This is a genomic window from Montanilutibacter psychrotolerans, assembly GCF_003719825.1.
GTDB classification, from domain to species: domain Bacteria; phylum Pseudomonadota; class Gammaproteobacteria; order Xanthomonadales; family Xanthomonadaceae; genus Montanilutibacter; species Montanilutibacter psychrotolerans.
Genome location: NZ_RIBS01000007.1, coordinates 1 through 113,979, shown reverse-complemented (window position 1 = coordinate 113,979; position 113,979 = coordinate 1). Strand labels below are relative to the sequence as shown.

The window sequence follows — 113,979 nt, the reverse complement described above, 5'->3', positions numbered from 1 at the left end:
AGCCTTGGCTCCTTGGTGCGCACCGTACGTTGGCCGACGCCTACTTCATTGGCATCGCACGATGGAACGAGTACCACCAGGTGGTGGACCGCCGCGACTACCCGAACTTGCAGCGCCTCTATGACAAGCTCGAAGCCGATCCGGCGGTGATCTTCGCCCATGCCATCGAGTACCAGCGGGTCGCCGTGAGTGCAGGCGGTTTCGCGGGTGAAGTGGCGTTCGACAAGGTGTTGGTGGAGCTGGTGGTCTGACGTTCGGCTCGCTACTCCATGAACTTGAAGTGCTCCGAAAGGAGCCCTTCTTGTTTCAAGGTCGCTACACCGCCAGCAGCCCAGCGCCGTGATCAATACACCTTCACACACGTCATCGTCTGCGTGCGCCAGTCGAAGCGCTTGGTTTCGCCTTGTCCGCAGTAGTGCTGCTCGCGGATGGCTTCTTGCTCGCGCAGGAAGCGGGCGGAGTATTCCTTGATCCTGGCGATCTCGACGGCGGTTCGCTGATCGACGGATTGCCGCTGCAGGCGGTCGTCCATCGACAGGGTGTCGGCCAGGCAGTTGCAGTCCGCGGGCACGGCCGTGGGGTGCGGGGCTTCGGGGGCCGGGAGGGCGCTGGGGTACTGGCTGATCGGTCGGGCGCTGGTTCGCGGCAGGCCCAGCGCGTCGGAGAGGCCATCGAGGTAGCGCTGCCGCTCGCCCTGGACCTTCGCCGGGTCACGTTGCACCACGGGGCCGTACGTCGATCGGCTGGCAGCGGCGCTGGTGGTCGCCGGCGGGCCGGCAAGGGCGAGCGCGGGGAAGATGGCCGCGACGGCAAGTGTCGCAACGACGAACCGGATCGGACGCATACCTGCTACATCGAAGCGTGGTTTGGGCGCGCGATTATCCATGGCGGCTGGCAACCGCGACAACCGTCACAAGTCCGCGCCGGGTGAGGCCGTCCAACGGCCGCTGCGTCGTCGCCGCATCGTGCGCGTGCGCGACAGGCACGTCGCCGTTCGCCGCCATCGACCGCAGGCGGTCGCCCTCGCCATTTTGCCGGTGCTGCAACATCACCTTGTCCTCGTCCGCACCGGGGACGCGCCGGTGATTCGCGGTCGCGATGGCTCCATCCCGACGGCGATCAGTGTCCGGGCGCGGCAACGCCGGGGAAATCGTGAGAGCGTCAAGCCGGGCCCGACGGCGGTTGACGGCCCGTCAAGTACGGGCGAGTCGCGACGTCGGCGTGCATGTCCGGCCTGGGCGTGCACGCCGACCGACCTCAGTTTGCCCGCGTGGTCGCCAGGCCCTGGCCGGCGGCCCACTGGTTGATGTCGTCGCGGCGGATCGCCGCGGCCATCAGGCCCGGGAACGCATCGGGCGTGCAGGCAAACGACGGCACGCCAAGCGCTGCGAGCTTGGCCGCGAGGTCCTTGTCGTAGGCCGGCCGGCCTTCGTCGCTGAGCGCGAGCAGGGTGATGAACTGCACGCCGGCGGCCACCAACTCCTGCGCCCTGGCCAGCAGTTTGGTCTCGACGCCGCCCTCGTACAGGTCGGAGATCAGCACCAGGATCGCGTTGCGCGGTTCGCGGATCAGCTGCTGGCTGTAGCTGACGGCGCGGTGGATGTCGGTGCCGCCACCCAATTGCACGCCAAACAGCAATTCGACCGGGTCGTCGAGCTTGTCGCTCATGTCGACCACCGCCGTGTCGAACACCACCAGTTTGGTGGCTACCGCGGGCAACGACGCCAGCACCGCGCCGAAGATGCTCGAGTACACCACCGAGGCGGCCATCGACCCGCTCTGGTCGATGCACAGCACCACCTCGCGCTGCGGTTGACGCGACTTGCGGCCGAACCCGATCAGCTGCTGCGGGATGATCGTGCGATGGCTTTCCTGCCAGTGCCGCAGGTTGGCGCGGATGGTGCGGTTCCAGTCGATCTCGGCGTGGCGCGGACGGCGTGTACGACGCGAGCGGTCCAGCGCTCCGCTGACTGCCGATCGCATCGGTTCTTCGAGCTTGGCCATCAGCTCGTCGACCACCTTGCGCACCACCAGCCGCGCGGTCTCGCGGGTTCCGGCGGGAATCACGCTCGACAAGGCGATCAGGTTGGCGACCATGTGCACGTCGGGCTGGATGCCCTCCAGCATTTCCTTCTCGAGCAGCATCTGGCGCATGTCCAGGCGTTCGAGCGCATCGCGCTGCATGACCTGCACCACCGACTGGGGGAAGTACTTGCGGATGTCGCCCAGCCAGCGCGCCACGTTGGGCGCCGAACCGCCGCGACCACCACGGCGCTTGAGGCCGTGGCTGCCCTCGGGTTCGTACAGCGCGGACAGCGCCGCGTCCATGCCCATCAGGTCGCCTTCGAGTGCGCCGCAGCCGCTGTCGGCGTCACTGCCCAGCACCATGCGCCAGCGCTGCTCGCGGCTGGTCGGCGTGGCGTCGTCGAGGCTTGCGTCGAGGCCCGCGTCGCGGTCTGCGTCCTGGGCGATCGCGCCGTCGATGTCGTCGTCGGGAAGCGTGGGGTCGGTGTTCATGGCGGTGCGTCGGTGGTGGCGATGCCGAACAGCTCGCGCAGGGTCGGCAAGGCGCGCATCGCGCGCGCTGCATCCCATTGCAATGCCGGTGCAGCGCGGTGTGGGGCGGTGACGCCTTGCTTGACGCGCTCGCCCAGGTCACGGCGGTCGCTGGATTCGAAGCCGGCGAAGGTGCGGCGCACCAGCGGTGCCACGCGAAGGAAATGGCCGTGGCCCAGACCCGACAGCCAGGCGTCGATCAGCGGCCAGACGTCATCGCCGTGCAGCAGCACGGTGGCATTGCGGTTGAGGAAGCCGTCCAGCCATTGCGCCGCCGGCAGCGGGTCGCTGCCCTGCGACAGGTTGAGGCCGAGCTGCTGGTGGACGTCCTCGGCCGACAGCTGCCGGGCGTCGAGCAGCAGGCGCGCGCAGGCGCCGCGCAGCAGCGGCGCCGAGCTTTCCGACAACGCGATGATGCGCAGCGCGCGCTGCCAGGTCGCGGTCTGGTCCTCGCCCTGGCGAAGGTCGATGGCGCGGTCGGCGGCCAGCAGCACGCCGCGTGCGGCTTCCGCTGCGTCGTCGTCCAGGCCGGACATCGCCAGTGGCAGGCCGAGGCTCGCGCGCAGCAGGATGCCGTCGAACAACCGCTCGACCTGGGCGACATCGGTGTTGCGCACGTTGCCGTATCGGTGGACGTTGGCCAGCGCCGGCAGCGCGCCGAGCAAGGCCAGCGGATCGGCGTCGGTGGCCGCGCGTGCCTGCAGTTCGGCGGCCACCGCATCCACTGCGCCGGGCAGGTTGGCCAGCAGCACGCGATCGATCAGTGCGGCCAGTTCCGGCAGATGGGCGGCCGCGCGTGCCTGTTCGATCGCGCGCGTGGTGGCCGCCAGCGCGACGGTGTGGCCGTGGCGGCTGGCGATGATCAGTTCGACCTGGAAGCGTGGATCCCAGGCCAGTTCCCAACTCTCGTGGAAGGTGCCGCGGCCCGAGCGGCCGACACGGGCGATATCGCCCCAGCGGATATCCAGCAGCCACAGCCGGTGCAGCAACTGGCTGCGTTGCAGGTCGGTGTCGTTGCGCAGATCGAGGTCGACGGTTCGCGACAAGGCCTCCGGGCGCAGCCGCAGGCGCTTCTGCTGCGCTTCCAGGTCGCGCTGCAGCGGCACGGTGGGCACGTCCGTCGGCACGCTGCCGATGGCATCGCCGATCATCAGCCGTTGCGCGATCAGCCGCATCGGCGTGTCGTCGCCGTTGCAGATGACGCTGCGGGTGGCCTCGTTGAGTTCGTCCAGGCCCGGCATCGGACGGTCGCGCAAAGCCGCCAGCGTGTCCGACAGGCGCGAGGCCTCGATCAGATGGGCCGAGGAGCAGTCCAGCTCGTGCTCGCGCAGCAGGCGCGCGACGCGGGCGAACCATCCGATGGCGCGCGACGGCCGGACGCCGGCAGGACCGAGGTTGTCGTCCTCGCCGTGCTTCCACAGATGCTCGTACCAGCCCGGCGAATCGATGCCGGCGCCGTAGCCCGATGCGCTGCTGAGGTGATGGTAGGTCCACGGCACCCAGGTGGTCTGGGTCTTGAGTTTGGGGAGGTCGCGCAGCGTCGCCTTGTCGGCCGCGGCACTCACCTTGGCCGCCAGCGCCGGCACATGCCAGGCGCCGCAGACCACGGCGATGCGCTGATAGCCCTGCTTGCGGGCCTCGCGCAGCGTGCTGCGCATGTGCGCTTCGCGCATCGCTTCGTGCGTCGCGTCGAGGCCCGATTGCAGGCCGGCGTTCTCGCGCAGTTCGGTCATGGCCTGTGCGATCGCTTCGAACAGGCCTTCGCCGTCGCCGCGTTCCTCGACCATGTGGTTCCACCAGCTTTCGCCGTCGCCATACCCGGCGGCGCGTGCAAGCCAGTCGAGCGGATCGCGCAGGACGTGCTGGGCGGTGTCGGGCGAGCGCTCATCGCCCGCCGCGGCGGGATCGGGGGCGATGGCGTCGTCGCCATCGGCGTGTCGCGGCGCAGTGGCCGGGTCCTGTGTGGGCGCATCGGCCGGCAGGCGAGCGCCGTCGCCGGAATCGTCGATGCGGGCCGCGGCGCCCGGAGCGGTTTCCTGCTCGCCAGTGCCATCGTCATCGGGAGGTGCGTCGAGTGCGTCGGCCGCTTCGCCCGGCTGCTGCGCGCGCCGCTGGGACTGCTCGCGTTGCCAGGCCAGGCTGGCCGAGGCGGGCACGTCCATGAAGCGCACCGGCACGCCGGCCTGCGCGGCCCACAGCATCGCCTGCCATTCCGGCGAGAACTCGGCGTAGGGGTGGAACACCGCCAGTTGCGGGTCGTCGACGCAATGCGACAGCAGCGCAACCGGTGGCTGCAGCGCAACGTCGATGGCAGTGGACATCGCACCCCGTTCGGCCGGCGCAACCGACTCCTGCGATGCAGGCTGGGCCGCGGTTGCGGCAGCACTTGCCGCGGCACCGACCAGGTGCACCAGCAACGGCTCGCAGCCGGCCGGGCCCTCGATCAGCACGCAATCCGGCTGCAGCGCGACCAGCGCCCGGCGCAGGCTGCGCGCGCAGCCCGGCCCGTGGTGGCGGATGCCGAAGATCGAAACGGCGTCGTCTGACATCGTGGCTTACAGCTGTTCGCGGAACGCGCGGTACAGGTCCTTCCAGTCGCTGCGTTCCTTGACCACCGTTTCCAGGTACTCGTTCCACACCACCTGGTCCTGCACGGGGTCCTTGATCACCGCGCCGATCATGCCCGCGGCCACGTCGGCCGGACGCAGCACGCCGTCGCCGAAATGACCGGCCAGCGCCATGCCGTTGTTGATCACCGAGATCGCTTCGGCGGTGGACAGGGTGGACGTGGGCGACTTGAGCTTGGACTTGCCGTCCTCGGTCTGGCCGTTACGCAGCTCGCGGAAGATCTGCACGATGCGCTTGACCTCCTTGAGAGCCGGCGGCTCGGTCGGCAGCTGAAGGGCGACGCCGAGTTCGGCCACGCGCTTGACCACGATCGAGATCTCCTCGGCCTCGCTGGACGGCACCGGCAGGATCACCGTGTTGAAGCGGCGCTTGAGCGCGCTGGAGAGTTCGTTGACGCCCTTGTCGCGGTTGTTGGCCGTGGCGATCACGCTGAAGCCGCGCGTGGCCTGCACTTCGGCCGACAGCTCCGGAATCGGCAGGGTCTTCTCCGACAGCACGGTGATCAGCGAGTCCTGCACGTCGGCGGGGATGCGGGTGAGTTCTTCGATGCGGGCGATCTTGCCCAGCTTCATCGCCTGCATCAGCGGGCTGGGCACCAGCGCCTTTTCGCTGGGGCCGTTGGCGAGCAGCTGCGCGTAGTTCCAGCCGTAGCGGATCTGCTCTTCGCTGGTGCCGGCCGTGCCCTGTACCAGCATCGTCGAGTCGCCGCTGATCGCCGCCGACAGGTGCTCGGACACCCACGACTTGGCCGTTCCCGGCACACCGAACAGCAGCAGCGCACGGTCGGTGGCGACCGTGGCGACGGCGATCTCCATCAGCCGCTGGTTGCCGATGTATTTCGGGCTGACCACGAAGCCGTTGTCGAGCTTGCCACCCATCAGGTAGGTGACCACTGCCCACGGCGACAGCTGCCAGTTCTGCGGACGCTGGCGGGTGTCGACCTTGCGCAACGCCTCGAGTTCTTCGGCGAATTGGTGTTCGGCGTGCTGGCGCAGGACGGCAGTGCTCATCGGGACTCCGGGGACAAGGGCAGGGAATGGCGGTGGGGCGGGGAAGGTCGGTCGAACCGGCAGAAAAGTCGTCGTGCGCTCAACACATCAGCGCGCACCGGATCGAGAGAACGCGCTCGATGTCGTGCAGGCTTTCGGCCATCGCCGTGGTTTCGTCGCCACGGCGCGGTGTGGGTTTCCAGGCGGACAGGCTGTCGGGGTGCAGCACCGTGGCCAGCTCCAGCAACTGCGAGCGCAGGTAGTAGTCGTGGCGAAGGCGGTCGTTGCCCATCGCCATGCGCAAGCCGAGGATCAGCACCCGAGAGTAGGTTGGCGACAAGGTTTCGCCGAGTGCGCAGGAGCCCACCACGTCGGCCACGAGGCCCTGCCTGCACAGCTCGTCCAGCGTCTTCGGCCAATGGCGTTCGCGCAGCGGCGTCGGCAGCAGCGCGAGCAGTCCGGCGCGGTCGCCACCAAACGCCTTGGCGCCGGCGTCGAGCATCGCTTCGATCCAGTCGCGGTCGTCGGCGCCGACGCGTTCGCGCCAGCCGCGATGCAGCGCGTCCTTCCAGTCGGTCTTGCCTGACCAGGCGATCAGTTCCGCCGCGCTCATGCTGGTGTGTGTCGACCACCACGACAACGGCACCTGGCGAACCAGCTGGTACAACCACCAACCGCGCTCGCCCAGCGATTCGTACTGCGGCCGCTTGCCGTCGATCGCGGCCGTGGCCCACGCGTTGTCCAGTGCCTGCGGCGCTTCGCACTGCCAACTGGTGCGGCCGAGCAGGTTGCGCTTGCTGGTGACCAAAGGCGCCATCCAGCCGATCAGGCGCTGGGCGTGCGACGAGGCAGGAAGCCGTGCGAGCAGCATGGCTGCCGCCAGTTTGACGTCGCGGCTGCGGTCCTTCAGCAACGGCTGCAGCAGCGCTTCATCGTCATCGTGCAGGCCATCGGCAAGCGCCTCGACGAAGCCCAGCCGCTCCTTCGCGGCGAACTCGCCGAGTTGGGATTGCAGCAGCGCGCGGGCCGCGACCGGGTCGCGCGCGCGCAACTCGCGCAGATGCAGCAGGCGCTCGTCGAAGCTGCCTTCCTCCCAGCGTTTGCCGCTGTCGTCCTCGGCGGGGGCCGCCGTCGCATTGGGCGCGGCGAACTTCCACTCGGGGTTGAACTGCGCCAGCCACCTTCCGCGCGAACCGAGCACCGGCAGCAGCACGGCGCGCAACGGCACGCTGCGGCGTCCGGCGTCGAGTGCGCGCGGCACCACCGTGGTGGGCAGATGCGCGGCGTGCTCGGCCAGTCGCTGGCAGGCCTGGAACTGCAGGCGCAGTGGGGCATCGGCGAAGACGTCGGCGAGGGCCGCCGACCACGGGTGCGCGATGTCCAGCGCACGCGGATCGTCGCTGGCGGGTGCCGGCACCGCTTCGGACGAATGCGTCAGCGTGACCGCCGCGAGCCGGCAGGCGCCCAGGGCACCGGCGGCACGGCTGAAATGCAGTGCGGGGTCGTCGCCTTGCCTGCCGATCGCGGCCAGCAGGGCATCGACCTCGCCATTGCCGTCCAGCGCCGGGGTCGCCGGCAGCGGCCCGTTCACGCCGACCAGGGCGTGCTTGATCCACAGCGGGTTCATGCCGCGCTCCCGATGCCGTCAGCCGTCCAGCGACGAGCCGCATCGCCCGGCAGCGTTGCCGACAGCGGTCGCAGCGCGCGACCGTCCCACTCGCCCATCACGCGAAGCGGATGGCCGCCGCTGAAGGCCAGCAACGACCACGACGAGGCGGTGTCCAGCCGCAGTGGCAAGCTGCCGGCGACCGTGCGCAGCCATCGCGCATCGCCGTCGAGGGTGGGAATGCCGGCATCGATCAGCATCGGTACCTGCTGCAACCAGGGGTTGGTGGCGAACCACGTGGAGGCCTGGTCGATGGCGGCGTCGAGCGCGATTTCCGGCCAATCGTGCGAGGCGGCATCGGTCTGGGTGCCGGCCACGGCGCGCAACGGCACCGAACCGGGATGGAAGGCGAGGGTGGCCGTGCAGCTGGCGCCATCGCGCCACAGCCCTTCCCAGCCACGACCGTTGTAGGCGTAGTCCTGCACGAGCGCGTAGCGGCCGCTGTGGCGACCGCGAAGCCACACGCGTCGCTCGCTGAGCTTGGCGTCGCGATCGTCGATGCATTGCCCGAGCACCTGCCAGCAGTCATCGACGTGGTCGGCATGGGCCGTCAGCTCGTCCTTGTCGTGGCCCCAGCCGAGCGCGATGCGCAGGTCGGCTTCGCGCGCCGGGTTGAGCTGCGTGCGGCGCGACACGGCCGCGTTGATCAGCTGCAGCAGGCCGAGGCGCTCGATGCGTTGCGCGTGGCGCTGTGCCGGGGTGGTGTCGAGCGCGTCGTGCTCGGCGGCGGCCTCGACACGCCGGGCCAGGCCGGGTGCCTGGGCATCGACCATGCGCGCGGCCATCGCGCGCCATTCGTGCTGCTGCTCCGGGCCGGCTTGCGCGAGGCCGCGGCGGAACTGATCGGCAATCCAGCGCTGCAGTTCGGCGCTGCCGGAGTCGATGCGCTTCCATCGCGTGGTCTCACGGCGCGCGCTGGCCGCTGCGGCGGCGGCCGGATCGGTCTCGGGCTTTTCGGCGGCGGCCTGCTCTTTCTTTGCGGCCTTGTCGCGGCGCGAATCCATCCACTGGCTGACCCACGCAGGGCGTTCGCCCGGCAACAGGCGCGCGTGCTTCTGTGCGGACAGCAACAACAGCGCCAGGCCGTGCTTGCACGGGAATTTGCGACTCGGGCACGAGCAGCGCGACACCATCGCGGTGAGATCCACCTGGGTCTGGTAGGGCTTGGCGCCGCTGCCCTTGCACTCTCCCCACAGCGCCTCGTCGTCGACGCCGAGCGTCTCCCACTTGCTGTCCGACAGTAATCCGGTGGCGGCTTTTGCCGATGCGGCATCCGGTGCCAGTGCCAGCACCTGCTCGCGCGTCAATGCGATTCCCATGCGATGCCGGTCCCCGTCCGGCGCTCTTCCCAAGCGCACTCAGACTAACGCAGGCGATGGTGTGGCCGCCATCGCGGCGCGGTGCCTGTGCGCGTTGCCGAGTCGATGTTGTCTGCGTCGGTTCTGCCGACGCAATGGCGTGGCGCGGGTCAGGCCGTCAGGGACTCGCGCGCGGCGAACAGCGCGGCGCGTTCGTCGTTGCTGAGATCCAGCCGCGTCAGGCCTTCGTCGAGCAGGATCGGCAGGTCTTCGGCGCCCTGGGCGTACACCGCCAGCGCGCGGTCGTCGTTGGACGGATGCCCGAGAAAAAACGCGTGGCCTTCTTCGTTGCCCAGCACCAGCCATCGGCGGCGCGCCTTGCCGCGATGGTGCACCGCATAGTCGTAGCGATGCCCCTTGCGCTTGATCACCTGCACGCGGGTGATGCGCACGATCACCGGGGTGAGCCGACGCCGGTCGCGCCCGCGATACCGGCTGCGTGCCTTCGCGCCGCGACGCCAGTCCAGCAGCGTGCCGACACCGAGCAAGGCGCAGAAGGCGAGGAAGAACAGGGCCAGTCCCACCCGGTTCCACAGCTTGTCGAGCGCGAGGTCCAGCGTGGCCTGCGACGGGTCCTTGCCCGACCGGACCACCGACGCCTCGTAGTTGCCGCCGGTGCCGATGAAGAAGAACGAGCGCTCCACCGAATATGCGACGCCGTCCACCTCGTAGTCCATGGTCACGTCGCAGTCGGTGAAGATCAGCTTGCGCGTGGAGCACGAACCGTCGATCCGCGCATCGACCGGCACCGCGTTCGCGCGGATCACGAAGTCCGGCGCGAGGCTGGAGATGCCGGCCCAGGCCACGGCAATGGTGGCCGCGGTAAACACCAGCGACAGCAGCAGTCCGCCGATGCCGCCGGCACCGGTGTTGCGCAGGCTCAGCGTCCGGGTGGGAAAGGCGGCGGCAAGCGCGGTGGGAACGGCGTGGGGTGCGGAGGTCATGACGTCCTTGTGCGGGGGCGAAACGGCGATCCGGGTCGCCGGGGCGGCATAGCGTAGCCGGCGCGATGCGCCGCGGGGAGGTGTGACAGACGTACGTGGGCATCGCCGCGTCAGACCGCATCGGCCCGCGCGTGCCGCAAAGCGCAGCGGCGCGCCCCGTGTGGGACGCGCCGCCGGTTGTCGATTGCGATCCGGGCCGTCGCGAGGATCAGCCCAGACGCGGGCCGCGGGCCTCAGCGATCGGGTTCACCCAGCCACCGATAGATCACGCCACCCAACGCACCGCCCACCAGCGGCGCCAGCCAGAACAGCCACAGCTGGCCGATCGCGCCACTGCCCGCGAACAGCGCGACGCCGGTCGAGCGTGCCGGGTTCACCGAGGTGTTGGTGACCGGGATGCTGATCAGGTGGATCAGGGTCAGCGCCAGCCCGATTGCGATCGGCGCGAAGCCGGCCGGCGCGCGAGCGTGCGTGGCGCCGAGGATCACGACCAGGAACATCGCCGTCAGCACCACCTCGCACAGGAACGCCGCGGCCACCGTGTAGCCGCCCGGCGACAACGCATCGAATCCGTTGCTGGCGAACGCGCCGGCGGCGGCGGGGTCGGGCGCGACGAAGTCCGGGCTGCCACTGGCCACCTGCCACAGCACCCAGCCGGCGAAGATCGCGCCGACCACCTGCGCCACCACGTACGGCACCAGGTCCTTGAGCGGAAAGCGACCGCCTGCCCACAGGCCCAGGCTCACCGCCGGATTGAAATGCGCGCCGGAGATGTGGCCGAGCGCGTACGCGCCGGTGAGCACGGTCAGGCCGAACGCCAGCGAGACGCCGAGCAGGCCGATGCCCAACGGGTTGCCTTCACCACCGAAGTTCGCCGCAAGCACCGCGCTGCCGCAACCGCCCAGTACCAGCCAGAACGTGCCGAGGAACTCGGCGATCAATCGCTTGCCCATCACTGCATTCTCCCTTGCGGATTGTGGATCGAAGGATTGCCCGATGACGCCGTTGCGTCTTGACCGCTGGCGTGAGGACGTCGCGCCGCGAGGCGCTTGGCGCGGCGTTACAGCGACTCGCGGTAGGCCCACTCCATGAAGGTCAGGGACATGATCACGCGGCCTTCCGGCGCGCGATCGGTGGCATTGGGGCGACAGGGCTTGTCGTGGACGCCGACGCGTCGCTTGCAGTTGCCCTCGGCGGAGTTGAACCAGGGTTCGCCGCTGGCACGTCGAACAAGCACGCTGCTGCCGGCCTTTGCTGGGACTGCGATGGGCTGTTCTTCGCCGGGACGCGCCATGCGCTCGACGGGAACCGCCTCGGTGGGTGGCGTGCTGTAGACGCCCAGGAACTTGTAGGCACCGAAGGTCGTTGCAAGCACGACGATCAATAGCAGGGTGCTGGGCTTATTTCGCTTGCTTTCCAAGAAGGGATTCATGCGGCTCCTCCTAAGCTGGATGAAACATGCGTTGGTGATCGGCGGCGGCCGGTCGCGTCAATCCCACCAGAAGTACCAGACAGATCCATCCAGCAGTAATACGGTCAATGCCCCCTATGGCCGGCGTGCTCGGCTGGACGATGTCCCGACAATAGACGAATTGTTCCCGCGCCAGCGCGAGCGCGCCGCTGGACGGCGCGATCGGGCCCGTGCGCGGTACGGATCACTTCCCAGGCGTGCGGCGCGACGGCAGCGGAACGTTGCACAGGTCGATGTGCCCGGCCGGGCGCTTGTAGAAATCATCGCGACGATTGCGGCGCGCCTCGACCAGTTCGTCGAACAGCGGCGTGTCGCTGCGCAGTACCTCGATCGGGCTGCGCTCGGCTGCCGGCACGTCGCTGGCGAGGCGGATCGCGCGGATCGGCGTGCGCTGCGAAGGCTGCTCGTAGAAGCCCAGCGGCCCGGTGCCGCGTGCCAGTACCGACAGCCGCTCGATGCCCTCCACCACGCGTCCGACCGTGGTGATGTTGCGGTCGAGCTGGCGCGGCGACTGGCCGATGACAACGTACAGCTCGGCGCCGGTGCTCGAATCGGCGGCCAGGTCGCGGCCCGCGCCAACCATGCCGTAGCAATGCGCCAGCCAGGCCTGGCCTTGTTCGGGATCGCGCGCGGCCGGGAAGCCGTCGACGAAGCCGACCTGCGGTGCCCAGCCGTCGCGGTCGGGCAGGGCATGGAACGCGAGGCCTTCGCTGGCACGACTGAATTCGGCGGGGAGCTTGCCCTTCGCACTGCCCAACGGCTTGCGGTTCGCTTCGTTCTCGCCTTCCGGATCGCCCCACTGCACGACGAAGTTGTCCTGCGAACGGTTGATGCTCATGCCGTTCCAGAAGCCCTCGTGGGCAAGTGCGGTGATGTTGGCGACGTGCTCGGGAGCGAACTGCGGCGCGAGCTCGACCACCACCCGGCCGCTGTCGAGTTCCATGTAGAGCGTGCGGGCCGGATCCAGCGCGCGCCAGTCGGAGGGCTTTGCTGCGTCGATGATCTCCTGCATGGAGCGGGCCTTCGCAGGTGGCGCGGGTTCGGTGGCGGCCGCGGGCATGGCCAGCAGGGCACCGGCAAGCGCGGCAACGAACAACGTCGGAAGCAAAGCGGAGCTGGGCGTGTCGCGGCGCATCGTCAATCCTCAGGTGTGGTCGTGGCGAGTGTAGTCGCCACGCATGAACTCGCTGAAGGCCGCGTCGCCGGCGAAGCGGTTCTCGATCACGAATCGGTATCCGTCATCGTTGAATGTGTAGCGGTAGCGCACATCGCCCTTGGTGCTGGACTTCTCGAACAGCAGCTCGTCGCCATCCCAGTGGCCACGCGCGCGCTCGGGCGGCAACCCCATGCTGTCGAACCACCACCACAGGACGTCGTCGCTGCCGGGCTCGATGGTGAAAACCCCATGGCCGCGGAACGCCACCCTGCCGTCCTTCTCTTCCTCGTAGTCCTGCACCAGCGCCATGCCGTCGAGCGCGCTGCGGCACGTGCTGCGTCCGAACGCGACACCGCCGGGGCCGAACGGCGAGGGCGATAGTTGCTCGAAGCCGGACCAACGTCCTTCCAGACGCATGAGGCGTTTGTGCGCGGGGCCGGGGCGGGGCAAGTCCATGGCAGCTCTCCGTGAGGGCGCGGCGCGGCCGTTGCCGCGACCGCCACAGCAAATCCCTCCTGGCCGGGGTTTGTCAAAGCCGGGCGAGCGGTCCTTGTGGCGTCGCCGTGGCCCACGGCGCTACGCGGCAACCCATGACCAACGGCCTCCCCTTACTACTGGCAGGGGAGCTATAGCGAACTAAGTACTAGTATCAACTCCACGCAAGCCACCCCGGCATGCGGCACACGAGAGAGCAGGCGATGAGCGCGCTCGAACCCCATCTCAGGAAATTCCAGAAAGAGCTCAGCGCAGGCACCGTGTCGCTGGCGTTGCTCGCGGTGCTGGGCGCGGCAGAGGAGCCGATGTACGGCTACCAGATCGCCAAGCGTCTGGAGCGCGAAGGAGAAGGCGTGCTGAGCGGCAAGCAGAGCGCGCTGTACCCGGTGCTGCGCAATCTCGGCTCGGCCGGCCTGCTCGACAGCCACGTCGAACCGTCCGTGTCCGGTCCACCGCGCCGCTACTACCGCATCACCGCCACCGGCCGCGAAGTGCTGACGTCCTGGACCCAGGCCTGGCACGCCACCCGCGATTCCGTCGATTCCGTCCTTGAAGGGCACACCCCATGAACGCCGCCAGCCACCTCCCGAGCACACCGACCACGATCGCCGAGTACCTCCATCGCCTGCGCAACGCACTGGCCGGTGCCGATCCGGCGCTGGTGCAGGACGCCCTGTACGACGCAGAGGAATACTTGCGCTCGGAAATGGCCGAGAACCCCGGCAAATCCGAGGCCGAGGTGATCTCCGCGGTCGCCGGCAGCTACGGCGCGCCCGACGAGGTCGCCGACATCTACCGCGATACCGAAGTCACCGTACAGGCGGCGCTGCGTGCGCCGCCGCCCAAGCCGAGGCGTTCGCCGATCGGCCAGTTCTTTGGTGTGGCCGCCGATCCGCGCACCTACGCCTCGCTGTTCTACATGCTGCTGTCGATGGCCACCGGCATCTTCTACTTCACCTGGGTGGTCACCGGGCTGAGCCTGTCGGCCGGGCTGCTGGTGCTCATCATCGGTATTCCGGTGCTGATCCTGTACTTCGGCTCGGTGCGCCTGCTGTCGCTGGTCGAGGGTCGCCTGGTCGAGGCCATGCTGGGTGAGCGCATGCCGCGGCGACCGCAATACAGCGAACGCGACCTGCCGTGGATCGAGCGGATCAAGGGGCTGTTCACCGATCCGCGCACCTGGAGCACGCAGCTGTACTTCCTGCTGATGCTGCCGCTGGGCATCGTGTACTTCACGTTCGTGGTGACCGCGTTGGGCGTGTCGTTGTCGTTGATTGCCGCACCGGTGCTGCTGGTGCTGGGCGCGGGCGGCGTGATCCAGTTCGGCGACGTGGCGATGAACGCGCAATCGCCGTGGATGTGGCCGCTGTCGCTGGCCGCCGGCACGCTGATGCTGTTTGCCAGCCTGCACGTGGCCCGCTGGGTCGGCAAGCTGCACGGCCAGTTCGCCAAGCACCTGCTGGTGAAGTCGGCGCAGCCGCGTTGACGGACCGCACCTGGCCGGTGCAATCCGGCCAGGTGCCACGAGAAATGACAAGGCCCGGCGAAGCGATTCGCCGGGCCTTGTCGTGTTGCGGTGTCAGAAGTCGAACAGCTCGCCGAGCAGGCTCTTCTTTTTCTTGTGCTTGTAGTAGTCCTGGCCACGGGTGTCGTAACGGCTGTCGTAACGGCCGTCATGGCGCGGCGGCTCGTGGCGGTGCTTGTCGTGGTGGTGCGCCTCGTAGCGCGGCGGTTCGGGCCGCGGGGCGTCGTAACGCGGCGGCTGCGCGGCCGGCGGCGGTGGCGGTGGCGGTTGGTGCTGCGGCTGCTCGGAAGCCGAACGTTCGATCAGCTTGTCCAGCTCACCGCGATCCAGCCACACGCCGCGGCATTGCGGGCAGTAGTCGATCTCGATGCCCTGACGGTCTGACATCAGAAGTTTCACGCCGCTGCAGACGGGACAGTCCACATTGCCTCCTCGGTTTGTTGGTTGGCCCATCGCCGGATTCCGGTCGTTGGACACCCGTCATCGACGTGGGTTCCCGGCGTGATTGCCGGATGCCGATGACGGGACATCGACACCCGATATTCGGGCGTCGATAAGCCGAATCAAGGCCGCGCCGGACTCAGGCCGGTTCTTCCGTCCGCGGGGCCGCGTGGCGCGCGATGAAGTCGCGCACCTGCGGGTAGACCTGGGTGCGCCAGCGGCGACCGCTGAAGATGCCGTAGTGGCCGGCCCCCTCGACGGTGAGATGTTCGCGCTGCGCCTGGGCAACCCCGGAGCACAACTTGTGCGCGGCGCGCGTCTGGCCCTGGCCGGAGATGTCGTCGAGTTCGCCCTCCACCGTCAGCAGCGCCGTGCCGGTGATCGCAGCCGGATCGACGCGCTCGCCGGCGACTTCCCACAGGCCGCGCGGCAGCAGTTGCTGCTGGAACACCACGCGGATCGTGTCGAGGTAGTACTCCGCCGGCATGTCGAGCACCGCGTTGTACTCGTCGTAGAAGCGTCGGTGCGAGTCGGCGTCCTCGAGGTCGCCCTTGACCAGGTCCTGATAGAAGTCCCAGTGCGATTGCATGTGGCGTTCGGGGTTCATGGCCACGAAGCCGCCGTGCTGCAGGAAGCCTGGATAGACGCGGCGGCCGCGCCCCGGGTAGTTCACCGGCACGAGGTGGATGAGGTTCTGCTCGAACCATTCGAACGGCTTCTGCGTGGCCAGATCGTTGACGCCGGTGGGATTCTCGCGGGTGTCGATCGGCCCGCCCATCATCACCATCGAGCGCGGCGTCGCCTCGCCACGCGACGCCATCAGCGAGATCGCCGCCAGCACCGGAACGGTCGGCTGGCAGACGCTGATCACGTGCAGGGTATCGGCGCCAATCAGGCGGATGAACTCCTGGACGTAGGCGACGTAGTCGTCGAGGGTGAACGCGCCCTGCTCGGCCGGCACCATGCGCGCGTCGACCCAGTCGGTGATGTAGACCTTGTGGTCGCGCAGCAGCGTCTTGACCGTGTCGCGCAGCAGCGTGGCGTGATGGCCCGACAGCGGCGCCACCACCAGCACGGGCGGATCGTCCTTGAGGTCGACGATGTTGTCGGCGTCGTCGGCGTACCGCTTGAAACGCAACAACCTGCAGAACGGCTTGCGCAGCATCTCGCGCTCGATCACCGGGTACGTGTCGCCGCCGATCTCCAGCGAATGGATGCCGAACTCGGGCTTCTCGTAATCCTTGCCGATCCGGTACAGCAGCTCGTAACCGGCCGCCATGCGGGTGGCGCCGGGCGTGGTGGACAACCAGCTGCCGGGTGCGCTGAACATCTTGGCGCCGGCATCGGCCCAGTAGGTCATCGGGGCCATCCATGCGCGCCCGAGTTCGTGCAGTTGATAGAGCAACATCGGTCCGTCCCCTGTAAACGGCAGCCGTGGAACACCTTCGTGGAACATGCTGCGTTGCAGCGTAAACGATCAACAAGGCGGAAACGTGAATTCGCGTCACGCCGGGCGAACCGCCTGTCGGAGCCGTTCGCAGCGACGGGGCGCGGACGGCGGGCTACTGCCTGTGGGCGCTGCGAGGCCGGTCCGGCCGGCGGGTCAGCCCAGTTCGAGTGCGGCCACGCCGTCGCGCAGCTGCGGTGCCAGCCACAGCTGCGAGCCCAGGGCGGCGAATCCCTGCGCCTGGAAGCGCTGACGATAGAAGCTCGCCGGCCGGCGTTTGAATCCCTCGGTGTCGCCGTCGATGCCGTCTTCGCGCGCGAAGGTCTCCAGGAAGGCAACGCCGCCGCACAGCTCGGCCAGCGCCGGCAGGCCGCGGTCGAGTTCGCGCGTGTCGAGGTAGTGCAGCACGTCGCTGCACACCAGCAGATCGACCGGCGCGCAGGGGCGCAGGTGCTCGAAATCGCCGAAGCGTGCGAAATGCAGGTTGCGGCGCACCCCGAAGCGCGCGATCGCGTACTGACTGCTGTCGAAGCCGAGGTACTGGAGCTTCGGGCGCAGCTTCAGCAGCGGCGCGCGCCATGCGCCTTCGCCGCAGCCGATATCGAGCACGCTGCGGATGGGGCGCTCGAGGTGGTACTCGGCGGTGGCCACGGCCAGCTCGACCTTGCGCGCGAGACGCGCGGCGCCGCCGATCGCGGCGTCCTTGCGCGGTGCGTCGCGGTACCAGCGCTGGAAGTAGTCGTGATCGTACTGCTTGCTCATTGGTGGGTCCGCAGGGTCGGGTGGCGGCGTGCCGGGGAAGCGGCGCGCGGGTCGCGGGCGTGGCGGCTGCCGCCGGCCCGCTGGGGGCGTGGCATCCTATCGCGCCCTGCCAGCCCGGAGCCCGCCGCGTGAATGCCTATTTGTTGACCAAGACCGCGCACGTGGTGTTCGTGATCGCGTGGATGGCGACCGTGTTCTACCTGCCGCGGCTGCTGGTCAACCTGGTCGAGGCCGGCGAGGAGCCGGCGGTACGCGCGCGCCTGATGCTGATGGGGCGCCGGCTGTACCGCTTCGGCCACATCATGTTCGGGTTCGCCGCGCTGTTCGGCGCCGTGCTGTGGCTGCACTTCGGCATGGCCGGCGGCTGGCTGCACGCCAAGCTCACGCTGGTCGCGGTGCTGCTGGCGTACTTCATCGTCGCCGGGCGCTGGCTCAAGGGCGTCGACCGCGGCCGCGCGCTGCCGTCGGCGAAGGCGCTGCGCTGGTTCAACGAACTGCCGGTACTGGTGTTGTTCGCGATTGTCTACCTGGTGCTGGCCAAGCCGTTCTGATCGGCGCGGCGAGCGGACTGGGCAGCCGGTTCGCGAAGTGAGATCTGCGGTGCGGCGCATCCACGATCGATGGCCTGCCCGAGGCTGACGCGTCGGGCAGGCGGCTTCTCGTGCACGCCGTTGCCGTTGGCGGCCGGGTTCGTCCGGCACGCCCGCGGCTTGCGGCTGTTTCAGGGCGTGCGGAAGGCTTTCGGGTCCGGCAGTTCCACGGGCACGCCGTTGCGATCGCATCCGCTTTTCGCGCACAGCGCCTGGCGCAGCGTCGGCGTGGCCTGCAGCAGGAAGTGGAAGATCGTGTTCTGTTCGACGCTGCCGCGTACCGCGTCGCTGCCGGGGCCGCGCGCCCAGATGCCGACGTCATCACCGCCGTGGGTTTCGCTGCTGGTCGGAACCAGCGCTTCCTGCAGGTAGTTCGGGGCCGCGGTATCGACGTGGTTGAGGTCCGGACGGCCGTGCTCGGCCGGCTGGACGCCGCTGGCGTTGTGTTCGAACCGCTTCGGTCCCTCGGCCTGCTGCGCGCTGGCGCCGACGTACCCGGGACCGTTGCTGTAGCTGAGCGTGGTGTACGGCAGGCCGGTGGCGTCGCGCGCGTACTGGCTGGCATCACCTTCCTCGCCACTGCCGCCCTTGACCTTGCCCAGGATCGGATTGCCGCGGGTCGGATAGCCGACGAAACTCAGCGTGTGCGAGTGGTCGGCAGTGACCAGCACCAGCGTGTCGTCGGCCGAGGTGGTGTCGAGCGCGGCCTGCACCGCCTCGCTGAGCGCCACGGTGTCGGTCAGCGCGCGGTAGGCGTTGCCAAAGTGATGGGCGTGGTCGATACGACCGCCTTCGACCAGCAGCACGTAGCCGTTTCCGCCCGCCGGCAGCGATCGCAGTCGCGTGATCGCCGCGCGCGTCATCTCCGCCAGCGAGGGCTCGCCGCCACGATCGTCCTTGCGGTCGTGCTCGAACTGCATGTGGTCGGGCTCGAACAGCGCCAGCAACGGGCGGCCGGGCGCGGCGTGGGCGAACTGCTCGGCGTTCCACGCATAGCTGCCGTCGGGATGGCGCTGCTTCCACGCGGCGATGAGGTCGCGGCCGTCGAGGCGCTGGCCGACCTTGTCGTCGTACTCCGGGTCGCGCTGCTCGACCGTCATGAAGTTGTTGCGACCGCCGCCCATCAGCACGTCCGGGCCGGTGCCGTGCGGCGATTCGATGATCTGCCTGGCGATGTCGACGCAACCGGCGGCCTTCGCGCTTTCGGGCAGGTCGGCGTCGTTTTCCCAGTTGCGGTCGGCGGTGTGCGCGAAGGTCGCGCCCGGCGTGGCGTGGGTGACGCGGGTGGTGGTTACCACGCCGGTGGCCAGGCCGCTGGACGCCGCCAATTCCCACAGCGTCATCACCGGTGCGGCAAGCGCGCCGGCGCAGTCACCGCGTTCGGCCTGCTGACCGATGCCGAACACGCCCAGGCGGGTCTTCACGCCGGTCGCCATCGCCGACATCGTGCCGGCCGAATCGGGCGTCTGCGAGTCGGTGTTGTAGGTCTTGCTGAGCGCGGTGGACGGAAAGCGTTCCCAGCTCAGCCGATTCTCCTCGCCGGGCGAGCCGCGGCGTTGGCCGTCGAGGATGCGCGCGGCGGCGACCGTGGTCAGGCTCATGCCGTCACCGACGAACAGGATCACGTTCTTGGCACGGCCACCCATCGCGCCACGCTGCGCGGCCTGGGCGGCGCCGTCGCGGAACCACCAGGCCGGCGTCTCGCCATCGGGATGACGAATCTGCGGAACCTCCACCGTCACCGCCGTACCTCGGGGCGATGCGTTGGACGGCGGGGTGCTGGCGCAGGCGCCCAGCAGCAGCGTCGGCAGCAGCGCCAGCAACAGCGGACGCAGTGGGGACGTGGGATGGGGGGAGGTCGCGGTAAGGGTCATCAAAGGGTGCCGGACGGGAAACAGACGGATTATGCCGTCGCCTTGTTGCGGATTCGGGATGCCGCCGTTGCATCTGCGGACTCGCGCGGATGTGCTGGCTCGGGCTATCGTCGGGGCTCGCCTTCGTGAGTGCTTTGCCGATGAAGCTGGTTTCGGCCTGGTTGAAGATCCCGTTCTGGCAGCGCGTGCTGGCCGGCTTTGTGCTGGGCGCGTTCGCCGGCTGGCTGCTCGGACCCGCCGCGAAGACGTGGCTGGAACCGTTGGGCACGATCTACGTGACCCTGATCAAGATGATCGCGGTGCCGCTGGTGCTGTTCGCGGTGATGAACGCCGTCGCCTCGCTGCACGGCCAGAAATCGATGGCGCTGCTGGGCAGTCGCACCTTCCTGTGGTTTGCGATCACCGCGACGCTGGCCGTGCTGGTCGGACTGGGCGTCGGCTGGGCGTTGCAGCCCGGTAGGGGCCTGGCCGGACTGGCGATGGCGCCCGACTACACCGTGCGCGAACTGCCGTCGTGGGTGCAGGTGCTGCTCGACGTGGTGCCTGGCAATCCCTTCAAGGCGCTGGCCGAGGGCAAGATCCTGCAGGTGATCGTGTTCGCTGGGCTGGTCGGTTTCGCGCTGGTCAAGCTGGGCGAGAAGACTGCTGGCCTGCGCAAGCTGGTCGGCGAGGCCAGCGACACCATGGTGCAGGTCACCCGCTTCGTGCTGGAGATGACCCCGCTGGGTACCTTCGGCCTGATCGGTTCGCTGGTCGGCGCCTACGGCTTCGACAAGCTGCTCCCGCTGGGGACGTTCGTATTCGCGCTGTACCTGGCCTGCGCGCTGCACATCGTGGTGGTGTACGGCTCGCTGGTGGCAGCGCACGGGCTCAGCCCGCTGAAGTTCTTCCGCGGCGCGGCCCCGGCGATGCAGGTGGCGTTCGTGAGCTCGTCGAGTTTCGCCTCGATGCCGGCGGCAATCCGCGCGGTCACCCACAACCTGGGGGTCGACAAGGACTACGCGGCGTTTGCGGTGCCGCTGGGCGCCAGCATCAAGATGGACGGCTGTGGCGCGATCTACCCGGCGCTCACGGCGATGTTCGTCTCGCAGTATTTCGGCATCACGCTCGAGCCCAGCCAGTACTTCACGATCCTGATCGCGTCGGTGCTGGGCAGTTTCGGAACCGCCGGCGTGCCGGGCACCGCGATCGTCATGGTGACCCTGGTGCTGAGCGCGGCGGGCCTGCCGCTGGAGGGCATCGGGTACCTGGTGGCCATCGACCGCGTGCTGGACATGATGCGCACGATGACCAACGTCACCGGCCAGATGCTGGTTCCCACGTTGGTGGCACGCGAGACCGGGCTGCTCGACCAGCAGGTCTACAACGCGGCGTCGAGCAATCTGGGCATCGCCGAGGGTGAGGATCGCGGCGAGCGCGAGGCAGCATAAGTCGCACCGACGGGTAGGGATTCTGCTGACGCTTTTCGCACGGGGACGCTCGACACTGTCCGGCCCTGCCAAGGAAGGCCCGACAGACATGAGTGAATCCCATCCCCGCGCCGCGGATACCGCGGTGGCGGCTCCGCGCCCGGTCGTGCTCTGGCCTCGGGTCGCAGCGGTACTTGCCACGTTGGCCTGCGCGGGCGGTTTGGCCGTGACGCTGGCTGTCGCCATCGAGTTCAAGGACGTGCTTGAGAGCTCGGCCAGTTACTACCTGCCGGCACGGATCGCGTTGCGCGCGCCTTGGCTGTTCGCCGCACTGACCGTGGCCTCGCTGGCGGTGACCACACTGCTGATCAGGAAGCCCGCCCATCCCGCGGCCCGCGGTTACGGCAATCTGGCGCTGGGTCTGTCGCTGGTGGTTGTCGTGGTGGTCGGCATCCCGCTGTTTGCCGTCCTCGTCGCCCTGCTTCTGTTGATCAACGCCATGGGATGACGGAGGCCAGCCGCCGGCGGGTCGCGCTCAGCGCACCATGCGGGCAATGAAGGCCAGCATGTCGCGCGTGCTGTCGGACAGCAGCTTCAGGCGGTCCCGTCCGGGAGGCGCTTCGAGGTTCTTGCGCTCGAACGAGGACAGCAGCGCCAGGCAAAGCGACACCGAGGCCTCCTGCCGGCGCGGGCCGTTCCACCGTGGATTGCGCTGGAAGGCGTCGATCGCGCCTTCGATCATCGCCTGCGCCGCCGGGCCGGCCGGTGGCGACGGCGGGATCGCCAGCGTTTCGAGGATCTGTTCGCGGTTGCGGCCCAGCCGGACCAGCCGGCGCGCTTCCATCAAGTCGGCGGCGACGCCGCCGGGGTAGTCGCTGCTGCCGCGGCACAGGTGGCTGCTTTCGGCGGAAATCGCGGTGAGCTTGGACAGGTAGGCGTCGTTGCTGCGCGATGTCGTCCCATCGATGTCGGCGCCGAGTGGCCCGAGGGCCACCAGCGCAAGCAACGCGAGCAACAGGAGCAGGGTGGCGCGCAGGGTCATCCTTGCCGTGTCCGGTCCGGGGCGATCAATAGGCTAACGCGCGGGCGCGCCACTGCCCCCTGGCGGCCCCGTGCAGATGATGCCTGTTACCGGCCATTGTTGCCGCATCCGGATGCAGCAGGTTGACAGCCGCGCCTCCGGGCGGGGGCGTCCGGCGGCAGATTCATATCCGCGAGTAGCGCCACGACTGCATGCGCCCGTCCCGGTAGGGCATCACGCCATGAAACTGGCGGGGGTCGGTATCGAACACCAGCGGCAGGAATTGGCGATCGCCTTCCCACATCGGCAATTCGTGCAGCCGGGCCAACGGGACCCACTCGAGCGTGCCCTCGGGGTTGCTGGTGAACGCGGTGCCACTGAATCGGCTGACCACGAACACGAAGCCGAGCCAGTCCTCACCGTGCTTGCCAAAGCCCGGCCAGCTGATCGTGCCGCGCAGCGACAGTTCATCGCAGTCGATACCGGCTTCTTCGTGGATCTCGCGGCGCATGCCGGCAACTACGTCCTCGTCGGCCTCCAGCTTGCCGCCCAGACCGTTGTACTTGCCCAGGTGCGGGTCGCCCGGACGCGCATTGCGGTGCACCAGCAACACATCGCATCCGTCGGGGGAAAGCACGTAGCCGAGAGTCGCGACGATCGGGGTATATGGCATCGAGGCTGTGTCGGGGGGAGGGCGCGACAGTCTAGCCAAAGCCCGTGCACCCGCGGTGGCAGGTTGCCCCGGTTACCAGAACCGCGCCAACGCAGGCGGTCGATTGGCCTCGACGACGCGCAGCAGGTTGCGCTAGGGCGCGTCCCCGAAGTCGCGGATCACCGTGTACGAGACCAGCGCGCCGTACAGCAACCCGACCATTCCGAAGGCCAATGCCCCGAGGATCGGTCCGTGGCCCCCCGGGAATGCGGCCACCGCGATTCCCGTGAGGAAAGCGAACATCGCGTAGAAGATCGTGAACAACAGGCGCCATCCCCACTCGCGCCGCGGCCCGCGCGAGGTTCCCAGCATCGGTTGCCCGCGTAGCTTGCGCAGGCCCATCTGCGCCAACAGCAGGGGCGCGAACAGCAACGCCACCGCTTCGATGCCCTTGTAGGCCGCGATGACGCCGATCGCCATCAGTGCTGCGCCGATCAGCCAGGCCAGGTGGTCATCGGGGGCGAACGGAACCGCCAGCAATCCGCCGATCAGGGCGGCGATCAGGAACGAGGCGAGGGCATGGGCGATGGATCGCATGGGGCAGCATTTCTCGAAAGGTTGGGTGCGTGCGTGGCTACGCGCTACCGCGATCGGTGATCGCGGCCAGCGGCGAGTGTCTGATTCGGTATGAGCGTCAGTTGCCGGCGTGGGCGCCGCTGTCGGACGGGCGCCCGCGGGCAAGCCGGGCCGCCAGCAGTGCGGCGGGTATCGGCAACAACAGCCCGGCAGCGGCCAGCCACGAGGGGTGGGGCACGGCGAGGATCATTCCGACCACGCCCGACATCACCACCAGCGCGATCAGCACGGCGGCCGGGCGCGGGTGCCGGGCGATCTTCGCCGCGACGAATCCGCCGGCAAAGGCACCCAGCGTCCAGGCCAGCACCAGTATGGCCTTGGCCAGGGCGGGCATCGTCTCGATGAAATGCACGAAGGCCGCTTCGTGAGCGGGGTTGGTCGCGTCCAGCCCGGCAGGCGGCGGGTAGATCGCGTGACCGATGGTTTCGATGCCCATGATCACCAGGAACATCACCACCACGCCCGCCACCACGCCCAGGATCGTCCTGCCCATTTCGATTTCCAACATAGCCGGCTATGTCGGCGAGCATCGCCCGAGACCGGTTCGGCGGGCAAGCGCCGTGCGCGTTTCGCAACCGGGGTGGCGGAGGGCGGCTCAGCCGCCGAGCACGGATTCGTCGATCATGTCCCGTGGCACCGGCGCCTCTGCCGACACCGGGTCAGCCGGTACCTCCGTCCGCGTCGCGCTCCCGTCCACCGGCGCGTCGAAGCCCGCATTCGGGCTCGCGCCTCGGATCGGGGCCTGGTTGGGGTCGTCGGTCGATGCGAACAGCGACACCATGCAGCCACGATCATCGCAATGCACGACATGGCCGATGCGGTGGCCCAGCACCAGGTTCCAAGCCTGCGCACGGCTGCTGCCACGCCATTGCAGGGACACTGGCGCCAGGCCGTCCAGCAGCTCGCGGCCCTGGACGAAGCGTGTGTCAGTGGCCGCGGCGAGCTGTTGCGCGGCCAGCCGGCCCGGTTGATTGTCGAATGCAATGACGATCTCACCGCCGTCGCGAACCACCTGACCTTGGCCGTTCGATGGCCTGACGCTGACCTGGGTCGGTCCGCCATCGGGCACGGTGCCCGGTGGCGCGTGAGTCGTGGTGCCAGGCAAGTCCGCCTGCAGAGCACTCGCTGCATCGATGGGCGGTGGCGTTGGCATGCGCAGCGCGACGAGAAGCACCGCGCCGACGATCGACACCGCCACCGGACCCAGAACGCGCGAGGGGAAACGCCCGCGAAGGCGGGCAGCAGGAGTTTGGTTGGCCTTCGACGGCGTGACCGTCAACGGCGTGGCCATCGAAAGATGAGCTTGAGCGTCTTTCATGCGATTCCCGAAAAAAAGGTGGTGCGACCGCCCGAGGGGGAGAGCGGTCGCACCGGCGCTGGACGTGGTTGCTTCAACTCATGATCGAGTCGACTTACCAGGTCGCCAGCGCTGAGCGGATCTCGTCGCGATACAGCTCGTTGGCGGCGTTCGAGTAGGCCGTGGCGTAGTTGGTGGCCACCGGGCAATCGATCGCCGGGGTGTCACCGTTTTCCCAGCACGGCACCTTGACGTCGGAGATCAATCGCGCGAACGAATAGGTGCGGTACTGGAGTACGCCCGACACCTTGATCGGCAGTCGGATCAGGCCCGCGCCCGAGCGGATGATGACCCGCTGCCCGGCGTTGCCATTGGCGTCGGGCAGCGACGTGTTGTAGCTGCCACCCTTGCCCCAGGTCTGCACGTTGGCACCGAACGCGCTGGCCACCGCGGCCGACTTGCCCAGTGCGGTCGCTTCCTGGTTGATGATCGCCTGCAGCGCCGTGCTGACACCGGTGCCGGGGTTGGCCGATTCCAGGAATTCCGTGCGGGCCGAGTTCGTGTTGCTCAGCAACGTGGAATTCCACACGCCTTCGTACATGCGTGCCAGATCGGCCACGGTGGTGTCGTTGCGGCGGTTGGTCGGATCGACCTTGCCGGTGGTGAAGTTGTAGTACCCACAGCCGATGTTGTGGCGCAGGGTGGTGCCGGTCAGCCCGGTGGCGGTGGCGGTGGCGTTGAACGGAGCAAAGCCGCCATAGCGGATCACCGTGCCGCGCGTGGTCCGGTTGTCCGAGATGCTCATCATCTGGTCCAGGCCCTTCTCGAAGTTGTAGTCGACGCGGGCGTTGGCGGGCACTTCCTTGGACGGATCCGGGCAGGCGTTCTTGCGTTCGGTCAGCGTGCCGGTGCGATAGTCGTAATAGGTGAACGCGGTGAGGATGTTGTCGGTTCCGGCCGCGACGCGCCGCATCGAGTGCAGCAGGTGCAGGGTCTTCAGGGCGCTGGCCGTTTCGGCGCGACGACGCGAGTTGAGATCGACCTTGACGCTGCCACCGACCTGCTTGAGGTAGGCCTCGAAGATGCCGATGGAAGGATTGCCGCTGCTGTCCAGGAACGTCTGACCCATGTAGTTGCGCATGCGTCGCGTGGACGTGTTGGTGTTGTCGATGAAGGCGGCGTCGTAGCGGCGCGTGCCATCGGTGTAGATGTAGCTGTGGACGTCGACCGGGCGCACGCCCAGCTGGTTGGCGTAGTTGATCAGCGAAGAGCCCGAGGAGAATCCGTACTGGTACCACCAGGCAGTGGCGTCGGCTCCGGTGTTGCGGACCTGGATGAAGTTGTAGGTGCCGTCGCGATTGCGGTCCAGCTTGACCACGCGACCACTGAACGAGGACACGCGCGAGGACACGCTGGCCTTGCTCTGGTTGACCCACCACTGCCACGCCTTGGCGTCGGTGCCGGTGTTGGCCACGGCAACCATCGAGTAGTACTTGCTGGTGCCGACGTAGTAGGTGTCCAGATCGACCAGGCGATGACCGCTGCTGGCGAGGTTGGTGGCGATCTGCGTTGCGCTGACGCCGCTGAGGTAGCTCCAGTTGCGCGCCGTGACGCCAGTGTTGGCCACCATCACCGCGGCGTAGCGGATGGTGCCGCCGCCCGCGTCGTAGGGCTCGAGGTCGACCAGGCGCGCGCTGTTGCTGCTCAGCAGGCTGCCAACCTGGGCGAACGTCATGCCGTGGTACCACCACCATCCCGGCACGGCGTACGCGCCGCTGTTGCGCACCATGCGGACGGTGAAGCGCGGCGCGCCGCTGACGATGCCGTCCACGTGGATCTGGGTAAGGCGCGCGCTGTTGGTGGTGAGCAGGCTGCTTACCTGCGCGGAGGTGACGCCGTTGTAGACCCACCAGCCGGTGGGGGCGTTGACCGAGTGGTCGGTCGTGCGCGCGGTGGTGTCGAGCGCTGCCGAGGCGCCAAGCGCGAACGTCGACAGAGCGATGGCGAGTGCGCTGCGAACGAGCAGGCGCGGGAGAATGGTTTTCATCAATACGACCTCGATGTTTCGACTGAGGGGATGGATCAGAGGAGGCGTACTGCGGCCGTCCTCGACCGTGCCGATCCGGGCACGTGGTCATGAAACGCATGTGTTGGTCATTGCAGGACAGCGATCGATCGCTGTGCGTTTTTGGCCTGTTTTCGCTGCGATGACGTGGCAGCTCGGATGCAACCACCTGCGCGACAGGCGCGATGGGGCGCGACAGCGTTGCGGGAATTGGCTTTCGCTGATGCGCGCGTGATCGGTATGAGCGCGGGTTTGCGCTGTCGCGCGAGGTCGTCGGCAAACCGACCGGAGCGACCGGTTCCACCTGGTTGCGGGAAGCGACGCGGGCGCGGATCGACGTCCGGTTGCCCTGCTGCGTCGTGGCGACAACGATGGCTTGGCGATCAACGCAGCGTGTGCCAGCCGCGGGGGCGACGCGCGCACTCGGTGTGGCGTGGTGCTTGCGTAAAGTGGCTGCACAACTGCGTGTGCGGCCAGTGCGACGCGCGATCCCGAGGGGCGCACTGCCTCCATAATGTTCCGCCCTTTCATCGGAGACCGCGCATGAGCGGCCAGCAACGCGAACTCACGCTGCGGTTTCTCGCCCAGCCGACCGACGTCAACTACGGCGGCAAGGTGCACGGCGGCATGGTGATGAAATGGATCGACCAGGCGGGCTACGCCGCAGCCGTCGGCTGGAGTGGCAAGTACTGCGTGACCGTCGCCGTCGGCGGGATCCGTTTCGTGGCACCGATCCGCATCAGCGATCTGGTGACGGTGCATACCAAGCTGATCCACACCGGCACCAGCAGCATGCATTTCGCTGTCGAGGTGACCGCGCGCGATCCGGGGCTCGACGAGGCAGCGACTGCCGCCCGCCTGTGCACGCACTGCGTGATCGTGTTCGTGGCGGTCGACCCCGACCACGGCACGCCCGTTCCGGTGCCGGCGTGGACACCGGACAGCGATTCGGACCGGCGCCTGGCCGAGTACGCGCTCAAGGTCATGGCGCTGAGCAAGGACATCGAGCAGGTGATCCAGCGGCTCGACCCGGCGCCGGGCGAGAACGACACCAGCGGTTGATGCCAGCGGGTCGGCGGGGCGTCACCCGAAGGCCGGAAACGACAAAGCCGCCTTGCGGCGGCTTGGTGCGTGACCCGTGCGGCGCGATCGGCGCCCGGCGGACGATCAGATTCCGTTGACGCGGCGAGCCGACATGAACTTGCCGCTCCAGTAGCCGGTGTCCAGGCTGGACACCATCACGTCCTTGCCCGTGCGCGGGGCGTGCACGAAACGGCCTTCGCCGACATAGATGCCGACGTGGTCGACGCGGCCACGGCGGCCGAAGAACACCAGGTCACCGGCATTCAGCGCGGCGCGGTCGATCGACTGGCCCCGCTCGGCCATCTCGCGCGAGACGCGCGGCAGCTCGATGCCCAGGGCATTGCGGAACACGTAACCCACCAGCCCACTGCAGTCGAAGCCACTGTCGGGCGAGGTGCCGCCCCAGCGGTACGGCGTGCCCAGCAGGGCGAGGGCACGCTGCAGGACGCTCTTGACGCGGCCGTCCTGGACGACGCCGTTCGGCGCGAGCACCGCCATGGTGCCGGGCGCTACGAGGCGGTTGAGATCGGTGGCGAGCAGCAGCGCGCGATCGGAGAAGGTCATGGCCTCCGGCAGCACGGTGCGGGTAACGGGTGCGGCGTCAGCGCTATCGCCGGCGAGCGAGGAGCTCGGCGCCTGCTGGGCCAGCGCCGGGCATGCCAGGCAGGCAAGGGCGAGGGCTAGAAAAAGACGGAAAGGCGCCCGTGCAAGGCGGGCATCTGGGGCGGCTGCAGGGCGGCCGTGGCGTTGGGAAGCTGGCGTCACGCGGTCATCGCTAAAGTCGTCACAGGGCGATCATGCCCGTCGAACCCGAGCGATTGGTTCAAATTTCGTTAAAACATCGTTAACAATGCAGTGCGCTGCGTCACATTCTGGCCGATCGCTACTTCAGGACACGTTTGGCGCCACTGTAGTGGCCCATCCAGTAGCTGCCATCGAGATGGTCCAGGCGGACGGTTCCGCCGGTGCTCGGAGCGTGCACGAAGCGGCCTTCGCCGACGTAGATGCCGACATGACTGACGTTGCCGCGGCTACCGAAGAACACCAGGTCGCCGGCCGCCAGCCGTTGCGGTTCGATTCGCGGCCCCTGCAGCTGGGCGAGGTCGCGCGAGGTCCGTGGCAGGCGCAGGTCGAGCATGTCGCGGTAGACGTAGTTGACCAGGCCGCTGCAGTCGAATCCCCCGTCCGGCGTGTTGCCGCCGTAGCGATACGGCGTGCCGACCAGGCTGATCGCCCGCATCAATACCGCATTGGCGGCTTCCGGGTTGGCCGGCTTGACCTGCGGCCACTGGCGGACGGCGCGTTGCGCTGGGCGGGTGCCAGCGTTCGGGCGGGTGGCGTGGTGGCCACCGCAGCCGGCCAGCAGCGCGCAGCCCAGCAGCACGGCAATGGCGACGCCGCCGCGCGCTGGCGCGGGGGCGGGCTTGCCGGGATAATGCGCGGCCTTGTTCACGGTCGATAGCTTGGCGGCTGTCGGCGGCCACGACAAGCCGCAACAACGCCGGCCTCGCCGGACTGCACCCCACCCGCCGTCGCCGGCCCCGGCGATGGATGCCTATCCGCTGCCGCCCGCGCGCAGCCCTGCCGAGCCATTCGCAATGAAGATCGAGAAAGACCGCGTCGTCCTGTTCCACTACACCGTTTCCGAGCAGGGCCAGGAGCCGCTGGAAAGCTCCGAAGGCCGCGACCCGCTCGCGATCCTGGTCGGTCACGGCAACATCATTCCGGGCCTGGAGCAGGCCATGGAAGGGCGTGAGGCCGGCGACAAGTTCGAGGTCGACGTGGCCGCCGCCGACGCCTATGGCGTGCGCCAGGAAGGCCTGACCCAGCGCGTTCCGAAGAAGCATTTCCAGGGCACCAAGCTCGAGGCCGGCATGCAGGCCGTCCTGCAGACCAACTTCGGCCCGCGCGCCGTGACGATCCAGAAGGTCGGCATGAGCGTCGTCGACGTTGACCTGAACCATCCGATGGCGGGCAAGGATCTCCACTTCGCGATCGAGATCGCCGAAGTGCGCGAGGCCAGCGAGGAAGAAGTCGCGCACGGCCACGTGCACGGCGCCGGTGGTCACCAGCACTGATCCACGCGATCCGTCGCGGCCAACAAAAACGCCCCTCGCGGGGCGTTTTTGTTTTTCGGGTCCGAACGCCGCAACGCGGCTCGGCCCGTAGGTCCTGGCGGCGTCCACCCGTGGAGGGTGGACGCCGGTACATCAGTTGACGCTGACCGCGCTCCACGCCGCGGCGACGGCGTTGTACTCGGCCGAGCCGGTGCCATACAGGTCGCGCGCTGCATTCAGGGTTGCCAGGCGTGCGGCCGGGTAGGTGGTGGTGGAGGTGAAGTACACGTCCAGCGCCCGGTACCAGATCGCGCCGGCCTTGGCGCGACCGATGCCGGCCAGGGCGGTGTTGCCGTTGCACACCAGCGAGGCCGGGGTGAGGTTGAAGCTGGTGCCCGTGCCGAATCCGGCCGGCACCACCGCGCCCTCGGCGAGGAGGTAGAAGAAGCGGTTGGCAACGCCGGAGGTGTAGTGCGGATCGTGCGCCGGCTTGTTGCGGAAGCCGCCGCTGGGGTAGCAGACGAACGACGCGCCATCGAGGTTCTGCTTGAACATCACCCGCAGCGCCTTGGTGCCGCCGGGGTTGGAGCGATAGATCTTCTCGCCGATCAGGTAGTCGCCCGGGTCGTTGGGGTTGTTGGCGTAGAACTCGACCAGGGTGCCCATGATGTCGGAGTTGCCTTCGTTCAGGCCGCCGGCATCGCCGGAGTAGACCAGCCCGGAGGTCGCCTGGGCAACGCCGTGGCTCATCTCGTGGCCGGCCACGTCGAGCACGGTCAGCGGCAGGTAGGTGGTGGCGTCGCCATCGCCGTAATACATGTTGTTGCCGTACCACACCGCGTTGACCCAGTTGGTGCCGGTGTGGACGTAGCTCTTCACGCCCTTGCCGTCATTGAAGATGCCGTTGCGGCCAAAGGTGTTCTTGTAGAAGTCGTACGTGGCCGCGACACCGTAGTGCGCTTCGGCGCCGGCCGACGCGCGATCGGCCTGGGTGTTGTTGCCCCAGCTGTTGTCGGCGTCGGTGAACACGGTCGCGGTGCTGGCGGCGGTGGTGTAGCTCTTGTTGAACGAATCCAGGGTGGCGCCGTTGCCGCGGCTCGGGTCGATCATCTGAAAGCCGGTCGCGGTGGAGTCGGTGGTGATGCTGACGTTGCCCAGGCCGATGGTGTGGCCGGTGCCGACGCTGGATGCGCTGTGGACCATGTCCCACTGGTCCAGGATCCTGCCGCTGCGCGCGTCGACGAACACGTGCATCTCGGTTGGCGTCTGGTCGCGCTTGGTGCCCTTGAACACCACCTCATAGGCCAACACTGGCGCGACATCGCGCGCATACACCACCTGGCGGCTGGTCGGCACGCCGTGGAACGCGGTGCCGAAGGCGACACCGGCCTCCACGATGGCCTGGTTGGCGCTGATGGCGGCCACCAGCTGCGGACGGACGCGCGTCTTCAGTGCGACGCTGGCCGAGCGGAACTGGCCATTGCGCGAATGCACGACCACATCGCCGCCGATCACCGGCAGTCCGCGGTAGCTGCGTTCGAGGCGTACGTGCTCGCTGCCGTCGCGATCGACGGTAAAGTTGCGGGCGGTGAAGCGATCGTCGCTGGCGCGCTGGATGCTGACGGCGACGGCGGCGTTGCCATCGATCATGGCCCTTGCACGGCCGGGGGCGGGCGACAGGTCCGGGCGGGCGGCGAAAGTAGGGGCAGAAGCCACGAGTGTGGCGGCGACAGCAACGCTGAGAGTGCGGAACGGCAGGCGCATCGAGATGAATCCCCTTGAAGCGTGATGGATGTACCCCGCGTCGCGCGGGGTGGCTCACAATTCGACGGGGGCCCCGCGACAGCGTTTGCTGTCCTGGCCGGCGACCTGCAGATCGCTGGGCCTGTTGGGTTGCACAGGGACGCCGAAAAGACCTTGAGGCCAGTCCGGCGGCATCCTGTCGGCGCGGCGAGGGCGGTGGGGCTGGGCAATCTGTTTCGCGCAAGTCCCAAATGTCATGCTGCTGCGCAATATCGGCGTGATTTTGCGATGAGCGACTCATTATCTGGAGGTCGGGTGTCGGATTTTGTTGCGGCGCAAAACCAAACGTGGGATGTGGTGGTGGTTGGCGCAGGCGTCTCCGGACTTGCCAGTGCATTGGCGCTGGTCGAAACCGGACGCAGGGTCGCGGTGGTCGAGGCCAGTCGCATCGGAGCCGGCAGTTCGCACGGCAACTGCGGCACGATCACGCCCAGCCACGCCGGCCCGCTCGCCGCGCCGGGGACCATCGCGAAGGCATTGCGCTGGACGCTGACGCCCGATGCGCCGCTGTACATCCCGCCGCGATTCGATCCGCTGCTGTGGCGTTGGCTGCTGCGATTCGCAATGCGCTGCAACCTGCGCGACTGGGAGGCCAGCGCACGTGCCAAGTCGGCACTTCTCAACGATTCGCGCGCGCGGCTGCACGACTGGGTGCGCGACTACCGGCTGGCCTGCGAGTTCGTCGAAAGCGGCGAGGACTACGTGTTCCGCGACGCGCGCGCGTTCGAGCACGGCCAGCACGAGCTCGATCTGCTGCGTGAGCTGGGCGTGCCGGTGGAGCTCATCGACGGCCCGGCGTACGAGGCCGACGAGCCCGCGATCAAGCCCGGTGTCGCCGGTGCGATCCGTTTCGGCGGCGATGCCGCGTTGCGCCCGGATCGCTACGTCGACGAACTCGCTCGCGTGTTTCGCGAACGCGGCGGCACAGTCATCGAACAGTGCGCGTTGCACTCCCTGCGCGAGGTGGGCGACGGCATCGAGCTGACCACCACGCAAGGCCGGATGACGGCGCGTGAGGTCGTTGTGGCTACCGGCGCGTGGTCGCCGCGGCTGGCCGAGGCGATCGGCTGGCCGGCGTTGCGACGCGCGATGCAGCCCGGCAAGGGCTACTCGATCACCTACAGTCCGCCGACGCTTGCGCCGCGTCGTCCGCTGGTGCTGCGCGAACGCCAGGTCTGCGTGACGGCCTGGGACAGCGGCTACCGGCTCGGCAGCACGATGGAATTCTCCGGATTCGACGACTCGCTCAACGAACGCCGCCTGGGTGCGCTCGAACGCGGTGCGGCCGAATACCTGCACGAGCCGGTCGGGCCCGAGGTGCGCGAGCGCTGGTGCGGCTGGCGGCCGATGAGTTGCGACGACATCCCGATCATCGGGCCCGTGCCCGGTCGCCGGCACCTGTGGCTGGCTACCGGCCACGGGATGATGGGCGTGGGCATGAGCTGCGGCACCGGGCAACTGGTGGCCGATCTCATCAGCGGGCGCGCGCCGGCAATCGACCCGGCGCCGTACTCCCCGGCGCGACTGCGGTAGCCAGCGCGCACCCGCCGGACGCACCGGCTTTGCTGTCCAGCTTGTTGGAAGCCGGTCGTGCCAAGTTGCTCGTCCGTACCGTGGGCGCGGTGACGACGAGCCACTGGATCGTCGTCACGTAACGCCGGGCATGCCCAAAGCCGCTAGCGTTCAACGGCCGAACCGACGACGTTTTGCGGGCGGGCAATTGCGGCGTCGATTGGCTCGTCGTCGCGCAACGCTCTGTTCCAGTGGATTCTCGGCGCGCGGTTGCCTTCGTGATGCCGCGCCGCGTGCGATTCGCGCGATGGCGAGCGTGGGCGTTGCTTTCCGGGGTTGCCGACGCCAACACGGCTCGCGACGAAACATGCGCCGCGTGCGCGCGGCGGCGCATCCGCTTGCTGGCGGCTCGCGCGGGTCGCACGCCGGGCGCGCTATAACGGCTGCCATTTCCGAGGGAGCACTGGCATGGCCGATCGCGATACGGGCATTGAGTTTGATCTGGCCGTCGTGGGTGGCGGGTCCGGTGGACTGGCCGGGGCTTTTCGCGCGGCCGAGCATGGCGCGCGCGTGGTGCTGTTCGAGCCCGACGCGTTGGGCGGTACCTGCGTCAACCTGGGCTGCGTGCCGAAGAAGGCGATGTGGCTGGCCGCCGACCTTGCCGGGCGCTTGCGCATGGCGCCATCGCTGGGCTTCAACGGCCTGGCGGGCGGCCACGACGGTGGCATCGACCGGCTCGACTGGCAGGTGTTCATCGCCCATCGCCAGCGCTACATCAGCAACATCCACGCGGCCTACCGGCGTCGGCTGGATGCCGCCGGCATCGTGGTGCGGCCCAGTCGCGCGCGATTGGTCGCCGCGGACACGCTGGAGTGCGACGACGGCGTGCGCGTGATCGCCAAGCAGGTGCTGCTGGCCACCGGCGGGCACGCCCTGCGACCCGACGTTCCCGGCGCGGCGCTGGGCGGGGTGTCCGACGACTTCTTCGCCTGGCGCGCGGCGCCGGAGCGGGTCGCGATTGTCGGCGGCGGCTACATCGCGGTCGAGCTGGCCGGTGTGCTGCAGGCGCTGGGCAGTCAGGTCGATCTGTTCGTGCGCGGCACGCGCCTGCTCAACGGTTTCGATGCCCAGTTGTGCGAGCAGCTGGCCGAGGATTACCGGCAGCACGGCGTGCGCGTGCATTTCGGTTATGGGCTGGGCGAGGTGGAATCCGCCGATGGCGGCGGCGTGCGTCTGCGCGATGCAACCGGCCAGGCGAGCGAGCGCTTCGACGCGCTGCTGTTTGCCACCGGCCGCGCGCCCAACAGCGCCGGTCTGGGGCTCGATGCGGTGGGTGTGGCGACCGACGCGCGCGGTCATGTCATCGTCGACGCGCGCCACGCGACCAGCGTCGACGGTGTCCATGCGGTCGGCGACCTGGGCACGGACGCGGCGCTGACGCCCGTCGCGATCGCGGCGGCGCGCCGGCTCATGGATCGCCTGTTCGGTGGTCGCGACGCGCTGTTCGATGCATGCGACATCGCCACCGTGGTGTTCTCGCATCCTCCGATCGGCAAGGTCGGGCTGACCGAGGCGGAGGCGCGCGAACGCCACGGCGACGCCGTGCACGTCTTTAGCGCCGGCTTCCGGCCGATGCTGCAGGCATTGGCCGAGTCGCCACAGCGCAGCCTGTTCAAACTGGTGTGTGTCGGTCAGGAGCGGCGCGTGATCGGCATCCACCTGCTTGGCGAGGCGGCCGATGAAATCCTGCAGGGCTTTGCGGTTGCGATGAAGCGCGGCATCACCCTGGACGACCTGCGCGACACCGTCGCGATCCATCCCACCAGCGCAGAGGAAGTGGTGCTGATGCGCTGATACCTGCGTTTGGGCAAATGCGTGCGCTGGCGCCGGTGCTACCGTTCCCATGGGGTGCACTACGGCGATCGGCTGATCGTGCGTCCCCGTCGACACCTACGGGCGGCACCGCCGCCACCGAGCAGGATGCAACCGATGAAGCATGGACGTTCGCTGTTCACCTGCGTGCTGTTGCTGGCGCTGTCGCACACCGGCATTGCCGGTCAGGCCAGTGCGATCTCGATCGATGACCTGCTGAGTGCGCCGATTCCCGACGCCCCCGTCGCGGCGGCGAACGCGCCGGTAATCGCCTGGGTTGGCAACGAGCGCGGCGTGCGCAATGCCTGGGTGGCGCGCGCGCCCGACTTCGCGCCGCGTCGCGTCACCGCGTATGGCGACGACGACGGCCAGCTGCTTACCGCGTTGCAGCTCAGCGCCGACGGCAGGCGACTGGCGTTCGTGCGCGGCACCAACCCGGATACCGGCGGCCAGGCCAACAATCCCGACAGCGATCCTGACGGCGCCGAGCAGGCCGTGTGGGTGGTGGCAACCGATGGTGCGGGCGAGCCGAAGCGCGTCGGCCGGGGGCGATCGATGCTGTTTTCGCCGCGCGGCGATGCGCTGGTGGTGCAGGGCGGTGGCATCGCCTGTCATGCGGTGCCCGGTGGCGGCGATGCGCCGGCGTGGTGCCGCGAATCGATGTTGACCCTCAAGGGAAGCCACCGAGCGGTGGCGTTCTCGCCAGACGGTAATCGCCTTCTCTTTGTCAGCACGCGCGGCGACCACGCCTTTGTCGGGGTGCTCGATCTCGCCTCGCGCGCAGTGCGATGGATGGCACCGGATTTCGCGCGCGACAGCGCGCCGGCCTGGTCGGCCGACGGCCGTCGCATCGCGTTCCTGCGCGTTGCCGGAGATCGTCCCGGAGACACCACCAACCTCACCACCACGCGGGCGTTCGAGGTGTGGATCGCCGATGCCGCGACCGGTCAGGGCAGGCGGCTGCATCGCACCAACGAACAGGCCGGCGGCTTTGTGCAAGGGGTCATCGCCGAGCCGCTGCGCTTCAGTCGCGATGGCCGCGTGCTGTTCGCGTCCGAGTCCGACGGCTGGTTGCGCTGGTACGCACTGACGGCCGACGCGCCCGACGGCAGCGTGCCGGCTCCGCTGAGTCGCGGGTCGTGCGAGACGGACGGCACCTCGCTTGCCGGCGACGGCGGACTGGTGTTCAGCGCCAACTGCGATGACATCGAGCACCGCCAGTTGTACGCCGTCGATGCGCAGGCGGGCCCGCAGCGCCGGCTCACCGCAACCGACGCGATCGCAAGCGATCCGTTGCTGCTGGACGACGGTCGCTGGATCGCGTTTCGTCATGCCGATGCGCGCCAGCCAACCGCCATCGCCGTGCTTGCGCGCGACGGCGGGCAGCCGCGTCGGATCTACCCGGCGACGTTGCCGCAACGCTTCCCGCGGGACGCGATGGTGGTGCCGCAGACGGTACGGTTCCGGGCCGCCGACGGGCTGGAGCTGCACGCGCAACTGCTGATGCCGCCGGGCGGCCACCCCGGCAAGCGCCCGGCGTTGCTGTACGTGCACGGCGGCCCCATCCGCCAGATGCTGCCGGGCTGGCATCCCATCGATTACTACTACCACGACTACGCGAACTGGCAGTGGCTGGCCAGCCAAGGTTACGTGGTGCTGGCATTGAACTTCCGCGCCGGAACCGGCTACGGGCAGGCGTTCCGGCGCGCGACGGCGCAGGGACCGCGCGGAGCGAGCGAGTACCAGGACGTGCTCGCCGCACACGCCTACCTGGCCGCGATGGCGCAGGTCGATCCAGGGCGGATCGGCATCTTCGGTGGCTCCTACGGCGGCTATCTGACCTCGCTCGCGCTTGCCCGCGATTCAAAGCGGTTCGCCGTCGGTGTCGATCGCCACGGCGTGCACGACTGGCGCGTGGCCGCCAAGGGCGGCGATGCCACGGCGCTGTGGAACCTGCAGCCGGGCGAGATGGACATCGCGGGCCAGTCCTCGGCGATGTCCCGGCTCGACGACTGGCGCTCGCCGGTGCTGGTGATCCATGGCGACGATGATCCGCAGGTGCTGTTCAACCAGAGCGTCAACCTGGTCGGCGGCCTTCGCGATCGTGGCGTGCCGGTCGAGACGCTGGTGTTGCCGGGCGAGCACCATTTCTTCCTGCGCCATGCCAGCTGGGTTCAGGTGCACGAACGCTCGGGCGAGTTCCTGGGCCGGCACCTGAATCCCTGAGGTCGTGGTTGGCGGCCCGGCGCGTCGCGGCCTGCCCGCACCGCGCCGGCCGCTCCTACAATGCCGGCATGGATACCTTCACCCTGCATCGCGGCACTGCGCCGCTGCTGATCAGCCTGCCGCACGACGGCAGCGAGATCCCCGCTGAACTGGCCGCCGGCATGACCGACGCGGCACGCCTCGCGCCGGACACCGACTGGCACGTCTCGCGGTTGTACGCGTTCGCGCGCGAGCTGGGCGCTTCGGTGCTCGTTCCGCGCTACTCACGCTATGTGGTCGATCTGAACCGCCCGCCCGACGACACGTCGTTGTACCCGGGACAGAACACCACCGGTTTGTGCCCGGCCGTGCGCTTCACCGGCGAGCCGGTCTACCTCGATGGCCACGCGCCGGGTCCGCAGCAGGTCGCGCAGCGCGTCGAGACCTACTGGCGGCCGTATCACGAGGCCCTGCGCGGCGAGCTGCATCGCTTGCACGCACTGCACGGTCGCGTGGTGCTGTGGGAAGGCCACTCGATCCGCGGCAGCGGGCTGCCGTTCCTGTTCGATGGCCGCCTGCCCGATCTCAACCTCGGGACCGCCGCAGGTGCGAGCTGCTCGGCAGGCTTGCAGGCGCGCCTCGAGACGGTCCTGGCGGGGCAGGTCGACTACGACTGGGTGGCCAACGGCCGCTTCAAGGGTGGGCACATCACGCGCCACTACGGCGATCCCGCGCGCGGTATCGACGCGGTGCAGCTGGAGATCAGCCAGCGCAACTACATGGACGAGGATTCCTTCGCCTGGGATGCGGCGCGCGCCGAGCGATTGCAGGCGGTGCTTCGCCCGTTGCTGCTGGCCACGCTGACGGCCTGATCGAGCAGACCGCCAGCGCGCCGGGTTCAGAGCGTCTAGGTGATCAGAACGCCCAGTCCAGCGCCAGCGAGACGTTGCGGCCGGGCTCGTCCAGTCCGGAGCCGTGTTCGCGATAGCGCTTGTCTGCCAGGTTCTCGGCAATCAACTGCAACTGCAGCGAACTGGTGGCACGCCAGCCGATGCGTGCGTTCAGCGTTGCCCAGCCGCCGGTGCCGTTTGGATTGACGCGCGGGTCGGCGGCATCGCGCGGGCTCAGGCGGTTCTGCGCGCTTGCGTACAGGCTCCAGCCTTCGACCTCCCAGGCGCTGTCGAACGCGTAACGCAGGCCGACCTTGCCGAACAGCGGCGGCACGCGATCGGCCGGGTATTCGCCGCCGTCGAACTGCTCGTCGCCGCGCGTGTAGGTGGCCGTGGCGTACGCCTCCAGCGCCTGGTGGCGATACGTGACCCCCGACTCCACGCCCCACAGCTGCAGCCGCGTCGCGTTGCGCGATTGCACGACATCCAGGCCTGACGCGGTGGTGTCGCCGGTCAGCACCGAGGTGATCTTGTCACGATAGTTCGAACGGAACGCCATCGCCTCCCACTGCCACGCCTCGCCGGCGTATTTCAGGCCCAGGTCGACCGTGGTCACGTACTCGGGCTTGAGGTTGGGGTTGGGGATGTTGAAGCGGCTGCCGGGCCGGCTGCCGAACGTGCCCAGGTCGAAGATGTTCGGCGCGCGGAACGCACGGCCGGCATTGCCGACCAGGCGCAGGCGATCGCCCAGTCGCACCGCAACGCCCAGGTGGCCACTGAGGTCGTCCGGCGTGAGTTTCACCGCGGGACCCGCGGCCGTGGCGGGCATGGTGATGTCGAAGCGGCTGTAGCGCGCGCCGTAGTTCAGGTCGAGGCGCTCACCGAGCTTCCAGTCATCGGCGAGGTAGAGGCCAACGCTGTCCATCTTCGAGCCATCGGGATAGCGCGACGGCCGCTCGTTGACCACGCCGGTGTCGAGGCGATGCCGCTCACGGAAGCTGTCGACGGTGTCCTGGTAGTACTCCGCGCCATAGCTCAGTCGATGCCGCTCGCCCAGCGCCTTGTGCAGTTGGGCAGTGAAGCCCCACAACCGGCTGGCGTTGGCTTCGATCTCGCGGTTGACCGTGCCGGTCTCGCGCGTGGTGCGGTTGTCGACGATGCGCTGGTGCCCCACCTGCAGGGCGATCTCGTCGGCGAACGCGAGCGGGTTGGTGTGGCGATAGCGCAACTGGCCGAAGGTGCGTTCCTGCGGCTTGAACAGGAACTCGGCGTTGTCGGCCCGCGTCTGGCGGAAGCCCGGCACCAAGGCGTCGTGGCGCTGCGTCTTGGGCTGGCGCGCGTACTGTGCCGAGAACATCAGCTCGTGGCCTTCGGCGGGGCTCCACAGCAGTTTGATGTCGCCGCCGCGCTGGCTGTACGCGGTGTACGGCAAGGTCTCGCCACCGCCGGCACGCAGCTCGCCGACGTTCTGGTAGCTCACGCCCGCCGACAGGCCCAGGCCGGCGCGACCGGTCTCGATCGCGACGCGGCTGTGGTTGGAATCATCGGCGCTCGAAAGGCGCGCGCGCACCACGCCGCGCGTCTGCCAGTCGCTTCCGTCGAAGCGCGGCTCGGGGGTCAGGAATTGCACCACGCCGCCCATCGCGTCGGACCCGTAGAGGATCGACATCGGCCCGCGCGCCACTTCGATTCGCTCCAGGTTCAGCGGATCGACCAGCGCGATGTACTGGTTGGGCGCGTTGCGGAAAAACGCGTTGTTGAGACGGAAGCCGTCGACCAGGTGCAGCACTTCCGAGCCCTTGAGGCCGCGCACGATCACAACGCCCTGGCCGGGAGTGGTCTGCTGGACGTACGTGCCCGGTTCGCCGTGCAGCAGGTCCGCGGCGGTTTGTGGCGCCATGCGCTTGATCTGCTCGCCGTCGACCACGGTGATGCCGACCGGAACGTCGAGCGCCGACGCCTCGCGACGGGTCGCAGTGACCTGTATGTCGTCAAGCAACGCCACGCTGGCGGTGCGTTCCGGGGCGTCGGTCGCCGCCGCGCCCACGGTGAAAAGGGAGAGCGCGCAGGCGATGGCCAGCGCGAGCGGGGAGGGATGGATCCGCACGGGTGTTCCTTGTCGTTCCGCCATCGCCGGTCGAGTGCACGGCGATGGTCGTGATGTGAGGCGGGCAGGCAGCCCCGACGGTGATCACCGGTGTGAAGTCACCTGGCCACCTGCGCGTTGGTGACGCAACCGCCACGGCCACAGTGCAGATCCGGGCTGGCCGGACCTGCACTGCCGCATTGCGGTGCCAGGGTCAGATCAGAACGCCAGACTCCAGCTGTCGATCCGGCCGGTGTCATTGCCGGAGTTGTCACGGACACGCAACTTCCAGTTGCCGCTCAGCGGCCTGCCCGACAGGTTCAGCGTGTAGCTCCCGGCGATGTTGTCGGCGCTGCCGCCGGTGCGGTCATGGATCGGATACAGCGTGCCGTCCGGTGCCACCAGCTCGACCTTCAGGTCGCCGCGGTAGGTGTGCACGATGCCGAGCGCAAGCGTCGCCGTGGCTGGGGCGTTACCGCTTCGGCCGGCCACCGCGATCGTGCTCTCGACGGTGGCGTTGTCGGCGATGGCCACGTCGTTGGCGTTGGTGTAGGTCCTGGTACTGCGGGCGGCAAGGTAACTGCCGGTCAGCTTCAGACCCGACACCTCCGCGTACGCGCGGACCAGCACGTGGTAGGTGCCCGGCTGCGCGGTGGTGATGCTGCAGGCTTCGTTGCTGGTGGCGCCGTCGGACTTGCAGTCGTAGACGGTCGTGCTCGGCTGCGAGCCGAACTTCACGTACAGGTCGGCATCGCCTTTGATCCCGGCGGTGGTGAACTTCAGGCCGCTCGCGCCGGACGGCACGACCAGTGTGAAGCGACGTTCCTCATTGGTCGGGATGGCCAGGTTGTACTTGGGCACGCCGTTGGTCAGCACGCTGCTGCTGCCACCACCGGCGATGGTGACGGTGTACGACCGGGATGCCGCGGCGCCCTGGTTGTCGGTGACGGTCAGCGTGACGACGTAGCTGCCATCGGCGGCATAGATGTGGCTGGGGTGGATCGCCGGCGAGGAAGTGCCATCGCCGAAGTTCCAGTTGCGACGCACGATGGTGCCGTCGCTGTCGGTCGAGGCGTCGCGGAACGTGGCGGTCAGGCCGGTGCTGCTGGCGGTGTAGTTCGACACCGGCGGCTGGTTGCCACCGTTGCCGCCCAGCGGAACCTTCCACGCGCCGCGCCCGTAGGTGCCGGCGACCAGCACGTGCGGTGCGTTGTCGATCTCCAGGTCAGTGATCAGGATGCCAACCGGCATGCCGGTCGAGAACGCGACGAAGTTGCTGCCGCCGTTGTCGCTGACGTACACGCCGACGTCGGTGCCGACGAAGATCCGCTGCGTGTTGAGTGGATCGATCCGGATCGCGTTGACGGGCACGTCGGGCAGGCCGGCGCCCGCCGCGGTCCAGGTGGTGCCGGCCGTGGTCGAGCGGTAGAGCTTGGCGCCGCCAAACACCGAGCGCACGACGAACACGCGCTGCGCGTTGGTCGGGTCCATGGCGATGTCGCCGATACGACCGCCCGGCAGATTGCCGGTGACGTTGCTGAAGGCCGTGGTGCCGGCACCGTTGGCGCTGTAATGCACCGCGCCGCTGGACGTGCCGACGTAGGTGGGCACCACGCTGCCGATCTTGCGCGGCGTGATCACGGTGATGGTGCCGAGGTTGCCGGTGAGGGACGTCCAGCCAGAGCCCGCGCTGTTCATGCGGTGCACGTAATTGGAGCCCACGAACGCGTAGCCGCCGGCGGTGGCGAGGATGGTCTTCCAGGCGAAGTTGCCCGGTACCAGGCCACTGTTCGACACGCCCGAGAAGGTGCCCGGGGCGCCACCCTGGGTCGAGCGCAGGATGTTGGGGTAGTCACCCTGGGGGTAGCTGGTCTGGAAGACGATGTTCGGGTTGACCTCGTCGACCAGGTTCATGAAGCCATCGCCGCTGGCGTAGGTCAGGTCCCAGACATCGGTGCCATCAAGACGGGCGGACGACGAGTTGTCCTGCGCGCCGCCGAACACGATGTCGGCGTTGTTGGGGTGCACGGCGATGTCGTAGAACTGGGTGATGCTGAGGTTGGAATTCATGTTGGCCCAGCTGGTGCCACCGTTGTCGGTACGCCAGATGCCGCCATCGCTGCCGATCCAGATGCGGTTCGGGTTGTTGTTCGAATAGACGACGACGTGGGTGTCCTGGTGCACCTGCTGCGAACCGCCCCAGCTGTTGGTCATGATGCTGAAGGTGCTGCCCCAGTTGGTCGATCGCGCGGGGCGGATGCTCGCGGCGATTACCGTCGCCGGTGAGGTGGGATGCACGGCCAGGGCCAGGTTGTACCAGCACTGTCCGCTGCAGGCGCTGTTGCTGGTTGCCGTCCAGGACAAGCCAGCATCCCGGCTGCGGTACACGGTGGTGCCGTTGAACGTGTACAGCGTGTTCGGGTCGCGGTTCGAGATCGCCAGGCGCAGGCGGCTGCCGGGCATGGCCACGGTGGGGTTGGTCCAGGTCGCGCCGCCGTCGATGGACTTGTAGACGCCATGGCCCGGCGCGGCGGCGTACACCGTCGAAGTGCCCCGGGCGACCACCATGTCCTCGATCGTCGGCGTCAGCACGCGCGTCCAGCTGACGCCGCGGTTGGTCGAGCGATACAGACCCGAGGTGCCGCCGCTGACGCCCCCGCAGCCGCTGCCACCGCCGGCCATGACGACGTTGCTGTTGGAAGGCAGCACCAGCAGCGAATTCACCAGCTTCAGGCCCAGCGCGCCGGTGCCGCTGCCATTCCGGGCGACCCAGGTGGTGCCGCTGTTGGAGCTCAGGTGCACGCCGTGGGACAGGTAGCCGGCGCAGTCGCCGATGCGGTCGCCGGTACCGACCCAGACGTTTTGCGGCGCGTTGGCCTCGACGTGGATCGAACCGACCGAGTAGTTGCCGATCGAGTCCAGCACCGGCGTCCAGGAGGCGCCGGCATTGCTGGTCTTCCACAAGCCACCCGCGGCGGCGCCGACGTAGACGGTGTTGTCGTCGGTCGGGTGCGGGGCGATCGAGGTGAGGCGACCGGCGACGCGGCCCATGGCCCATTGGCCCATCTTCATCGACGACGGTCCGACCGGCGTCCAGACTTCACCGGCGGCGGCCGCGGAGGCAACCAGGCGCGGGCGTTGAACGCGCAACTGGCGCAACGCGTTCTCACGCAGCACCGAGGTGTCGCGGACGCGATCGAGGCCGCGTTGCTCGATGAACCAGCGCTTGCGCTGTTGGATCTGGTAGGTCTCGTCGCCTTTCGCCTTGCCGCCGTGGTCGCCCTGTACCGGCAGCGAGCGGGTTTGCGCCATCGCGACCCCGCCGACGACACACAAGACGAGTGCGGCCACGCCGCCGTGGCGGGTGGATAGGAAGGTTTTCATCGTGATCTCGTCCCCTGAGTTTTGATCGATGGGCCGGCAGTGCCGGCAAAGGTGCGGCGATTAGACGGGAGGCGCCTGCGCGGTCGGTGTGCTGCGGGTCACTCTTTTCCGCCGCGTGACACCGCGAGGTGTGACGCAAATCTGTATACGAAGATAACGACGCGCCGTGCGGCATACCCCACCTAGGGCCCGGCATCGGTCGCGAGCGTGCAAGCCCGATGCGCGATCGGGGCGGTGGAGAGAGGGGCGCGCGCACGGCTCCATCGGCCGGGTGGAACCCGGCGGGCCATGCGGGCAACGGCGCCGGTGGCGCCTTGGATCAGACGTCCAGCGTGGCGAGGTCGCCCTTGTTCTCGAGCCAGGACTTGCGATCGGACGCGCGCTTCTTGGACAGCAGCATGTCCATCAGCGAGTGCGTCTGCGCATTGTCGTCAACGGTCAGCTGCACCAGGCGACGGGTGTCGGGGTGGATCGTCGACTCGCGCAGCTGCGACGGGTTCATCTCGCCCAGTCCCTTGAACCGGGTCACGTTGACCACGCCGCTCATGCCCTTCTTGCGCTCGGCCTTCTCGCGTTCGATCTTCTCGAGCAGGATCCGCTTCTCTTCCTCGTCCAGCGCATACATCACCTGCTTGCCCACATCGACGCGGAACAGCGGCGGCATCGCCACGAATACGTGGCCGGCCGCCACCAGCGCCGGGAAGTGCCGCAGGAACAACGCGGTCAGCAAGGTCGCGATGTGCAGGCCGTCCGAGTCGGCGTCGGCCAGGATGATGACCTTGCCGTAGCGCAGGCCGGTGATGTCGTCCTTGCCCGGATCGCAGCCGATCGCGACGGCCAGGTCATGGACTTCCTGCGAGGCCAGCACGCTGCCGGAGGCGACTTCCCAGGTGTTGAGGATCTTGCCGCGCAGCGGCAGGATCGCCTGGAAGTCCTTGTCGCGTGCCTGCCGTGCGCTGCCGCCGGCCGAGTCGCCCTCCACCAGGAACAGCTCGGTGCGGGAGAGATCCTGCGACGTGCAGTCGGCCAGCTTGCCCGGCAGCGCGGGACCCTGGGTGACCTTCTTGCGGGTGATCTGCTTTTCGGTCTTCAGGCGTGCGCTGGCGCGTTCGATCGCGAGCTGGGCGATCTTTTCGCCCAGTTCGGTGTGCTGGTTGAGCCACAACGAAAACGCATCGTGCGCGGCGCCCTCGACGAAGCCGGCCGCCTGGCGCGAGCTCAGTCGCTCCTTGGTCTGGCCGCTGAACTGCGGGTCGGTCATCTTGATGCTCAAGACGAACGCGACGCGGTCCCACACGTCTTCCGGCGCCAGTTTCACACCGCGCGGCAGCAGGTTGCGGAAATCGCAGAACTCGCGCAGCGCGTCGGTGAAGCCGGTGCGCAGGCCGTTGACGTGGGTGCCGTGCTGCGCGGTCGGGATCAGGTTGACGTAGCTCTCCTGCACCAGTTCGCCGTCCGGCGCCCAGGCGACCGCCCAGTCGGCGGTCTCGGTGTCCTTGCTGAGCTTGCCGACGAACAGCTCCGGCGGCAGCAGATCGCGGCCCTGCGGGAAGCCCGCCAGCAGCTCACCGCGCAGGTAGTCGCGCAGGCCGTCCTCGTAGTACCACTCGAACTTCTCGTCGCTGGCCGCGTCGTGCAGCTTCACCGTCAGGCCAGGGCACAGCACGGCCTTGGCCCGCAGCAGGTGCTTGAGCGAGCGCAGGTTGAACTTTGCGGTATCGAAGTACTTCGGGTCCGGCCAGAAGTGCACGCGCGTGCCGGTGTTCTTCTTGCCAACGGTGCCGACCACTTCCAGCGGCGTGGCGCGGTCGCCATCGCGGAAGGTCATGCGGTACTCGTTGCCGTCGCGGCGGATGTGGACCTCGACCAGGGTCGACAGCGCATTGACCACGCTGACGCCGACGCCGTGCAGGCCGCCGGAGAACGCGTAGTTCTTGTTGCTGAACTTGCCGCCCGCATGCAGCCGGGTAAGGATCAGCTCGACGCCCGGAATGCCTTCCTCCGGGTGGATGTCGACCGGCATGCCGCGTCCGTCGTCGCTGACCTCGCAGCTGCCGTCGGCGTGCAGGGTCACCTCGATGCTGCGCGCGTGGCCGGCCAGGGCCTCGTCCACTGCGTTGTCCACCACTTCCTGGGCCAGGTGGTTCGGCCGGGTGGTGTCGGTGTACATGCCCGGGCGGCGCTTGACCGGATCCAGGCCGGACAGGACTTCGATATCGGCAGCGTTGTAGCGATTGTTCATCAGGGGGCGGCAGCGGAAGCAGGCGGCGAGGATGCGGGCGAGGCGGGGAGCGGTCAAGGCGCTTCGTCGCGCTGCCATCGGGTCATGGCGCTGGCCCGGCGCGGCGCCGCGACGCGTGTTTGCGGCAGGGGCCTGGTGCCCGGGATCTCTGGCCGGCAGCTCCCGTTCAAGCCCTCGGCGCACAGTGGGGGAGAAAGTGTGACGTCGTGGTTAACACCCCGTTGTTCAGTGGCGAGCAGGCTTTCGGTCGTTAGGGTCCGCACGTCGCTGAGGGGAGCGGCCCATTGATGGCTTGTCCCACTTCATTGCCTTGGAGGCACTTCCCATGAACACCCGCAAGCTGCTGTTGCCGACCCTGATCGCCGCCATGCTGGCCGCGCCGCTCGCCTTCGCCCAGGACACCGCCGGTGCCGAGCAGGCCGCCGCGAGCGAGCAGTCCACGACCGAATCCACCGAAGCCGACAAGGCCGCCGAAGAAGCCAAGAAGAAGGCCGAAGCCGAAGAGCAGAAGGCAGCCGAGGGCGAGAAGGAATCGGAAGAAGAGGACGAAGGCGCGCGCTGAGCGATCCGTCCAGCTTCACCCGAAACGCCCCGGCTTGCCGGGGCGTTTTCGTTCCCGGTCTGGAGCGGCCCGGCTTGCCGGGGCGTTTTTGTTCCCGGTCTGGAGCGCCCCGGCTTGTGCCGGGGCGTTTTCGTTGTGGCGGCCGGGAGCACCCGGATCGCTCGCCATGGCGCCGGATCGGCGTGGCGGCATCGGCCGCGCACGCCTTGCCAGCGCGGTCGCTCCGACCGGCGGATGCCCCGGCGCGATCCGCAGGCTGGCTAGGATTGGACGCGGATTGGGTCCAAATCCCGCCGAATCCGGCCCCGATCGCGTCCGAAACTGCACGAATTGCCAGCTTGGCGCCTGTCAAGCGGTCGCGGTTGTCGCGCCCAGTCGGTAAACTACGGCTTTCCAGCGGCAGTAACTCCATGACTCCCCTGATTTTCGTCACCGGCGGCGTGGTGTCCTCACTTGGCAAGGGCATTGCGGCAGCCTCGTTGGCGGCCATCCTCGAAGCACGCGGCCTGCGCGTCACGATGATGAAGCTCGACCCCTACATCAACGTCGACCCGGGCACCATGAGCCCGTTCCAGCACGGCGAGGTCTACGTCACCGACGACGGTGCCGAGACCGACCTCGACCTGGGTCACTACGAGCGCTACCTGCGCACGCGGCTGAGCCGCAAGAATTCGGTCACCACCGGTCGCATCTACGAGAACGTGATCCGCAAGGAGCGCCGCGGCGACTACCTGGGCGGCACCGTGCAGGTCATCCCGCACATCACCGACGAGATCAAGCGCTGCATCGTCGAGGCAACCGACGGCTTCGACGTCGGCCTGGTCGAGATCGGCGGCACCGTGGGCGACATCGAATCGCTGCCGTTCCTGGAGGCGATCCGCCAAATCCGTACCGAGCGTGGCCCCGACAAGGCACTGTTCATGCACCTGACGCTGGTGCCGTGGATTGCCGCGGCCGGCGAGCTCAAGACCAAGCCGACCCAGCACTCGGTCAAGGAGCTGCGCTCGATCGGCATCCAGCCCGACATCCTGCTGTGCCGCTCCGAGCAGCCGTTGCCGGACAGCGAACGCCGCAAGATCGCACTGTTCACCAACGTGTCCGAGCGCGCGGTGATCTCGGCCGTCGACCTGGACAACATCTACCGGATGCCGTCGCGCTTCTGCGAGCAGGGCCTGGACGATCTCATCATCGACCGCCTGCACCTGGCCGCCGGTCCCACCGACTTGTCCGAGTGGGACGCGGTGCTCGACGCCAGCGAACACCCGGTCGACGAAGTCACGATCGGCGTGGTCGGCAAGTACGTCGATCACCAGGACGCCTACAAGTCGGTGGGCGAGGCGCTCAAGCACGGTGGCCTGCGCCAGCGCACCAAGGTCAACCTGAAGTGGCTGGAATCGACCGATGTCGAGAAGCTCGGTGCCGGTGAGGCCCTGGCGGGCGTCGACGGCATCCTCGTCCCCGGTGGCTTCGGCGATCGCGGTTTCGAGGGCAAGGTGCTGACCGCGCAGCACGCGCGCGAAAGCGGCATCCCGTATTTCGGCATCTGCTACGGCATGCAGGCGGCGGTGGTCGACGTGGCCCGCAACCTGGCCGGCCTGGAAGGCGCCAACAGCACCGAGAACGACAAGGCCAGCCCGCATCCGGTGATCGGCCTGATCACCGAGTGGCGCACCGCCACCGGTGAGGTCGAGCGCCGCAGCGAGGCCAGCGACCTGGGCGGCACCATGCGCCTGGGCTTGCAGGAGCAGCGTCTCAAGCCGGGCACGCTGGCGCGCGAGATGTACGGCCGCGACGTGGTCGGCGAGCGTCACCGCCACCGCTACGAGTTCAACAACCGCTACCTGGTACGCCTGGAGGAGGCCGGCCTGGTGGTCAGCGCCAAGTCGATGGACGAAACCCTGGTCGAGATGGTCGAGCTGCCCAAGTCGCGGCATCCGTGGTTCCTGGCCTGCCAGGCGCACCCGGAATTCCTGTCGACCCCGCGCGACGGCCATCCGCTGTTCATCGGTTTCATCCGTGCCGCGCGCGAATACAAGGCGAACGAAGGCCACGCCGGCAGCCTGCTGAAGGAAGCGTCGGCTTGAGTCCCCGACACGGGGCCGCGCGGATGAACGCTGCGGAAGCCTTTTCCACGGAAGGGCTTTTCCCGCCGTCATCCGACCGCATCCGTGTCCCAGGTCTTTGGGTTTTCCAGGAGTTCGCATGAAGCTTTGTGGTTTCGAGGTTGGCCTCGACCAGCCGTTCTTCCTGATCGCCGGTCCGTGCGTGATCGAGTCGATGCAGCTGCAGCTCGACACCGCCGGCAAGCTCCAGGAGATCACCTCCGAGCTCGGCATCCCCTTCATCTTCAAGTCCAGCTTCGACAAGGCCAACCGCACTTCGGGCACCAGCTTCCGCGGCCCGGGTCTGGAGGAAGGCCTCAAGGTGCTGGCCGAGGTCAAGCGCCAGCTCGGCGTGCCGGTGCTCACCGACGTGCACGAGTACACCCCGATGGACGAGGTGGCCTCGGTCGTGGACGTGCTGCAGACGCCGGCGTTCCTGTGCCGGCAGACCGACTTCATCCAGAAGGTCGCCAGCGCCGGCAAGCCGGTCAACATCAAGAAGGGCCAGTTCCTGTCGCCGTGGGAGATGAAACACGTCACCGCGAAGGCCAAGGCGACCGGCAACGACCAGATCATGGCCTGCGAGCGCGGCGCCAGCTTCGGCTACAACAACCTGGTGTCGGACATGCGCTCGCTGAGCGTGATGCGCGACACCGGTTGCCCGGTGGTGTTCGACGCAACCCACTCGGTACAGCTGCCCGGCGGCGCCGACGGCAAGTCGGGCGGCCAGCGCGAGTTCGTGCCGGTGCTGTCGCGCGCTGCGATGGCCGTTGGCATTGCCGGCATCTTCATGGAAACCCATCCCAAGCCCGAAGAAGCCCTCAGCGACGGCCCCAACGCCTGGCCGCTGGGGCGCATGCGCGCGCTGCTGGAAACGCTGAAGACGCTGGACGAAGTGACCAAGCGCAACGGCTTCCTCGAATCCCAACTCTGAAACCAGCCAAGACCCCATGACCACCACGATCGCCAAAATCCACGCCCGCGAAATCCTCGACAGCCGCGGTAATCCCACGCTCGAGGCCGAGGTCACGCTCGCCGACGGCAGCTTCGGCCGCGCGATGGTGCCGTCGGGCGCCTCCACCGGCACCAAGGAGGCGGTCGAACTGCGCGATGGCGACAAGACCCGTTACCTCGGCAAGGGCGTGCGCAAGGCCGTCGAAAACGTCAACACCGTCGTCGCCAAGGCGCTGGAAGGTTTCGACGCCGCCGATCAGACGGGCCTGGATCGTCGCCTGATCGACCTGGACGGCACCGAGAACAAGGGCCGCCTGGGCGCGAACGCGCTGCTCGGCGTTTCGCTGGCCAACGCGCACGCGATCGCGGCGTCGAAGAAGCAACCGCTGTGGCAGCACCTGGCCAATGGCAACGACGTGTCGCTGCCGGTGCCGATGATGAACATCATCAACGGCGGTGCGCACGCCGACAACAACGTCGACCTGCAGGAATTCATGATCCTGCCGGTGGGCGTGGGCACCTTCGCCGAGAGCCTGCGCGCCGGTGTCGAGGTGTTCCACGCACTGAAATCGGTGCTCAAGGGCCGTGGACTCAGCACCGCGGTCGGCGACGAGGGCGGCTTCGCGCCGGACCTGCGCAGCAACGAGGAAGCGCTGGAAACCATCCTCGAAGCGATCGGCAAGGCCGGTTACAAGGCCGGCGAAGACATCCTGCTCGGCCTCGACGTCGCCTCCAGCGAGTTCTTCGAGAACGGCAAGTACAACCTCACCGGCGAAGGCAAGCGCCTGACCAGCGAGCAGTTCGTCGACTTCCTCGCCAACTGGGCGGCGCAGTACCCGATCGTCACCATCGAAGACGGCATGGCCGAGCACGACTGGGCCGGCTGGAAGCTGCTGACCGATCGCATCGGCGACAAGGTGCAGCTGGTCGGCGACGACCTGTTCGTCACCAACCCGAAGATCTTCGCCGAGGGCATTGAGAAGGGCGTGGGCAACGCGATCCTTATCAAGGTCAACCAGATCGGCACGCTGACCGAGACCCTCGAGGCGATCGCCATGGCGCACGCCCATCGCTACGCATCGGTCATCTCGCACCGTTCGGGCGAAACCGAGGACACCACGATCGCCGACATCGCCGTGGCCACCACCGCGACCCAGATCAAGACCGGCTCGCTGTGCCGCAGCGACCGCGTGGCCAAGTACAACCAGCTGCTGCGCATCGAGGAGCAGCTGGGCGCCGCTGCCCGCTACGTCGGCCGCGACGCGTTCGTCTCGCTCAAGCGCTGAGCCGGGCGCAACACGCGCATGCGCTGGAGGTTGCTGCTGCTGGTGGTGCTGGCCGCGTTGTTCGCGGCCCTGCAGTACCGGCTGTGGTTTGGCGAGGGCGGTGATCTCGCCGTCGCCGCGCTGCGTGACCAGGTGCGCCTGCAGACCCGCGACAACGCGGGTCTGCAACAGCGCAACGACGCGCTGGCCGCCGAGGTCGAAGACCTCAAGTCCGGTGAAGAAGCGGTCGAGGAACGGGCACGCAGCGAGCTGGGCATGATCAAGCCGGGCGAGACCTTCTACCGCGTGGTCGAGGCGCCGGCGGTGACAAATCGTTCGCCCTCGCTCACGGCGCCTGCAGGCGAGGCAGGGGTGGTCGATGTACCTGCCGAGGTGGCCTACAGCGGCGATGCGCCCGTCACCGGCGCGTCCATCGCCGAGGCGCCCGCCAGCGATGCGCGTTCCGGCGATGGTCCGGTGGATGCGGGTCCGACGGGCGGATTGTCCGCAGGCGACGTGTCGACCAACAACACGGCCACCGGCACACCCGACAGCGACGCACCCCACAGCGGCGATCCCCAGCCGTGAGCACACCCGACGGCACACCGGCCGGCATCTGGGTCGTCATCCCGGCCGCCGGCCGCGGCAGCCGCTTTGGCGGTGAGATCCCCAAGCAGTACCTGTGCATCGACGGCCAGCCGCTGATCGCGCACGCACTCGATGCCCTGCTCGCGCACCCGCGGGTGGTCGGTGCGATGGTGGCGCTGGCCGCTGACGACGCGCTTTGGCCGGGCTGGACCGAGCGTCTGGGCAAGCCGGTGCTGCGTTGCATCGGCGGTGGCGAGCGCGCGGACTCGGTGCTGGCGGCGCTCGACGCGCTTCCCGCCTCCGTGCCCGCCGACGCCTTGGTGCTGGTGCACGACGCGGCACGCCCCAACCTGCGCACCGATGACGTGGCCCGGTTGATCGAGGCGGCCGCCGCCAGCGCCGATGGCGCCATCCTCGCCGCGCCGGTCCGCGACACTCTCAAACGCGCCGATGCCGATGCGCGCATCGCCGCGACCGAGCCGCGCGAACGGCTGTGGCGCGCGCTGACGCCGCAGGCATTCCGCCGGGATGCGCTGGCGGCGGCACTGCGCCAGGCTCGCGCCGACGGGGCGCTGGTCACCGACGAGGCGATGGCGATGGAGCGCCGTGGCGCGCGACCGAAACTGGTCGAAGGCCGCGAAGACAACCTCAAGGTCACGACGCCGGCAGACCTGGCGTTGATGGAATTTCTTTTGCAGCGACGCGGCGTCGATGCCGCAGGGGAACGGGGATGAAAATGACAGGTGCCGCCTGGCTGCTGGCCGGGCTGGCGATCGCGCCGTTGCAGGCGGTGAATGCCGGCACGGCGGGCGAGGGGTTGTCGCAATGCCTGGCCGCATCGGCCAGTCCGGACGACAAGGAACAACTGGTGAAGTGGATGTTCACCGCGGTCACTCGGCATCCGGCGCTGGAGCAACTGCCGGAGCTGCCGGCCGGGCAGGTCGATGCACTGGACCGCCGGGTCGCGGCGACGTTCACGCGCCTGCTCACCGAGGACTGCCTGGGCCAAACCCGGGCGTCACTCGCTCAGGAAGGCGGTGATGCCATCGGTACCGCCTTCGAGGCACTGGGCCAGCTTGCCGGCCAGCAGGTGTTCGGGCATCCCGATGTCACCGCGGCGATCCAGAACATGAGCCAGCACGTGGACAAGGAAAAGTTCAAGCAACTGGTTGAATCGCCGCAGCCCTCCGTGGACGGTCCCGGATCGTGAGCATGGTCCGCATTGGCCAGGGCTACGACGTCCACGCATTCGGCGACGGCGACCACGTGATGCTTGCCGGCGTGCGCGTGCCGCACGGGCGCGGCATCGTCGCCCACTCGGACGGTGACGTCGCGATCCACGCCCTGTGCGATGCGATGCTCGGCGCCCTGGCGCTGGGCGACATCGGCCAGCATTTCCCGCCCAGCGACGAACGGTGGCGCGGCGCGGACAGCCGCGCGTTCCTGCGCCACTGCAACGCGTTGATCGGGCAGCGCGGCTGGAAGGTCGGCAATGCCGACATCACCGTGATCTGCGAACGCCCCAAGGTCGGTCCGCACGCGCAGGCGATGCGCGAATGCCTGTCTGCCGAACTGGGTATCGCGCTCGACGCGGTCAGCATCAAGGCCACCACCACCGAAACGCTGGGCTTCACCGGTCGTGGTGAAGGCATCGCGGCGATGGCAGTCTGCCTGCTGGTGTCGGCGTGAGCGCGGTCGGCGACGACAGCCTCGCTGCGGGCTTGGCGCGCGCGCACGGCGCGCCGGTGCTGACGGCGAAGATCCGCACCACGGCGGAGGACTTCCTGGTCGAGGAAGTGCCCGGCTTCGAGCCGACCGGCAGCGGCGAGCACCTGTTGCTGACGATCGAGAAGCGCGGCATGAACACCGCGTTCGCGGCCAAGCGCATCGCGCAATGGGCCGGCGTGGGCGAGGTGGCGATTGGCTATGCCGGCTTGAAGGATCGCCACGCGGTCACGCGCCAGCGCATCAGCGTGCACCTGCCCAAGCGGATCGCGCCCGACCTGGCGGCGCTTCAAGACGACGAGCTCAAGGTGCTCGAGCACACCTGGCACGCGAAGAAGCTGCCGCGTGGCGCGCTGGCCGGCAACCGCTTCGTGCTGGTACTGCGCGGGATCGACGGCGACCGTGCGGCCATCGAGGCACGGCTGCAGGCGATCGCCGCCCGTGGCGTCCCCAACTACTTCGGCGAGCAGCGCTTCGGCCGCGACGGCGACAACGTGGCCAACGCGCTGGCGATGTTCGCCGGGCGGCGGATGCGTCGCGAGCAGCGCAGCATTCTGCTGTCGGCGGCGCGCTCGCAGCTGTTCAACCAGGTGCTGGCTGCACGAGTTGCCGCCGGCGCCTGGGACCGCGGCCTGGAAGGCGAGGTGTGGGCACTGGACGGCAATCGCAGCGTGTTTGGTCCCGAGCCTTTCACGCAGGCGCTGGCGCAGCGGCTTGCGGCGTTCGATATCCACCCCAGCGGGCCACTGTGGGGGCGCGGCGAGCTGCGCAGCCGCGACGCCGCCGCCGAACTGGAGCTGGCCGCGCTGGCGGGCGATGGAGAGCAGGCGCTGTGCCAAGGCCTGGAGGCGGCCGGGCTCAATCAGGAGCGCCGCTCGCTGCGCTTGCGCGCGCAGGACCTGGCGTGGCGTTGGCTCGACGACGGCGCGCTGGAGCTTGCCTTCCGGCTGCCGGCCGGCAGCTACGCCACGGTCGTGCTCGACGAACTGGGCGCGACGACGGCCCCGACGCCGATGCGCTGGTCTGCCTGAATCCACCGCCCGCCCACCGGGCGGGCCGGGCGCATCCGCGTGAGGTCCACGGGCGACAGGGGCGTTTCCCTCCGAAGCGTCTCCGGGATGGCCCGGGCCGCTACCCGCGTCAACCGTTCCAGACCCGCAACGTGCCTGGCTGAACGATGCCCGCGCAGGCGGAAACCGTGTCGTGCCGGGTTGTCTTGCCACAAGCGAGATGGCGCGGATGTTCCACGGTGACGGTGTTTTCCACCGTTCGTCGGAAGCGATCCGCTGGCACTGGTGACCGCTTGACGCGGGCGTATAAGCCGAAGGAAGCCCCGCGAAATCGCAGGGCGGATGGAATGCGATGGGCGCATTCCCAATCGGAGCCGCTGCCATGAAAGCCAGCCTTCGTATCACCGTGCTGTCGCTGTCCGTTCTCGGCCTCGCCGCGTGCGCCAGCACCAGCGATCGCGACGCGTTCGTACCGCCGCCGCACACGCCGTCGTTGATGGACCAGGACGAGGCCTACATCGCCGCCGTCGAGCGCATCGCGCGCCGCCGCGGTATCGACGTGGTATGGGTCAACACCCCGCGCCGTCCGATGGAGTCCGAAGAGGACGACGACTGATCCTGCTCAGCGCCGTTTCGGCGGCGCGAGCAGCACCAGCACCGCCCCCGTCCCGCCTTGAGAGGCGGGCGCGGAGTGGAAGGCGACCACGTCCGCGCGTTGGCGCAGGAGACGGTCGACCAGGTTCTTGAGCACCGGCACGCCGCTGCTGGCAACGCATTCGCCGGCGTGCAATCCCTTGCCGTGGATCACCCGCACGCAGCCCAGGCCGCGATGGTGGGCGTCGTGGATGAACGCGCGCAGCAGCGCTTCGCCTTCGCGCACGCCCGCGCCGTGCAGGTCCAGTTCGTCCTGCGCGGCAATCTCGCCGCGTCGAAGCCGTTGCCAGGCACGCGGCGAGAGACGCTCGCTGCGATAGACCAGCGCGTCGCCCGCCTCCAGCAGGCTGGCATCCAGCGCATGCCGGAATGCCTCGCGTGCCGCGGCGTCGTCGCGCTCGGCCATGCCCGCTCGCGGCCGGGGCCGCGGAGCGGTCGGCGGCGGCGCGGGCGCCTGGATGCGTCGCACCGGACCCACCGCGGAACGGAACAGCTCGGCGTCATCGTCGTTGTCATCAACCATCGTCACAGCCTAGCGCCGCCACCGACGCTGGCAAGCGCGGACGTCCGCGACACGGGCGTGGCGCACGATTGCGCGCGCTCTGGCGGGCGCGAAACCGCCATCGGCTATCATGGTTGTCGCCGCGATCGTCGCGGTGGTGGCGCAAGCCTGCCATGCCCCGAAACCCCCGCCCGCACCGCGTCGGTACCGGGCACTCCACTCCGTTCGGAAGTCATTCCCGCGGAAGCCATCTAGGGAAACCATGCGAGTTCTGGTCAGCAACGATGACGGCGTCGACGCCCCCGGCATCCGCATCCTCGCCGAAGGCCTGCGTGCCGCCGGCCACGAGGTGCTGGTAGTCGCGCCCGACCGCGACCGTTCCGGCGCGAGCAACTCGCTGACGCTCGACATGCCGGTGCGGGTGGTGCAGCAGGACGCGGCAACCTGGCGCGTGTTTGGCACCCCGACCGACTGCGTGCACGTGGCGATCACCGGCATGCTCGATGTCGAACCCGACATCGTGGTGTCGGGCATCAACAACACCGCCAACCTCGGCGACGACGTGATCTATTCCGGGACCGTCGCCGCGGCCATGGAAGGGCGCTTCCTCGGCCTGCCCGCGGTGGCCGTGTCGCTGGCCACCGCCGACCACGTGGGCCGGCACTACGAAACCGCCGCGCGCGCGGCGGTCGAGATCATCGCCAGGCTGCGCACCGATCCGCTGCCGGCCGACACCATCCTCAACGTCAACGTGCCCGACCGTCCGTGGGGCGACATCGCCGGCTTCGAAGTCGCCCGGCTGGGCAACCGCCATCGCGCCGAAGCCTGCGTCCCGCAGACCGACCCGCGCGGCCGCCAGTGGTGGTGGATCGGCGCGGCCGGTCCCGAACAGGACGCCGGCCCCGGCACCGATTTCCATTCCGTGCGCAACGGCCACATCTCGATCACGCCGATCAAGGTCGACCTGACGCGCTACCAGGCACTCGAGCAGGTCGCCAGCTGGGTCGGCGGACTCGCCGCATCGCTGCAGCCGCAGGCCGACGGAGTGGCGCCATGAGCCTGCGCATGCGCCTGCAACCCGAGGCGATCGGCTCGGGTTTGACATCGCAGCGCGTGCGCGACCGCCTGGTCGAGCGCCTGCGCGACCACGGCATCGCCGACGAGCGCGTGCTCAACGCCATCCGCACCGTCCCGCGGCACCTGTTTGTCGACGAAGCGCTGGCGATGCGTGCCTACGAGGACACCGCGCTGCCGATCGGCCACGGCCAGACCATCTCCCAGCCCTGGGTGGTCGCGCGCATGACCGAGTCGCTGCTGCAGACGCAGCCCAGCAAGGTCCTGGAGATCGGCACCGGCTCGGGCTACCAGGCCGCCATCCTCGCCGCGCTCGGGCTCGAGGTACACACCGTTGAGCGCATCGGCGAGTTGCTGCGCGTCGCGCGCAAGCGGTTCCGCCAGCTCGGCATGAACATCCGCAGCAAACACGACGACGGCCGCATCGGCTGGCCCGAGAACGGCCCGTTCGACGCGATCATCGTCACCGCCGCCGCGCCGGCACTGGTCGATGCACTGACCGCACAGCTCGCTCCCGGCGGCAGCCTGATCGCGCCGGTCGGTGGCAGTTCGTCACAATCCCTCGTCAGGTTGCTCAAGGATGCCGACGGCAACGTGAGCCAGCAGGTACTGGCGCCGGTGGTGTTCGTGCCCTTGCTGTCCGGCCTGATCGACTGAGGACATCGCTTGAAGTTATTCGGACCGTTTTACGAGCGCGCCCTGGTCTGGGCCCGTCATCGGCATGCGCCAGCATTGCTGACCGGCCTGAGCTTCGCCGAGGCCGTGGTATTCCCGGTCCCGCCGGAAGTGATGCTGGCACCGATGGCACTGTCGCAACCGCGGCGCGGCTTCTGGTTCGCCAGCCTGAGCCTGGGCGGGTCACTGTTCGGCGCGGTGCTGGGCTACCTGCTGGGTCACTACGCGTTCGAGCTGGTGAAGCCGCTGTTCGAAATGCTTGGCTGGATCGATCGCATCGAGGCGCAGGTGACGCAGCTGCGCGAGATTGCCGCGCGTTCGCCGTGGCAGGCGTTCTGGCTGCTGGTGCTGGCGGGCTTCACACCGATCCCGCTGAAGATATTCACCTGGGCTTCGGGCATCGTCGGCGTGCCGCTGCTACCTTTCCTTGCCAGCATGGCGGTGGGTCGCGGCAAGCGCGTCTACCTCATCGCGCTGGCGATCCGGCTTGGCGGCGAGCGTGCCGAAGCGGCGCTGCGCCGTTACATCGAACCGATCGGGTGGGCGGCCATGGCATTGCTGTTGGCTGGTCTGGCTTGGCTGATATGGAAGGCACAACAAGGCGCATGAGCAAACTCCCCCGCACCCGCATCCTCCTTTCGCTGGCAATCGCCACCGCACTCGCGGCGTGTTCCAGCACCGTGGTCCGCGAGACCGGTTCCGGCACCGTCACCGGCGGCACGCGTGCGCCGACGGTCGTGTCGGCCCCGAAGTACGGCGCCAGCACCGTGGTGCAGCGCGGCGACACGCTCTACAAGATCGCCAGCGGCAACGGCGTCAGCGTGCTCGACCTGGCGTCGTGGAACCGACTCGCCGCGCCGTACACGATCTACCCCGGCCAGCGCCTGCGCCTGTATCCGCAGGACGGCAACGCGACGCCGCCGCCGCGTGCGAGCAGCGGGTCGTCCACCGCCACCGCGCCGTCGCGCCCGGGCACCACGCCGGCCGCACCCGTTGCATCGCAGCCGTCCACGCGTCCGTCCACACCGCCTGCCGCTCCGGCCAGCAGTGGCATTCGCTGGCAGTGGCCGGCCGAGGGCCAGATGGTCAACGGGTTCGTCTCCGGAGACCCCACCCGGCAGGGCATCGACATCGCCGGTCGCGGCGGCGCCCAGGTGCGTTCCGCCGGTGACGGCGTGGTGGTGTATTCCGGTTCCGGCCTGGTCGGCTACGGTGAGTTGATCATCATCAAGCACAACGACCAGTGGCTTTCGGCGTACGGCCACAACCGCAGCCGCATGGTCAACGAGGGCCAGGTGGTCAAGGCCGGTCAGCAGATCGCGGAGATGGGCCGCAGCGGCGCCTCGCGCGACATGCTGCATTTCGAGGTCCGGTACAACGGCAAGCCGGTCGATCCGTTGCAGCAACTGCCGCGACGCTGACCTCAGCCCCCGTTCGTCGGTTTGCCCGTGCCGGCGGACGAGGTGACGCACAGCGAGCTAGCGCGCGTGTAGTCGTGGCCCCAGGTGCGGAATCCGGACGTGTCGACGTGGATCTGCCGCCTGCCGTAGAAGCCCAGTCCGAACCGTCGTGCCGCTCCGTGCTTGCGCCAGTAGCGACACAGGTCCGCAACGGAGACCTCTCGGCCCAGGTCGAAATCGAGCGCGTTGTTGGTCAGGTGGCGGCTGCGCGAACTGCCGCCTTCGCAACGGTTGAATGCCGCCGTCCGGAATCCGGACGCGACCTGCGGCTTAACCAACACGCCAGCCCGGCTGAGATCTCGGACCAGCACCAGCGTGGGACGCATCGACGGCCAGGCCGCCGGCGGCGGCAGCGCGAATTCGTCCACGGCGCAGCGCCGCCACCGGCGACCGCTGCGTAGCAACTGTCTCATCGGGACGACCCCATCGAGCCCGTGCTGCCGTAGTTGCCGCGAGTAGGCGGCCGATTGCGCGACGTGACCCGCGGCCAGCCAGCGTTCATATCGGTCGGCAGCCGAGGGCGCGGGTGGTGCGCTGCAATTGGCGATGGCGAGAATCGCCACGCAGACGGCGATCAGGCGCACCCGTTCAGCCTGGCAGGATGAATGCCGCCACCACACGGCGGCCTTCGCCGGCCAGCACGTTGAACGTGCGCGCGGCGGCGGCATTGGTCATGACTTCCATGCCGATGCCACGACCCAGGCAGGCGGCCAGCACGGCCGCAGGCGGGAAGATCTGGTTCGCGCCAGTTCCCAGCAGGATCACTTCCGGCTGCTGTTCGAGGATGGGCGCGAGCCCGGCGACGTCCAGCGCGCCTGCATCGCGCACTGGCCAGCTCTCGACCAGCGAGTGGGGCGACAGGACGAAGCTCGCCTCCAGGCGGCGGTCGTTGACCAGCGCCGCGTTGCCATCGGCACCGCGCAGGAAGAACTCGTAGTCGGGACGTTCGAGGGTCAGCTGCATGCCGGCATGCCCGTGACGGCGGTGGGACGGTGGCGTCAGCCGCGCGGCAGCACGATCTGGCGCTTCTCGCGGCTCTCGCGGTACAGCACCGCGGTATGGCCGATACGCTGCACCAGTGCGGCGTTGGTACGCGTGGCGATCTCGGCGATCATCGCGTCGCGGGCCTCGCGGTCCTCGGCGCCAACCTTGATCTTGATGAGCTCGTGGTGCTCCAGCGCGAGGTCGACTTCGGCCACCAGCGTGTCGGTGATGCCCTTGCCGCCAACCTGAAGCATGGCCTTGAGGTCATGCGCCTGGCCTCGCAGGAAACGGGTCTGGGCGGAGGTCAAGACGGTCGGCATCGGGCACGGGAGCGGGAGCAAGGGGGCACGCAGGGTATCATGGCCGCCCCCCACGACCCGAGCCGCGCCCCGCGCGCCCGTATGGCCACTCGCAGCAAAAGCAGCCAGCGCTGGCTCAAGGAGCACTTCTCCGACCCCTTCGTGAAGAAGGCAAAGGCCGAGGGGCTGCGTTCGCGCGCCGCCTACAAGCTCGAAGAGCTGGTCGAACGCGACCGCCTGCTCCGACCCGGCATGGTCGTGGTGGACCTCGGGGCTGCCCCCGGAGGCTGGTCGCAATGGGTTCGGCAGGCGCTGGGCGACAGCGGCCGGGTCATCGCGCTGGACATCCTGGAGATGCCCAGCCTGGCCGGCGTCGACTTCCTTCATGGGGATTTCAGGGAGGATGAGGTGCTATCACAGCTGGTGGCGATGCTTGGTGGCCAGCCCGTGGACCTTGTGCTGTCGGATATGGCCCCCAATAAGAGCGGTGTCGATGCGGTGGATATGCCGCGTGCGATGTACCTGTCGGAGCTGGCCATGGATTTCGCCGACCAGCACCTGCGTCCGGGGGGCAACTTCCTGATCAAGCTGTTCCAGGGCGTGGGTTTCGACGATTACGTGAAGGAACTGCGGCGCCGCTACGACAAGGTGGTGATCCGCAAACCGGAGGCCTCGCGCAAGCGTTCGCCCGAGGTGTACGCGCTGGCCCTGGCCAAGCGCGCGGTGATGAAGTGACGTATTTTGGGTTCGTGGCTCAGGCAAGGGACAACAAGGCGCGTGTTGGCCCGTCCCGGAACCGCCACGTACCTGGTGGACCAGCGGTTTTTTCGCCCTGCGGGGCAACAGGTGATCTCACTAAATGAACGACTTGGCCAAGAATCTGCTGATCTGGGTAATCGTCGCCGTCGTGCTGATGGTGGTGTTCCAGGCGTTCGGTCCGCGCACCGCCGGCAGCAATGAACTTGCCTACGACCAGTTCGTGCAGCAGGTGCAGGGCGACCAGGTCAAGCAGGTGCAGATCAACGATGACCGCACCACGATCACCGGCGAGCGAAAGGACGGAACCAAGTTCCTGACCTATTCCCCGGGCGACAAGGATCTGGTCAACGAGCTGATCAACCACAAGGTCGCGATCGAGCAGGCGCCGCCGTCTTCCGGCCGTTCGCTGTTCTGGACGATCGTGATCAATTTCCTGCCGATGATCCTGCTGATCGGCGTGTGGGTCTATTTCATGCGCCAGATGCAGCAGGGTGGCGGCAAGGGCGCGATGAGCTTCGGCAAGTCGCGCGCCAAGATGCAGGGCGAGGACCAGGTGAAGGTCACCCTGGCCGACGTCGCCGGTTGCGACGAGGCGAAGGAGGAAGTGGGCGAGCTGGTCGAGTTCCTGCGCGACCCCACCCGTTTCCAGAAGCTCGGCGGCAAGATTCCGCGTGGCGTGCTGATGGTCGGCCCGCCGGGTACCGGCAAGACCCTGCTCGCGCGTGCCATCGCCGGCGAAGCCAAGGTGCCGTTCTTCTCGATCTCCGGTTCGGACTTCGTCGAGATGTTCGTCGGCGTCGGCGCCAGCCGCGTGCGCGACATGTTCGAGCAGGCCAAGAAGCACTCGCCGTGCATCATCTTCATCGACGAGATCGACGCGGTCGGCCGCCATCGCGGTGCCGGCCTCGGCGGTGGCCATGACGAACGCGAGCAGACCCTCAACCAGCTGCTGGTCGAGATGGACGGCTTCGAAGGCGGCGAAGGCGTGATCGTGATCGCCGCCACCAACCGCCCCGACGTGCTCGACCCGGCTCTGCTGCGCCCGGGCCGCTTCGACCGCCAGGTCGTGGTGGGCCTGCCTGACGTGCGCGGTCGTGAGCAGATCCTCAAGGTGCACATGCGCAAGCTGCCGTTGGCCGACGATGTCGAGCCGATGACGATCGCGCGCGGTACGCCGGGCTTCAGCGGCGCCGATCTGGCCAACCTGTGCAACGAAGCGGCGTTGTTCGCCGCGCGCGAGAACGCCAAGGAAGTGCGCATGGAGCACTTCGACAAGGCCCGCGACAAGATCATGATGGGCACCGAGAACCGCTCGATGGCCATGAGCGAGGACGAGAAGAAGCTCACCGCCTACCACGAGGCCGGGCACGCGATCGTCGGCCGCATGGTTCCCGAGCACGACCCGGTCTACAAGGTCACCATCATTCCGCGCGGCCGCGCGCTGGGCGTGACGATGTACCTGCCCGAGGGCGACAAGTACAGCTACAACCGCACCGCGATCCAGTCGCAGCTGTGTTCGCTGTACGGCGGCCGCGTCGCCGAGGAGCTGGTGTTCGGTGCGGACAAGGTCACCACCGGTGCCTCCAACGACATCGAGCGCGCCACCAAGATGGCCCGCAACATGGTCACCAAGTGGGGCCTGTCCGACGAAATGGGCCCGATCGCCTACAGCGAGGAGGACGACGAGGTGTTCCTCGGCCGTTCGGTGACCCAGCACAAGAGCGTGTCCAACGAGACCGCGCGCAGGATCGACGAGGTCGTGCGCAACATCCTCGACAAGGCCTACGGGACCTCCACGCAGATCCTCAAGGACAACATGGACAAGTTGCATGTGATGGCCGAGGCGCTGCTGCAGTACGAGACCATCGACGCCAAGCAGATCGACGACATCATGGCCGGTCGCGAACCGGGTCTGCCGACGGACTGGATCAAGTCGGGCCGCACTTCCAAGGATGACCGCGGTCGTCCGGGCGCGATCGGCGGACCCGCCGCCCAGACTTGATCCCACGTTGCCACGCCAACAGGAAAAGGCCAGAGTCCGCTCTGGCCTTTTCTGTTTTCATGGACGCGCGCATGCCCTCGACGAAGCAACCTTCCCGCTGGATACCCATTGGCCTGGCGCTGGGGGTCGCGGTCGGCCTGGCGATGAAGAATCTCGCCATGGGCATCGGGATTGGCGTGGGCATCGGCGCGGCGCTGACCCTGGCCGAAAAGCGGAAGGGCGGCTGAGATGTTCGACACCTCGCCGCAGCTCGATTGCGCCGGACGCTTGCTGGTTCTCGATCGCGCGCGGGTCATGGGCATCGTCAACGTCACCCCCGATTCGTTTTCCGACGGTGGCGCGCACGACACGCTCGAAGCGGCCGTCGCGCATGGCCTGCAGCTGGCGGGCGAGGGAGCTGACATCCTCGACATCGGCGGCGAGTCGACCCGTCCCGGCGCCGAAGAGGTTGGCGTGGAGGAGGAACTGCGCCGTGTGATTCCGGTGATCGAGCGGCTCGCCCGCGAAACCGCGTTGCCGATCAGCGTCGATACCTCCAAGCCCGAGGTCATGCGTGCCGCAGTCGCCGCCGGCGCCGGCATGATCAACGACGTCTGCGCGCTGCGTCGCGACGGGGCGCTCGATGCCGCTGCGGAACTGGGCGTGCCGGTGGTGCTGATGCACATGCTGGGCGAGCCAGGGTCGATGCAGGCCGCACCCGAGTACGACGATGTGGTCGGCGAGGTGCACCGCTTCCTCACCCAACGCATCTTTGCGGCGGAGATGGCCGGCATCGCCAAGAAGAACCTCGTCGTCGATCCCGGGTTCGGCTTCGGCAAGAGCAGCCAGCACAATCTCGCACTGCTGGCCCAGCTGGGTCGCTTCGCCGAGCTGGGTGTTCCGTTGCTGGCGGGGCTGTCGCGCAAGCGCACCATCGGCGAGCTGACCGGGCGCGAGCAGCCGCGAGATCGCGTGCACGGCTCGGTGGCCGCGCACCTGGTCGCGGTGCAACGCGGAGCGCGCATCGTGCGTGTGCACGATGTCGCCGCCACTGTCGACGCGCTCAAGGTCTGGCAGGCGGTCGACGCGCAGGCTCTGCCGCGCACCGCCACCGGCAAGGCGTCGATCCGCTGGCCGGACGACGAGTAGCCCCAAGGGATTGCCCACGGCACTTGTGCGGAGCGTGGTGCTACTTTAGTGTCACTTCATGCGTACCGAGCTCGTCACCACGTTGAAGCGACAGGCGACCGAACTGCTCTCCGATATCGAGCGGGACCGGCAGCCGATCCTGATTACCCAGCACGGCCTACCCAGTGCTTACCTCGTCGATGTCGAGAGTTTTGAGCTGATGCAGCAACGCATGAGCGTGCTGGAGGGCATTGCCCGTGGCGAGATGGCGATCGCCGAAGGCCGTGTTGCAACGCATGCCGAAGCGAAGGCGCGTCTTGCCCGATGGCTGAAATAGTCTGGTCGGAGCCGGCACTGAGTGATCTCGATGCCATCGCGGACTACATCGCGCTGGAAAATCCTGCTGCAGCTGCCGACTTCGTTCGCCGCGTCTTTGCTCACGTGGGGCAACTGGCCGACCATCCCGAGAGCGGCAGCAGGCCCAGGGAAATCCCGCGATCGCGCTACCGGCAGATCGTCGAACCGACGTGCCGGGTGTTCTACCGCCACGACGGGCAGCGGGTGTTCATCCTGCATGTCATGCGCACCGAGCGGCTGCTGCGCGAAAGCGCGCTCGCCGCGCGTCGGAAGCCCGCCCGGGCCGGATGAACATCCGTCGCATTGGCCTCATCGAGCAAACCGTCTCGACCACGCATCAATGACTTGCGAGGCATTCGAGGCTCGCCTTGTGCACAGATCCTGTGGACAAGCGTTGTGGCCAGCGTGTGGATAAGGCGCTGAAAGCCAGGCAGGGCAGGCATTGCAAGTAGTGTGGTGAAACTTTCACCAGCCCCGTCGAATGCGCTTGTGCACAGATCCTGTGGACAAGCGTTGTGGCCAGCGTGTGGATAAGACGCTGAGAGCCAGGCGGGGCGGGCATTGCAAGTGGTATGGCGAAATTTTCACCAGCCTCGTCCGGTGCGTTTGTGCACAGATTCTGTGGACAAACGTTGCGCCCAACTTGTGGATAACGCGCCGAGCGCCAGGCTGGGCGGGCATTGCAAGTGGGTTGGCTAATTTTTGATCACGCTGGTTCGCCGCGGTTGTGCACAGTGGCTGTGGACAAGCATCCGCATCAAGCTGTGGATACAACCTGCAAACCAAGGCCTGGAAAGGCCTGTGGCCTGTATGGCGAAAAATTGGCCAGCGATATTCCTTGACTTCTGCGGCGGCGCGACTTCCGTGAGGAGCGCGCTCGAGCCATGGCTACATGCGCGGCGCAAGCAGCAGCTGATCGTCGCGCAGGCCCAGCCCCCGGAGCTGGTTGACCACCTGCATGACAGCGTCGTACTCGACCTCGCCTTCACCCCGGATAGTCACCATGGCCTTGCTCAGATCGTGCGCCTTGGGGTCCAGGTGAACGGCCGATGCCAGGTCCGCGATGGGAACGTTGCGGCCATCGGCGCGCACCATGCCGTCTGCCACCACCGTCAGTTCCAGCCGTTCGATGCCAGGGTGTCCAGAAACGCAACCGTGGTGATTGATCGAGGCCAGCGGCGCGCTCGTGCGCGGCATGCCACCCACCAGCACCACGACGATCAGCGCGGCCAGCACCGCGACCATCGGGACCACGTTGATCCTGGCTTCGGGCATGTGGGAGGCGTTGGCTTGCAGGAACATGTCGGACGCCTGCGGTGGGTGGTGGCGTCCGATCATGGGGGCACGGGCTGGGCGTCGGCAAGTCGGCTGGTGAAATTTTGGCCAATCAGCCGGCGACCCTTGCTGCGCCGGCCGCGCAGCATTCTGTCCACAGCCTGGTACCGGGTCTTGTCCACAGCCGTTGTGCACAACGGCATCGGACCCGGCCGGCGCGCGCACGGCCGCTGGCCGGGAAGGGCGGGTGGCAGGCTAAGCTTCGCGCGGGGACGGCCACCGGGGCTGCCCACGACGCCGGTGCCACCGAATGACCGCCAGTACGCCTTTGCTCATCACGTTCTCCATCTACCTCGCCGCGATGGTGTTGATCGGTTTCCTGGCGTGGCGCTCGACGCGCAGCTTCGACGACTACATCCTCGGCGGCCGCTCGTTGGGCAGCCTGGTCACCGCGCTGTCGGCCGGCGCCTCGGACATGAGCGGCTGGCTGCTGATGGGCCTACCCGGCGCGATGTTCGTCTCCGGCCTGTCCGAGAGCTGGATCGCGATCGGCCTGATCCTCGGGGCCTGGGCCAACTGGCGCTTCGTCGCCGGCCCGCTGCGCGTCTACACCGAGCGCACCCGCAATGCGCTCACCTTGCCCGACTATTTCACCCATCGCTTTGCCGACCGGCAGCGCATCCTGCGGATCCTGTCGGCGCTGGTGATCCTGGTGTTCTTTGCGGTGTACTGCGCGTCGGGCATCGTCGCCGGTGCGCGGCTTTTCGAGAGCGTGTTCGGCGTGCCGTACGCGCAGGCGTTGTGGCTGGGTGCGGCCGCGACGATCCTGTACACCCTGATCGGTGGCTTTCTGGCGGTCAGCTGGACCGATACCGTGCAGGCATCGCTGATGATCTTCGCGCTGGTCCTGACGCCGATCGCGGTGGTGCTGGGCAGCGGTGGCGTGGATTCCAGCCTGGACCTCATCGCGCAGGCCGACCTGGCCCGCCAGGCACTGTCGACCGAAGCCCTGCAATCGCGCCTGGCCTGGGTGGGCAGCGGCGGGGTGATTGCGGTGGTGTCGGCGATGGCCTGGGGCCTGGGCTACTTTGGCCAACCGCACATCCTGGCGCGCTTCATGGCCGCCGACAGCCTGGCGACCATCCCCAAGGCGCGCCGCATCGGCATGACCTGGATGATCGCCTGCCTGGCCGGCGCCATCGCCACCGGCTTCTTCGGTATCGCCTATTTCGCGGGCCATCCGGCCCAGGCCGCCACCGTGCACGCCAATCCCGAGCGGGTGTTCATCGTGCTGGCCGAGCAACTGTTCAACCCGTGGATCGCCGGCGTGCTGCTGTCGGCGATCCTGGCCGCGATCATGAGCACGTTGTCGTGCCAGCTGCTGGTGTGCTCCAGCGCACTGACCGAGGACTTCTACAAGGGCTTCGTGCGCAAGCAGGCCGGCCAGCGCGAGCTGGTCTGGGTGGGTCGGGCGATGGTGCTGGTGGTGTCGCTGGTCGCGATCGCGATAGCGCGCGATCCCGAAAGCCGCGTGCTCGGTTTGGTCAGTTACGCCTGGGCCGGATTTGGCGCGGCGTTCGGGCCGGTGGTGCTGCTGTCGCTGGGCTGGAAGCGCATGACCCGCAACGGCGCGCTGGCCGGCATGTTGGCCGGTGCGATCACCGTGATCGCCTGGGAGCTCAGCGGCAGCGCGCTGTATTCGATGGTGCCGGGTTTCATCGCGGCGACCGTCGCGATCATCGTGGTCAGCCGCCTGGATCGGCAGCCGCCCGACGCGGTGCAGGTCACCCACGACCAGGTGCGCGCGACACTGCATGAGAACGGCTACTGAGGCGGGCAGGGGAATGACGGCGGCGACAGGTGCGGGCGGTTCCGGCCCGCAGGGCCAGACCACGGCGCCCGGCGTGCCAGTGGCGCGCCTGCCCGAAGCAAGCCCATCGCGTGATGACTCCTCGCAACGCCGTCCCCCCGCGATCGCGCTGATGGGCCCCACCGCCTCGGGCAAGACCGCGCTGGCGCTGGACTGGGCGGCGCGACTGGGAGGCGAGATCGTCAGCGTCGATTCGGCGCTGGTCTACCGCGGCCTGGACATCGGTGCGGCCAAGCCCGGCGCCGACGAACTGGCCGCGGTGCCGCACCACCTCATCGACGTGCGCGATCCCTGGCAGCCGTACTCGGCGGCCGAGTTCGCCAGCGACGCGCGCGCGGCCATCGACGGCATCGTCGCCCGCGGTCGTGTGCCGATCCTCGCCGGCGGCACCGGCCTGTACTTCCACGCCCTGCTGCAGGGCCTGTCGGCGATGCCCGAGGCCGACGCGACGGTGCGAGCGCAGATCGAGGCCGAAGCCGGCGAGCGCAGTTGGGCGACGCTGCACGCCGAGCTGTCCCGGATCGACCCACGCGCCGCCGCGCGCATCCACGCCACCGACGCGCAGCGCATCCAGCGCGCGCTCGAGGTCTACCGGCTTTCCGGCCGAACGATCAGCGACTGGCGGGATGCGCCAAGCCCGCAGGCGCGCCTGCCGTGTCGCGTTCTGAAACTGGTGCTGGTGCCGCACGAGCGCGCGCTGCTGCACCAGCGCATCGAGCAGCGTTTCGACGCGATGCTCGCCGGCGGCTTCCTCGACGAAGTGCGCGGCCTGCGCGCGTTGCCACAGTTGCGATCGCACCCGCGACCGCTGGACCTGCCGGCGATGCGTGCGGTCGGCTACCGCCAGGCCTGGGAGCACCTGGACGGCCGCATCGACGCGGCCACCTTCCGCGACCAGGGCATTTTCGCCACCCGCCAGCTGGCCCGTCGCCAGCTGACCTGGCTGCGTGGCGAACTCGATGCGCGCCAGTTCGATCCGCAGCGCCAGCGGGCCGAGCTGGACGCCGCGCTCAGCGCGTTCATCTGACCCGATCGAGGCGCCGGGGTGGGGCGCGGCAACTGGTCGCGCCGCAATCGGCAGACCCGGCACCGCGCCCGGTCACACCTATGCGGTACCATCGGCCCATCGTCGCGGTGGGGACAACCGCCGGCGATGCGGAGGGCCGCCTGATGGCCCCGCCCATAACTAGAAACCAAGCTGGGGAAACATAGCGATGTCGAAAGGGCAATCTTTGCAGGACCCGTTTCTGAACGCACTGCGTCGGGAACGCGTCCCGGTTTCGGTGTACCTGGTCAATGGCATCAAGCTGCAAGGCACGATCGAGTCGTTCGACCAGTTTGTGGTGTTGTTGCGCAACACCGTCAGTCAGATGGTCTACAAGCACGCCATCTCCACCGTGGTCCCGGCGCGTAATGTGCGTGTGGGTCCGGGCGGTGGCTACGTGCAGCCGGGCGACGGCAACGGCAACGCCGATCAGGCGGCCGACGAGGTCGAATGACCGCAACCGAAGTGAAGGGCAGGTGCGCGCGTGTTCTTTGAACGCTCCAAGAAGGGCGAGCACGCGCTGCTGATCCAGCCGCACGCGGGCGGGCCGCCGGACGAGGGCCTGCTCGAGGAGTTCGCCGATCTGGCCCGTTCCGCCGGGGCGACCATCGCCGCGGTGCTGACCGCGCGCATCGATCGCCCCAATGCGGCCACGCTGATCGGCAGCGGCAAGCTGGAGGAGATCAAGGCCGCCGTTGCCGCCACCGGCGCCGACCTGATCCTGGTCAACCACCCGCTGTCGCCAACCCAGGAGCGCAACCTCGAGCGCTTCCTGCAATGCCGCGTGGTCGATCGCACCGGCCTGATCCTGGACATCTTCGCCCAGCGTGCGCGCAGCTTCGAAGGCAAGCTGCAGGTCGAGCTGGCCCAGCTCAAGCACACCTCCACGCGCCTGGTGCGCGGCTGGACCCACCTGGAGCGCCAGCGCGGCGGTTCGATCGGCCTGCGTGGCCCGGGTGAAACCCAGCTCGAAATGGATCGCCGCATGCTGCAGCAGCGGCTGGAATCGCTGCAGAAGCGGCTTGAGAAAGTCGAAGTGCAGCGCACCCAGATGCGTCGCGCACGCGTGCGCAGCGAGCTGCCGCGTGTCGCGCTGGTGGGCTACACCAACGCCGGCAAGTCGACGCTGTTCAACGCGTTGACCGGCGCGGAGGCATACGCCGCCGACCAGTTGTTCGCCACGCTCGATCCCACCGTGCGTCGCATCGAGATTTCCGGCGGCGCGGTGGTGCTGGCCGACACCGTCGGCTTCGTTCGCGATCTGCCGCACGCCCTCGTCGCTGCATTCCGCTCCACCTTGGCCGAGGCACGCGAGGCCGACCTGTTGTTGCACGTCGTCGACGCGGCCGATCCGCTGCGCGACGAACGCATCCGCCAAGTCGACGAGGTGCTCGGCGAGATCGGTGCCGGCGACATCCCGCAGGTGCTGGTGTTCAACAAGATCGATCGTCTCGAAGGCGACCGCCCCGAAGGCATGCAGCCGCGCCACGACCACCCGGGCGAGGGCCACCAGCGCGTGTGGTTGTCGGCGCGCGACGGCACCGGCATGGGCCTGCTGCGCGACGCGCTCGGCGAGGCGCTGCAGCTGCGTCGCCTGCGCGGCGAACTGCGCCTGCCGCCCGCTGCGGCCCGCCTGCGCGCACGCCTGCACGAGCTTGGCGCGGTGCGCAGCGAGCAGGGCGACGAACACGGCTGGTTGCTGCAGGTGGACCTGGCCGAGGCCGATGCCCAGCGCCTGTATGTGCAGGCCCATGGCCAGGCACTGGGCCCCTTGCTCGACTCGCTGCCGCCGCTGCCCGAACCGGAATAGGACGCCCATCGCCGCCCGCCCTTGCCAGGGGGAGGCTGCCCGCTGGCTTGCGCGGACGGTCGGGACGGTCGCGCCACCCTTTGGGCACTTGCAATCCGACGTTGCGGCGGCGCCATATCGATACCCAATCGATCCCCATCCGATCCACACAAGCCCCTTGCTTGAGGTGGCCGTAACCCCCACCTAGAATCAAGCCTGCCTGCTGCCAATCCGGCGACGGCACGCAATGGAATCCGCATGGGCCATCCCGGTCCGTCCGGGCGTCCACCCGCTGGCCCGCGGCCCGGCTTCCGGCCTGCGGCGGATGGCACCCAACTGGAGCAGGCATGGCCTGGAACACCCCTGGCAGCAATTCCCCCGGCGACGGCCAAGGTCGCCCGCCCCGCAGGAAGACCGGCGGCAACCCGCTCGACGTGGTGCTCGATCCGCTGCGCGGCCTGTTCGACGGCGATGGCGGTGGTGGCATTGGTCGCTGGATCGCGATCGTGCTGGGCCTGTGGTTGCTGTTCAACTGCTTCGTGCTGGTGACCGAGCAACAGCGCGGCGTGGTGTTGCGCTTCGGCGAATTCGCCCGCGTGCTGCAGCCGGGTCCGCACTTCAAGGCGCCGTGGCCGATCGAGCGCGTCACCAAGGTCAACGCCACCGAGATCAAGAATTTCAGCAGCAACGTGCCGGTGCTGACGCAGGACGAGAACATCGTCAACGTCGAAATCAACGTCCAGTACCGCATCGCCGATCCCAAGCTGTTCCTGTTCGGAACGCGCAGTGCCCAGCAGGTCCTCGAGCAGGCCGCGCTCAGCACCGTGCGCGAGCAGGTTGGCCGCTCCACCCTCGATCTCGTGCTGGGCGCACGCGACGCACTGGCCGCCACCGCGCAGGCGCAGCTGCAGAAGTCGCTCGATGCGTATCGCACGGGCCTGGTCGTGACCGAACTCAACCTTGCCAACGCGCGTCCGCCGGAAGAGGTCAAGCCCGCGTTCGATGACGTCAACAGCGCGCAGCAGGACAAGGACCGCCTGATCAGCGAGGCCAAGGCCTACGCTGCCAAGGTGGTGCCCGAAGCGCGCGGCCAGGCGGCCCGCGTCCGCACCGTTGCCGAGGGCTATCGCGCCGCCGCGGTGGCGCGCGCCCAGGGCGACGCCGACCGCTTCTCGATGCTGGCCGACCAGTACCAGAACGCGCCCGAGGTCACCCGCAAGCGCCTGTGGCTGGAGACCGTGCAGGAAGTGCTGGCCGGCAACCGCACCGTGGTCGGCGGTGATTCGCGCCAGCTGATCTACGTGCCGATGGGCAACCCCACGGGCGCCGCCGGCAACGCGCCGCTGCTGCCGCCGGAAGTGCTGTCGCCGACGGTAACCGCCAGCGAGCCCGAACCCTCCCGACCCGCCCGTACCAGTCGACCGACGCGCCCGACCGGCCGTGAGGAGATCTCCCGATGAGACTGCCCCTGCCGTTCTGGATCGCCACCGCGGTCGCTGTGCTGATGGCCCTGCTGGGTTCGGTGTTCGTGGTCGCCGAGGGCGAGACCGCGATGGTGCTCAATCTCGGCCGCGTCGCACGCGCCGACCTCAAGCCCGGCCTGCACCTCAAGTTTCCGCTGGTCGAGACCGCACGCGTGTTCGACCGGCGCCTCACCGTGCTGCAGACCGCCCCCGAGCGTTACCTGACCTCCGAGCGCAAGGACGTCAGCGTCGACTTCTTCGCGATCGGCCAGATCCAGGACGTGCGTGCGTTCTACCGCGCCACCGGTGGCGACGAGAGCGTGGCCATCGACCGGCTTGCACCGATCATCAAGGACTCGCTGCGCAACGAGATCGCCGCGCGCACGCTGCAGCAGGTGGTGTCGGGTGATCGCGCCTCGGTCATCGCCCGCCAGCTCGATGCGATCAACAAGGGCGCCAGCACGGTGGGCGTGCGCATCATCGACCTGCGCATCAAGCAGATCGACCTGCCCACCGACAGCCGGGTGATCCAGGACGTCTACCAGCGCATGAGCGCACAGCGCAAACAGGTTGCCAGCCAGCTTCGCGCCGAAGGCGACGAGCAGGCGCAGATCCTGCAGGCCCAGGCCGAGCGGGAGCGCGCGGTGATCCTGGCCGAGGCCGAGCGCGACGCCCAGCGCCTGCGCGGCGAGGGCGACGCCCTGGCCGCCAAGACCTACGCCGCGGCGGCCAACAAGGACCCGGGCTTCTATGCGTTCCAGCGCAGCCTGGAGGCCTACCGTCACTCGTTCAAGGACGGCCAGGGCGTGATCGTGCTCGACCAGAACGACCCGTTCCTGCAGTACCTGCGCAGCGACCGCTGAGGCGCCGCCGGCGCGATCCAGCGGTCCCGGCCGGCCCCGTTACCTGACCACGACCCGACGAATGCGGCCGGTCAGGGTGGCCGGGACGGCAGAAAACCCGGATAATCCACAAAAGCCGGACGGGACGATCCCTCCGGCTTTTGTGCGTCTGCGGTTCCCCGGGCCCCGCGCCCACCGCCAGACCGGCCGCCACGCGCGGTCCATCTTCCAGGAGTGTTGCAATGGGTCAGTCAGTCGTCGTTCTCGGTGCCCAGTGGGGCGATGAAGGCAAGGGCAAGATCGTCGACCTGCTGACCGAGGAAATCGGCGCGGTCGTGCGTTTCCAGGGTGGCCACAACGCCGGCCACACCCTCGTGATCAACGGCAAGAAGACCGTTCTGCACCTGATCCCGTCGGGCATCCTGCGCGAAGGCGCGCTGTGCCTGATCGGCAACGGCGTGGTGCTGAGCCCGGCGGCGCTGAAGAAGGAAATCGCCGAACTCGAAGCCACCGGCGTCGAAGTGCGTTCGCGCCTCAAGATCAGCCCAGCCACGCCGCTGATCATGCCGTACCACATCGCCCTGGATCAGGCCCGCGAGAAGGCCGCCGGCGGCAAGGCGATCGGCACCACCGGTCGTGGCATCGGCCCGGCATACGAAGACAAGGTGGCGCGCCGTGGCATCCGCGTGGCCGACCTGCATTACCCCAAGCAGCTCGAAGAACTGCTGCGCACCGCGCTGGACTACCACAACTTCGTGCTGACCAAGTACCTGGGCGTCGACGCCGTCGACTTCCAGCAGACCTTCGACGAGGCCCTGGAATTCGGCGAGTACGTGCAGCCGATGAAGTCCGACGTCGCCGGGATCCTTCACGACCTGCGCAAGCAGGGCAAGCGCGTGCTGTTCGAAGGTGCGCAGGGCTCGCTGCTGGACATCGACCACGGCACCTATCCGTACGTCACCTCGTCCAACACCACCGTCGGTGGCGCGCTTGCCGGCACCGGCGTGGGCGCGGACGCGATCGACTACGTGCTCGGCATCGCCAAGGCCTACGCCACCCGCGTGGGCGGCGGCCCGTTCCCGACCGAGCTCAACGACGAAGTCGGCCAGGGCATCCGCGACCGCGGCCAGGAATACGGCGCCACCACCGGCCGTCCCCGCCGTTGCGGCTGGATCGACCTGGTGGCTCTCAAGCGCGCCGTCGCCATCAACGGCATCAACGGCCTGTGCATCACCAAGCTCGACATCCTCGACGGCATGTCGACGCTCAAGCTGTGCGTGGCCTACAAGTACCACGGCAAGCAGACCGAGTACGCCCCGCTGGACGCGCAGGGCTGGGACGAGTGCGAGCCGGTCTACCTGGAATTCCCGGGTTGGACCGAATCCACCGCCGGCATCACCGAGTGGGGCAAGCTGCCGGCGGCCGCACGCGCGTACCTGCGCGCGCTGGAAGAGCTGTCGGGTTGCCCGTTGGCCATGGTCTCCACCGGCCCGGGCCGCGAAGCGACCATGACCCTGCGAGATCCGTGGGCCTGAGCGCCCACGCCGACCGTCCACGCCATAGGCCGGGTTGAGCGCAGCGAAACCCGGCACGGCCGCGCGGCAGATCGCGGCGATATGGTCAGCAGGAGCTCGGCAGGAACTCAGCAATAACCAAAGCCCCGCCTGGCGGGGCTTTTTTGTTGCCGTCCCGGCAGTTTCGCCAGATCTCGCAGGGCGCAATAACCGAAGGGCATTGCGCCGGATTGGTTTGCGTCCAGATGCAACTTTATCGCGCGTCCCGCGGCGCATTACGCCTCCGGCTAATGCGCCCTACAACTCTGGCGCCTGGCGCCCGAATCAGGCCCCCGCCCAGCCGCCGGGCCATCGCCCGTAAACCAGCTGTCCGCGAAGCGGCATCGGTTGGAATGAACGGTCAGGTGGCACTTGCCGTCAGCGCCGCCACTGCCGTGAGTGCGATCCACCCGGGATGCCGTCCCTTGGTGCCGACGAGCACAAGCACCGCGCCACCCAGGTAGGCCATGGCGATGGCACCAGCCACGAGCGAAGCGGACATCGGGCGGCCAATCGCCAGCTGGAACAGAACGCCTGCGAACGCCCAGCCAAAAAACGAGGCCAGGTGCCACGTGGCCCAGAGGATTCGAACGTGGCGCTCGCGAAGCGGTGGCGCACGCCGTGCGGGCACCAGACGACCATCGCGGAGGTGTCGAAAAATGAGGGTCTCGCCAAGCACCGAGTGTGCCAGGCCCGTTACCGCCGCCAGAACTGCTGCAATCAAGTATGGGGTTTGCATTGGGTCATCCTTGAACCTTGCTGGGTCGCCAAACATCTGTGTCAGGGCAAATGCGCGATGTCGTACCGGCGCGCATGACGTCATCTTCGGCCAGGCGAGCTGGGCGGACAAATTTTCATGCGGTCTTGTCGATCCGCGCCACCGTCAACCGTCGTACTTGTGAATCCCCCAGCCGGGTTGCCGGCCAATCACAGGAGAACAGTATGTCCAGGATCATCTCGATGGCGTTGGTTGCGTGCCTTGGCGCCGCCCTGTCCGTAGCGGCGGTTGCCGCACCCACGACGGCCCCCGCGCCCGCAACGTCGCCCGTCGCAACCGGCGCGGCGGCCGCCACGGCGACTGCGCCGACGCGCTCGGGTCGGTTGGCCATCAACGGCGTGGACTACTACTACGAGGTTCGCGGAAAGGGGGAGCCCCTGCTGCTGTTGCATGGCGGGCTGGGGTCGATCGCCATGTTCGGGCCAGTGCTGGAATCGCTGGTTGCAGGGCGGGAGGTGATCGCCGTCGACCTGCAGGGGCATGGACACACGGCCTTGGGCGAACGGTCGTTCCGATTGCAGGACATGGGCGACGACATGGCGGCACTGGTGCGCAAGCTGGGCTACACGCAGGTCGACGTACTGGGGTACTCGCTCGGCGGTGGCGTGGCGTTTCGAATGGCGGCACAGAACCCAGCTCAGGTGCGGCGACTGGTGATGGTGTCGACGGCGTTTTCCGACGAAGGCTATTACGCGGATGTGCGCGTGCAGCAGAACGCCCTGACCCCGGCGATGGCACCGATGATGGCGGGCACGCCGATGTACGCCTCGTATGCCGCGGTGGCGCCGAAGGTGGAGGAGTTCCCGCGGTTGCTCGGGGTGGTAGGTGACTTCATGCGCGCCAAGTACGACTGGTCGGCCGACGTGGCCAAGCTGACGATGCCGGTGATGCTGGTCTACGGCGATGGCGACATGCTCCGTCCCGAGCACGAGGTGGCGTTCTACCAGCTGCTCGGCGGTGGACTGCGGGATGCCGGCTGGGGGCGGGAGGCGATGTCGCGCAATCGCCTGGCGATCCTGCCGGACCTGACGCATTACGAGATCTTCGCCTCGCCGCGACTGGTGTCGGCGGTGCTGCCCTTCCTCGATGGCCGCAGCGACGTGAAGAGCTGGGCGCAGCAGGCGGACGCCGCCAGGTAATGCGCAAGGCGACGTGAGGCGCAAACCACCGCGGATGGCACCGCGTAAAGCGGTGCCGCCCGGATGCGTGTGCAAGTCCGTTGTCGTGGCACAAACGGTGACGCGCATCGCGCCTACCATGGCAGGGCCGTGACTTTCGGCGCTGGGGAAGGGCGTCGGTGGTCGGCACCATCGGGCAGGTCATGCCCCACTTCCGGCCGATGCGCCGGCTCCGGCCCTTCGGGGCGTGCCATGCAGGGATTGCCATGCACCGTTACCTCGTCTCCGCGATCGCCCTGGCACTGGCCAGCGCTTCCTTCACCGTCGCCGCGCAACCACCGTCCGTATCGACGGCGGTGCAGACCACCACGCAGTTGCCGCGCAACGTGCGTCCCGTGCATTACGCGTTGGAAGTGGTGCCGCACGCATCGTCGCTGACCTTCGACGGCAAGGTGGCCATCACGCTCGACGTGCTGGAGCCGACGGCCACCATCACCCTCAACGCGGTCGACATAGCGTTCGCGTCCGCGCGCCTGGCAGGCGCCGGTGTCGAGGCGAGCGGCATCGTGCCGAGAATATTAGTGGATACGCAGGAGCAGACGGCGACGTTCATCTTCGATGCCCCCTTGGCAACGGGGCGCTACGTATTGGCGATGGACTATCGCGGAAAGATCGGCACGCAGGCCAACGGCCTGTTCGCGATCGATTACGAGAACCGGGCCGGCAAGCAGCGCGCGCTGTACACGCAGTTCGAGAATTCCGATGCGCGCAAGTTCGTGCCGTCCTGGGACGAACCCAATCACAAGGCCACGTTCGACCTGACGGCCACGGTGCCCTCGGCACAGATGGCGGTCAGCAACATGCCGGTAACGCAGACCACCGAACTGGGCGACGGCACCAAGCGCGTGCGTTTTGCCCAATCGCCACGGATGTCCACGTACCTGCTGTTCTTCGGGCTGGGCGATTTCGAGCGTGCGACCTTGCAGGCCGGCGACACCGAGGTGGGCGTGATCGCGCAGACCGGGTCGGTGGCGCAGGCGCAGTTCGCGCTGGAGTCCTCGCGCGACGTGTTGCGGGAATACAACGACTACTTCGGCGTCCCCTATCCGTTGCCAAAGCTCGACAACATCGGTTCGCCCGGGCGCAGCCAGTTCTTCGGCGCGATGGAGAACTGGGGCGCGATCTACACGTTCGAGTACGTGTTGTTGCTGGACCCGACGATCGCGACACAGGCCGATCGCGAAAACGTGTTCTCGGTCGCCGCGCACGAGATCGCCCATCAGTGGTTTGGCGACCTGGTGACGATGAGTTGGTGGGACGACCTGTGGCTCAACGAGGGCTTCGCTTCGTGGTTGGCCGGGCGCACCACCGAGAAGCTGCATCCGGAGTGGAACACCGCGGTGGCGGCCGTGGACGTGCGCGAGCGTGCGATGCGCCGCGATGCGGTGGTGACCACGCACCCGGTGGTGCAGCACGTGGAGACGGTGGATCAGGCCAGCCAGGCGTTCGACTCGATCACCTATTCCAAGGGCGAAGCCGTGATCCGGATGTTGGAAGGCTACGTCGGCGCCGAGGCGTGGCGCGATGGCGTGCGCCGGTACATCAAGGCCAACGCTTACGGCAACACGGTGTCGGATGATCTGTGGCGCGAGGTGGAAGCGGCGGCAGGCAAACCGGTCACCGCGATCGCGCACGACTTCACGCTGCAGCCGGGCGTGCCGATGATCCGCGTGGAATCGGCGCGCTGCGAAGGCGACACCACCACGCTGGTGCTCAAGCAGGGCGAGTTCACCAAGGATCGCCCGGACAAGGTGCCGCTGCGCTGGCGTGTGCCCGTGATCGCGCAGGCCATCGGCAGCGATTCGCCGGTACGCGCCGTGATCAGCGAAGGCGAAGGCACGATGAGCTTGCCCGGTTGCGCGCCGGTGCTGGTCAATGCCGGGCAGAGCGGCTATTACCGGACGCTGTACGCGCCGGAGCAGCGCGCGGCAATCCGCGATCGGTTCACGCAGCTGCGTGCCGTCGACCAGCTTGGCCTGATGGGCGACACCTGGTCGCTTGGGCTGGTCGAGCTGCAACCGGCGAGCGACTACCTGGACCTGGTGCGCGCGACACCGGTCGACGCCGATCCGCAGATCTGGGGCAGTGTCGCCGGTCGCCTGGGCGAGCTCGACGACTTCTATCGTGACGATGCCACGCAGCAGGCGGCATTCCGCGCGTTCGCGATCGGACAGCTGGCGCCGGTACTGGCGCGCATCGGCTGGGACGCCCGGCCTGGCGAAGCCGGTCCGGTGGCGAATCTTCGCAACACCCTCATCACCGCGCTGGGCGCGCTGGGCGATGCCGACGTGATCGCCCAGGCGCGTCGCCGGCATGCGGCCGCAGACCGCGATCCGGCGGCGCTGCCCGCGGCGCTGCGCACCACGGTGCTGGGCGTGGTGGCGCAGCACGCCGACGCGGCAACGTGGGAACAACTGCACGCGCAGGCGAAGGTGGAGAAGACGCCGCTGGTGAAGGACAACCTCTACGCGTTGCTGTCCTCCACCCGCGACGTGGCATTGGCCAGGCGCGCGCTGGCGTTGTCGTTGACCGACGAGCCGGGCGCGACCAACAGCGCGGCGATGATCCGCACCGTGTCCAACCAGCACCCGGACCTGGCGTTCGATTTCGCAGTCGCGCACCGCGAGCAGGTCGACGGCATGATCGACTCCGCCTCGACCAGCCGGTTCTACCCGATCCTGGCCACCAATTCGCTGGACCCGGCGATGGTGGGCAAGGTGCGTGCCTATGCACAAGCGCACATCGTCGAAAGCTCGCGTCGCGTGTCGGAAACCGCGGTCGCCAATATCCTGTACCGGGTGGGTGTGCGTGAGCGGGTACTGCCGGTGGTGAGCGCGTGGCTGAGCAGACGCGGTAGCGCCGCGCGTGGCGACATCGCCGAGCGGGCGCGATAGCGCGGATGCGCGTGGCGCCTTGGCATGTCCATGGCGGGCCGCACGGCGCGCATGACGCGCCAAGGTGAATCGTAGAATGACGAACCTTCCAGGGAGACGGATGCACATGTCGGAGTTGCCTTTCAAGCTGCAGCAAATCGATCACGTCGTACTGCGCGTGCGTGACGTAGACCTTATGCGGGCGTTCTACTGCGACGTGCTGGGCTGCACGGTAGAGCGCAACCAGGAAGCGATCGGCCTGCTGCAGTTGCGCGCCGGGCGTTCGTTGATCGATCTGGTCGGCGTCGACGGCAAGCTCGGTCGCATGGGCGGCGCGGCGCCTGGCGTCGAGGGCCGCAACATGGACCACCTGTGCCTGCGCGCCGAGCCTTTCGATCGCGCGGCGATCGTCGCCCATCTGGAAGCGCATGGCGTGCGCGTTGGCGACTTCGGCTCGCGCTATGGTGCCGAAGGCGAAGGCCCGTCGCAGTACCTGTTCGATCCCGAAGGCAATGTCGTCGAGCTCAAGGGCCCGCCGGACGAGGTCCTGGTCGACGTCCATCTCGTCGCAGGCGGTAGCGGCGCGGCCTGACCCGGGCCACGCGCGCAACGGCCGTCAACGCAGCAGCAGCACCGGCACCTGGCAGCTGCGCAGTAGCTGGGTGGTGGTGCTGCCCACGATCAGGTTGCGGATGCGCGAGTGGCCGTACGCGCCCATCACCAGCAGGTCAATGCCGTGGTCGCGCACCTGCTGCGCGATCACCGTTTCGGGACTGCCGGGCAGGAGGTTGGGGCGCGGATCGAAACCGGCCGCACGCAGCTGGTCGAGTGCGGCGTCGACGTGTGCGCTGATGGCGGCGTCGACCGTGCCAACCAGCAACACCTCGCAGGCCAGGTCGCGCAGCAGCGGACTGGCGCTGACCAGATCGACGCAACGCCGCGACGTCGCGCTGCCGTCGAACGCAATGAGGAAACGCGTGACCGGGCGGTAGTCCGGCGGCACCACCAGCACCGGGCGATGCACGGCGCGCACGACGCGCTCGACCTGGCTGCCCAGTTCGTCGCGCTCGGAGTCGGCATTGGCGCCGCGCTTGCCCAGCACGAACAGGCGCACGTCGTCCTCGACATCCAGCAGCGCCTCGACCAGCAGGCCATGGCACTGGCGCGTGGTGGCCGCGACGCCGTGCCGGCGCGTGGCGTGCTCGCGGGCCTGTTCCAGCAGAATGCGGCCCTGCTCCTGGGCAAGCGTGGCGCGCTGTTCGTCGACGGCCGTCAGTTCGGCCAGCAGGGCCTCCTGGCTGACCAGCGCGAGGTTGCCGCTGAAGTCCAGGGCCACGGGCGTGAGCACGCGCTCGAGCGTATGCAGCAGCTCCAATGGCGCATCCAGACGCGACGCGGCCCAGGCGGCGTACTCGGTGACGGCATTCGCGTACGGGGAGGGGTCGACGGCGCCGAGGACGCGACCGGTCGCAGGGATCGGGGGCTGGGTCGTGGCCATGCCGGGTTCCTCCTGGGTGACCGTCAGGCGCCGGGCATCGATCGTGCCGCGCATGCCCGGCTTGCCAGCGATGGTAGCGCTGGCGGCGCTCGATGGGGCGATCGAGAGGGGCGGGCGGAAGTTGGCGTCGCCCGGGCGGTCGCGTCGAACTCTGCGTCGCTCCGGCCTACAATCCGCGCCACGATGCGCAGCGCCGCCTTCCACCGATGGATGAGTCACATGGCGCTGGTCGCCGTGTTGCTGCTGTTGGCCGTGCCGACGGCGGGGCGCGTGCTGGCCAGCGCGTCATCCTCGGATGGCGTGTGGACGCAGATGTGCACGATGGCCGGGCTGACGCTGGTCAAGGTGCCCGGCGGCGACATCGATCCGCTGGCGCCAAAGCCGGCGCCGCTCGGCAGCGGCATGCCCGACGACTGCGCGTACTGTCCGGTGCTCGGCGCGATGCTCGCGCTGCTGGCGTGGGTGGTGCTGGCATTCGCGCGAGTGGCGGCGACGCAGTTGCCCACCGGGCATCCACGGTTGCCGCGCGCCGGCCGGCACCCCAGCGGCCTGGGCTCGCGCGGCCCGCCGATCGCGCTCTGAAACACAAGACCCGCAACTGAAACGCGCGTGGCGTCGGCCACGCGTGCCTTGTGTCTTTGGAGTCCTCCATGCCGAATTCTTCCGGTGCGACGCCGCGTGCGTCGCGCGTGGCCGTGGCTGTTGCCGCGGCCCTGGTTCCCCTGTGCCCGGCGGTTGCCGCCGGCCCCCCCGCCGCGGCACCCGCCGTAGCCGCCCACGCCACCGACATCACCCACGTCGACGACGCGCACGAGACCGCGCTGCTCGACGCGGTGGAAGTCCGCGCCACCCACGTCGAACGCCGCGAACAACGCCTGCGCCGCGCCCAACACGACGGCGCGGCCGCCGTCATCGACCAGCGCCGCGTTGAACAGGCCAACATCGTCGGCAGCGAAGACTTGCTGCGGCTTGCGCCAAACCTGACCCTGCGCTCGCGCTACATCGGAGACCGCAATGCGTTGATCGGTGGACGCAGCAACAGCACCGCGACCGGCTCGCGCGCACTGGTCTACGTCGACGGCCTGCTGATCAGCGATCTGCTCGGCGCGACGTTCAACCCGCCGCGCTGGGGCATGGTGAACCCGGCCGAGATCGCGTCGATGGACGTGCTGTACGGCCCGTTCTCGGCCGAGTTGCCGGGCAACTCGATGGGCACCACGGTGCAGATCACCACGCGCTATCCGCGTGCGATGGCGGCGACGGCGGAGGCGCAGTGGTTTTCGCAGTCCTACCGCGACGACTACGGTCTGGACGACGACTTCCGCGGGCATCGGCTGGGCGCCACGCTCGGTCAGGGGCGCGCGGGCTGGCGGTGGTTCGTCGCGGCCAGCGCGCTGGACACCCACTCGCAACCGATGGGGTACGCGACGCCGAGCGCCTACCTCGATGATGCGGCCACGTTGCCGCCGGTGCACGGAGCGATCGGCGATATCGATCCGGACGGCAGGGCGCGCGTGATCCTCGGAGCGACCGGCATCGAGCACACGCGCCAGTCCAACTTCAAGGCCAAGGTCGGCGTCGACCTGGGTGACGCGGCGACGCTGGAGCTGGTGTTGGGCCACTGGCGTAACGACTACGACCGCCGCGCCATCAGTCTGCTGCGCGATGCGTCCGGCGCGCCCGTGTACGCGGGTCGGTGGCGGTTGCCCGACGGTCGCGGCATCCGCATCGGCGACGCGACATTCTCGCCGCAGCGCGGCAGCGAGCGTCACCGGCAGGCGGCGTTGTCGGTGACCTGGCAACTCGATCCGGCATGGTCGCTGCAGGCCATCGCATCGGACTACCGCATCGCCGACAACACCTTGCGCAACGCCGTGCTGCCGCCGGACATCGCCGCGGCGGGCGGCGCGGGCACGGTATCGCACGGGGACGGCACCGGCTGGAACACGCTCGACCTCAAGCTCGATGGACAGCTCGGCGCACACCGCGTGCGTGTCGGCCTGCACGGCGATCACTACGCGCTGCGTCAGCAGGTGTTCGCGACCGACGACTGGCGCGATGGCGATGCCGTCCGGCGAAGCAGCGTGTTCGGAGGAAAGGCGCGCACGCTGGCCGCTTACGTGCAGGATCACTGGCGCTTCGCGTCGGCGTGGGAGCTCGGCGTCGGTGCGCGCTTCGAACGATGGCGCGCCTTCGACGGCGTGCGCGGCTCGGCCGCGACCACGCTGCACTACCCGCAGCGCGCCATCTCGGCGTGGTCGCCGAAGCTGAGCCTCGCCCGTGAGCTGGGCATGGACTGGAGCGTGCGCATGAGTGCCGGCAAGGCCGTGCGCTTCCCGACGGTGTCGGAGCTGTTCCAGGGAACGGTGTCGGGCAACACGATCGTCAATGCCGATCCGCACCTTCGGCCCGAGGTCGCCTACGCCCGGGAGCTTTCGCTGCTCGGACACGTCGGTGACGGCCAGGTGCGCATTAGTGCCTTCGAGGACGACATTCGCGACAGCCTATTCACCCAGCTCAACCTGTCCGTGACGCCGACTGTCAGCACCATCCAGAACGTCGGACGCGTGCGCAACCGTGGCCTGGAGTTTGCAGGCGAATGGCAGCGGCTGGGCATCGAGGGGCTCGAACTGTCGGCCAGCCTGGCGTTCAACCGATCTCGCATCCTTGCCAATCCAGGCTTCCCCACCAGCGAGGGGCGGCACGCGCCACGCATCCCGCGTCAGCGCGCTGCCGCGATGTTGAGTTATCGGCCCGACGATGTCTGGCGCTTCAGCCTGGCCGGGCGCTACTCGGGACGGCAGTGGAACAACCTGGACAACTCCGACCGGCACCCGGACACCTTCGGCGGCACGTCGCGTTTCACCGTGTTCGACGTCAAGCTCACGCGTCGACTGGCGCCCGGGCTGTCGCTGGGGCTTGGCATCGACAACGTCGGCGACCGTCGGGCGTTCGTGTTCCATCCCTACCCGCGACGCACGCTGCTGCTTGAACTGCGCTACTCCGGGAGCGCGCCATGAGTGCTGCGGTGCAGTCCGACGAAGTGCAGGCCGGCGCATTGCAGGCCGACGCGACCCAGCCCGCGCGGCCCGTGACACATCGCCGCGCACGCCAGTACGCACGGTTGTGGCGCTGGCACTTCTTCGCCGCGTTGCTGGTCGTGCCGTTCATCCTCTGGCAGGGCGTAACCGGCGTGGCCTACCTGTGGCACGAGGACATTGCCGACGCGTTGTGGCCGCAGTTGCGCCTGGTCGAGCCGCGCGGTGCGATGGTGCCGTTGGACCGGCAACTGGCGGCGGCGCGCGACGCCAACGCCAACGCCGACGCGATGCCGGTGCGCGTGCTGCGCGCCGCCGATCGATCGCGCAGCACGCAGTTCGTCTTCGCGCACGGCAACGGGTTGACGAGTCCGAGCTTCGTCGATCCGTACACGGGTCGGTGGCTGGGCTCGGTTCCGGCGCACACGTGGCTGCCGGGCCTGACGCGTTCGCTGCACGGCGGTTGGCCGCTGGGGCGTGCGGGCTCGTGGCTGCTGGAGCTGGGCGCGTGCTGGTGCATCGTGATGGTGCTCAGCGGCCTGTACCTGTGGTGGCCGCGTGCTGCGCGCGGCATGGCCGGCGTGCTGTACCCGCGACTTCGCCACAGCGCGCGGGTGTTCTGGCGCGACCTGCATGCGGTGGTGGGCATCGCGTTCTCGGCGGTGCTGCTTGCGTTCCTGGTCACGGCGCTGCCGTGGACCGACTTCTGGGGAGGTCACGTGCTCAAACCGCTTCAGCGCTGGAGCGGGCAACTCGCACCCGACACCCGCGGCGGCGGCGCCCATCACCCGGTCGGTGGGCACGCCGGTCACCCTGCGCGCGCGCCGGCATTGCAACGCATTGTCGATGTCGCGGCTGCTGAGGGCCTGCGTGGCGACCTGCAGATCGACATCGCGCGCGACGGTGGGCCGGTCACCGTGGCGATGAAGTCCGGCCGTGCGGCGAACGAGCGTGTGTTGCGCGTGACGCCCGATGGCACACGCGTCATCGCGCGCATCGGGTGGCGTGACTACCCGACGATTCCGCGGCTGGTGGCCACGGGCGTCGACCTGCACGAAGGCACGTTCCTGGGGCGCGCCAATCGCATCTTCAACACGGTGGTGGTCGGCGCGTTGTTCTGGCTGGTCGTCACGGGCGTGATCGGCTGGTATCGCCGGCGCCCCGGCGAGGGCGGCCTGTCCGCACCGCCGCGGCAGGCGGGTCCGTTGCCGCGATGGTTGAGGGGCGTGGCAATCGCACTGTGCGTGGCGATGCCATTGCTCGGCATCAGCGTGCTGCTGCTGTGGCTGGTCGACGGCGTGCTGGGCGTGGCGGGGCGATGGCGGGAGTGACGTCGTCGCGGGCGCGGTGATCCACCGGCGAGCAGGCGTGCTCAACCATTCCCGTCTGCGCCGGTATGCGTGGTGCGCCGCTGGCTGCGGCGCACCGCGCATACCGCATCAGCCGCGGATGAAGGCCGCGTAGCCCTGCAGAAAGTCGCCGAGCTGCTTGCGCAGGCCGTCGTCGCCGATGGCGCCGGTTTCGTCAAAGACCTGTTGCGCGCGCGACACCAGCAGCCGGCCACCGGACCAGCGCCGCGTACCCAGCGTGCTCAGCACCGGCAGCCAGCCGTTCTGCGCGAGGATGGTGCCAAACCCGCCTTGCGACGCGCCGATCACCGCGAACGGTCGGTTGCCGAACACGCGCGCGATGTCGCTGGACGGTCGCGACAGCCAGTCGATGGCGTTCTTGAACACGCCCGGGATGCCGTTGTTGTACTCGGGCGTTACCAGCAGCACGCCGTCGCTGGCGACGATGCGCTGCTTGAGTGCTTCGACCGCGGGCGGCAGACCGTCGCGCTGCTCCACGTCGCCGTCATACAGCGAAATGCCGTGCAGGGTGGCGGCGTCGAGCTCGATCCCCGGCACGGCCAATGCCTGCGCGGCGCGCAGCAGTGCAGTGTTGTACGACTGTGCGCGCAAACTGCCGGAGATGCCCAGGATCCTGATCATGCGGTGCCTCGTTCTGTGTTGGTGCGATGCCGTGGACGACCGGTGGGTCGGTCTGCGTCGCGAACGGGAGCATAGGCCAGCGCCGCTGGAATTGTGTAACCGCGCCCTGCACGCGTACCGTTCGCGGCCATGATCGGCTTCCGTCGCCACCGCCTGCCTCTCGTCCTGCGCGTACTCGTGCTGGCGATGTTCGTGCTGGGTGTCGCGATGCAGCCGGTGCTGGCCTCGCTGGGCGAGTTGCACGAGCTGTCGCACGACCCATCCGGCAGCCACGCGCATGCGGCACATGCCGGTGATGCCGTCGCGGCCGAGACGGCCGACGGCGAAGGGAACCCGCGCGCCCTCCATGTGCTGCTGGACTTCGCCCATTGCTGCGGGCAGCCAACGGCGATGCCGTTGTCGTCGCCGCAGATGCCGATGGCCATCGCCGCGTCGGTGGCGCTGCCGATGGGGCCTTCGCAGCCCCCGACCGCTGCGCGCAATCTCGCGCCGTACCGCCCTCCGATCGTCTGAGCCACGTCCCTGTGTTCCCGGCGCCAATACGCGCCGTGGATTGACGTTGCCCAGAGGAATTCTCCATGCACCTGTTCGACCTGACGCGGCCCCGTGCCGCGCGGGCGCTGGTGGCTGGCGTTGCGGTCGGCATGTTTGCCGTTGCCGCGACCGCTGGCGTACCCGCGACCGATCCCAAACCCGTTCTCCCGCACGCCCCCACACCCCATTCCACCGTCCATCCCAGGGTCGCTCCCGATGCACTGCGCGCCGCATTGCGCGACGCGTGGCAGCAACACCCGGACTTCCGTGTCGCCCAAGCGCAGGTGGATGCCGCCGGCGCGCGGCTCGAAGCGGCTGGAATGCCGCTGTACAACCCCGAGCTGGCGTTTGCGTTCGATGACGAGGGCGCCGACCGCTCCACGACGGCCGGCGTCAACCTGACGCTGGACATCAACGACAAGCGCGGCGCGCGGCGCAGCGCCGCCTCGGCGCGATTCGACCAGGCCAGCGCACAGGCGCAATTGCAGCGGCGCGAGTTCGCCCGCCAGTGGCTGGCCGCATGGGCGGAGTTGCAGACTGCCGGGCAGCGCGTGCTGGCCGGTGAGCGTCGCCTCGCGCTGCTCACTCGATTCGCCGACCTGGCCGCCAGGCAGTTCGCCGCCGACGACATTTCCGGTCTGGAACGCGACTTGGCGTTGCTGGCGCGCGACGAAGCCCGGGCCGGGCAGGCGGCACTCATCGCCGAGCACGCCCAGGCCCAGGCGCGTTTTCTCGCACTGGGTGGGTCGACGCTTCCCGATGGCGGCGTGGCGTTGCCCAGCGACACGTTGCCGCCGCCACGGCCCGAGCCCGATGGCACCGAGCGGATGCCCGAGTGGCGCATCGCGCAGGCCGCCAGCGTCGCCGCCGAGCGCGAGGTCGGCGTTGCCCAGCGCGACGCGGTGGCCGATCCGACCGTCGGTGTGCACGGCGGTCGTATCGACGAGGACGGCCGCGGCGACAACGTGTTCGGTGTATCGGTGAGCATTCCGTTGTTCGTGCGCAACGATCATCGCAACGAGGTTGCCGCCGCGCGCGCCGATGCGCAGGCCGCCGTTGCCCAGGCCGAACGCGTGCGCATCGAACTGGCGGCGACACGGCGCGGCGCGACCGACAGTTATGCCGCCGCGCAGTCGGCATGGACGCTCTGGCGCGCCAGTCGCGGCACCGATATCGAGCGCCGCACCGGACTGCTCGAACGGCTGTGGCGCGAGGGCGAGTTGTCCACGTCCGACTACCTGCTGCAGCTCAACCAGACCCTGGACACCGCACTTGCCGGCGCCGAACTCGAAGCGCGCCTGTGGCGCAGCTACGCCGACTACCTCGCCGCCACCGGCCAGCTTGAGCGCTGGGCCGGCCTGGAGACCACGCCATGAGATTTCCGCCGATGACATTGAACCCGATCCCCCTGCTGGCGCAGGCCGCCGCGCTTGCGCTGTTGCTGACCGCCTGCTCGGGTGAGGTGACCGCGCCGGAAGCGCGCGCCGCCGCGCACGGCAAGGACGAGCATGCCGAGGAACCCCATGGGCAAGGCGCAGCGCCGGAAGCGGGTCACGCCGACGCCGAAGAAGCCGCGCCCACCGTCACGATGGACGACGACGCGCTGAAGGCCGCCGGGATCCGCATTGCCGTGCTGGTTGCCACGTCGCCGGGTGAGCAGCTGCGTGCCCCGGGCGAGGTGCTCGACAGCGCGTACGGCACCACGCTGATCACGCCGCGCGTCGCCGCGCTGGTGGTGCGCCGCCACGCGCGGCTGGGCGACGAGGTACGCGCGGGAGCACCGTTGGCGACTCTGGCCAGCGTCGATGTCTCCGACGCGCAGGCCGAGTTGCGCATCGCCGAACAGGAATGGCGCCGCGTGTCGGCTCTGGGCCGCGAGGCAGTGGCCGGGCGACGCATCAGTGAGGCACGCATCGCGGTCGATCGCGCGCGAGCCAAGGCGCGCGCGTACGGCCTGCCCGATACCGGTCACGGCAGTGTCGACGGTCGGTTCACGCTCCCCGCGCCGCACGCCGGCCGCATCACCGAGGACGATTTCGTCGTTGGCGAACGCATCGAGCCGGGTCGTGCGCTGTACCGGCTGGTGGACGAGTCGGTGGTCTGGGTGGATGCCCGGCTGCCGTCGGGCACCGTGCCGCGCCTGACCGCCGGCAGTGCGGCGACGATCGTCGCCGACGGGCGTCGCATCCCGGGCACGGTGCTGCGCGCCGCGCACCGCACGTCGGAAGCCACGCGCAACGCGGTGGTTCGCATCGAGGTTGCCAACGAAGACGACCGGTTGCACGGCGGCGACTTCGTCGACGTCTACCTGGGTGCGGGTGGCGATGCCGCCACGCCACGTCTGGCGGTGCCCAGCACGGCGCTGGTGCAGCTGCAGGGCGACACGGTGCTGTTCCGCCGCGACGCCCATGGCGCGATCGCACCGGTGCCGGTTCGCACCGGCGCGGTGATTGGCGAACAGACCGTAGTCGAGGAAGGCGTGAACGCCGGCGATGCGGTGGTGGTGGAAGGTGCGTTTGCGATCAAGGCGCGCCTGCTCAAGGCACAACTGGGAGAAGGTCATGCGCATTGAGCCGCGACCGTCGCCGCGGAGAGGTGCGCCATGCTGAATCGCCTGGTCGAACTCGCGCTGCGTTACCGCTTTCTGGTGCTGATCGCGTTTGCGGTCGTGGCCTTTCTTGGCTTGCGCGCGGTGCGCGACGTGCCGATCGATGCCTTTCCCGATGTCACGCCGGCACAGGTCAACGTCTACACCGAATCCCCTGGCCTGGCCGCCGAAGACGTCGAGCTGCTGCTGACCGCGCCGGTGGAATCGGCGCTGGCCGGTTTGCCGAAAGTCCAGGAGATCCGCTCCGTCAGCCTGTTTGGTTTGTCGTACGTCACCGTCTATTTCGAGGACGGGATGGACATCTACTTCGCCCGGCAACTGGTCAACGAGCGCCTGCAGGAGATCGCTGACCGGCTGCCCGATGGCCACGGCAAACCGGGCATGGGACCGAATGCTTCGGGGTTGGGACAGGTGTACTGGTACACGGTCGAACGCGCGCCCGGCGTCAGCAGGCAGCAGGTCAGCGACATGGACCTGCGCACCTGGCAGGAGTGGTCCGTCCGGCTGATCCTGCGCACCGCGCCGGGCGTCGACGATGTCACGTCCTGGGGCGGCGGCGAGCGCGAGTACCAGGTCCGCATCGATCCGCAGCGTCTGTATGCGCGAGGCCTGGGGTTCAAGGACGTGATCGACGCGCTGCCGGCCAACAACGGGCAGGTGGGCGGCAACGTGATGGACGTCGGGCGCGAGCAGTACCTTGTGCGCGGGCTGGGCCTGCTGCAGTCCGAGCAGGACATCGGCGACATTGTGCTCAAGGCCGAAGACGGGGTGCCGGTGTACCTGCACGACGTCGCGGAGGTGGTCCAGGCGCCGGCCCCGCGGTTTGGTGCGGTGACGCGCGATGGCCAGGAGGTCGTGCTCGGGATGGCGTTGTCGCGCATCGGCGAGAACGCGCGCGACGTGGTTGGCGCGGTCAAGCAGCGGCTGGCTACGGTGCGCGACGCACTACCCAAGGGCATGGTGCTCAGGCCGGTCTACGACCGCACCGAGCTGGTCGACAAGGCGGTCGGCACCGCGACGCGCGCGCTGGTCGAAGGCTCGCTGCTGGTCGCGGTGGTGCTGTTCCTGTTCCTGGGTGAACTGCGCTCGGCGCTGGTGGTGATCGTGACGTTGCCGATGGCGATGTTGATCGCCTTCATCGGCATGGGCGAGGTGGGGCTTTCGGCAAACCTGATGTCGCTGGCCGGGCTGGCGATCGGCATCGGCATGATGGTCGACGGCGCGGTGGTGATGGTGGAGAACGCCTTCCGCATCATGGCCCAGCGCCTTGAACACGGCGAGCCGGTCGATCGCGTTTCGGCCGTGCTGATGGCGGCCAGGGAGGTCGCCAACCCGGTGACGTTCGCGATCATCATCATCATCGTGGTGTTCCTGCCGTTGTTCTCGCTCGAAGGACTGGAAGGCAAGATGTTCAAGCCGATGGCCTTCAACATCGCCTTCGCGATGGCCGGCTCGTTGATCCTCAGCCTGACCCTGGTGCCGGTGCTGGCGTCGTTGATCCTCAAGCCAGGACCCGAGCGCGATACCTGGCTGGTGGCGCGCATCAAGCGCGGCTACCTGCCGATGCTCGAGCGCGCGCTGGCACACAAGAAGGCCGTGGTGGCATCGGCGATTGCGGCATTGGTAGCGGGACTGGCGATCTTTCCGTTGCTGGGCAGGGAGTTCATGCCGCAGCTGCAGGAGGGCTCGATCATGTGGCGCGTCACGGGCATCCCCTCGACCTCGCTGGACGAATCCATCCGCACCAGCAACGTCATCGCCGAGGCGTTCAAGGCGTTTCCCGAGGTGGACACCACGGTGGCGATGATCGGCCGCGCCGAGAAAGGCGAGACCGCCGACGTCAACTACATGGAGATCTACACCGCGTTGAAGCCCGAGGACGAGTGGACGTCCGGACGCGACATCAAGCAGCTCGAGGCGGCGATGCAGGAGACGCTGGAAACGGTGGTGCCCAACGTGGTGCCGGGCTATACGCAGCCGATCCAGATGCGCGTGGAGGAGTTGATCTCCGGCGTGCGCGCCACGCTGGCATTGAAGTTGTATGGTCAGGACCTCGCCGAGCTCGATCGACTCAGCGCGCGCCTGAAGGGCGTTCTGGCAGGCGTGGAAGGCGTCGCCGACCTGTCGCTGGAAGCCAACCTGGGCAAGCCACAGATCCGCATCACGGTCGATCGCGCGCAGCTGGCACGGCACGGCATGAATGCCCAGGAGGTGCTGACTATCGTCCGCAACGGGCTGGGCGGCGAACCGGTCAGCGTGCTGCTGGATGGTGTGAAGCGCTTCGATATCGCGGTGCGCCTGGGCGACGACGCACGCGCATCGGTCGAGCAGTTGCGGCGGATTCCGTTGCGCACGGCGGGCGGCGCGCTGGTGCCGCTGTCGCAGGTTGCCAAGGTGAGCGTCGCCGAAGGCTACTCGTTCGTTCGCCGCGAGCAGCTGCAGCGCTACGCAGTGATCCAGATGGACGTGCGCGGTCGGGACATCGATGGCTTCGTGAAGGACGCGCAGAAGGCGATCGCAGGAAAGGTGACGCTGCCGCCGGGCTACTGGATCGAATGGGGCGGTGCGTTCGAGAACCAGCAGCGTGCGTTGTCCCGGTTGTCGCTGATCGTTCCGGCGACGATCTTCTTCATCTTCGTGCTGCTGTGCACCGCGTTCAATTCGATCCGGCTCGCCCTGCTGATCCTGGCCAACGTGCCGTTTGCGACCGTCGGCGGATTGCTCGCGTTGTTCATCACAGGGCAGTACTTGTCGGTTCCCTCGGCGATCGGTTTCATCGCGGTGTTCGGCGTGGCCATGCTCAACGGCATCGTGCTGGTGAGCTTCCTCAACGAGCTGCGCGCGAAGGGGGTGGCGGTGCGCGATGCGGTAGTGCAGGGCACGGTGCTGCGCCTGCGGCCGGTGCTGATGACGGCCAGCGTGGCGGTGCTGGGCATGCTGCCGATGCTGCTCTCGCGCGGTGTCGGCGCCGAGACCCAGCGACCCCTGGCGACGGTGGTGGTGGGTGGGCTGATCAGTTCGACCCTGCTGACGCTGGTGCTGTTGCCGGTGCTCTACGAGTGGCTGGCGCTGCGATCCGAGCGCAGGTTGCCGGTGACTTCACGCACCGGGTGAGTCGCACGGTGCGAGGCGATGCCGGCCGGTAGCGCTGGCCGGCATCCACGTTGTTGCGCTGCTGCGGGTGCCGGAAAAAAGAACGCCCCGCGCGAAGCGGGGCGTTCGATTCTGGTGCGGGGCTGGTGACTCAGGCCTCGACTTCTTCGTCCTTGAACGCGTCCACCGGGATGCACGCGCACATGATGTTGCGGTCGCCGTAGACGTTGTCGACGCGCGACACCGGCGGCCAGTACTTCTGCTGCTTGAGCGTGGCCAGCGGGAACACCGCCAGTTCGCGCGAATAGCCGTGGGTCCACTCGGTGGCCATCACCGCGGTGGCGGTGTGCGGGGCGTTCTTGAGCGGATTGTCCTCGCGATCCATCGTGCCGTTCTCGACCGCGCGGATTTCATCGCGGATCTCGATCATCGCGTCGATGAAGCGGTCGAGTTCATGCATCGATTCGCATTCCGTCGGCTCGACCATCAGCGTTCCCGAGACCGGGAAGCTCAGCGTCGGGGCGTGGAAGCCGAAGTCGATCAGGCGCTTGGCCACGTCCTCGGCACCGATGCCGGTGGCGTCCTTGATCGGGCGCAGGTCGAGGATGCACTCGTGCGCGACCAGCCCGTTGCGCCCGGTGTACAGCGTCGGGTAGTGCGGCGCGAGGCGCTTGGCGATGTAGTTGGCGTTGAGCAGAGCCACCTGGGTGGCCTTGCGCAGGCCCTGGCTGCCCATCAGCGTGATGTACATCCAGCTGATCGGCAGGATCGAGGCCGAACCGAAGCTTGCTGCGCTGACCATGCCCACCGTGCCTTCACCGTCGATGGTCTTGGGCAGGTACGGCGCGAGGTGCGCCTTGACCGCGGTCGGGCCGACGCCCGGGCCGCCGCCGCCGTGCGGGATGCAGAAGGTCTTGTGCAGGTTGAGGTGCGACACGTCCGAGCCCCACTTGCCAGGCTTGGCGACGCCGACGAGGGCGTTCATGTTGGCGCCGTCGGTGTACACCTGGCCGCCGTGTGCGTGCACGATCTCGCAGATGGTGACGATGTCCTCCTCGAACACGCCGTGCGTGGACGGGTAGGTGATCATCAGCGCGGCCAGGCGGTTGCCGTACTTCTCGGCCTTGGCGCGGATGTCTTCGACATCGACGTTGCCGTTGCTGTCGCACTTGGTCACCACCACCGTCATGCCGCACATCTGCGCCGATGCGGGGTTGGTGCCGTGCGCGGATTCGGGAATCAGGCAGATGTCGCGCTGTTCCTGGCCGTTGGCGCGATGGAAGGCGCGGATTGCCAGCAGGCCGGCGTATTCGCCCTGCGCGCCGGAGTTGGGCTGCAGGCTGACCGCGTCGTAGCCGGTGCACTCGACCAGCATCGCCTCGAGGCCATCGATGAGGTGCTTGTAGCCACGCGTCTGCTCTGCCGGCGCCAGCGGGTGGATGTTGGCGAACTCGGGCCACGTCACCGGGATCATCTCGGCGGTGGCGTTGAGCTTCATCGTGCAGCTGCCCAGCGGGATCATCGTGCGATCCATCGCCAGATCCTTGTCGGCCAGCGAGCGCAGGTAGCGCAGCAGTTCGTGCTCGCTGTGGTGGGTGTTGAACACCGGGTGCTGCAGGAAGGTGCTCTGGCGCAGCAGGCCGCCGGGCAGCGCGTCTGCGGTGGCGGCGTCGAGCGCGTCGATGTCCTCGACGCTGGCGCCAAACAACGCGGCCAACGCGATCACGTCTTCGCGCGTGGTGGTTTCGTCCAGGCTGATGCCGAGGCTGCGGCCATCGATCTGGCGCAGGTTGATGCGCGCGGCATAGGCCTTGGCGTGGATCGCGGCGGCGTCGACGTCGACCACGTGCAGCGTGTCGAAGAAGTCCGGACCGACCGTGACGCCGGCCTTGCGCAGCACGCCGGCCAGGATCGCGGCGAGACGGTGGGTGCGGCGCGCGATGCGGGTCAGGCCTTCGGCGCCGTGGTAGACGGCGTAGGTGCTGGCCATCACCGCCAGCAGCACCTGCGCGGTGCAGATGTTGGAGGTCGCCTTCTCGCGGCGGATGTGCTGCTCGCGGGTCTGCAGAGTGAGCCGGTAGGCCGGCTTGCCCTCGGTGTCGAGCGAGACGCCGATCAGTCGGCCCGGCATCGAGCGCTTGTACGCGTCACGGCAGGCGAGGAACGCGGCATGCGGACCGCCGAAGCCGAACGGCACGCCGAAGCGCTGCGTGTTGCCCACGACGATGTCCGCACCCCATTCGCCCGGCGCGGCGATCAGCGTGAGGGCAAGCAGGTCGGTCGACACCGCAACCAGGCCACCGCGCGCGTGCACGGCGTCGGCGAGTGCCTTGTAGTCGTTGATCTGGCCGAAGCTGTTCGGGTACTGCAGCAGCACGCCGAAGCTGTCGGTGCCGGCGCCGTCTGCGTCGTCACCGACGACCACCTCGATGCCGATGCCATCGGCGCGCGTGCGCAGCACTTCGATGGTCTGCGGGTGCACGCCGCTGGAGACGAAGAACACGTTCGACTTGGACTTGCACGAACGCTTGGCCAGGGTCATCGCCTCGGCCGCCGCGGTGGCTTCGTCGAGCAGCGAGGCGTTGGCGATCTCCATGCCCGTCAGGTCGGCGCACATGGTCTGGAAGTTGATGAGCGCTTCCATGCGACCCTGCGAGATCTCCGCCTGGTACGGCGTGTAGGCCGTGTACCACGCCGGGTTCTCGAGGATGTTGCGCAGGATGACGTTCGGCGTGTGGGTGCCGTAGTAGCCCTGGCCGATGAAGGTGCGGAACACCTGGTTCTGGTTGGCGATGGTGCGGATCTTGGCGATCGCCTCGACCTCGGTGATCGCCTGCGGCAGCGCGAGCGGAGCGGGCGACTTGATCGAGGCGGGCACGATCGCATCGGTCAACGCTTCCAGCGAGTCGTGACCAACCACCGCCAGCATGCTGCCGATCTCGGCGTCGTTGGGGCCGATGTGGCGCTCGATGAAGGCGTCGTGGTGCTCGAGGGCACGCAGGGAGGAGGGCGTGGTCTGACTCATGGCAGGGGCGTCCGAAGGCAAACGTGCGGTGCCGCACGCGAGGCGCCCCTCTGTCCTTTTGCCTGAGAGTTTTGAAACGCGTCCCGCGGTGGGGTGGGCGATTCGTGCACCTTCGGCGCCGGGTTTTACCGGTCTCTCCAGAGTTGCTCGCAAGCGGCGGTACGGGTGCCTGAGCGATTACGGGCGTTGCGCCTTCGGCAGCGGGTTTCCCCGCTTCTCCCACCGCTTGCATCGAGCCCGGCGATTATAGCCTCCCGCCCGAGGTCGCGGCCGGCCGACAGCGGCCTGGCGCCGGCCCGTCCCCCTGGCGGGTGCTTGGCGCGTTCAGCCTGGTCGGTGGATGCCGCGGTAACCGGACCCCGGAACCGACCCGGCCCGCGCGAGGCGGGCCGGGCGGTCAGGCGTTGTGGCAACCGGCCGGCGTTGCACCGGCCGGTTGCGCTGGCCGCTCACGCGGCCGCTTCGATGGCGCTTCCTGGCGCCTTCATTCAGCTGGCAGGCACCCAGTCCAGGCCCGGCAGACGGGTAACGGACCGCGCGCCGACCGTGCTGCCCGCGGGCCAGATCACGTTGCTGCCGATGATGCTGTGACGCCACAGGATGTCGGCCTTGCCGTTGCCGTCGTAGTCGCCACCGCCCACGGCCTGCCAGTCGATCACCATCTTGGTCAGGGCCACACGGCTGGTCGACAGCGCGCTGTACCAGATCTCGTTGTTGCCGGTGCCGATCACGTCGCGCCACAGCAGGTCGTCCTTGCCGTCGCCGTTGAAGTCGGCGATCTGCGCCAGGCGCATGTTCTGGGCGGCCATCTTGCCGACCGTGCGCTGGACGCTGCCGAGGCCGGCCGACCAGTAGACGTTGTAGCCCGGGTTCTGGTTGCGCCAGAACAGGTCGGCCTTGTTGTCGCCGTCGAAGTCGCCCACGCCGACGATCTCCCATGCCTTGGACGGCGCCTTCGCCAGCGCGCGCGACCGGGTGGCATCGCCTTCCGGCCAGACCATGCTGGCGTCGCTGGTCCGGTTGTGCCAGAGCACGTCGTCGCGGCCGTTGCCGTCGAAATCGCCGGCACCGGCGATCTTCCAGTCGCCCAGCGAGGCGCTCGGACTGACGAGGGTCGTGCGGGTGGCGAAGTTGCCCGATCGCCAGATCTGGTTGATGCCTGCGACGCGGTTGGTCCAGACGATGTCGGACTTGTGGTCGCCGTCGAAGTCGCCAACCGCCGCGATCTGCCAGCGCGCGTCGGCCATGGTGACGACGCTCTGGCGGGTGGCGCTGTTGCCGCCCAGCCAGATCACGCTGGCACCGCTGAGGCGGCCGTGCCAGAGGATGTCGTCCTTGCCATCGCCGTTGAAATCGCCGTGCCAGTTGGCCAGCAGCGCCGGGCTGAGGCCGTAGGCCATCACGTTGCCCGAGTCCTCGGTGAAGGCGTCGCCGTTGATGGCGGCATGCATGCCGCCAAAGCGGTCCGGTGCGATCTGCGCGCCCTTCACCAGCTGCTTGTCCAATGCCAGCATGGTGCTGAAGACCACCGTCCTGCCATCGGCAGACAGCTTGCTGACGAAAGGCGCATCGCGTGCGACGTAGGCCGTTCCCAACGGCAGACCGCCGACCTGCGGGAAGGTGTTGGACGGATCAAGTCGCGGGTGCGGCGTGATGCCGCTGAGGAGGATGTTGCCGGTGGCGTCCAGCGCCATGTCATACAGCAAGTCGTAGGTGCTGCCACCGAAGTAGGTGCTGAAGATCCGGCTGCGGCCATCGGCGCTGAACTTGGCGACGAAGGCGTCGGTGCCGCCGGCGTTGGTCGATCGGAGCGCGTTGACCACCGGGAAGTCCGACGACCAGGTGTTGCCGGCGACGACGATCGCGCCGCTGCCGTCGATCGCCACGACATCGGCGTAGTCGTTGTGCTGGCCGCCGATGTAGGTGCTGGCGGCGAGGGTCTTGGCGGCCGGGTTCATGATCGTCATGAAGCCATCGGAAAGGCCCTTGGGCTGTGCCTGCAGCGGGTACTTGGTCGGGTAGTTCGGCGACTCGGTCTGGCCGACGACCACCAGGTTGCCGTTGAGGGCGATCGCAACCGAGTCCGCGCGATCGTCTTCCAGGCCGCCCAGGTAGGTGCTGGCGGTCGGCATGCCCGACACGTTGAGCCGGGTGACGAACGCATCTTCGCCGCCGCCGCGCGCGGCCTGGAATGGGTTGATCGTCAGGAAGTTGCTGGACGTGGTGTAGCCCGTCACCACGACCTCGCCATTGGCGGCCAGGGCCAGGCCCTTGCCTTCGTCGTGGCTGCTGCCGCACAGCAGGGTGCTGTACTCCAGCGCGCTGCCGGCGCTGTTGAGGCGCAGCACGAACACGTCGGAGTTGGTGCTGGTCAACTGGCAAGCCGGCTGGCCGGTATTGACGGTCGACGGGAATTCGCTCTTCCAGGCGCCGCCGGTGAGGTGCACGCGGCCGCTCGCGTCCACGGCGATGTCGCCCACCGGGTTGGTCCAGGTGCTGTTGATCAGGGCGGTGTAGACCTGCGCGCTGCCAGCCGGGTTGAGCTTGGTGACAAACAGGCGGTCGCGGTCCTGGGCGTTGGGCGGGATGCCCGGGAAGTTGTACGACGAGGTGATGCCGGCGATGTAGATGAAGCCGGCGCGGTCGACGGCGATCGCATAGGGCGTGTCGTCCTTTTCGCCGTCCAGCACCTTGAGGTAGTCCAGCACCGGGTCGATCACCAGCGGCTGGCTGGCGTCGTAGCGGCCCAGCTCGAAACCGATGCGGTTGTCGCCGAGCAGGCGGTAGCGGCTTTGCACCGCGACGCGCTGTCCATCGATCATCTGGTAGCTGATCGGGCGCTTCTGCACGATCTCGCCCGCGGCGGTGGCCAGCACGAGGTTGCCGGCATCGTCGATCCGGCGGCTGCGTGCACCGTCGATGGCCAGCGCGATGCGCGCCGGATCACGGCCCGGTGCCACCACGAAGTCGTACTCGAGTTGCTGCTGGTTGCCGTACCAGACCATGTCCACGCCCGGCCACACGGAGGCGTAGCGAACCTTGCCAAAGTTCTCGACATCGCTGACCCAGCCGGCCGGGTCGTTGCCGCTGATGTAGTGGGTCTTGCCGGCCTGGCGCTGGTAGGTCGAGGCGCGCGCTGCGCGATTGCCGTCGACCAGGGAGATGCGCAGCTTGGCGGGCGCGCCTTTGTCCGCGCGGCTCAGGCTCAGGGTCGCGCCGCCTGCGTCGAGGGCCAGCCCGTAGCCGAGGCCGCGTGCACTGAAGTCGACGCCATCCGGCTGCTGGCCGCGATTGGCTTCGAAGGACAGCGGCAGACGGCGGTAGGCCTGCATCGAATCGACATCGGCCTGGACCTGGGTTGCAGCCGTGGCCTGGGTCGCGGTCGCCGCGAGGTTGGGCGACGGGGCGGCGGGTTCGGTGGACGGGGCGAATACCGCCAACGCGGCGGCGATAGCGGAAGCCAACAGATCGCGAATCATTCGGCGGAACTCCATGTGGTTGGGACGAACGCCCGCGTCGGAGGCTGTCTCTATCGACAGGAAGGCGCGGACGGCCGGCAATGATAGGCGCGCAATACGCGATTTCCGGTGGCGAAACCCCGCGATAAAGGGTCAGATTTTTCCTACCCCGCGGCTGAGTGGGCCCGGGCTGACGCATCCGTCGACCGAATCCGGCGGCGTTCGTAACGCGCGCAACAAACCCGCAACGATCGCTCAGGGAGATCGTCCGCCCGCTTCGGCAAAGTGTTTGCGATACGCGTCCCACGCATCGCGCGCCGCCGCACGTACCATGGACGACCGTTCCGTGTTCAGGTGGCCCGTGCGCAGCGAATCGACCCAAGGCGGCAGTGGTCAGTTGTCGCGCGGCAAGCTGGCCGCCATTCTCGGCGGACTGGCGATGTTCGGCCCGTTCTCGATCGACACCATCTTTCCGGCATTTCCGGCGATGGGCGTGGCGCTTCACGCCGACAAGCTCGCCATCCAGCAGACCATCAGCGTCTACCTGCTGGCCTATGCGTTGATGAGCGTGGTGCACGGGCCGTTGTCGGATGCGATCGGCCGGCGCAAGGTCATCCTGGGTGGGCTGGTGGTGTTCACGCTGGCGTCGGTCGGCTGTGCGATGGCCACCGACCTGACCACGCTGCTGGCATTCCGCGCCTTGCAGGGGCTGTCATCGGGCGTCGGCCTGATCGTCGGTCGCGCCCTGATCCGCGACGTGCTGCAGGGCGACGACGCGCAGCGGATGATGAGTCAGGTATCGATGATCTTCGGCGTGGCACCGGCCATCGCCCCGATCATCGGCGGCTGGATCCTGGGCTGGAGCCAGTGGCCGGCGATCTTCTGGTTCCTGGTGGCGTTCGCGCTGGTGCTGTTGCTGGCCACCTGGCTGATGCTGCCGGAAACCCATCCGCCGGAAGCGCGACTTCCGATGGTGCCGCGCCGGCTGCTGCGCGATTACGTGTCGATCGCGTTCAATCCGCGCTTCCAGCGGTTGGCCGCTGCCAGCGCGTTCAACTTCGCCGCGCTGTGGGTCTACATCGCATCGGCGCCGGCGTTGGTGATCGACCTGCTGAAGCTGGACGAACGCCAGTTCGGCTGGTTTTTCGTGCCGATGATCAGCGGCATGGTGCTGGGCGCGTTCGTGTCCGGTCGCGCGGCTGGCCGCGTGCCGGGACAGCGGCTGGTGACGATCGGCTTCGCGTGCTCGGCCACGGCGATGTTGCTGAACCTGGGCTACAACCTGTGGACCGACGTGCCGCAGGTGCCGTGGGCGGTGCTGCCGATGTCGCTCAACGCGTTCGGCATCGCGCTGGTGTTTCCGATCGTGACCCTGGCGATCCTGGACATGTACCCGCGCCAGCGCGGCTCGGTGTCGTCGTTGCAGGCCTTCACCAGCCTGGTGCTCAACGCGTTGATTGCCGGCGTGCTGTCGCCGCTGGTCAGTGGCAGCGCGATGGGGCTGCTTGGCTCGGCGGCGACGTTCCTCGTGCTGGCCTGGTTGTTCTGGACCTGGGAATCGCGCGCGTCGCGGCCGTTGCAGCCCTGCACGGGCGAGTCCAACACGGTGCCGGGCGAATCGCTGTAGGCGCGCCAGCCCGGCACCGTCCGGCCTGGGATCAGAGTCCGATCACCCAGAACCGGCGTGCGAAGAGCCAGCGGTACACCATTGCGAACCAGCTGCGCGAACGCTCGCGCGGTGTGGTCACCGCGTCGGCCGGAACGGGTCGGGCCGGCTGTGCCGGTTGGGCCGGTGCTGCCGGGGTGCCACGCACCGGTGGCAGCGGCTGCGACATGTTCATCGCCACGAAGCCGTAGTCCGCACTGGCGTTCTGGTTGCCCAGGAAGGTGTCGAACACGATGCCGGGGGTCTCGACCCAACTGGTTGCGGTGACCCGTACGTTACGATCCGGGGCCAGTCGCAGCGTGAAGCGCTGCCGGCGACCCACGTCCACCGGTGCCAGCCCGGACGAGGTGATGCCATCGCAGCGGTACAGCACGTGGGTGGCATCCGATTCCAGGGCGGCACAACTGCCGTACTGGGCCTGCATGCCGACCACCGACAACGCGTACGGCGGCGCGGCGACCACCCGCAGGAACACGCGCGGGCTTTCCACCGAGACCTCATTGTTGGCCAGTACCTGGTACTCGGCGCTGATGCTGCGATCGTGGCGACCGGGGCTGATCTCGCTGAACGCGGACGTCATCGCCACGGCGAAGTCGGTTTCCGGCACCGGCGTGCGCGTGCAGTTGGTGCCGTAGCGCACCATCGCCGCTTCACGGTAGTTGCTGAAGGCGATATCGGGGCATTGGTCGTTGTTGAGGTCACCCACGGCCATGGCCACCGGCGGGTGGCTGCCGCCGTCCGCGTTGGTGTAGGTGCGGCCGCGGATCTCGGTGGACAGCACCCCTGCGTGCTGCAGGTAGACGCCGATGCTTTCGTTTTCCGGGTGCATCACCACGGCGTCCTTCTTGCCGTCGCCATTGACGTCGGCGGCGAGAATCGCGCCAGGCGTGGCGGCGCTGGCCATCGAATCGGTGCGCACGACGCGCAGCCCGCCATCGAAGATCACCCGGTAAACCTGCGACGGCGCGTTGTCGTTGCCCTTGGAGGCAACCACTTCGTTGCGGTTATCGCCATCGAAATCGCCGATGGCGATGCCGGCAATCCCACGGCCCCAGACGAAGTTGATGCGCAGCATCAGACCGCCGGTTCCGTCGCGTCCAAACACCAGCAGGTGGTCGTTCCAACCGTTGTTGCTGGAGACGAGAAGATCGGCCTGTCCGTCGTGGTCGATGTCGCCGACGGCGATCTCGTTGCGGCCATTGGTGGGAACGGCGAACGCGCGCTTGCTGCGCAGGTTGCCTGCCTGATCGAGGTACCAGACGCCCGCGCAACCCTGCTCGGCCACACCCACCACGTCGCGACGGCCATCGCCATCGACATCGTGGAATGCCAGGTCGACGATTCCCGAGCCGGCGAAACACTGGGCGTCGGGCGGGGCGTAGTCGACGCGGCTGTAGTTGCCATCCGGCAGCGACAGCAACAACTGCAACCGGTCGCTGGTCGCGACGGCGACATCCGGCCGATTGTCGCCGTTGAGATCGGTGGTGGCGTGGGTGTTCAGCACCAGTGGCGACGTGGAGCGGAACAGCATCTGCGGCTGACCCAGTCGGCCATCGGGCAACTGCGGCATCAGGATCAGCGACTGGTCCCAGTCCGACGGAAAGCGGCTGACGTTGGTGAGCAGCAGGTCGTTGCGTCCATCGCCGGTGAAGTCGGCGATGCTGATGGCGCCGAACTCCCCCCCGGCAATGTTGTTGTAGCTTTGCGGGAGCGGCGAAAACCATGCAGCGGCAGGGGCGCTGCCAGCCAGCATCGCGCACGAAAGCAACGTCTTGGAAATCCGCGCCATCCTTGTCTCCACTGCTCCTGATCGAGCAGCGAGTCTAGCAATCCGAAGATGTACCCGATGTCACCGCGCGCTCGAAAACCACGATCGCGCAAACTTCGCGGGCCCGCCGTGCGGTGGCGGTGGGTGGCTCGTCCAGGGTTACCGACGCAAGCGCATGGCAAGCCAGATCGGCAGGCCTGCCAGGACCAATACCGCGCCCCACATCAACGCTTGCGCGCCGGTGCCGAGCAGGGCGTACAGGCTGTACACGAGCGCGCCGGCCGCGGCGATGCGGCTGCCGGCACCGTGGCCTCGCAGCAGCCACGCGGCGCTGCTGACCACGTACGGCAACAACGTGGCCGCGGTGGAAAGCAGGATCGAGAAGGTGAACACCGTCACCAGCGAGGCGTTGTAGTTGCTGGCGACCAGCACGCTGGCAAGGCCGCTGCTGACCAGGATTCCCACCACCGGCGTGCCGCGTGCATCGACGCGCGACAGCACACTCGGCAGCAGGCCGTCGCGGGCCGCCGCGAGTGGCACCTGCGCCGATACCAGCACCCAGCCGTTGAGCGCGCCCAGGCACGACACCGCCATCACCAGAGCAAGCAGCACGCCAGCGCTCGGCCCCCACAGCACGCGCGCGGCATCGGCCATCGGCGCCGACGATTGCTGCAGCACCGAGGCGGGCAACACGCCAAGGACGGCCGTGCACGCCAGTACCGTGGCGATGCCCGCGATCAGCGTGCCGACCATCGTTGCGCGTGGCACGGTGCGCTCGGGATCCTGGATGGATCCGGCCGGAACGGTGGCGGCTTCCAGTCCCAGCAATGCCCACAACGTCAGCGCGACGGTGGCCTGCGCGACCTGCGGCAGCGAGTCGCCGGTCGGATTGAACGGCGTCAGGTTGCCGCGCTCGACGAACCACAGTGCGACGAAACCGAACAGCAGCAATGGCAGCAGCTTCAGCACCGTGGTCAGCAGCTGCATGCGGCCGGCCTCACGCACGCCGGCGATATTGATACCGCTGCACAGCCACAAGGCCGCCAGCGCGCAGCCCGCGGCGCGCAGTGGCGTCGCGGTGGCGGCGGGAAAGAGCGCGCCGATGCTGCCGGCGAACGCGACGGCGATCGCCGCGGTCGCGCACCACACCGACACCCAGTAGCTCCACGCCACCACGAAGCCGGTGACGTCGCCAAACGCCAGCCGGGCGAACACGTACGGCCCGCCGGTGTGGGGCCATCGCATCGCCAGCCGGGCGAACACCAGCGCCAGCAACAGCGCGCCGGCGACCGTCACCGCCCAGCCGACCAGGCTGGCGGCGCCATACGGCGCAAGCGCCGCCGGCAGCAGGAACACGCCCGAGCCGATCATGCTGCCCACCACCAGTGCGGTGGCCGACCAGAAGCCCAGCGGGCGCTTGCCGCCTGGCGCGGGCCCGGCGCCGATGGCGTTGTCCGTCCCGGCGGGGACCTCGCTACTGGGGTTGGTCATTCGCTGGCCCTGGCGGTGTCGGTGGGTGGAGATCGTGGCCGGCCGTCGCCGGCACCTTCGGGGGCAGCCGCCGCCGTCACGGCTCGGCGGACGCGTTGCGGTAGATACCGCGCAGCAATTCGTGGAAGTGGTGCACGGCGTTTTCGCGCAACGGGTTCAGCCGGCCTGGCTGGTACGAGCCCGACGCCAGTCCGCGCTGAACGTCCTCGCAGATTGTCAGGTCCTCCAGTTGCACCTCGTCGCTGAACGCCAGGTCGGCCTCGCGGCGCGCGCGCGCTTGCCCGGAGTCGTCGGCGGTGTAGTAGAAATCGAACTCGACCCGGCAGCGGTCTGCGCCCAGCGGCACCACGCGGTTGGTCTGCAGGCGGCCGGGCAGGATGTTGAGCATGGTGTTGGGCCACAGCCAGTAGTACAGCGCGTCGCCGTCGCCATACAGCCCGTCGCCGCTTTCGAGCGGGCTGAACTGGAACGAATACCAGTGCGCGGTCTGCGTGATGTAACTGCGGTAGTCCAGCAGCTTGTTCAGCCCGGGATGGATGTGCGGGACGTGGTAGCCCTCGAGGTAGTTGTCGACGTAGACCTTCCAGTTGCAGGCCACGTCGTAGCCGACCCGATGGTGGTGGCCGTAGTGCTCCAGGCCGCGGTCCGCGCCCAGGCGTGCGTCGATGCCGGCGACGAACGCGTCGAACGACGGCGCGTGCGCCTCGTCCACCACGGCGAACACCAGGCCCTGCCAGATGCGCACGGCCAGTTGCGGAAGGCGCACGTCGGCGACGTTGAAGTCCTCGGCGCTGCCCATTTCCGGTGCCGATCGCAGCACGCCGTCGAGGCCGTAGGTCCAGCCGTGGTAGCGGCAGCGCAGCGATTTCGCGGCCAGGCCATCGCAGCTCGCGATCGGTCCGGCGCGGTGCCGGCAGACGTTGTGGAACACCCGGATTACGTCGTCCGCCCCGCGCACGGCGATCACCGGCAACCCGGCGAAATCGCCGACCACATGGTCGCCGGCGGCCTGCAACTGGCAGACGTGGGCCAGCAGCTGCCAGCCGCGGTCGAACACCGCACGGCGGTCGCGCGCGACCATCGCCGGGTCGGTATAGAAGTGCGCCGGAAGCGCCGTCGCGTGCGCCAACGGCTGGGCGATCAGATACAGGTCGTCGGAGGGGTCCATCGCCGCAGTATCGCCGCTTCGCCGGCCCTGGGGCAGGGCATGGTCTGGCGTTTGGCCGCTGTCCGCCGACCGGTCCGCGCCATCCCGATGTGGCTGGCGCGCGGGCTGCATGGCGCGCGGTTCCGGCCGACGATGGCCGGCGCGTCAGGTCCGTCGGCCGCGGGCCAGGCGGGGGCTCAGTGCTGTGTCACCGGCGCGCCGAGCGCGTCGGCGCGTCCGTCAAGTTCCCGTTCGAGTCGTTGCTGGAATTCCTCCAGGCTCAGGCCCTGTTCGCCGGCTTCGCGCTGGGCTTCGTCGCGCAGGGCATCGGAAAACTTGATGCGGATCGCCTGGCCGGCGCGCTGGCGGCTGCTGGCGGCGCGTTGCAGCAGGGCGAGCACCGTGGCCGCGCTGGCGCTGCCACCGGCGATCTGGCCGTCTAGACCGAGCACCCATTCGCCGTCGCGGCGGGCGATGCCGCCCAGCAGGCTGCCGTCGGCATCGCGCAGTTCCGCATGGGCCTCGACCGGCCCGACGGGCGGCTTGGGCGCGATCACCCGTCGCGATCGTGACGTGAGTTTCTTGCGCGCGGCGCGGCGCACCTTGGAATTCTTCGACATCACCGGACTCCGGCCGCGACGGGATGCGGCTGGGGGAATGATAGCCGGCGCAATCGTGGAGACCGTGCCCTACGTGGCCGTTGGCGCCCCGCGGCCTCCCCGGAAAGACGGAAGGCCGGCTTGCGCCGGCCTTCCGTGAAACCACCCAACCGACCGGCGCGCCGTCCGGTCCGCCTCGTCGAAGGTCTGCCGTGTCAGCCCTGCGCGGGCTTGGCCGCAGACGGCTTCGACGCCGCGGCGGCGACGCCCTCGGGCTGCCAGCCGCACGTCTTGCCTTCGTTCTGCTGCTTCAGCCAGGCCTGCAGCGGCGCGAAGTATTCCAGCACCGCCGAAGCGTCCATCTTCTCGCCGCCGGTCAGTTCCTTCAGCGTCTGCTGCCAGGGCTGGCTGCTGCCCTTGCCGAGCATCGCCTGGAACTTCGCACCGGCTTCCTTGTTGCCATAGAAGCTGCACTCGTGCAGCGGGCCGGTGTGACCGGAGGCCTTGCACAGCGACTGGTAGAACTGGAACTGCAGCACGTGCGACAGGAAGTAGCGCGTGTAGGGCGTGTTGGCCGGCACGTGGTACTTCGCGCCGGCGTCGAAGAACTCCTCGCCGCGTGCGGTCACCGGCGCCACGCCCTGGTACTTGGCCTTGAGCTGCCACCACGCGTGGTTGTACTGGTCGGGCTTGATCGAGCCGTCGAACACGCCCCAGCGCCAGCGATCGATCATCAGGCCGAACGGCAGGAACGACACCTTCGCCAGCGCCATGCGCATCTGCGAGTTGATCAGCGCTTCATTGCTGGGCTGTTGCACGCCGACCATGCCGATCGACTGCAGGTAGCCCGGCGTCATGCCAAGCACCATCGTGTCGCCGATCGCCTCGTGGAAGCCATCGTGCGCGCCCTGCTGGAACAGCGGCGGCTGATTGTTGTAGGCCAGGTAGTAATAGACGTGGCCGAGCTCGTGGTAGATGGTGGTGAAGTCTTCCTCGTTGGGCTTGATGCACATCTTGGTGCGCACGTCGCCGGCCATGTTCATGTCCCACGCGCTGGCGTGGCAGGCCACGTCGCGGTCGCGCGGCTTGGTGAACTGCGTGTTGGCCCAGTAGCTCTTCGGCAGCGCGGGCATGCCAAGCGAGGTGTAGAAGTCCTGCGCGCGCTCGGTCATCTTGCGCGCGACGGCTTCCTGCGCGTCCCGCTCGATCTGCGCCTGTTCAACCACGCCGGGCTGGCCGCTGAACTTCGCGCGCTCGGCCTGCAGCGCCGTGGTGTATTGCGCCTGGAGCGCACCGGTGATGTCCAGGTTGCCTGCCTGTTCGGCGCTGTACGGCGCCAGCACGTCCCACAGGTTGCCCCAGTCCTGCTGCCACATGTTGCCCATCAGGTGGGCAGGCAGCATGCCGCCGGCGACGTGGCCCTTGTCGGCGCCGTACTTCGCTTCCAGGCGCGTGCGGGTGTAGCAATGCAGCTGCTCGTACAGCGGCTTGACCTGGCCCCAGAGGCGGTCGGTCTCGGCGGCGATCTCGACCGGACTCATGTCGTAGCCCGAACGCCACATCTCGCCGGTGTCGGCGAAGCCCATTTCGTCGGCGCCTTCGTTGACCAGATCGACGAAGCGCGAGTAGTCCTTGCGCATCGGCTGGGCGATCGTGTGCCAGCCCTGCCAGGCATCGAGCTGGGCCTGGTAGTCGCGGTTGCTGCGCAGGACGTCCTCAAGCTCGCCCAGCTGGCGGCACTTCTTGTCGCTGCCGCAGTAGCGACCCTTGCTGTAGGTGCCGTCCATCCGGCTGACGATCTGGGTCAGTTCGGCAAGCTTGGCCGGTTCGTGCGGGGCCGGCATCGCGGTCTGCAGCTTCAGCAGCTGGATGGCGCGCGCGGTCTGCGGCGACAGCTTCTGGCCCTCGAAACGCTTGGCCTGTTCGATCCAGTTGTTGAGCTGCAGCAGGTAGCGCTCGTTGGCCTTGGCCGCGACCAGCTCGGTATCGCTGTTGACGAAGGTGTTGGACAGCCACTGCGCGGCGCTGAGCTCGGGGTACATCGCACGCAGCTCGTTGTTGACGCGTGCGACGAACTGGTCGGCGGTCTCGCCTTCCGGCGGCTTGGAGGCCGGCGTGGTGGAACCCGTGGTCGACGGCGACGGCTCCTTCTTGCAACCGGAGAGGCCGAGCACGGCGGCAGTGATGCTGAGCGCGATCAACGCGCGGACGGGTTTCATGCGGAACATCTCCGGTAAGGCTCGCGCAAGTCGCGCGGAAGCCCGAAGGCTAGTGGCTGGGTGCGCAGGCGCGCAAGTCGCCGACCTGACGCCTGGTGCGGGGTTTGCTTGCCGGGCGTGGCCGATGGGACGGCGGGTGGGCGGGCGGCGGGGCGCATCAGGTACCCGGCGCCGTGGTGCGCTGGGGTGGTGGCGGGCCGGCTTCGACGGCAGATCTAGGCAGCGTCTGCGGCGCCGAAGGGAGGTTCGAGCAGGACACGGCGCCCGGCATCGGCCAGGCCGCGCGCGTGCAGCCATTGCCAGGCGCTGTCGGCATCGTGATCGAAGTAGGCCTGCGCCGAACCCAGCCGGAAGGTGTAGCCCCAGTGGTCCATGTCGGCCAGGACGCGTGCGCGGCCGACGCCGGGCAACGCGTCGCCCAGCAACGCCTGCAACACGCAGACCGCGTCTTCCTCCTCGACCGAGTCGGTGGCGTCGGTGTGCACCACCGCGCGACGCTCGGGGGGCAGCACGATCAGGTGCGAGGCTTCGTGCAGCAGCGAGTGCACGGGCGTGTCGCCCCGCGCGTAGACATTGGCGCCGACCAGGCCGGCTTCGCATTCGCCCCAGTAGCTGCCGGGAATCGCCACGCCATCGGCGACCGCATGCAACTGCAGGCCATAGCGGGCGAGCAGGTCATGGGCGTCGGCAAAGGCAATGTCGGAAAGCGTCAGCACGGAGCGGATCGAAGTGGGGGCGGGGCGTCGGCTTGGCAGCGTGGCCGCGGCATGGGTCGGTGCGAGGTGGACGAAGGTACGGGCGGTGCCTGGAGGACAGGCCGTCCGGGAATGCCACGCCGCCCCGGTGGAATGTTCCGGGACGGCGCGTGCGGCCTCAGGCCTGCACGTTGGGCTCGGGCAATGCCACCGAGATGTCGAGGACGTCGTGTTCGCCTTCCTTGACGAGGTCGACCTTGACCGCTTCGACATCGACGTTGACGTACTTGCGGATCACCTCGAGCAGCTCGCGTTGCAGCATCGGCAGGTAGTCCGGCCCGCCGCGGCCGCGGCCGGCGGAGCGCTCGTGCGCGACGATGATGCGCAGGCGGTCCTTGGCGACCGAGGCGGTCTGCTTCTTGGCAGTCAGGAAGTCGAACAGGCCCATGCGGTCAGCCTCCGAAGATCTTGCTGAAGAAGCCCTTCTTCTCGACGTGCACGAACCGCATCGGGCGGGTGTCGCCGAGCAGGCGGGCAACGGCGTCGTCATAGGCCTGGGCGGCGTCGGATTCGGTGTCCAGGATCACCGGCTCGCCCTTGTTGGAAGCGTTGAGGACGTCGCCCGACTCGGGGATGACGCCGATGGTCTTGAGCCCGAGGATCTCCTCGACGTCGCCGACGCTGAGCATCTCGCCGGTTTCCACGCGCTTGGGGCTGTAGCGGGTCAGCAGCAGGTGTTCCTTGACGCGCTCGCCCTTCTCGGCGCGACGGGTCTTGCTGGCCAGCAGGCCCAGGATGCGGTCGGAGTCGCGCACCGACGACACTTCCGGGTTGACCACCACCAGCGCCTGGTCGGCGAAGTACATGGCCAGGTAGGCGCCCTTCTCGATACCCGCCGGCGAGTCGCAGACGATGTAGTCGAAGCCGTCGGCGGCGAGATCGTCGAGCACCTTCTGCACGCCCTCGGCGGTCAGCGCGTCCTTGTCGCGGGTCTGCGATGCGGCCAGCACATGCAGGTTGTCGAAGCGCTTGTCCTTGATCAGCGACTGCTTGAGCGTCGCCTCGCCGTTGACGACGTTGACGAAGTCGTACACGACACGGCGCTCGCAACCCATGATCAGGTCGAGGTTGCGCAGGCCAACGTCGAAGTCGATGACGGCGACCTTGTGGCCGCGGCGGGCAAGCCCGCAGGCGAGACTGGCGCTGGTCGTGGTCTTGCCGACGCCGCCCTTGCCCGAGGTGACTACGATGATTTCGGCCAAAACACGTTCCTCCGTTGTTGCGGCATCACTCAAGTGCCGCGATTTTTAATTGTTCGTCTTCGAGCCAGACCTGCACCGCCTTGCCGCGCAGTTCCGACGGAATGTCTTCCAGTACCTTGTAATGACCTGCAATCGCAACGAGCTCCGCGTGGAACTCGCGACAGAAGATGCGTGCCTTTTCGTTGCCCTGCGCGCCGGCCAGGGCGCGGCCGCGCAGCGGTCCGTAGATGTGCACCGATCCGTCGGCTATCACCTCGGCGCCCGCGCCGACGGTGGTCAGCACGGTCAGGTCGCGGCTGTCAGCGTAGACCTGCTGCCCCGAGCGTACCGGTGTGGACTGGATCATGCCGGGACTGGCGTTGCTGTTTGCCGGCGCAACGGCGGCCGGAGCCGGCGCGGTGGCGACCGGTTCAGGCTCGGGGCGGTGCGGGGCAGGGGCCGCGTCGGCGCGTTCGTACTGGGCGCGGAACTTGGCCAGCAAGGGCAGGCCCAGGGCTTCGGCAAGCCGCTCGGTCTCGCTGGTGCCATAGGCCAGTGCCACGGGCAGCACACCGGCATCGCGCAGGCCATCGATCAGCGATTGCGCGGTGGCGGCGTCGGGCGTGCGGCTGAGGCCGCCGAAATCGAGCACGACAGCGGCGCGGCCGAACAGGTGCGGTGCGCGCTGCACGCGATCGCGCATTTCGGCGACCATGCGCGCCACGTCCAGGGTGCGCACTCGAAGGTTGGCGATACCGACCTGGCCGATCCGGAGTTCGCCGGCCTGCTCGTAGTCCATCCCCACCGCACTCACTGGCACGTACCGGTCTGGCGGGGCGCGAGCAAGGCGCTGCGCGGCTCGACGATCCACGCCTCGCGCGGGAGCTGCGGGCCATAGGTCTGGCGGACCCAGTCGAAACTGCACAGCTCCTTCATGAGCATCGCCGCGCGCAGGCCGGTTTCCGGCATGACGTGCTGGCCGACCTCACGGAAACCGAAGCTGCCATGGAACAGCAGCACCGGATCGATGATGCCTTCGTCCAGCAGCACCTCGCAGGCCATCTGCGGGTAGCGAAGCTCCGAATAGCTTTGCGCATCGGCATAGAACGCACGGCCGACGCCGCCGCCGCGACGGCGGCTGGCGACCACGATGCGGTCGATGTAGAAGAAGTCGGGGTGGCGCTCCCGGAACCAGCGGAAGTTGCTGCTGTCGTGATCCGAATGGCTGCCCATGCCGATCAGGAAGCCCGCCAGCGTTCCGTCGCGCTCGGCGACACGGAAATACTCTGCGCGTTCGAAGAAGTGACGCAGTCTGGCCGCATCCAGCGGAAGGATCGCAGGGCCGGCGGCGTTGTTCAGTGCAAGGACGGAATCCAGCTCGTGCTCGCGCACGTCGCGGACGACGATCGACATTCCGGGCTCCAGGGTTGCGTTTGACCGGCCGCGTGAGGACGGCCGACACGCGATTATCGCATGGCGCACCGGTGGCGGCGACCGCGGCGGGGAGGCGATTGGCCGGCCCATGACTTTCGGGTGGCTCGGCAATGCCCCGCGAGGGTTAGCATCCCTACGATGCTGGCCCGCCTGAACCATACCCGACTCCTGCGCTACGCCGGTCTCTTCACCTGGGCCGTGGTAGGGCTGCCGCTCCTGTACACGTGGCTGTCGCCGATCGAGGTCACCGGCGAGTACCCCGAAGAGACGCTCGGCCTGCAGCCGATGGCGTTGCCGGGCTGGGCCTCGTACCTGGTCTTCGGCCTCAGCTATGTCTGGCTGACCCGGTCGCTGGGCAGCCGCCGGACCACCGCGCTCGACCTGCTGGGCCTGCTGGTGCTGACCGGCAGCGCGATCGCGGTCAGCTATTACAGCGTCAGTGGCCTGGGCAGCGTGCTGCTGATGACCACCGCGTGCGTCCTGCCGTGGCTGCTGCCGCTGCGCGCCGGCGTGGCGTGGCTGGTGCTGAGCCAGTTCGCGGTGGTGCCGGTGTTCGTGCGGGGCTTCAACTTCCCGCTGGTGGATGCCCTGCTGCAGTCGGTGCTGTACGCCGGTTTCTGCGTGTTCGTGTTCGTCACCAGCCTGGTCGCCCGGCAGCAGGCGCAGGCGCGCGAGGAGCAGCGCCGGCTCAACGCCGAACTGCGCGCGACCCGGCTGCTGCTGGCCGAGAGCGCGCGCATCAACGAGCGCACTCGCATCTCGCGCGAGCTGCACGACCTGCTGGGCCACCACCTGACCGCCCTGAGCCTCAATCTCGAAGTGGCCGGCCACCTGTCCGAAGGCCGCGTCAAGGAACACGTGCAGCAGGCCCACACGCTCGCCCGACTGTTGCTGACCGACGTGCGCGAGGCGGTCAGCCAGTTGCGCGACGACGGCGCGATCGACCTGTCGCTGGCGCTCCGGCCGCTCGCCGAGAACGTGCCGTCGCTGGACATCCACATGGAGATCGAGGCGCCGCTGACGCTCGACGATCCCGAGCGCGCGCACGTGCTGCTGCGCTGCACGCAGGAAATCATCACCAACGCCGTACGCCATGCCGGCGCCCGCAACCTGTGGATCACCGCGCGCCGGGAAGGCCGCATGATCGCGATGGACGCGCGTGATGACGGCCGTGGCGCCGATACCGTCGCCAGCGGCAATGGCCTGCGCGGCATGCGCGAGCGATTGGCGCAACATGGTGGCGACCTGCAGATCGAAACCCGTCCCAATGCCGGCTTCTGCCTGCACCTGACGTTGCCCGCTTCGGCGGTCGATGTCGCCAGCTGACCCAAGGAGATGTGCCCGATGATCCGCGTGTTGCTCGTAGACGACCAAACCCTGGTGCGACAGGGCGTGCGCTCGCTGCTCTCGCTGGCCGAAGGGATCGAGGTGATCGGCGAGGCCAGCGATGGCCGCCAGGCGGTCGACGTGATCCCGCAGCTCAAGCCCGACGTGGTGCTGATGGACATGCGCATGCCCGTGATGTCCGGCCTGGAAGCGCTGCAGGCGCTGGCACGGCTGGGCACGCTGCCGCCGACGATCATCCTGACCACGTTCGACGACGACCAGCTGGTGCTGGCCGGACTCAAGGCCGGCGCCAAGGGCTACCTGCTCAAGGACGTCTCGCTGGAGCAGTTGGTCGGCGCCATCCAGACCGTCAGCGCCGGCGGCTCGCTGGTCCAGCCGGCAATGACCCAGCGCCTGCTGTCGGGCCTGGAGCACATGCGCAACGATTTCGTCAGCCTCGACCGGCCCGACCCGTTGACCGAGCGCGAGACCGAGATCCTGCGGCTGATGGCCGGTGGCTTCTCGAACAAGGAGATCGCCAATTCGCTGGGCGTCGCCGAGGGCACGATCAAGAACCACGTGTCGAACATCCTGTCCAAGCTCGGCGTGCGCGATCGCACCCGGGCGGTGCTCAAGGCCTTCGAGCTGCAACTGGTCTGATTGATCGGCGCCCGGTCCGGCCCGACGCCGGGCCTGGGCGCTGCCGCCCCGGCCGAGACGCGCCATCGGCCGTGGCGGGCAGGGCGCAGGCCCTGCCGATCGCCGCTCCTGCCCTGATGACCGAATGTCATGGCGAAGGCGCGGACTTTCACCTCCGGGGTGGCTGCCGCCGGCGCGGCTTCCTTGATACGATGCCGGGTCTGCGCCCCGGCCCGACCCGGGCCCGGCCCTGGAGAACCTGAATGACCCGTCTGATCGAGCTCCTGATTTCACTGGCGATCGTCGCCGCGCTGTTCCTGATCGTGGGCGTGCTGCTGCCGTCCAGCCGACATCTGTCGCACTCGGTCGAGACCAACCGCAAGCTGACGATCGTGTACGACACCTTGAACAGCCTTCGCCGCTTCAAGGACTGGAACCCGCTGGTGCTGCGCGATCCGGCGATGCAGCTGAAGCTTTCCGGCCCCGAGACGGGCGTCGGTGCACGCCTCGACTACACGTCGCAGGAAAAGCGCCTGGGCAACGGCAGCTGGGAAATCACCGACACGGTGCCGCGTGAGAGCGTCTCCTTCGCCATCACCGACATCCAGCGCGGCACCAACAAGCGCAGCAAGTTCAGCTTCAAGAACACCGGCAAGGGTGGTCGCAACGTCGAGATCACCCAGACCTACGACGTCGACTACGGCTGGAACCTGATCGGCCGTTACGCCGGTCTGTACGTCAGCAGCAATGTCGGCGAAGACATCAAGCTCGGCCTGTCGCGCATCACGCGCATGCTGGCGACGGTGCCGAACTACGACTACGCAGAGCTCTCCAAGGACGATCCGGCCATGGCGCCGAAGCTGGGCGAGCGCCCGGCCGAGAACCTGCTGGTCATGAGCGTGCAGGTCGACCGCAGCAACGAGAAGGTGCAGCAGGCGATGAGCAGCAGCCTGCAGTGGATCAACAAGGTCATCGAAGCCAACGGCCTCGAATCCGCCGGTCCGCTGCGCCTGATCACCAGTGACTTCAGCTCCGAGAGCTACTCGTTCGACGTCGCCATGCCGGTGCGCAAGGTCGGCGCGACGGGCGAAGCCACCGAGCTGACGATCAACCCGGGCGAAACCCAGGTCAAGGCCGTGTTCCAGAAGCCCAGCCGCATCGCGGTCGTGCCGTTCAAGGGCCACATGGCCAACCTCGCCAAGGTGCGTGACGCCCTGCGTGGCTGGGCACTGACCCGCGGTTACGAGCCCAACGAGCGCCCGTACGACGTGTGGAAGAACGGCATCGACGCCGGCTTCACCGAAGAAGGCGATTTCGAGGAGGTCTGGGCAATCAAGTAAGCCCGGATCGTCGCTCCAGGTAACAGAAAGCGCGCCGCTTATGCGGCGCGTTTTTTTTGGCGCTTCTCCAGGATTCGTAGGGCGCATTAGCCGAAGGCGTAATGCGCCGTGTGGGGCGTGCGATGGAGATCCACCTCGACGTAGCGGTATGGGACGCGCGATGAAGGTCCACTTCGACGTACACGATTCCGGCGCAATGCCCTTGGGTTATTGCGCCCTTGTATCTTCAACCCACCAGCGATGGGCTGGTGATCCGGGGGCACTCGGATCGGTGCAGGGAGAGACTGTTTGCGCCCTGAGACTGCGAG

The 113,979-nt window shown here is 68.3% G+C and carries 99 protein-coding genes, 2 pseudogenes and 1 riboswitch (1 of these 102 only partly in view); of the genes and pseudogenes, 53 read left to right on the top strand and 48 right to left on the bottom strand.

Going from position 1 to position 113,979, the window contains the following annotated elements; genetic code table 11:
* A protein-coding gene (locus EER27_RS14050) for a glutathione S-transferase family protein (protein ID WP_123088758.1) crosses the window boundary here: on the top strand, positions 1–251 show its 3' end. The gene continues 454 nt to the left of window position 1, outside the view; 251 of the gene's 705 nt are visible here — the last part of the coding sequence; its start codon lies off the left edge, out of view; it ends in the stop codon at positions 249–251.
* Between the two features lie 92 nt (positions 252–343).
* Here the strand turns inward: EER27_RS14050 and EER27_RS14045 are convergent, their stop codons facing one another.
* The 12 genes from EER27_RS14045 to EER27_RS13995 all read right to left on the bottom strand — a co-directional run bounded on the left by EER27_RS14045 (position 344) and on the right by EER27_RS13995 (position 13,224).
* Positions 344–844 (bottom strand): hypothetical protein, encoded by a 501-nt coding sequence (locus EER27_RS14045; RefSeq protein WP_123088757.1) that lies wholly within the window; start codon positions 842–844, stop codon positions 344–346.
* A 34-nt stretch (positions 845–878) separates the two neighbouring features.
* Positions 879–1,049, bottom strand: a complete 171-nt coding sequence (locus EER27_RS17165) for a hypothetical protein (RefSeq protein WP_190285813.1) — start codon at positions 1,047–1,049, stop codon at positions 879–881.
* A 208-nt stretch (positions 1,050–1,257) separates the two neighbouring features.
* On the bottom strand, positions 1,258–2,517 hold the full coding sequence (locus EER27_RS14040; protein WP_123088756.1) for a VWA domain-containing protein: 1,260 nt from the start codon (positions 2,515–2,517) through the stop codon (positions 1,258–1,260).
* Positions 2,514–5,105, bottom strand: coding sequence for a DUF5682 family protein (locus EER27_RS14035; RefSeq protein WP_123088755.1), 2,592 nt, complete (start codon positions 5,103–5,105; stop codon positions 2,514–2,516). The genes EER27_RS14040 and EER27_RS14035 overlap by 4 nt, the downstream gene beginning before the upstream one ends.
* Positions 5,106–5,111: 6 nt before the next feature.
* Positions 5,112–6,194, bottom strand: coding sequence for an ATP-binding protein (locus EER27_RS14030; protein WP_123088754.1), 1,083 nt, complete (start codon positions 6,192–6,194; stop codon positions 5,112–5,114).
* A gap of 79 nt (positions 6,195–6,273) precedes the next feature.
* Positions 6,274–7,800, bottom strand: a complete 1,527-nt coding sequence (locus EER27_RS14025; RefSeq protein WP_123088753.1) for a DUF5691 domain-containing protein — start codon at positions 7,798–7,800, stop codon at positions 6,274–6,276.
* Positions 7,797–9,158, bottom strand: a complete 1,362-nt coding sequence (locus tag EER27_RS14020) for an SWIM zinc finger family protein (protein ID WP_123088752.1) — start codon at positions 9,156–9,158, stop codon at positions 7,797–7,799. The genes EER27_RS14025 and EER27_RS14020 overlap by 4 nt, the downstream gene beginning before the upstream one ends.
* A 149-nt stretch (positions 9,159–9,307) precedes the next feature.
* A complete protein-coding gene (locus EER27_RS14015; protein WP_123088751.1) occupies positions 9,308–10,141 on the bottom strand; it encodes a hypothetical protein in 834 nt (277 codons plus the stop codon).
* 233 nt (positions 10,142–10,374) lie between these two features.
* Entirely contained in the window at positions 10,375–11,094 is a 720-nt protein-coding gene (gene aqpZ / locus EER27_RS14010) for an aquaporin Z (RefSeq protein WP_123088750.1), read from the bottom strand.
* A gap of 107 nt (positions 11,095–11,201) precedes the next feature.
* The gene (locus tag EER27_RS14005) at positions 11,202–11,573 is read right to left on the bottom strand and encodes a hypothetical protein (RefSeq protein ID WP_123088749.1); all 372 of its coding nucleotides are present in this window, start codon (positions 11,571–11,573) and stop codon (positions 11,202–11,204) included.
* 223 nt (positions 11,574–11,796) lie between these two features.
* Entirely contained in the window at positions 11,797–12,747 is a 951-nt protein-coding gene (locus tag EER27_RS14000) for a peptidylprolyl isomerase (RefSeq protein ID WP_190285812.1), read from the bottom strand.
* Between the two features lie 9 nt (positions 12,748–12,756).
* A complete protein-coding gene (locus EER27_RS13995) occupies positions 12,757–13,224 on the bottom strand; it encodes a DUF1579 family protein (protein WP_123088748.1) in 468 nt (155 codons plus the stop codon).
* A 242-nt stretch (positions 13,225–13,466) separates the two neighbouring features.
* Between EER27_RS13995 and EER27_RS13990 the strand changes: the two genes are divergently transcribed.
* Both EER27_RS13990 and EER27_RS13985 read left to right on the top strand, forming a co-directional pair.
* Positions 13,467–13,832, top strand: coding sequence for a PadR family transcriptional regulator (locus tag EER27_RS13990; RefSeq protein ID WP_123088747.1), 366 nt, complete (start codon positions 13,467–13,469; stop codon positions 13,830–13,832).
* On the top strand, positions 13,829–14,749 hold the full coding sequence (locus tag EER27_RS13985; RefSeq protein WP_123088746.1) for a sensor domain-containing protein: 921 nt from the start codon (positions 13,829–13,831) through the stop codon (positions 14,747–14,749). The genes EER27_RS13990 and EER27_RS13985 overlap by 4 nt, the downstream gene beginning before the upstream one ends.
* A 93-nt stretch (positions 14,750–14,842) precedes the next feature.
* Here the strand turns inward: EER27_RS13985 and EER27_RS13980 are convergent, their stop codons facing one another.
* The 3 genes from EER27_RS13980 to EER27_RS13970 all read right to left on the bottom strand — a co-directional run bounded on the left by EER27_RS13980 (position 14,843) and on the right by EER27_RS13970 (position 17,438).
* Positions 14,843–15,211: a TFIIB-type zinc ribbon-containing protein gene (locus tag EER27_RS13980; RefSeq protein ID WP_123088745.1), complete on the bottom strand. Its 369-nt coding sequence runs from the start codon at positions 15,209–15,211 to the stop codon at positions 14,843–14,845.
* Between the two features lie 157 nt (positions 15,212–15,368).
* Entirely contained in the window at positions 15,369–16,634 is a 1,266-nt protein-coding gene (locus EER27_RS13975; RefSeq protein ID WP_123088816.1) for a polyhydroxyalkanoate depolymerase, read from the bottom strand.
* A 198-nt stretch (positions 16,635–16,832) separates the two neighbouring features.
* Positions 16,833–17,438: a class I SAM-dependent DNA methyltransferase gene (locus EER27_RS13970; protein ID WP_123088744.1), complete on the bottom strand. Its 606-nt coding sequence runs from the start codon at positions 17,436–17,438 to the stop codon at positions 16,833–16,835.
* Between the two features lie 128 nt (positions 17,439–17,566).
* Between EER27_RS13970 and EER27_RS13965 the strand changes: the two genes are divergently transcribed.
* A complete protein-coding gene (locus EER27_RS13965) occupies positions 17,567–17,989 on the top strand; it encodes a CopD family protein (protein WP_123088743.1) in 423 nt (140 codons plus the stop codon).
* A gap of 170 nt (positions 17,990–18,159) precedes the next feature.
* Here EER27_RS13965 and EER27_RS13960 read toward each other — a convergent pair whose 3' ends face one another.
* Positions 18,160–19,902: an alkaline phosphatase gene (locus EER27_RS13960; protein ID WP_123088742.1), complete on the bottom strand. Its 1,743-nt coding sequence runs from the start codon at positions 19,900–19,902 to the stop codon at positions 18,160–18,162.
* A 140-nt stretch (positions 19,903–20,042) separates the two neighbouring features.
* Here EER27_RS13960 and EER27_RS13955 point away from each other — a divergent pair, with 140 nt between their 5' ends.
* Both EER27_RS13955 and EER27_RS13950 read left to right on the top strand, forming a co-directional pair.
* The gene (locus EER27_RS13955; protein WP_123088741.1) at positions 20,043–21,332 is read left to right on the top strand and encodes a dicarboxylate/amino acid:cation symporter; all 1,290 of its coding nucleotides are present in this window, start codon (positions 20,043–20,045) and stop codon (positions 21,330–21,332) included.
* Positions 21,333–21,420: 88 nt separating this feature from the next.
* Positions 21,421–21,819 (top strand): hypothetical protein, encoded by a 399-nt coding sequence (locus EER27_RS13950; protein ID WP_148041035.1) that lies wholly within the window; start codon positions 21,421–21,423, stop codon positions 21,817–21,819.
* Between the two features lie 27 nt (positions 21,820–21,846).
* On the opposite strand, the gene EER27_RS13945 is transcribed toward EER27_RS13950, so the two are convergent.
* From EER27_RS13945 to EER27_RS13920, 6 genes are all read right to left on the bottom strand, one after another.
* Positions 21,847–22,353 (bottom strand): hypothetical protein, encoded by a 507-nt coding sequence (locus EER27_RS13945; RefSeq protein ID WP_123088739.1) that lies wholly within the window; start codon positions 22,351–22,353, stop codon positions 21,847–21,849.
* Between the two features lie 163 nt (positions 22,354–22,516).
* Positions 22,517–23,005 (bottom strand): NUDIX hydrolase, encoded by a 489-nt coding sequence (locus EER27_RS13940; protein WP_123088738.1) that lies wholly within the window; start codon positions 23,003–23,005, stop codon positions 22,517–22,519.
* A gap of 132 nt (positions 23,006–23,137) precedes the next feature.
* A complete protein-coding gene (locus EER27_RS13935) occupies positions 23,138–23,581 on the bottom strand; it encodes a hypothetical protein (RefSeq protein ID WP_123088737.1) in 444 nt (147 codons plus the stop codon).
* A gap of 97 nt (positions 23,582–23,678) precedes the next feature.
* The gene (locus tag EER27_RS13930; RefSeq protein ID WP_148041034.1) at positions 23,679–24,113 is read right to left on the bottom strand and encodes a hypothetical protein; all 435 of its coding nucleotides are present in this window, start codon (positions 24,111–24,113) and stop codon (positions 23,679–23,681) included.
* Between the two features lie 102 nt (positions 24,114–24,215).
* Entirely contained in the window at positions 24,216–24,938 is a 723-nt protein-coding gene (locus EER27_RS13925) for a hypothetical protein (RefSeq protein WP_148041033.1), read from the bottom strand.
* Between the two features lie 94 nt (positions 24,939–25,032).
* The gene (locus tag EER27_RS13920) at positions 25,033–26,964 is read right to left on the bottom strand and encodes a serine hydrolase (RefSeq protein ID WP_123088734.1); all 1,932 of its coding nucleotides are present in this window, start codon (positions 26,962–26,964) and stop codon (positions 25,033–25,035) included.
* Between the two features lie 561 nt (positions 26,965–27,525).
* Between EER27_RS13920 and EER27_RS13915 the strand changes: the two genes are divergently transcribed.
* Positions 27,526–28,044: an acyl-CoA thioesterase gene (locus tag EER27_RS13915; protein WP_123088733.1), complete on the top strand. Its 519-nt coding sequence runs from the start codon at positions 27,526–27,528 to the stop codon at positions 28,042–28,044.
* Positions 28,045–28,149: 105 nt separating this feature from the next.
* Here EER27_RS13915 and EER27_RS13910 read toward each other — a convergent pair whose 3' ends face one another.
* Together EER27_RS13910 and EER27_RS13905 are read right to left on the bottom strand one after the other, a co-directional pair.
* Positions 28,150–28,830 carry a C40 family peptidase gene (locus tag EER27_RS13910; RefSeq protein WP_425480847.1) on the bottom strand — a complete coding sequence of 227 codons (681 nt, stop codon included), beginning with the start codon at positions 28,828–28,830 and terminating at the stop codon, positions 28,150–28,152.
* Between the two features lie 118 nt (positions 28,831–28,948).
* On the bottom strand, positions 28,949–29,554 hold the full coding sequence (locus EER27_RS13905; RefSeq protein WP_190285811.1) for a C40 family peptidase: 606 nt from the start codon (positions 29,552–29,554) through the stop codon (positions 28,949–28,951).
* Positions 29,555–29,663: 109 nt separating this feature from the next.
* On the opposite strand from EER27_RS13905, the gene EER27_RS13900 reads away from it, so the two are divergent.
* On the top strand, positions 29,664–30,143 hold the full coding sequence (locus tag EER27_RS13900; protein ID WP_123088815.1) for an FKBP-type peptidyl-prolyl cis-trans isomerase: 480 nt from the start codon (positions 29,664–29,666) through the stop codon (positions 30,141–30,143).
* 132 nt (positions 30,144–30,275) lie between these two features.
* Here the strand turns inward: EER27_RS13900 and EER27_RS13895 are convergent, their stop codons facing one another.
* Positions 30,276–31,880, bottom strand: coding sequence for a M4 family metallopeptidase (locus tag EER27_RS13895; protein WP_425480849.1), 1,605 nt, complete (start codon positions 31,878–31,880; stop codon positions 30,276–30,278).
* Positions 31,881–32,180: 300 nt separating this feature from the next.
* Between EER27_RS13895 and EER27_RS13890 the strand changes: the two genes are divergently transcribed.
* The 4 genes from EER27_RS13890 to hutG all read left to right on the top strand — a co-directional run bounded on the left by EER27_RS13890 (position 32,181) and on the right by hutG (position 38,386).
* The gene (locus tag EER27_RS13890; protein WP_223807346.1) at positions 32,181–33,458 is read left to right on the top strand and encodes an NAD(P)/FAD-dependent oxidoreductase; all 1,278 of its coding nucleotides are present in this window, start codon (positions 32,181–32,183) and stop codon (positions 33,456–33,458) included.
* Positions 33,459–33,905: 447 nt separating this feature from the next.
* Positions 33,906–35,291, top strand: a complete 1,386-nt coding sequence (gene gorA, locus EER27_RS13885) for a glutathione-disulfide reductase (RefSeq protein WP_123088728.1) — start codon at positions 33,906–33,908, stop codon at positions 35,289–35,291.
* 135 nt (positions 35,292–35,426) lie between these two features.
* Entirely contained in the window at positions 35,427–37,535 is a 2,109-nt protein-coding gene (locus EER27_RS13880) for a S9 family peptidase (RefSeq protein WP_123088727.1), read from the top strand.
* A gap of 68 nt (positions 37,536–37,603) precedes the next feature.
* Complete coding sequence (gene hutG, locus EER27_RS13875) at positions 37,604–38,386, top strand: N-formylglutamate deformylase (RefSeq protein ID WP_123088726.1); 783 nt, start codon at positions 37,604–37,606, stop codon at positions 38,384–38,386.
* Between the two features lie 43 nt (positions 38,387–38,429).
* Here the strand turns inward: hutG and EER27_RS13870 are convergent, their stop codons facing one another.
* From EER27_RS13870 to parE, 3 genes are all read right to left on the bottom strand, one after another.
* A complete protein-coding gene (locus EER27_RS13870; protein ID WP_190285810.1) occupies positions 38,430–40,511 on the bottom strand; it encodes a TonB-dependent receptor plug domain-containing protein in 2,082 nt (693 codons plus the stop codon).
* Positions 40,512–40,709: 198 nt separating this feature from the next.
* Positions 40,710–43,874: a proprotein convertase P-domain-containing protein gene (locus EER27_RS13865; RefSeq protein WP_123088724.1), complete on the bottom strand. Its 3,165-nt coding sequence runs from the start codon at positions 43,872–43,874 to the stop codon at positions 40,710–40,712.
* Positions 43,875–44,193: 319 nt separating this feature from the next.
* The gene (gene parE / locus EER27_RS13860; protein ID WP_123088723.1) at positions 44,194–46,116 is read right to left on the bottom strand and encodes a DNA topoisomerase IV subunit B; all 1,923 of its coding nucleotides are present in this window, start codon (positions 46,114–46,116) and stop codon (positions 44,194–44,196) included.
* A gap of 325 nt (positions 46,117–46,441) precedes the next feature.
* On the opposite strand from parE, the gene EER27_RS13855 reads away from it, so the two are divergent.
* The 10 genes and pseudogenes from EER27_RS13855 to EER27_RS13810 all read left to right on the top strand — a co-directional run bounded on the left by EER27_RS13855 (position 46,442) and on the right by EER27_RS13810 (position 54,938).
* Positions 46,442–46,678 carry a hypothetical protein gene (locus EER27_RS13855; protein ID WP_123088722.1) on the top strand — a complete coding sequence of 79 codons (237 nt, stop codon included), beginning with the start codon at positions 46,442–46,444 and terminating at the stop codon, positions 46,676–46,678.
* 410 nt (positions 46,679–47,088) lie between these two features.
* Entirely contained in the window at positions 47,089–48,762 is a 1,674-nt protein-coding gene (gene pyrG, locus EER27_RS13850) for a CTP synthase (protein WP_123088721.1), read from the top strand.
* A 118-nt stretch (positions 48,763–48,880) separates the two neighbouring features.
* Positions 48,881–49,714, top strand: coding sequence for a 3-deoxy-8-phosphooctulonate synthase (gene kdsA, locus EER27_RS13845; RefSeq protein ID WP_123088720.1), 834 nt, complete (start codon positions 48,881–48,883; stop codon positions 49,712–49,714).
* A 16-nt stretch (positions 49,715–49,730) separates the two neighbouring features.
* Positions 49,731–51,020, top strand: coding sequence for a phosphopyruvate hydratase (eno, locus tag EER27_RS13840; RefSeq protein ID WP_123088719.1), 1,290 nt, complete (start codon positions 49,731–49,733; stop codon positions 51,018–51,020).
* Between the two features lie 18 nt (positions 51,021–51,038).
* Positions 51,039–51,392: pseudogene (ftsB, locus tag EER27_RS17370) on the top strand (cell division protein FtsB); the annotation flags it as partial.
* A 191-nt stretch (positions 51,393–51,583) separates the two neighbouring features.
* The gene (gene ispD / locus EER27_RS13830; protein ID WP_123088717.1) at positions 51,584–52,321 is read left to right on the top strand and encodes a 2-C-methyl-D-erythritol 4-phosphate cytidylyltransferase; all 738 of its coding nucleotides are present in this window, start codon (positions 51,584–51,586) and stop codon (positions 52,319–52,321) included.
* Between the two features lie 2 nt (positions 52,322–52,323).
* Positions 52,324–52,797, top strand: coding sequence for a hypothetical protein (locus EER27_RS13825; RefSeq protein WP_123088716.1), 474 nt, complete (start codon positions 52,324–52,326; stop codon positions 52,795–52,797).
* A 2-nt stretch (positions 52,798–52,799) separates the two neighbouring features.
* Entirely contained in the window at positions 52,800–53,276 is a 477-nt protein-coding gene (gene ispF, locus EER27_RS13820) for a 2-C-methyl-D-erythritol 2,4-cyclodiphosphate synthase (RefSeq protein ID WP_123088715.1), read from the top strand.
* Entirely contained in the window at positions 53,273–54,343 is a 1,071-nt protein-coding gene (truD, locus tag EER27_RS13815) for a tRNA pseudouridine(13) synthase TruD (protein ID WP_223807345.1), read from the top strand. The genes ispF and truD overlap by 4 nt, the downstream gene beginning before the upstream one ends.
* 361 nt (positions 54,344–54,704) lie before the next feature.
* Complete coding sequence (locus EER27_RS13810; RefSeq protein ID WP_123088714.1) at positions 54,705–54,938, top strand: hypothetical protein; 234 nt, start codon at positions 54,705–54,707, stop codon at positions 54,936–54,938.
* A 6-nt stretch (positions 54,939–54,944) separates the two neighbouring features.
* Here the strand turns inward: EER27_RS13810 and EER27_RS13805 are convergent, their stop codons facing one another.
* Positions 54,945–55,499, bottom strand: coding sequence for a Smr/MutS family protein (locus EER27_RS13805; protein ID WP_123088713.1), 555 nt, complete (start codon positions 55,497–55,499; stop codon positions 54,945–54,947).
* 241 nt (positions 55,500–55,740) lie between these two features.
* Here EER27_RS13805 and surE point away from each other — a divergent pair, with 241 nt between their 5' ends.
* The 4 genes from surE to EER27_RS13785 are packed head-to-tail and all read left to right on the top strand — an operon-like array spanning position 55,741 to position 58,648.
* The gene (gene surE / locus EER27_RS13800; protein ID WP_123088712.1) at positions 55,741–56,535 is read left to right on the top strand and encodes a 5'/3'-nucleotidase SurE; all 795 of its coding nucleotides are present in this window, start codon (positions 55,741–55,743) and stop codon (positions 56,533–56,535) included.
* The gene (locus tag EER27_RS13795; RefSeq protein WP_123088711.1) at positions 56,532–57,209 is read left to right on the top strand and encodes a protein-L-isoaspartate(D-aspartate) O-methyltransferase; all 678 of its coding nucleotides are present in this window, start codon (positions 56,532–56,534) and stop codon (positions 57,207–57,209) included. Before surE ends, EER27_RS13795 begins: the two co-directional genes overlap by 4 nt.
* A gap of 9 nt (positions 57,210–57,218) precedes the next feature.
* Complete coding sequence (locus EER27_RS13790; RefSeq protein WP_123088710.1) at positions 57,219–57,836, top strand: YqaA family protein; 618 nt, start codon at positions 57,219–57,221, stop codon at positions 57,834–57,836.
* Positions 57,833–58,648 carry a peptidoglycan DD-metalloendopeptidase family protein gene (locus EER27_RS13785; protein WP_223807344.1) on the top strand — a complete coding sequence of 272 codons (816 nt, stop codon included), beginning with the start codon at positions 57,833–57,835 and terminating at the stop codon, positions 58,646–58,648. Before EER27_RS13790 ends, EER27_RS13785 begins: the two co-directional genes overlap by 4 nt.
* Positions 58,649–58,650: 2 nt before the next feature.
* On the opposite strand, the gene EER27_RS13780 is transcribed toward EER27_RS13785, so the two are convergent.
* The 3 genes from EER27_RS13780 to yhbY are packed head-to-tail and all read right to left on the bottom strand — an operon-like array spanning position 58,651 to position 59,991.
* A complete protein-coding gene (locus EER27_RS13780) occupies positions 58,651–59,271 on the bottom strand; it encodes a D-Ala-D-Ala carboxypeptidase family metallohydrolase (RefSeq protein ID WP_190285809.1) in 621 nt (206 codons plus the stop codon).
* Positions 59,272–59,275: 4 nt separating this feature from the next.
* The gene (locus tag EER27_RS13775) at positions 59,276–59,650 is read right to left on the bottom strand and encodes an Mth938-like domain-containing protein (protein WP_123088707.1); all 375 of its coding nucleotides are present in this window, start codon (positions 59,648–59,650) and stop codon (positions 59,276–59,278) included.
* A gap of 35 nt (positions 59,651–59,685) precedes the next feature.
* Positions 59,686–59,991 carry a ribosome assembly RNA-binding protein YhbY gene (gene yhbY / locus EER27_RS13770; RefSeq protein ID WP_123088706.1) on the bottom strand — a complete coding sequence of 102 codons (306 nt, stop codon included), beginning with the start codon at positions 59,989–59,991 and terminating at the stop codon, positions 59,686–59,688.
* Positions 59,992–60,072: 81 nt separating this feature from the next.
* Here yhbY and rlmE point away from each other — a divergent pair, with 81 nt between their 5' ends.
* From rlmE to EER27_RS13745, 6 genes are all read left to right on the top strand, one after another.
* Complete coding sequence (gene rlmE, locus EER27_RS13765) at positions 60,073–60,705, top strand: 23S rRNA (uridine(2552)-2'-O)-methyltransferase RlmE (RefSeq protein ID WP_123088705.1); 633 nt, start codon at positions 60,073–60,075, stop codon at positions 60,703–60,705.
* Positions 60,706–60,829: 124 nt separating this feature from the next.
* A complete protein-coding gene (ftsH, locus tag EER27_RS13760; RefSeq protein WP_123088704.1) occupies positions 60,830–62,731 on the top strand; it encodes an ATP-dependent zinc metalloprotease FtsH in 1,902 nt (633 codons plus the stop codon).
* Positions 62,732–62,802: 71 nt separating this feature from the next.
* A complete protein-coding gene (locus tag EER27_RS17160) occupies positions 62,803–62,958 on the top strand; it encodes a glycine zipper domain-containing protein (protein ID WP_190285808.1) in 156 nt (51 codons plus the stop codon).
* Between the two features lies 1 nt (position 62,959).
* Positions 62,960–63,859: a dihydropteroate synthase gene (gene folP / locus EER27_RS13755; RefSeq protein ID WP_123088703.1), complete on the top strand. Its 900-nt coding sequence runs from the start codon at positions 62,960–62,962 to the stop codon at positions 63,857–63,859.
* 58 nt (positions 63,860–63,917) lie between these two features.
* A complete protein-coding gene (locus EER27_RS13750) occupies positions 63,918–64,175 on the top strand; it encodes a type II toxin-antitoxin system prevent-host-death family antitoxin (RefSeq protein ID WP_123088702.1) in 258 nt (85 codons plus the stop codon).
* Positions 64,163–64,486, top strand: coding sequence for a type II toxin-antitoxin system RelE/ParE family toxin (locus EER27_RS13745; protein ID WP_123088701.1), 324 nt, complete (start codon positions 64,163–64,165; stop codon positions 64,484–64,486). The genes EER27_RS13750 and EER27_RS13745 overlap by 13 nt, the downstream gene beginning before the upstream one ends.
* Before the next feature lie 597 nt (positions 64,487–65,083).
* On the opposite strand, the gene EER27_RS13740 is transcribed toward EER27_RS13745, so the two are convergent.
* Positions 65,084–65,497, bottom strand: coding sequence for an ExbD/TolR family protein (locus EER27_RS13740; RefSeq protein WP_190285807.1), 414 nt, complete (start codon positions 65,495–65,497; stop codon positions 65,084–65,086).
* Between the two features lie 283 nt (positions 65,498–65,780).
* Here EER27_RS13740 and putP point away from each other — a divergent pair, with 283 nt between their 5' ends.
* The 7 genes from putP to EER27_RS13705 all read left to right on the top strand — a co-directional run bounded on the left by putP (position 65,781) and on the right by EER27_RS13705 (position 74,014).
* Positions 65,781–67,301, top strand: a complete 1,521-nt coding sequence (putP, locus tag EER27_RS13735; protein WP_123088699.1) for a sodium/proline symporter PutP — start codon at positions 65,781–65,783, stop codon at positions 67,299–67,301.
* Positions 67,302–67,452: 151 nt separating this feature from the next.
* The gene (miaA, locus tag EER27_RS13730; RefSeq protein ID WP_223807343.1) at positions 67,453–68,367 is read left to right on the top strand and encodes a tRNA (adenosine(37)-N6)-dimethylallyltransferase MiaA; all 915 of its coding nucleotides are present in this window, start codon (positions 67,453–67,455) and stop codon (positions 68,365–68,367) included.
* 187 nt (positions 68,368–68,554) lie between these two features.
* Positions 68,555–68,839 (top strand): RNA chaperone Hfq, encoded by a 285-nt coding sequence (gene hfq / locus EER27_RS13725; RefSeq protein ID WP_123088697.1) that lies wholly within the window; start codon positions 68,555–68,557, stop codon positions 68,837–68,839.
* 30 nt (positions 68,840–68,869) lie between these two features.
* Complete coding sequence (gene hflX / locus EER27_RS13720; protein WP_123088696.1) at positions 68,870–70,195, top strand: ribosome rescue GTPase HflX; 1,326 nt, start codon at positions 68,870–68,872, stop codon at positions 70,193–70,195.
* Positions 70,196–70,521: 326 nt separating this feature from the next.
* Complete coding sequence (hflK, locus tag EER27_RS13715; protein ID WP_123088695.1) at positions 70,522–71,634, top strand: FtsH protease activity modulator HflK; 1,113 nt, start codon at positions 70,522–70,524, stop codon at positions 71,632–71,634.
* Positions 71,631–72,500, top strand: a complete 870-nt coding sequence (gene hflC, locus EER27_RS13710) for a protease modulator HflC (protein WP_123088694.1) — start codon at positions 71,631–71,633, stop codon at positions 72,498–72,500. The genes hflK and hflC overlap by 4 nt, the downstream gene beginning before the upstream one ends.
* A 221-nt stretch (positions 72,501–72,721) precedes the next feature.
* Entirely contained in the window at positions 72,722–74,014 is a 1,293-nt protein-coding gene (locus tag EER27_RS13705) for an adenylosuccinate synthase (protein WP_123088693.1), read from the top strand.
* A gap of 379 nt (positions 74,015–74,393) precedes the next feature.
* Here EER27_RS13705 and EER27_RS13700 read toward each other — a convergent pair whose 3' ends face one another.
* On the bottom strand, positions 74,394–74,882 hold the full coding sequence (locus tag EER27_RS13700) for a hypothetical protein (protein WP_223807342.1): 489 nt from the start codon (positions 74,880–74,882) through the stop codon (positions 74,394–74,396).
* Positions 74,883–74,974: 92 nt separating this feature from the next.
* Between EER27_RS13700 and EER27_RS13695 the strand changes: the two genes are divergently transcribed.
* From EER27_RS13695 to EER27_RS13685, 3 genes are all read left to right on the top strand, one after another.
* On the top strand, positions 74,975–75,949 hold the full coding sequence (locus tag EER27_RS13695) for an alpha/beta fold hydrolase (protein WP_123088691.1): 975 nt from the start codon (positions 74,975–74,977) through the stop codon (positions 75,947–75,949).
* A gap of 245 nt (positions 75,950–76,194) precedes the next feature.
* Entirely contained in the window at positions 76,195–78,882 is a 2,688-nt protein-coding gene (locus EER27_RS13690) for a M1 family metallopeptidase (RefSeq protein ID WP_123088690.1), read from the top strand.
* A 106-nt stretch (positions 78,883–78,988) separates the two neighbouring features.
* Positions 78,989–79,453 (top strand): VOC family protein, encoded by a 465-nt coding sequence (locus EER27_RS13685; protein WP_123088813.1) that lies wholly within the window; start codon positions 78,989–78,991, stop codon positions 79,451–79,453.
* 24 nt (positions 79,454–79,477) lie between these two features.
* Here the strand turns inward: EER27_RS13685 and EER27_RS13680 are convergent, their stop codons facing one another.
* Entirely contained in the window at positions 79,478–80,413 is a 936-nt protein-coding gene (locus EER27_RS13680) for a universal stress protein (protein ID WP_223807341.1), read from the bottom strand.
* Positions 80,414–80,578: 165 nt separating this feature from the next.
* Between EER27_RS13680 and EER27_RS17155 the strand changes: the two genes are divergently transcribed.
* The 3 genes from EER27_RS17155 to EER27_RS13665 all read left to right on the top strand — a co-directional run bounded on the left by EER27_RS17155 (position 80,579) and on the right by EER27_RS13665 (position 84,728).
* Positions 80,579–80,941: a DUF2946 family protein gene (locus EER27_RS17155; RefSeq protein WP_190285806.1), complete on the top strand. Its 363-nt coding sequence runs from the start codon at positions 80,579–80,581 to the stop codon at positions 80,939–80,941.
* 68 nt (positions 80,942–81,009) lie between these two features.
* The gene (locus EER27_RS13670; RefSeq protein WP_123088689.1) at positions 81,010–83,379 is read left to right on the top strand and encodes a TonB-dependent receptor; all 2,370 of its coding nucleotides are present in this window, start codon (positions 81,010–81,012) and stop codon (positions 83,377–83,379) included.
* Positions 83,376–84,728 carry a PepSY-associated TM helix domain-containing protein gene (locus EER27_RS13665; protein ID WP_123088688.1) on the top strand — a complete coding sequence of 451 codons (1,353 nt, stop codon included), beginning with the start codon at positions 83,376–83,378 and terminating at the stop codon, positions 84,726–84,728. Before EER27_RS13670 ends, EER27_RS13665 begins: the two co-directional genes overlap by 4 nt.
* 108 nt (positions 84,729–84,836) lie before the next feature.
* On the opposite strand, the gene EER27_RS13660 is transcribed toward EER27_RS13665, so the two are convergent.
* Positions 84,837–85,388 (bottom strand): NADPH-dependent FMN reductase, encoded by a 552-nt coding sequence (locus tag EER27_RS13660; protein ID WP_123088687.1) that lies wholly within the window; start codon positions 85,386–85,388, stop codon positions 84,837–84,839.
* 129 nt (positions 85,389–85,517) lie between these two features.
* Here EER27_RS13660 and EER27_RS13655 point away from each other — a divergent pair, with 129 nt between their 5' ends.
* The 4 genes from EER27_RS13655 (at position 85,518) to EER27_RS13640 (ending at position 91,644) form a co-directional block, all read left to right on the top strand.
* Positions 85,518–85,901: a hypothetical protein gene (locus EER27_RS13655; RefSeq protein ID WP_123088686.1), complete on the top strand. Its 384-nt coding sequence runs from the start codon at positions 85,518–85,520 to the stop codon at positions 85,899–85,901.
* Between the two features lie 65 nt (positions 85,902–85,966).
* Positions 85,967–87,298 carry a TolC family protein gene (locus EER27_RS13650; protein ID WP_123088685.1) on the top strand — a complete coding sequence of 444 codons (1,332 nt, stop codon included), beginning with the start codon at positions 85,967–85,969 and terminating at the stop codon, positions 87,296–87,298.
* Positions 87,295–88,494 (top strand): efflux RND transporter periplasmic adaptor subunit, encoded by a 1,200-nt coding sequence (locus EER27_RS13645; protein ID WP_148041032.1) that lies wholly within the window; start codon positions 87,295–87,297, stop codon positions 88,492–88,494. Before EER27_RS13650 ends, EER27_RS13645 begins: the two co-directional genes overlap by 4 nt.
* Positions 88,495–88,524: 30 nt before the next feature.
* The gene (locus EER27_RS13640; protein ID WP_123088683.1) at positions 88,525–91,644 is read left to right on the top strand and encodes an efflux RND transporter permease subunit; all 3,120 of its coding nucleotides are present in this window, start codon (positions 88,525–88,527) and stop codon (positions 91,642–91,644) included.
* Between the two features lie 130 nt (positions 91,645–91,774).
* Here EER27_RS13640 and gcvP read toward each other — a convergent pair whose 3' ends face one another.
* The gene (gene gcvP / locus EER27_RS13635) at positions 91,775–94,648 is read right to left on the bottom strand and encodes an aminomethyl-transferring glycine dehydrogenase (RefSeq protein WP_123088682.1); all 2,874 of its coding nucleotides are present in this window, start codon (positions 94,646–94,648) and stop codon (positions 91,775–91,777) included.
* A 40-nt stretch (positions 94,649–94,688) separates the two neighbouring features.
* A riboswitch (glycine riboswitch) is annotated at positions 94,689–94,799 on the bottom strand.
* 337 nt (positions 94,800–95,136) lie between these two features.
* Positions 95,137–98,127, bottom strand: a complete 2,991-nt coding sequence (locus EER27_RS13630) for a DUF7948 domain-containing protein (RefSeq protein WP_190285805.1) — start codon at positions 98,125–98,127, stop codon at positions 95,137–95,139.
* 391 nt (positions 98,128–98,518) lie between these two features.
* On the opposite strand from EER27_RS13630, the gene EER27_RS13625 reads away from it, so the two are divergent.
* Positions 98,519–99,733, top strand: a complete 1,215-nt coding sequence (locus tag EER27_RS13625) for a multidrug effflux MFS transporter (RefSeq protein ID WP_223807354.1) — start codon at positions 98,519–98,521, stop codon at positions 99,731–99,733.
* A 31-nt stretch (positions 99,734–99,764) separates the two neighbouring features.
* Here the strand turns inward: EER27_RS13625 and EER27_RS13620 are convergent, their stop codons facing one another.
* From EER27_RS13620 to EER27_RS13575, 10 genes are all read right to left on the bottom strand, one after another.
* Positions 99,765–101,561: an FG-GAP repeat domain-containing protein gene (locus EER27_RS13620; RefSeq protein WP_123088679.1), complete on the bottom strand. Its 1,797-nt coding sequence runs from the start codon at positions 101,559–101,561 to the stop codon at positions 99,765–99,767.
* Between the two features lie 138 nt (positions 101,562–101,699).
* Positions 101,700–103,031, bottom strand: coding sequence for an amino acid permease (locus tag EER27_RS13615; RefSeq protein WP_223807340.1), 1,332 nt, complete (start codon positions 103,029–103,031; stop codon positions 101,700–101,702).
* Positions 103,032–103,107: 76 nt separating this feature from the next.
* Complete coding sequence (locus tag EER27_RS13610; RefSeq protein WP_123088678.1) at positions 103,108–104,199, bottom strand: aromatic ring-hydroxylating oxygenase subunit alpha; 1,092 nt, start codon at positions 104,197–104,199, stop codon at positions 103,108–103,110.
* Positions 104,200–104,375: 176 nt separating this feature from the next.
* Positions 104,376–104,798: a hypothetical protein gene (locus EER27_RS13605; protein ID WP_123088677.1), complete on the bottom strand. Its 423-nt coding sequence runs from the start codon at positions 104,796–104,798 to the stop codon at positions 104,376–104,378.
* A 194-nt stretch (positions 104,799–104,992) separates the two neighbouring features.
* The gene (locus EER27_RS13600; RefSeq protein ID WP_123088809.1) at positions 104,993–106,996 is read right to left on the bottom strand and encodes a M2 family metallopeptidase; all 2,004 of its coding nucleotides are present in this window, start codon (positions 106,994–106,996) and stop codon (positions 104,993–104,995) included.
* Between the two features lie 215 nt (positions 106,997–107,211).
* On the bottom strand, positions 107,212–107,721 hold the full coding sequence (locus EER27_RS13595; protein ID WP_223807353.1) for a hypothetical protein: 510 nt from the start codon (positions 107,719–107,721) through the stop codon (positions 107,212–107,214).
* A 148-nt stretch (positions 107,722–107,869) separates the two neighbouring features.
* Positions 107,870–108,139, bottom strand: a complete 270-nt coding sequence (gene minE, locus EER27_RS13590) for a cell division topological specificity factor MinE (protein WP_123088676.1) — start codon at positions 108,137–108,139, stop codon at positions 107,870–107,872.
* A gap of 4 nt (positions 108,140–108,143) precedes the next feature.
* Complete coding sequence (gene minD, locus EER27_RS13585; RefSeq protein WP_123088675.1) at positions 108,144–108,953, bottom strand: septum site-determining protein MinD; 810 nt, start codon at positions 108,951–108,953, stop codon at positions 108,144–108,146.
* Between the two features lie 25 nt (positions 108,954–108,978).
* Entirely contained in the window at positions 108,979–109,731 is a 753-nt protein-coding gene (gene minC / locus EER27_RS13580) for a septum site-determining protein MinC (protein ID WP_123088674.1), read from the bottom strand.
* An 11-nt stretch (positions 109,732–109,742) separates the two neighbouring features.
* Positions 109,743–110,345 (bottom strand): GNAT family N-acetyltransferase, encoded by a 603-nt coding sequence (locus EER27_RS13575; RefSeq protein WP_123088673.1) that lies wholly within the window; start codon positions 110,343–110,345, stop codon positions 109,743–109,745.
* Positions 110,346–110,684: 339 nt separating this feature from the next.
* Between EER27_RS13575 and EER27_RS13570 the strand changes: the two are divergent.
* From EER27_RS13570 to EER27_RS13560, 3 genes and pseudogenes are all read left to right on the top strand, one after another.
* Positions 110,685–111,692: pseudogene (locus EER27_RS13570) on the top strand (sensor histidine kinase); the annotation flags it as partial.
* 18 nt (positions 111,693–111,710) lie between these two features.
* Positions 111,711–112,352 carry a response regulator gene (locus tag EER27_RS13565; RefSeq protein ID WP_123088671.1) on the top strand — a complete coding sequence of 214 codons (642 nt, stop codon included), beginning with the start codon at positions 111,711–111,713 and terminating at the stop codon, positions 112,350–112,352.
* Positions 112,353–112,594: 242 nt separating this feature from the next.
* Positions 112,595–113,671, top strand: coding sequence for a polyketide cyclase (locus tag EER27_RS13560; protein WP_123088670.1), 1,077 nt, complete (start codon positions 112,595–112,597; stop codon positions 113,669–113,671).
* The last annotated feature ends 308 nt before the right edge of the window (positions 113,672–113,979 follow it).

What these genes read in the sequence shown, in the direction of transcription:
- EER27_RS13660 (WP_123088687.1), bottom strand. Translation starts at nt 85,388, where the DNA reads ATGATCAGGATCCTGGGCATCTCCGGCAGTTTGCGCGCACAGTCGTAC.
- minE (WP_123088676.1), bottom strand. Translation starts at nt 108,139, where the DNA reads ATGGGCCTGTTCGACTTCCTGACTGCCAAGAAGCAGACCGCCTCGGTC.
- EER27_RS13690 (WP_123088690.1), top strand. Translation starts at nt 76,195, where the DNA reads ATGCACCGTTACCTCGTCTCCGCGATCGCCCTGGCACTGGCCAGCGCT.
- EER27_RS13665 (WP_123088688.1), top strand. Translation starts at nt 83,376, where the DNA reads ATGAGTGCTGCGGTGCAGTCCGACGAAGTGCAGGCCGGCGCATTGCAG.
- EER27_RS13610 (WP_123088678.1), bottom strand. Translation starts at nt 104,199, where the DNA reads ATGGACCCCTCCGACGACCTGTATCTGATCGCCCAGCCGTTGGCGCAC.
- EER27_RS13855 (WP_123088722.1), top strand. Translation starts at nt 46,442, where the DNA reads ATGAACACCCGCAAGCTGCTGTTGCCGACCCTGATCGCCGCCATGCTG.
- EER27_RS13645 (WP_148041032.1), top strand. Translation starts at nt 87,295, where the DNA reads ATGAGATTTCCGCCGATGACATTGAACCCGATCCCCCTGCTGGCGCAG.
- EER27_RS13995 (WP_123088748.1), bottom strand. Translation starts at nt 13,224, where the DNA reads ATGGACTTGCCCCGCCCCGGCCCCGCGCACAAACGCCTCATGCGTCTG.
- EER27_RS13920 (WP_123088734.1), bottom strand. Translation starts at nt 26,964, where the DNA reads ATGAAAACCATTCTCCCGCGCCTGCTCGTTCGCAGCGCACTCGCCATC.
- hflK (WP_123088695.1), top strand. Translation starts at nt 70,522, where the DNA reads ATGGCCTGGAACACCCCTGGCAGCAATTCCCCCGGCGACGGCCAAGGT.
- eno (WP_123088719.1), top strand. Translation starts at nt 49,731, where the DNA reads ATGACCACCACGATCGCCAAAATCCACGCCCGCGAAATCCTCGACAGC.
- EER27_RS13785 (WP_223807344.1), top strand. Translation starts at nt 57,833, where the DNA reads ATGAGCAAACTCCCCCGCACCCGCATCCTCCTTTCGCTGGCAATCGCC.
- EER27_RS13805 (WP_123088713.1), bottom strand. Translation starts at nt 55,499, where the DNA reads ATGGTTGATGACAACGACGATGACGCCGAGCTGTTCCGTTCCGCGGTG.
- surE (WP_123088712.1), top strand. Translation starts at nt 55,741, where the DNA reads ATGCGAGTTCTGGTCAGCAACGATGACGGCGTCGACGCCCCCGGCATC.
- aqpZ (WP_123088750.1), bottom strand. Translation starts at nt 11,094, where the DNA reads ATGGGCAAGCGATTGATCGCCGAGTTCCTCGGCACGTTCTGGCTGGTA.
- EER27_RS13900 (WP_123088815.1), top strand. Translation starts at nt 29,664, where the DNA reads ATGAAGATCGAGAAAGACCGCGTCGTCCTGTTCCACTACACCGTTTCC.
- EER27_RS13695 (WP_123088691.1), top strand. Translation starts at nt 74,975, where the DNA reads ATGTCCAGGATCATCTCGATGGCGTTGGTTGCGTGCCTTGGCGCCGCC.
- EER27_RS13685 (WP_123088813.1), top strand. Translation starts at nt 78,989, where the DNA reads ATGTCGGAGTTGCCTTTCAAGCTGCAGCAAATCGATCACGTCGTACTG.
- pyrG (WP_123088721.1), top strand. Translation starts at nt 47,089, where the DNA reads ATGACTCCCCTGATTTTCGTCACCGGCGGCGTGGTGTCCTCACTTGGC.
- hfq (WP_123088697.1), top strand. Translation starts at nt 68,555, where the DNA reads ATGTCGAAAGGGCAATCTTTGCAGGACCCGTTTCTGAACGCACTGCGT.
- minC (WP_123088674.1), bottom strand. Translation starts at nt 109,731, where the DNA reads ATGGACTACGAGCAGGCCGGCGAACTCCGGATCGGCCAGGTCGGTATC.
- EER27_RS13560 (WP_123088670.1), top strand. Translation starts at nt 112,595, where the DNA reads ATGACCCGTCTGATCGAGCTCCTGATTTCACTGGCGATCGTCGCCGCG.
- EER27_RS13810 (WP_123088714.1), top strand. Translation starts at nt 54,705, where the DNA reads ATGAAAGCCAGCCTTCGTATCACCGTGCTGTCGCTGTCCGTTCTCGGC.
- putP (WP_123088699.1), top strand. Translation starts at nt 65,781, where the DNA reads ATGACCGCCAGTACGCCTTTGCTCATCACGTTCTCCATCTACCTCGCC.
- EER27_RS13940 (WP_123088738.1), bottom strand. Translation starts at nt 23,005, where the DNA reads ATGCCATATACCCCGATCGTCGCGACTCTCGGCTACGTGCTTTCCCCC.
- EER27_RS14035 (WP_123088755.1), bottom strand. Translation starts at nt 5,105, where the DNA reads ATGTCAGACGACGCCGTTTCGATCTTCGGCATCCGCCACCACGGGCCG.
- EER27_RS17155 (WP_190285806.1), top strand. Translation starts at nt 80,579, where the DNA reads ATGGCGCTGGTCGCCGTGTTGCTGCTGTTGGCCGTGCCGACGGCGGGG.
- EER27_RS13795 (WP_123088711.1), top strand. Translation starts at nt 56,532, where the DNA reads ATGAGCCTGCGCATGCGCCTGCAACCCGAGGCGATCGGCTCGGGTTTG.
- EER27_RS14025 (WP_123088753.1), bottom strand. Translation starts at nt 7,800, where the DNA reads ATGAACCCGCTGTGGATCAAGCACGCCCTGGTCGGCGTGAACGGGCCG.
- EER27_RS13930 (WP_148041034.1), bottom strand. Translation starts at nt 24,113, where the DNA reads ATGGGCAGGACGATCCTGGGCGTGGTGGCGGGCGTGGTGGTGATGTTC.
- miaA (WP_223807343.1), top strand. Translation starts at nt 67,453, where the DNA reads ATGGGCCCCACCGCCTCGGGCAAGACCGCGCTGGCGCTGGACTGGGCG.
- EER27_RS13680 (WP_223807341.1), bottom strand. Translation starts at nt 80,413, where the DNA reads ATGCGCGGCACGATCGATGCCCGGCGCCTGACGGTCACCCAGGAGGAA.
- ispF (WP_123088715.1), top strand. Translation starts at nt 52,800, where the DNA reads ATGGTCCGCATTGGCCAGGGCTACGACGTCCACGCATTCGGCGACGGC.
- EER27_RS13575 (WP_123088673.1), bottom strand. Translation starts at nt 110,345, where the DNA reads ATGTCGATCGTCGTCCGCGACGTGCGCGAGCACGAGCTGGATTCCGTC.
- EER27_RS13640 (WP_123088683.1), top strand. Translation starts at nt 88,525, where the DNA reads ATGCTGAATCGCCTGGTCGAACTCGCGCTGCGTTACCGCTTTCTGGTG.
- EER27_RS13605 (WP_123088677.1), bottom strand. Translation starts at nt 104,798, where the DNA reads ATGTCGAAGAATTCCAAGGTGCGCCGCGCCGCGCGCAAGAAACTCACG.
- EER27_RS14020 (WP_123088752.1), bottom strand. Translation starts at nt 9,158, where the DNA reads ATGGGAATCGCATTGACGCGCGAGCAGGTGCTGGCACTGGCACCGGAT.
- EER27_RS14000 (WP_190285812.1), bottom strand. Translation starts at nt 12,747, where the DNA reads ATGCGCCGCGACACGCCCAGCTCCGCTTTGCTTCCGACGTTGTTCGTT.
- EER27_RS13970 (WP_123088744.1), bottom strand. Translation starts at nt 17,438, where the DNA reads ATGAGCAAGCAGTACGATCACGACTACTTCCAGCGCTGGTACCGCGAC.
- EER27_RS13935 (WP_123088737.1), bottom strand. Translation starts at nt 23,581, where the DNA reads ATGCGATCCATCGCCCATGCCCTCGCCTCGTTCCTGATCGCCGCCCTG.
- EER27_RS13565 (WP_123088671.1), top strand. Translation starts at nt 111,711, where the DNA reads ATGATCCGCGTGTTGCTCGTAGACGACCAAACCCTGGTGCGACAGGGC.
- EER27_RS13620 (WP_123088679.1), bottom strand. Translation starts at nt 101,561, where the DNA reads ATGGCGCGGATTTCCAAGACGTTGCTTTCGTGCGCGATGCTGGCTGGC.
- hutG (WP_123088726.1), top strand. Translation starts at nt 37,604, where the DNA reads ATGGATACCTTCACCCTGCATCGCGGCACTGCGCCGCTGCTGATCAGC.
- EER27_RS13775 (WP_123088707.1), bottom strand. Translation starts at nt 59,650, where the DNA reads ATGCAGCTGACCCTCGAACGTCCCGACTACGAGTTCTTCCTGCGCGGT.
- yhbY (WP_123088706.1), bottom strand. Translation starts at nt 59,991, where the DNA reads ATGCCGACCGTCTTGACCTCCGCCCAGACCCGTTTCCTGCGAGGCCAG.
- EER27_RS13740 (WP_190285807.1), bottom strand. Translation starts at nt 65,497, where the DNA reads ATGTTCCTGCAAGCCAACGCCTCCCACATGCCCGAAGCCAGGATCAAC.
- gorA (WP_123088728.1), top strand. Translation starts at nt 33,906, where the DNA reads ATGGCCGATCGCGATACGGGCATTGAGTTTGATCTGGCCGTCGTGGGT.
- parE (WP_123088723.1), bottom strand. Translation starts at nt 46,116, where the DNA reads ATGAACAATCGCTACAACGCTGCCGATATCGAAGTCCTGTCCGGCCTG.
- ftsH (WP_123088704.1), top strand. Translation starts at nt 60,830, where the DNA reads ATGAACGACTTGGCCAAGAATCTGCTGATCTGGGTAATCGTCGCCGTC.
- EER27_RS14005 (WP_123088749.1), bottom strand. Translation starts at nt 11,573, where the DNA reads ATGAATCCCTTCTTGGAAAGCAAGCGAAATAAGCCCAGCACCCTGCTA.
- EER27_RS13955 (WP_123088741.1), top strand. Translation starts at nt 20,043, where the DNA reads ATGAAGCTGGTTTCGGCCTGGTTGAAGATCCCGTTCTGGCAGCGCGTG.
- EER27_RS14045 (WP_123088757.1), bottom strand. Translation starts at nt 844, where the DNA reads ATGCGTCCGATCCGGTTCGTCGTTGCGACACTTGCCGTCGCGGCCATC.
- EER27_RS13750 (WP_123088702.1), top strand. Translation starts at nt 63,918, where the DNA reads ATGCGTACCGAGCTCGTCACCACGTTGAAGCGACAGGCGACCGAACTG.
- EER27_RS13880 (WP_123088727.1), top strand. Translation starts at nt 35,427, where the DNA reads ATGAAGCATGGACGTTCGCTGTTCACCTGCGTGCTGTTGCTGGCGCTG.
- EER27_RS13945 (WP_123088739.1), bottom strand. Translation starts at nt 22,353, where the DNA reads ATGACCCTGCGCGCCACCCTGCTCCTGTTGCTCGCGTTGCTTGCGCTG.
- EER27_RS13915 (WP_123088733.1), top strand. Translation starts at nt 27,526, where the DNA reads ATGAGCGGCCAGCAACGCGAACTCACGCTGCGGTTTCTCGCCCAGCCG.
- rlmE (WP_123088705.1), top strand. Translation starts at nt 60,073, where the DNA reads ATGGCCACTCGCAGCAAAAGCAGCCAGCGCTGGCTCAAGGAGCACTTC.
- EER27_RS14030 (WP_123088754.1), bottom strand. Translation starts at nt 6,194, where the DNA reads ATGAGCACTGCCGTCCTGCGCCAGCACGCCGAACACCAATTCGCCGAA.
- EER27_RS17165 (WP_190285813.1), bottom strand. Translation starts at nt 1,049, where the DNA reads ATGTTGCAGCACCGGCAAAATGGCGAGGGCGACCGCCTGCGGTCGATG.
- EER27_RS13990 (WP_123088747.1), top strand. Translation starts at nt 13,467, where the DNA reads ATGAGCGCGCTCGAACCCCATCTCAGGAAATTCCAGAAAGAGCTCAGC.
- folP (WP_123088703.1), top strand. Translation starts at nt 62,960, where the DNA reads ATGTTCGACACCTCGCCGCAGCTCGATTGCGCCGGACGCTTGCTGGTT.
- EER27_RS13600 (WP_123088809.1), bottom strand. Translation starts at nt 106,996, where the DNA reads ATGAAACCCGTCCGCGCGTTGATCGCGCTCAGCATCACTGCCGCCGTG.
- EER27_RS13705 (WP_123088693.1), top strand. Translation starts at nt 72,722, where the DNA reads ATGGGTCAGTCAGTCGTCGTTCTCGGTGCCCAGTGGGGCGATGAAGGC.
- EER27_RS13985 (WP_123088746.1), top strand. Translation starts at nt 13,829, where the DNA reads ATGAACGCCGCCAGCCACCTCCCGAGCACACCGACCACGATCGCCGAG.
- hflC (WP_123088694.1), top strand. Translation starts at nt 71,631, where the DNA reads ATGAGACTGCCCCTGCCGTTCTGGATCGCCACCGCGGTCGCTGTGCTG.
- EER27_RS13950 (WP_148041035.1), top strand. Translation starts at nt 21,421, where the DNA reads ATGAGTGAATCCCATCCCCGCGCCGCGGATACCGCGGTGGCGGCTCCG.
- EER27_RS13825 (WP_123088716.1), top strand. Translation starts at nt 52,324, where the DNA reads ATGACAGGTGCCGCCTGGCTGCTGGCCGGGCTGGCGATCGCGCCGTTG.
- EER27_RS13865 (WP_123088724.1), bottom strand. Translation starts at nt 43,874, where the DNA reads ATGAAAACCTTCCTATCCACCCGCCACGGCGGCGTGGCCGCACTCGTC.
- EER27_RS13960 (WP_123088742.1), bottom strand. Translation starts at nt 19,902, where the DNA reads ATGACCCTTACCGCGACCTCCCCCCATCCCACGTCCCCACTGCGTCCG.
- EER27_RS17160 (WP_190285808.1), top strand. Translation starts at nt 62,803, where the DNA reads ATGCCCTCGACGAAGCAACCTTCCCGCTGGATACCCATTGGCCTGGCG.
- EER27_RS14040 (WP_123088756.1), bottom strand. Translation starts at nt 2,517, where the DNA reads ATGAACACCGACCCCACGCTTCCCGACGACGACATCGACGGCGCGATC.
- EER27_RS13670 (WP_123088689.1), top strand. Translation starts at nt 81,010, where the DNA reads ATGCCGAATTCTTCCGGTGCGACGCCGCGTGCGTCGCGCGTGGCCGTG.
- EER27_RS13615 (WP_223807340.1), bottom strand. Translation starts at nt 103,031, where the DNA reads ATGACCAACCCCAGTAGCGAGGTCCCCGCCGGGACGGACAACGCCATC.
- EER27_RS14015 (WP_123088751.1), bottom strand. Translation starts at nt 10,141, where the DNA reads ATGACCTCCGCACCCCACGCCGTTCCCACCGCGCTTGCCGCCGCCTTT.
- gcvP (WP_123088682.1), bottom strand. Translation starts at nt 94,648, where the DNA reads ATGAGTCAGACCACGCCCTCCTCCCTGCGTGCCCTCGAGCACCACGAC.
- EER27_RS13745 (WP_123088701.1), top strand. Translation starts at nt 64,163, where the DNA reads ATGGCTGAAATAGTCTGGTCGGAGCCGGCACTGAGTGATCTCGATGCC.
- EER27_RS13925 (WP_148041033.1), bottom strand. Translation starts at nt 24,938, where the DNA reads ATGAAAGACGCTCAAGCTCATCTTTCGATGGCCACGCCGTTGACGGTC.
- kdsA (WP_123088720.1), top strand. Translation starts at nt 48,881, where the DNA reads ATGAAGCTTTGTGGTTTCGAGGTTGGCCTCGACCAGCCGTTCTTCCTG.
- EER27_RS13655 (WP_123088686.1), top strand. Translation starts at nt 85,518, where the DNA reads ATGATCGGCTTCCGTCGCCACCGCCTGCCTCTCGTCCTGCGCGTACTC.
- EER27_RS13630 (WP_190285805.1), bottom strand. Translation starts at nt 98,127, where the DNA reads ATGATTCGCGATCTGTTGGCTTCCGCTATCGCCGCCGCGTTGGCGGTA.
- EER27_RS13650 (WP_123088685.1), top strand. Translation starts at nt 85,967, where the DNA reads ATGCACCTGTTCGACCTGACGCGGCCCCGTGCCGCGCGGGCGCTGGTG.